Here is a 113,501-nt window from a genome sequence, read left to right as displayed (position 1 = left end):
GAAGGGTGAGTGCAACTTGTTGTTGCCGCCCTGAGTGGTGCCGTCGTACAGTCAGTTTGAATTGTTTTCGAGGGATTTCAACATGCGTGACAACTTGGTCTACTTCGACACCTGTGGGGCGATCGGTAAAGGCAACGGGGTTATCCAAATTGAACTGGTAACCAAGTTCCTCGATGGGCAACCTGATAACAGCGTTAGTGAACGGCACGAGGTGACCGGAAACCTCAGATGCAGCATCAGAGCAGCCGAAAAGCTCGTCGACGCCCTTCAAAGGGCCATCGCGTTGCAGAAGGTTCCGCAGTTCGAAGTGCGGGTTGCCCATAAGAACTGACATCACCCCTGCCCCTTCTGACCCAGCGCAGCTTCCGCCTGCTCGCGGATCCGCCGGAACGCCTGCTCTGCGTCCCCGGCCTCCTTGGCTACGATTGAGTGGTCAAGCGTGCCGATAGCCGCGGCGACAGCTTCACCCGCCTCCTTGGCAGCTGCGGCCGCCAGGGCCTCCCGTGGCTCCAGGGGCGTCTGCATCTGATCCTGCATCTGCTGCAGAACCGTGATGATGCGCCGGCTGCCGGTGATCGACATCAAGGCAACCACGTCGTTCAGTGAGAACTCGCGGGAACCCTTCATCTTGCGGGAGAAGCCGCCGTAGTCGACCTCGTGGTCTTCCAGCTCCCTGCCCGCCCAGAACTCGGCTATCTCCCGGGCCGCGCAGTTCTGCTTGCCGGGGAAGTGCTTGGCAACGGTGCCGCGCACCAATGTGTGGAGGTAGGCCCTTTGATCAGCCATGCTCAGCAACCTCGTTGTTTTGCGGGTTTGGGAAGTGGCGCGCTAGAGAGTGTGTGTGCAGAGGAAGGAGGAATTTCACCTGAGGTTGGAGCGCGGGTCATTGCCGGCGCACCTTTTTGCGGATCGTTCGCTTTGGTGGGCGCTTGAAGGTGAACAGAGACGTTGGGCATTCAATGCCCTGGAGGTCACACTCCCTTTTCACCCCTTCATACCAGCTGGAAGGCATCTTACCTCGAACTACGGCATTGCTGACCGCCGTCAGTCCGACGCCAATCCGTAGGGAGATGTTCTCTCTACCAATTTTGTTGATCAGTTGCTCTGAAGTGTAGGTCATGGCCACAATATATCCACTTATTGTGGATTGCGTCCAGACCACAATTCGGAGATTGAGAAAAAATCCACATTTTGTGAAAAGCAGGTATGACCACAGATGATCCTGAATACGCCGAAATCGGCGCCCGACTGAAAGCTATCAGGGTCGGCTTCTCAGACCTCAAACAAGCCGCCTGGGCCGAGAAGCACGGTTTTCGACAGACCCAATACAACAACTGGGAAAAGGGCGTACGCCGCATCCCAGTTGAAGCTGCCGAAGTACTTTGCGATCGCTACGGGCTGACCTTGGACGCGATATACCGCGGCAGGATGGACGGCATCTCACAGCAGGCCTTGAAGGTCTTTTGATCCAACCGACCTATCGCCGAAACAAGCTCATCGAGCGAATAACCAGTGCGATCCGCCAGCTTGATCAGAACGTCTAGCCTTGAGTCCACAATAGAGTATTCGATTGGTCGGCTCATTTTTCCCCCACTTTTTTGAACTCACCCTGCCACAGCAGACATGTGGCCAACTTTTCCGCCGGAGCGAAATGGGGAAGCGAGGGGCGCTGCGAGGTCAGGGACCGAGGCTCATCCTGCACTTTGCAGCACCTGAATAAGAACAAAAGAAGAACATCGCAAGCCGCTAGATATAGTACTGTCACAGCACGTGGACCGTGAACGTACGGCATTACGCGCGCTAGATGTTGTAGAATCGCCCACCGAAGCCGGGGTGAAGTTTGGCAAAACCTGCTGCATGCCCCTATGCCAGCGCCCAAATAGACGACCAGTCAAGCGTTTTGGCGTTCAAGGGCGGCCTTCGCACCTTTTAAAGTGAAACGCATCTTATACCGTGCAAAATCAGATATTTGGGACAATGCACCGTCACAAAGAACCACCACACACCTCCCACAAACGCGATTACCGAATCTAGTCCGCAGTGCTGAGGTCTGGTTGTGTCCTGCGGGTGTCGGCAAACCTTTTCTGACAGCCAGTGGGTTAAGTTCCCACGCCAACGAAACTCGGACCTGGCTCGCCCATTCAAGGATGCATGCGAGGTTGTTCTGGAAGTGGGTGTTCCGTCTTTCGCAGGCGCCCCGGAAGGGGCTTGAGCCCTCAGCCGCCATCGCCCCGGGCAGTCGACCTCGCAGGTGCAGCGTGTCGGTAACAGCCCGAAGCGGACGTGGCCATATAGCATCTGGGACGGTTTCAAGCATTCGTTTGTACAATCTGCCAACGGAAGCTTCTCTTCCTGAACCTACCGTGGACAGCAACACCTCAGAACATCCTCAAACTAGTATTCACCTCCCTGTGGACCTCTCATCGTCAAAGACGTATTCAATATCAAACAAAAGACCTCGCATGCAAACGCGAGTGTGAAATCACGGGTGTAAAACAAGATGGATCTCTCAGCAAATTTGGAGACCTTGAGGTCTGAAGTCCTTGATGGGGGATTGCCCGCACCGGGAAGGCTCGCCGCAGCCTTGGGCTGGGAAGCCCAAGACTTGGGCGCAAAGAACGTGGCTCAAGGAGGGATAGAACTTCAGACTGTGCGCGGCAAAATTGGCTTTCAATCAGCCGCACTTTTCGCAAGCCCAGTTAAAACACCAGAAATCCAGCCCCATTCTGAAGCAAGACGGCTTGCAGCATTTTACGGCTACCACGCGTCGACCCGCTGGGGGTTGTTCGCCGACGACAATGGAGTTACCCCGTTCAACTCCCATTGGATGTCTCAAGATGATTGGTACCTACTTCCAACAATTGGTTGGAACGAAATCGTCGACAGGCAAAAGGAACTATCAGTATTTCAACCAAAAAGATTGCTGCATGGTGAAGCAGACAAGGCGGCACTCAAGGAATTTACAGCACCTACTCGGCTTCTCCAGCCCGTAGATGATGAACTTGTTGAAAGGCTAGACGGATGGAGGGAAACTGCACTTCGAGAAAGCAGTTCAAGCGCAAATGTAGATGCGCAACTCCAAACCCTCTTCGCCAAATTGTTCGTGCTAAGAACAATAGAGGATAAGGGGCTAGCTCCCGAAGTGCAGCCACTAATCAGAGCTTTCGGAGAGGGGCGGCAACTTGAGCAAAGTGAGCTCATAAAAAGTTTCGAGGGTGCCCGGAATTATGTGGGGAGCGAGCTGTTCGATAGAATTGAGCTTGATGCAATTCCGGCCCATGTCATTTCCGGTGTGATATATGATCTATATTACCCTAGTCGAATTGGGGCGTATAACCACAGATACAATTTTTCGTGGATAGACTCCGATGTTTTGGGGCTTGCCTACGAGAAGTATCTTTCCACGATATTGAGTCCTAAAGCTCCTTCTCGGCAGCTTGATCTTTTTCAAGGTGAAACGACTGATGTTGAACGGATCAGTGTACGTAAGGCAGGTGGTGTTTACTACACTCCGCAATACCTGACACGATATTTAGCATCGTCGAGTATCGATGAGTTCTATAAGACCAATGATGCTACGAAATTCCCCAAGATTATTGACTTTGCGTGTGGTTCGGGATCGTTTCTAGTGAGCGCCCTCGACATTCTTCTGCCTCGATTGAAAGCACTAGATTCAACCCGAAATTGGGCGCACGAGCTAATCGAGGGAGGATGCATCTCCGGCGTCGACGTTGATGAAAAGGCAGTTACTGTCGCTCGCCTAAACATCTGGAACCGGTTGGCAGAAGAACCGGACCCTCTTCCACTTCCAAACCTGTCGAAGGTAATTGTCCAAGGTGACGGCTTGGATGTTGAGAGTTGGTCCGGTCTATCCGATAGTTTTGATATTTGTCTTGGGAACCCACCCTTCCTGGCAACATCGCGCGTAGCTGACCGGGAAGGCCTAGAGCACAAATTCAGTTCTGCAAAAGGCAGATACGACTTTTCGTATCTGTTTCTGGAACAAGCAACTCAAGTAACTGCCCCGGACGGGATTCTGGGCATGGTGATGCCTAACAGACTGTTTAGAAATAAAAACGCTGGTCCCATCCGCGCTCTGCTGACCGATCGCATGGACATTAAAGAACTGATCGATTTTGGATCAAACGAAGTTTTTGAAGGCACCAGCGCTTACGTCGGTTGTGTTGTTGCTGCTCATCGGGCTCTACTTGCGCCGGAAGTCGAACACTTGGATGTTGTGGAAGTCAAGGAGCTGCCAGAACGATACATCTCCGAACTCTTGTTGTCGGAAGATACTGAAGAACGATACTTGAAACGTTACTCGGCAAGCCATCCCCGTGGTCCGGGGCCATGGATGCTCCTTTCATATGAAGAGAAGCTCGAACAAATTAGAATTTCCGAAGCTTCATTGCCACTCAGCGAGCTTTCAGCAGTTGTGCAAGGAATTCGAACAGGTGCCAACGACGTCTTCATACTAGAAATCGAAGACGAAGGCGATGAGTTCGTCGGTGTCAGAAACGGATTGGGAGATAGCTTTGTTCTTGAGCGAGGATTGCTAGAGCCCGTTGTTTTTGGATCTGAAATTTCAAGGTACGCAGATCTCCAATACAATAAGTATTTGCTTTACCCTTACAAATCAGGTGTCTGCCTTTCTGAGACTGAACTTGAGGAGAGTTTCCCACAAACACTGAAGTATCTGAAGAGCTACAGAACCATTCTGGCCAACAGAACGAGCATCAAGTCCTCCGGTTTGCGTTGGTATGAGTTAGTCCGCCGGCGAGACGAGACTTGGTTGAGAGCCCCCAAACTTCTTATTCGAGATTTGGCGCGGGAGACATCATTTTCCGTAGACGAAGCAGGAGAATTGTTCATGGTAGGCGGGACGGCCGTCGTTCCAGAATCGGATGATATGCTTATTGCTTTGCTCGGTTACCTGAACAGCGGTCCGATCAGTAAGTTGGTTAAGCGCACGACCCCTGAATTTCGAGGAGGGTTTCAGAAATTTGAACCACAGCATTTGCAGAAGATCCCAGTGTTGCGCCGCTTGCTCGAGGATGAAGAATTCATGGAAGACCTTATAGTGCTTACGAACCGGGTTATTGCGTCCAGTGCCAATGCATCTATGAGGGACGCTGCAAACTCAGAGCTCGATGCATTCGTTTCGACAGCGCTAGCCGCAGCTGGAATTGAAGCAGGTGCTTGAAATTGCCAATTTGGAAAACGCTGGAACCGGATATTGATCTTCCTCGCAATATCGCGCTGCTCGATACCAATGTACTTGTGTCTTATTGCGACCCAAGCGAGAAGACACACGAAGATACTATTGCAGCACTTGATATGGCGGAATTCAGTTGGGCTGTAACACGATCTGTAGTCGTGGAGACATCAGGTTTTCTAGCTGGGAGCCGAAAACGACCTGATCTAGCTCAACACCTTATGGAATGGGTCATGACGCCTGGGGAACTTATCAGAATTGGCGAGACTACGGAATCAATGGAAGCAGCAAGGCAATACTCACGCCAATTCCGTGTAGATTTTGTCGATGCAACGTTGTTGGACTTGGCCAACCAGATTTCTACCAAACTAGACCTTACTCCGTCGGTTCATGTAGCAACCTACGACACAAGAGATTTCCTAATGCTCTATGGCCAAGATGGCCTCAACTTTCACGTTTATGATATGAGAGACCTTTCCTCCACAAACCAGGAACTCTAAAGAATTCTCATGCATTGGTTTGCGTCCGCTTTGGGCCCTTGGAGGCCCGTTCATTTCAGTTCTCTTCAACGGCGGCTGGGTCGTCTGCATAATTTTGCAAAGACCGCTTGCTGCGCAAAGCTGACCTAAGGGGCTGCCAAGGCTGCGGCGAATGACCGGAAGGTCCCGCTTCCCCCAACTTCGAATTACGCCCTGCCCCAACCCAGGCACCCTCCCCTACCTCACTCTTAAGCCATCCCCCTTTCCTACCCGCTCTAGGTGATGTCAGGTTGAAGCTCACCACAAGCAATAAATCCACTTTTTGTGGTTTTTCCCATTGCCTATCCACTTTTTGTGGATTATCTTAATTCTCAAGCAAAGGGAGAACCGAGATGCACGGAACGGCCTTCAAGCACATCGAACTGGAAGACGGCAGCGGTGACTACTTCGAGGGTTCTGCCGAATTCTGCTGGACCGCCAGCCGCGTTGCAGCTGACCGGGAAACCGGCGAGCCCGGCGGCTGGGAGGTATACACGTCCATCGCCTTCGCCCTGGTCGATGACATGCTCTACAGCCGCGACGAGCTGGCTCTGCGCTTCGGAAAGGAAGAGGTCACCCGCATCGAGGCCTACTACGAGGAAGAGGCCTTCCCGGAAGAGCTGAACGACTTCGAGAACATCTACGACGACGAAGACGCCAAGTTCGATCCTGCGGCAATACTCCGCGCCGCCGAACCGTTCCTGGCTATTGCCGCAGAGTGATCGTCATGGAATACAATAAGCCTATAGCAGAACTGGCCCGCCGTATGGCCGCCAGTGCCCCGGCGGGCACAGCTGACAGCCACCGCTCACACGGAACTGCCCGCCGGGAAGAACACGATCCAGCAAACCGGGGCCGCTCTGCGCAAGTCTTTGAGGACTTCAACGGGGGCCAAGAGGATCCGCGGCCCTGGCTGCGGTCCTGGGGCGCGGCAGTGGTGATAGCTGCCTCCCTCGCCCTCCTGGCCCTTTTTCTGGCCAACGCTGCCTGGGCGCATCTGTTCCCGCCCGTTTGCTTTCCCTGAACCTCCCCAGTCGGGCGCCTCCCTGTCCTACGTCCTGGCGCCCTACTCGCCCCCGGCGGCTGCATTGCCGCAACTCTGTGCCGCCGGGGGTCTTTTCCAAAGGAGCGAGACATGAACCAATTTTCACCCGTGAAGCTGCACAACGCAGAGCAAGGCACGGACGAATGGCACCAGCTGCGCTGCGGTGTGCTGACGGCCAGCGTGGTGAGCGAGATCGTGACACCCACGCTCAAGCTGGCGGCAAACGACAAGACCCGCGCCCTGGCCAACAAGATCGCCGTGCAGCGGATCACCGGCATTCCCGAGGAAGATCCGTTCACCTCTGAGAAGATGCTCCGCGGCCATATCGACGAGGAGGTCGCCCGCGACCTCTATTCCCGGAAGTACGCCAGCGTGATCGAGGTGGGTTTCATCACCAATGACCGCTTCCCGCACTTCGGCTACTCGCCTGACGGCCTGGTGGGCGCTGACGGGCTGATCGAGGTCAAGAGTCGCGACCCGCATCTGCACATTGCCAGCATCACCGCCCGGGAGCGCGGCGAAGGCATCCCCAAGGAGTACATGGCCCAGGTGCAGGCAGGACTGCTGCTGTCCGGGCGCGACTGGTGCGACTTCATCAGCTTCTCCCACGGCCTGCCGATGATGGTTCACCGGGTCGAACCCGACGCGGACTATCAGGCAGCCATTGTGAAGGCCGCTGGGGACTTCGAGGAAACCGTGCAGGGCATCATTGCCGACTACCAGGCCGCCACTGCCAACGCCGCCGTCTACACCCCCACTGAACGCATCGACTATGAAGGGATGATCCTGTGACTTCTATTCTGCACACCATCGCCGCCAAGTCCGACCAGCTGAACGCCGAAGACCTGATCGGCGGCGACCGCACCATCCGCGTGACCGCCGTCCGGGTCAACGCCACCGAGGACCAGCCCGTCTGGATCCAGTTCGAAGGCGACAACGGCAAGCCGTTCAAGCCCTGCAAAACCATGCGCCGGCTGCTGATCCGCGTCTGGGGCGACGACAGCGCCGCCTACGTCGGCCGCTCCATGACCCTCTACCTCGACCCGGAGGTGAAATACGGCGGCATGAAGGTCGGCGGCATCCGCATCTCGCAGCTCTCCCACATGGAGGCACCTCAGTCCTTTTTTCTCACTGAGACCCGCGGCCGGAAGAAGCAGCACACGGTCACGCCGCTGGCAGCACCCCAGGGGCAGCAGATGCCCGCAGAGCCGACCGCTGAGGAAATCAACGCCGTCCTGCATGACGCTGAAAAGGCGGCCAAACGCGGCAAGGCTGCTTTCACAACCTGGTGGAACAGCGAGAAGGTCAAAGCGAACGACAATTGGGCGCGCAAAGTCATCAACGGCCTGCTGCCTGGCACCGAGATCAAGCTCGACGCACTGCAGAAGATGGCCGTGCAAGCCGACCTGGCCGCCGCGGAGGATGACGACGCGGTGACCGAGGACGATCCGTTCAGCACTGCGGAGAACGCCGCATAATGGACAAGGCTCCCGATATCCTGCTGATCAAGACACCCGGCGGCCTTGAGCCCTACGGCCGCCACAGCACCCCCATGCTGGAGGATCTGGTGCCCGGTCAAGTCCTGACCGCCAAACCGCGCAAGGGCCGCGGCCTGCCCCGGAACGCCGCGTATTGGGCTGGCCTGCACACCGCCATCGAGCATTGCGACGTCTGGCCCACAACCGAGCGCCTGCATGCCGACCTCAAGAAGTACTGCGGCTATGTCGATGAGTATTTCAGCCCTCTGACCGGGCAATGGGAAGTCCGCGTGCAGTCGACGGCTTTCAGCAAGATGAACGAAAGCGAGTTCGCCCAGTACTTCCGCAAGGCGCAGCTGCGGTTCATTTCAGAGATGGGCTTTGACCCCTGGCTGCAGGTGGCGAAATGAACATCATGAACAAGCCGCCGCTGGGGTTGAAGCAGCCGAAGGCTCGGGACAACCCAAAATACTTGCGCGAAGTCCGCGCCCTACCCTGCTGTATTTGCGAAGCTTTCGGGTTCACCCAGCTTTCGCCGACCACAGCGCATCACCCGATCTGCGAGCGACACGGCAACGAGCGCGTACCGGATCACGAGGCTATCCCGCTTTGCGACGGCCACCACCAGGGCGACTTCGACACGTCCAAGATTGCCATCCACCGCGACCGCGCCCTCTGGGTGGAGTGGTACGGCTCAGACCGCGACTGGATCGCCGCCACACAAGACCGCATCCGCACTGCGCCCTGACAGCAACCGGGCACCCGAACCAGCATGAAGCAGCCGCACTCCGCGTCCTGCCTGACACCCGCCAGACCTGGTTCACTCCCTTATGCAAACTCACGCCCGGTTGCTTTCAAGACGCAGTTACTAGATGGCCGGTGCATTTAACTCGCACGTGCCGCACTACAGGAGGTGAAATAGATGGGAAAGCATGAGCCGGCTGCCTTCAAGGAGGCCAATGCAGCTGCTTACCTGGATCTGTCTGTATCGCGCTTTCGTAAACTTGTGAGCTGCGGAGCTTTGCCGCGGCCAGTTCGGCTAGCAGATGGTGTGGAACGCTGGCGTACGGATGATCTGCGGGCCATTCTCAGCGGTGACGCTGCACGCCCTGCCGAGGACTTTGAACTTTGAAGAAGCCTGCCAAACCCCGGATCAGAAAGCCAAACCTGGCTTGGAAGTGGAGCAAGGGTCAAGGGGCCTGGGAGCCCTATCACCGTGTCACGTGGACCGAGGGCGGTAAGCGCAAGGAGAAGGCAATCAAGCTCGACTGGAAGGGTAACGCCGAGCGCTTGGACGCCCTCTATTGGGAGTGCCGCTCAGGGAACCACGACCAACAGAAGGAGCCAGCAAAGTACACTTGGCGCAAGCTGATTGTTGCCTGGCGCAAAGATCCCCGCATTCAAGGCGACCTGGCCGAAAGCACAAAGCGGACCTACCGGCGCGATATGGACCGGATCCTGGAAAAGAATGCAGACAAAGACGTGCGCCGCACCACACGGCAGGCCGTCCGCGCCGCGCATGACAAGCTGGCGGATACTCCCCGCAAGGCTGACAAATACCTACAGACGATCCGACTGCTCTGGAACTACGGACAGAAGGAGCTTGATTGGCCTCTCAGCGAGAACCCGGCGTCCGGCATCCGTATGTTTGGCCGGCAACGAGAGTATGAGCCTTGGCCGGAATGGTTGATCAACAAGCTTAAGGACGCACCGCAATCCGTTAGAACCGCAGCAGAATTGATCCTTGGTACCGGCCAAAGGCCGAACGCTGCGATCAAGATGCGCCGGGACCAGTTCCGCGCTGAATGGATGGAGGTTCTGGACGAAAAAGCCGGTGAATCTTTCGAAACCTACTGCCCAGAAGACCTACGCCGCTACATCGATGCCTTGCCGAACACCGGGCGGCATGTCCTGGCAAAAAACCTCTCTCAGCCCTTGGGCTACGACTCTGTTGAAAAGGCCTTCCGCACCTGGCGGAACGGGCTTGGCGATAAGGCAAAGCCATTCGTTCTGCATGGTCTTCGCAAGCTGGCGATTGTTCGCCTCGCAGAGGCTGGCTGCAGTGACGCTGAAATTCAGGCCGTGACCGGACAAAGCGCCGAGATGGTAGCCTATTATCGCAAGCGCGCCAGTCGTAAAGCGCTGTCTCGGGCGGCTCAGAAGCGCCGATCCTAACGCCGCGGACGGAACAAGAACGAAACGAGATGTGGGAGTCGTCTGTGGGAGTAGCGGGAAGACAAAACAAAGGCCCACAGCAAGAACACGCTGCAGGCCTTTGTTTTTATTGGTACCCAAGGCCGGACTCGAACCGGCACGCTGTCACCAGCGGGGGATTTTGAATCCCCTGCGTCTACCATTCCGCCACTTGGGCCACGTGCTTTTCCTAGCTAAGCGCGCGGCTAAGGTCCAGAGGCAAAACAAGTGTTTGCTCGCGAAAATCCGCGCTGTGGCAATTTCATGGGCAGCAAAGGTTGACGGAGCCCGGCACACATGCCACCTCCCTTTGCAAACGCCGATGAGGATGCAGGCCCCAGGATGCTGAAACCGCTGTACGACCGGACGATGTCTCTGGCCGATCACCCCAAAGCACTTTGGTGGCTGGGCGCAATCGCTTTCATCGAGAGCTCGGTGTTCCCGATCCCGCCGGATGTCCTGATGATCCCTATGATTCTGGCCCGGCCTTCGCGTGCCTGGCTGATTGCACTGGTTGCATTGGTGGCCTCCGTTGCGGGCGGTGTCTTGGGCTATGTGATCGGCGCCTTCTTCTATGAAAGCCTTGGACAGCCTGTGCTGGAAGCGATGGGCAAAGGTGACGCCATGGCCGAATTCAATACCCGGTTCAATGACTTTGGGTTCTGGGCCGTGCTTGGTGCGGGCATCACACCGTTCCCCTACAAGGTGATCACCATCATGTCAGGCTGGACAGGGATGCCCTTGGGTACGTTCATTGCCACCTCTATCCTCGCGCGCGCACTCCGTTTTTTCATTGTCGCTGGTTTGCTGTGGCAGTTCGGAGCACCGATCCGCGATTTCATTGAACGCCGCCTCGGCCTTGTTTTCTCCGCCTTTATGGTGGTCCTGTTCGGCGGCTTCCTGATGGTGAGGTTCATCTGATCATGCATCGAATTCTAATTGTTCTGGCCGCAGGTGGCTCGGCGGCCTTATTGCTTGGCGCTTTGGGTTTCCAGTACATCGGAGAAATGGCGCCTTGCAAACTCTGCTACTGGCAGCGCTACCCCCATGCCGCCGCCGCCGGGATCGGAGTATTGGCCTTGATCATCCCCGGTGCAATTCTGCCTTATCTGGGAGCTTTGGCTGCACTGGCAACCGCCGGCGTTGGCGCATACCACACAGGGGTTGAACGCGGCTGGTGGGAGGGTCCGTCAACATGCACCTCCGGCCCGATTGGCGGGTTGTCCCCCGATCAGTTGATGGAACAGATCATGGCTGCACCGCTGGTACGTTGCGATGAAGTTCCATGGGAGATGTTCACGCTGTCGATGGCGACCTGGAACGCAATTGCTTCCTTTGGCCTGGCGCTATTGTGGATTGCCGCGGCCAACCATGCCCGCAAACAGGGTTAACTTGCTGGAAAGATGAGATGCGGCCGCCAGCCTGTTGGCCGCATTCGAAAGTTCCCGGACTTTAGCTGTCCTTCTTGGTTGCCAGTAGCAGATTGGTTTCACTGCTGACCACGCCCTCGAAGGTGCGGATCTTCGCCAAAGCTGTGTCCAGTGTCTCCAAGGTTTCGGTGCCCAGCTCTACAATCAGGTCCCAGCGGCCGTTTGTGGTGTGAATCGCCCGCACTTCAGGCAAACCTTGCAATTGCCGCGTGATCCGGCTGGTGCCGCGGCCTTCGATCCCGATCAGCATCAGCCCGCGCACCGGATCGCGCAGCACGTCCTCCTTCAGGACAACCGTGAACCCAAGGATATCGCCCCGCGTCTGCAGCCGCTCGATCCGGGCCCGCACCGTTGTGCGCGACAAATTCAGCTCCAGCGCCAGGTCTGACAGCGAGGCCCGTGCATTGTGGCGCAGTGCTGACACCAGCCGCTCATCCGTTTTGTCCATTCCTCACCTCAAAACGATCAACTGCATCCCGTTATGACCAATTTGCTCGCTGGAATCCACCGCATTTCGGAAGTCTTTAGTAGGAAAGCTGACTTTTTGAGAGAGCGAACCCGTGACATCGCAACATTGCATTCTGATTGGCGCACCGGTTGACAGCGGCAAACGCAGGGCCGGCTGCCTGATGGGCCCGGACGCCTTCCGCACGGCGGGCATCACCGAAGCCCTGGAGGGCCTGGGGCATACGGTTGAAGACCTGGGAAACGTCACTCCGGACAGGCACGCAGCTGATAGCGACGAAGGTGGCGTCTTTGCCAGAAACGAGACCATCGGCTGGACATCCCGCCTGGCGCAGGCTGCTGAGGATGCACTGGAATGCGGCTTGCCGGTTTTCCTGGGCGGTGACCACTCGCTGTCGCTTGGATCGGTTGCCGGTGCTGCGAATTTTGCAGCCAGGCAGAACCGGCCGCTGTTTGTATTGTGGCTCGACGCCCATACAGACTTCCACACACCGGAAACCACCGACAGCGGCAACCTGCATGGCACCCCCGTGGGATATTTCACTGGCCGCAAGGGTTTCGATGGCTTTCCTGAGGTTGCCAACCCGGTGCCGCAGGAAAACGTCTGCATGATCGGCCTGCGGTCCGTTGACACCCAGGAGCGGCTTGCCCTGGAAGACAGCACCATCCGCACGCACGACATGCGCGACATCGACGAAAACGGCATCGCTGGCCCGCTGAACCGTTTTCTTGAGCAAGTCGCGCAAGCCAATGGCATGCTGCATGTGTCGCTTGATGTGGACTTCCTGGACCCCTCGGTTGCCCCGGCGGTTGGGACAACCGTCCCCGGCGGTGCCACTGTGCGTGAAGCGCATCTGGTCTGCGAGATCCTGCATGACTCTGGCCTGATGACCTCGCTGGACCTGGTGGAACTGAACCCCTTCCTCGACGAGCGCGGCCGCACTGCGCATCTGATGGTGGACCTCTGTGCCTCAGCCTTGGGCCGCCGCGTCTTTGACCGTCCGACCCGGAGCTACCAGTGACCAGCCTGCAAGCGCCATCTGCTGTCGTCATGATCCGGCCGCACCATTTCCGTTCCAATCCGGAAACTCAGGCCGATAATGCATTTCAAACATTGGATAATGTTTCAACAGAATCCGTGGCTGCCAAAGCCATGGCAGAGTTCGACGGCGCTGTGGAAACACTGGACCGCGCGGGCGTGACTGTGCATGTGTTCGATGACACTGGCACGGGGACACCGGACAGCGTGTTTCCCAACAACTGGTTTTCCACCCATGCCGGCGGTCACGTGGCAGTCTACCCGATGTTTGCCGAGAACCGGCGCAAAGAACGCCGCTGGGACGTGATCGAACTGCTGAAGCGTGACTACCGTGTGCAGGACGTTATCGACTATTCCGGGCTTGAACAGGATGGTCTGTCGCTGGAAGGCACCGGGGCAATGGTGCTCGACCACATTGGCCGCATCGCCTACACGGTGAAATCAAACCGCGCCGATCCGGTTCTTCTGGAGCGATTTTGCACACATTTCAACTTTGAACCCATGGTGTTCGAAGCCAAGGATGCAGCAGGCCGGGACGTGTATCACACCAACGTCCTGATGGGGATCGGTACGGAATACGCGCTGATCTGCTTGGATATGATCGTGGACCCCGCCCGCCGGGCTGAAGTGGCCGCGCGGCTGGAGGAAACCGGGCGCAGGGTCATTGATCTCACCGCCGAGCAGATTTCGAACTTCGCGGGCAACGCCCTGGAACTCACCGGCGGCAAACGCGTTCTGGCTCTCTCAGCCAAGGCATTGAAAGCGCTGAGGCCGGATCAGATTTCCATCATTGAACAGAGCGCAGAACCGCTGCCACTGACCATTCCAACAATTGAAACCGCTGGCGGGTCGGTGCGCTGCATGCTGGCAGGCATCCACCTCAGCCCCCGTGAAAGGACTTTCGCATGACACAGCCATCAGACAAGGCCCTGGTGCCTTTTGTCAGCGTCGACAACATGATGCGCCTCATTCATCACGTCGGCATCGAACAGATGCTGCAGGATCTGGCAGGTTACGTCGAAGAGGATTTCAAACGCTGGGAGCTGTTTGACAAGACGCCGCGTGTGGCGAGTCATTCGGACGTTGGTGTCATCGAACTGATGCCCACTTCAGATGGTGAAGCCTATGGGTTCAAATACGTGAATGGCCACCCCAAGAACACCACTGAAGGTCTGCAGACCGTCACTGCTTTCGGTCTGCTGGCGGATGTCTACACCGGTTATCCGGTGCTGCTGACCGAGATGACCATACTGACCGCCCTCCGCACAGCCGCAACCTCAGCAATGGCCGCCAAGTATCTGGCACCAAAGGGCGCGGATACAATGGCGATGATCGGTAATGGCGCCCAGTCCGAGTTCCAGACGCTGGCAATGAAAGCCATTATCGGCCTGAAATCCGTGCGCTTGTACGACACGGACTCCGCGGCAACAGAGAAATGCGCCCGCAATCTGCAAGGGCTTGGGATCGAAGTCGTCTCCTGCAAGACACCCGAGGAGGCCATCGAAGGCGCACAGATCCTTACAACCTGCACCGCAGACAAGCAGTATGCCACCATTCTGACCGACAACATGGTTGGCAGCGGTGTGCACATCAACGCCATCGGCGGGGACTGCCCCGGCAAAACAGAACTGGCGGCGGGCATCCTCAGCCGTTCGGACGTTTTTGTCGAATACCCCCCGCAAACCCGCATTGAAGGCGAGATCCAGCAAATGCCGGAAGACTTTGCCGTTACGGAATTGTGGGAAGTGATAACGGGTCAGAAGCAAGGCCGTAGCGGCGACCGCCAGATCACCCTGTTTGACAGCGTCGGCTTCGCAATCGAGGACTTCTCTGCTCTTCGCTACATCCGAGACCGCATCAAGGGCACTGACTACTTCATAGATCTCGACATGCTCGCCGATCCGGACGATCCCCGCGATTTGTTTGGCATGCTTCAGCGCGCCAAAGCCTGACATCGTGCAACGGCGGCCCGCTTGAACCGAGGCCGCCGGCATCTCCGGCCTTTTCAGTCTTTGCCTGCTTCCGTCAGGCCGTGCAGGCAGCGTTCAAGGGGATCTGAATATCTGCCGCCCGTTTGGGAGAAACACGGGGCTGAAGAGGCCGGAAACCTGTTTTGTCAACGCCTTACAATAGGCCGTTAAGCATCCAGCTCGGTATCCCAATAAAGGAAGTCCATCCAGCTTTCGTGCAGGTGGTTCGGCGGGAACTTGCGGCCGGTATTGCGCAATTCCTCGGCTCCTGGACGGCGTGGAGGCTTGCGCAGCGACATCCCCGCCCGGTGCAGCGATTTTGAGCCCTTTTTCAAATTGCATGGGCTGCAAGCCGCCACGACATTCTCCCAGCTGGTCACACCGCCTGCCGCGCGCGGCACCACATGGTCGAAGGTCAGCTCCCCCTTGCTGCCGCAGTACTGACAGCGGAATTCATCCCTCAAAAACAAATTAAAGCGCGTGAAGGCCACGCGCTTTTGAGGTTTCACATAATCTTTCAGAACGACCACAGACGGTATTCGTATCTCGGTACTCGGACTGTGCACCACCTCGTCGTATTCGGCCACGATGGCCACACGGTCCAGCCAGGCAGCCTTGACCGCGTCCTGCCAGGACCACAATGACAAGGGGTAATAGGACAACGGCCGGTAATCCGCGTTCAGTACCAGCGCCGGGTGCTGTTTCAGCGCCCCTGGAGATCTGACAAACTCTGCCCTGAAATCGCCATCCATCGTGAACGTCTTCCTCGCCCTGATCTTCCGTTTCCCGGAACCAGAGCGGGGAACCCGCCCCAGCCTAACTTTGACTATATATCGTGGTTAGCGCCTGACAAGCCCTGATGATCCACAATATGTCGCAGTTTGACTATGGTGATTCCGTGACACGCCCGTGACAGTTATCCACAAGCTGCCCGCTTGCCTTGCCATCTGCTCCGGCCTATTGGCTAGCCATGACCCGCCTGATCCGCTTCAACAAACCCTATGATGTCCTGCCGCAGTTCACCGACCGCGGCAGCCAGGACAGCCCGCGGCCGACTCTAAGCAAGTTTATCGACTGCCCGGGCGTCTATGCCGCCGGCCGCCTTGACAGGGATAGCGAAGGCCTGATGCTGCTGACCGACAACGGCCGGCTGCAGTCCTGGATCACCGACCCCAAACACAAGATGGAGAAAACCTATTGGGTTCAGGTGGAGGGAGTCCCGGATGAGTCAGCTCTTAAGGCACTGTCCGAAGGCATTGAATTAAAAGACGGAATAACTAAGCCCGCCAAGGCCAGACTGATCCCCGAACCACCCGGCCTCTGGGCGCGGACGCCGCCGGTCCGGGTGCGGAAAACCGTTCCGGACAGCTGGATTGAACTTACCATCCGCGAAGGCAGAAACCGCCAGGTCCGGCGGATGACGGCAGCAGCCGGGCATCCTACGCTGCGCTTGATCCGCTATAGCATTGGCGCCTGGACCCTGGACGGCCTGCCGCAAGGCACGTGGGAGGACCTGGATCCCCCGCGCGTGCCTGGCCCGCCCAAACCATCACAGAAACCGCCGCGCAAGCCAAAGGGTTCCGGCTCCCGCAGTGCGCAGGGTGACAGGCCGCGGCGGCGCTGATACCCTGCCCTCATGGTTTCGCAAGCCCCTGCACCCAAAGCAATTCTTGAAGCTTCCCTTTATGTGGATGACCTTGATGCCGCAGAAGAGTTCTACGGCGGCACTCTGGGTCTTGAACAGATACAGCGCATAGGGAACCGCCACCTATTCTACCGCTGCGGAGCTTCTGTCCTTCTTCTTTTCAATGCCGAAGAGACCGTGAAGCCGCCGGGGAACCCGCAGCTGCCGGTCCCGCCCCATGGCGCCCGCGGCCCCGGGCATGTCTGTTTTGCTCAACCGCGCAAAGACTTGCTGCAGATGCGTGCACGATTGCTGGAAGCAGGCATAGCCATCGAGGCAGAGTTCGATTGGCCTCATGGCGTCCGGTCGATTTACTTCCGGGACCCTGCTGGCAACTCGCTGGAGATTTCAGAACCGCAGTTGTGGGATTACTGACAAACTTTGAGGGGCCGGAGAATTCGACTTTTCCGGCCTAATTCTATTCAAGAAACTTCTGTGCATCCGCGGCGCTGGACCCGGCCAGGTGTGCCCCCAACGCCGATAGGGCAGCAAAAGGCCGGGAGCGGCCGGATCAGCGCGGGCTCACAGGCTCAGTTTGTCCCGCATGAACGCCAGCGCAACGCTTAGGCCATCCGGTGCAATACCATGCGCAGTGCCTTTCTGGATATGCGCAAAGACGTCCTGGAAACCAGCCTCCTGCAGAGCTTCAGCCGCCTGCGGCAGCGACTGCACCGGAACCACATCGTCCTGATCGCCATGCACCAGCAATACCGGCATTTTGCTGACCAATTCATCCTTCAGCAATTCCGGTGCCAGCAGACGCCCGGAAAACGCAACGATCCCCGCAACCGGATCCTCGCGCCGCGGCGCCACATGCAGGCTCATCATTGTGCCTTGCGAGAACCCGAAAAGGACCACCTGCTCAGGCAGCACGTCCTCGTCAACCATCAGGGCGTCCAGGAATGCGTTCAGATCTTCGACAGCCGCCTGCATGCCGCGCATGCTTTCTTCTTCCGAAGACCCGTCAATCCAAGGGATCGGAAACCACTGAAAGCCGAACGGCGCACCAGCGCAGGCCTCAGGCGCGTCAGGTGCCACAAACAATGTATCCGGCAGGTGTTCGCCCAGCGGATCAGCCAGCCCCAGCAGATCGGCACCGTTTGCGCCATAGCCATGCAGGAACACCACAATCGAGCGGGTGTCGCCGGAGACCGGTTCCTTACGGCCGGCATTGAGTACACGAGTCATCGGATCCCTTCCCTGTCCTTCGCCACCCGGTAATAGGCCCAGAGAATGCGCGCCGCAACCGAACGCCAGGGCGACCACGCCTCGGCCAATTGCCGCATCTGCCGTTCTTTTGGCCGTTCCGGCAAATCAAACAGCACCCGCGCCGCCTCCTGCAACGCCAGATCGCCATGAGCAAACACGTCAGCCCGCCCCAGCGAAAACATGGCGTAGATCTCGGCTGTCCAGACACCGATACCAGGCACCTGCACCAAAGTGGCTATGACCTGATCATCAGGAGCATTGCGCAACGCACTGAAATCGATACGCGCTTCTGCCAATGCGCGGGCGTATCGGATCTTCTGGCGGCTCAAACCGGCCGCGCGCAAATCATCATCGGACGCCCACATAATCTTGCGCGGTCCGGTCAGCTTGGCGTCCTGCATCCGTTTCCAGATCGCGTTGGCTGAGGCCACGCTCACCTGCTGGCTGACAATCGCACTCAAAAGCTGGGCGAAGCCTTCAGGTCTGCGTCTGAGCGGCAGCGGACCCGTCAGCTTCAGTGCATCTGCAAAGCGGCTATCGCTTTCAGCCAGCCAATCCGCCCCTTCGGAAACGCAATCATCGCACTGAATGATCCGCCCGATCCCGGGAACAAAGGTCCGCTTCTCTGACGCCACGTTACTTCCCCTGCACCGCCGCCTGAAAGAAAGCGTGATCGCTCACGGCGTCCCGGCGGCTTGCCCCTGAACATATTCACAGCTACGCATCCCACATGACCATGAGCATGACCACCCCCAGCGACGCGGTCGCCAAGAAAAACGTTGCCATCCTGGTGCTGGCGCAAGCGATCCTTGGCGCACAGATGCCAATGATCTTTACCATTGGCGGGCTTGCCGGCCAGTCCCTGGCCTCCAACCCCTGCTTTGCAACATTGCCGATCTCGCTGATCGTTGGCGGCTCGATGCTTGCAGCAACGCCAATCTCCGCCATCATGCAACGCTGGGGACGCCGGGCAGGTTTCTTTGTTGGTGCTGCCTTCGGCGCGCTTGGCGGCCTCGTCGGAGCATACGGGCTTTACCTGGGGTCTTTTCCCATCTTCCTGCTGGGCAGCTTGCTGACCGGCGTCTACATGAGCGCACATGGCTTTTACCGCTTTGCTGCAGCCGACACTGCCTCTGAAACATTCCGGCCGAAGGCGATTTCCTACGTCATGGCCGGCGGGCTTGCCGCCGCGATCATCGGCCCCCAGCTGGTCAAGGCCACCAGCCAGGCCTTTGTTGTCCCCTTCCTGGGCACCTACTTGGCGGTAATCGCCGTGAACGTTCTGGGAGCAGCTTTGTTTCTGTTTCTGGACATCCCCAAGCCGCCTGCCCCCAGTGAAGACAGCCCCAAGGGCCGCAGCCGCATGGAGCTGCTGAAAACCCCTGTCATCGCTGTGGCTGTCATTTGCGCCATGGTGTCTTATGCATTGATGAACCTGGTCATGACCTCGACACCGCTGGCGGTGGTCGGCTGCGGCTTTACCGAGGGCAACGCTGCGGATGTGGTCACCTCCCACGTGCTGGCGATGTATGTGCCGTCTTTCTTCACCGGGCATCTGATTGCCCGTTTCGGCGTGGAAAAAATCGTGGCCGCCGGTCTGGTCATCCTGGCAGGCGCTGGCGCCGTCGCGTTGCAAGGCGTTGACCTGGAGAACTTCTTTATCGCACTGGTTCTTCTGGGCGTGGGCTGGAACTTTGGCTTCATCGGCGCAACAACCATGCTGGCCGGTGCCCATGACAGCCATGAGAAAGGCCGTATGCAGGGGCTGAACGATCTCCTGGTGTTTGGCGGGGTTACCATGGCGTCCCTGGCCTCCGGCGGTCTGATGAACTGCTCGGGCGGCAATCCGGTGGACGGCTGGAGCGCGGTCAACTTGGCCATGGGCCCGTTCCTTGTTCTGGCTGGCGGTGCCTTGATGTGGCTGGTTCTGCGGCCAAAGGAGGCCTAACCCATACTGGCGGCAAAGGCTCCCAATGGGCGCCTTTGCCGGAGAATGCAGGTCTTATTACCAGCGGCCCGAAGCGGCCTTCCACATCAGGCTTGCCTTACGCCTGATCTCGCTTTGACCAAGCAATCCCTGTGCTACTCGTTCAGGCTGGCAGATTGCCTGGTGCAATACAGCTTCCGCCTGCCATCCTGCCAGCATCGCCGGCGCTGCCGGTTTTGAAATGCTGTTGCGCTTGGATTTAGCATTTTGGATCTTTTCCAAACCCTTACGCGCCAAAGCTTGCACACCTTCCTGGGTTCCATCTAAAAGCGGAATCCGTTTCTGGGCTTCCAGCTCCGGGATCGCCCGCAGCCAATTTGCGATGCCCGCCCCATAGGCGAATTCCCGCACAGCCTCTTCATCAGCAGGCCCAAGTGAAGCCGCAGCCATCCACATCAGCGAACCGCTGGTGCGATCTATGTAGCGGTCAAACTCCGCCTGATCGTCAAAGGGATCTTTGTAGATGTCCCATCGGCGCGCTTCAGCCATATCATCGATGCAAGCGGCCAGATCCGGCTTCAGCAGCCGGCCCAGAGGTGTCGCAACATAGTGGCGGCGGACCGTTTTGCCTTCGGCAATTTCTGCCCCGGCATCACGCCACCACTGCACCCGCATCTCGGCAATCATGCTTTCCTGGCTGGCCCAGGGCGCCCGGGCCAGCTCAATATTGAAAGCATAAAGCGCAAACAGCAGCGGCCGCGCCTCCACCGGCGCGGCCATTGTGGCTAGGAAACGGTCCGGATCGCCTTGCTGAACCAGATCCGCGCAGGCCGTCAGGTCGGCGTCAAACTGCATCCGCCTGCCCTGCCGCACCGTCATGGATCAGCTTCCACCTGATCGCGTCCAGCAGCGCCTCAAAAGACGCATCGATTATGTTCGCACTGACGCCAACGGTAGACCACCGGCGGCCCTGGCTGTCCTCACTGTCGATAATCACCCGCGTCACCGCTTCAGTGCCGCCCTGGGTAATCCGCACCTTGAAGTCGACAAGCCGCATGTCTTCAAGCTGCGCTGAATAGCGGCCAAGATCTTTGATGAGAGCGCGGGCCAAAGCATTCACCGGCCCCCGGTCGCTGCCGGTTTCATCCAATGACTCACTGACAGACAAGCGTTTTTCGCCGTCAACCTTCACCACGACGACCGCCTCCGAAAGGCTGACCATCCGGTTGTACTTGTTCTTGCGGCGCTCAACGGTGACCTTGTAGCGCTTGACCTCAAAGAACTCGGGCAGTTGCCCCAGTTCTTCCCGCGCCAGCAACTCGAAGGAGGCTTGGGCAGTATCGTAGGAATAGCCGTCAGTCTCGCGCCGCTTGATCCGCTCCAGGATCCGGGCCAGCGCAGGGTCGCTCTTTTCCACGCTCAGGCCGGCATCTGCCAGCCGTTTGCGAAGATTGGACTGCCCGGCCTGATTGGACATCGGAATGACGCGAGCGTTACCAACCTGCCCAGGGTCGATATGCTCATAAGTCGTAGGATCCTTGAGGATCGCGCTGGCGTGCAGCCCGGCCTTGTGGGCAAAGGCGGAAGCGCCCACATAGGCCGCCTGCCGGACCGGAACCCTGTTCAGAATGTCGTCCAAGGTCCGGCTGATCTTGGTCAGGCCGGCCAGCGCGTCGCCGCTCACGCCGGTCTCAAAGCGGCTGGCATACGGCTCCTTCAGAAGCAGTGTCGGGATCAGCGCCGTCAGGTTGGCGTTGCCGCAGCGTTCGCCCAGACCGTTCAGCGTTCCCTGGATCTGCCGGGCGCCGGCATCAACCGCGGCCAGAGAGCAGGCAACGGCATTTTCCGTGTCATTATGGGTGTGTATGCCAAGCTTCTCACCCGGGATTCCAGCCGCAACCACGTCGCTGACAATCCGGCTCACCTCTGCTGGCAGCGCACCTCCATTGGTATCGCACAGCACCACCCAGCGCGCCCCCGCCTCTAAAGCCGCACGGCAGGCCGCCAGAGCATAGTCCGGATTGTCTTTGTAGCCGTCAAAGAAATGCTCGGCATCAAACAGCGCTTCGCGCCCTTGGGCCACGATATGAGCCACCGAAGCACGGATGTTGTCGAGGTTCTCCTCCAGTTCGATCCCCAGCGCATGGGTCACGTGGTAATCGTGGCTCTTGCCCACCAGGCAGACCGCCTGGGTGCCGGCATTCATCACCGCAGCCAGAACGTCATCATTGCCGGCGGAGCGGCCGGACCGCTTGGTCATTCCAAAAGCCGTCATGGTCGCGCGTGTTTTGGGCGCCTCGCTGAAAAACGCACTGTCGGTCGGGTTGGCGCCCGGCCAGCCGCCTTCGATGTAGTCGATACCTAGGTCATCAAGCGCCTGGGCGATCTGCTTTTTTTCGGCGGTCGAGAATTGCACCCCCTGGGTCTGCTGCCCGTCCCGCAAGGTGGTGTCGTAAAGATAGAGGCGTTCCTTGCCCATCAAAGCGCCTCCAGCTTGTCTGGATCAAAGCCCGCGCCGGGGACAAGCTCCACGCCGGCCTTGCTCATCCGAACTTCCAACCCAGCGTCGATATAGATGGATTTCAACCTGTCCACTTCGGAAAAATCCTTGCTTTCCATTGCCTTCTGACGCGTTTCGAACAACCGCGCTTCGTGGGCAGAAAGGTCGATAGAAGATGCAGCCAGCCAGGCTCCCATTTCGCCTGTCAGCAATCCCAGCATCTGTGCCGATGCCAGCAGCCCCTCAGCATCGCCTGCCGCTGCCAGCTTGTGCAGTTCAGCTATGGCTCCTGCGGTGTTGAGGTCATCCGCCAGAGCCTCCAGGACCGCGGCAGCAGCGCTGGACGCGGGCTCGATGCCCGCGGTCAGCGCACGCCACTTGCGCAAGGTTGCCTCAGCCTCCTTGGCTTTTTTGTCGGTCCAATCCATCGGCTTGCGGTAGTGGGTTTGCAGAAACACCAGGCGGATGACCTCGCCCGGGTATCCTTGGTCCAGCAGGTCGCGCACGGTAAAGAAATTGCCCAGCGACTTGGACATCTTCTTGCCTTCCACCTGCAGCATCTCGTTGTGCAGCCAGAACCGCGCAAACTCGCCTTCCGGATGGGCGCAGCAGCTCTGCGCAATCTCATTCTCATGATGCGGGAACATCAGGTCGTTGCCGCCTCCGTGAATGTCAAAGGTCTCGCCCAGCAGTTCATAGGACATTGCCGAGCATTCGATGTGCCAGCCCGGACGCCCGCGGCCCCAAGGGCTGTCCCAGCCTGGCAGGTCGTCCGTGGATGGCTTCCACAAGACAAAATCCATCGGGTTCTTCTTGTAAGGGGCCACTTCCACGCGGGCGCCGGCGATCATGTCATCCACAGACCGTCCGGACAGTTTGCCATAGCCGTTTTTCCAGCTGTCGACGGCAAAGAGCACGTGGCCTTCGGCAGCGTAGGCGTGCCCCTTGGCGATCAAATCCTCAATCATCGCCACCATCTGCGGAATATACTCGGTTGCCCGCGGCATGTGATTGGGTTCCAGCGCGCCCAGCTGCCCCATGTCGTCCAGAAACCACTGGGTGGTTTCTGCCGTGATATCGCCAATCGGGCGCCCGCTTTCTGCTGCGCGGGCATTGATTTTGTCATCAACATCCGTGAAGTTTCGCGCGTAAGTCACTTGGTTTTCGCCATAAAATTCGCGAAGCAGCCGGTAGAGCACGTCGAATACAACCACCGGGCGCGCATTGCCCAGATGGGCCCGGTCGTAAACCGTGGGGCCGCAGACATACATCCGCACATTGCTGGCGTCGATCGGCTCAAAGACCTCTTTCTTGCGGGTCTTCGTGTTTTGCAGCTTGATCACTCTGTCCTTGGTTTCCATGCCCGGTTCCTTTTCCATGCCCAGCCAAAACAGACCGGCATCACCCTTTGCGCGCAGCGCGGGCTTAGCAACTTGTCAAGGAAATGAAAACGACAGAAACCAGCCCGCTGATATGTCAGCAGGTAATGCAGCAGATAATGGTGGTGCAGATCTGGTTCATAAAGGCTGCTTACCACGCGATTGCAGCCCAGCCAAGGCATTTACCATAAAATGCAAAGGCCGCCCCGCCTGTCTTGGGCTCAGGCCGGGCGGCCAGGGGCGCAGCGGAACAGGAGTGCTGCGCCCTCACCTCAGTCCGTTCAGAACTTGAAGGATGCGCGCAGTGAAACAGAGGTGGCATCGGATCCAACGCCCGAGCTGCCGAACTCATCAAAGTTATGCTCCAGCACTTCGCCGCCGATCTGCCATTGGTCGGTCACCTGGTAGGCCAGGCCGACACCATAAAACTCGCCGGTTTCGCTGCCAAGCGAGCTGTCAGCTTCGGCGACACCGCCCGTGACATAGGCCAGCACATTGCCGAAATCATAACCTGCCTTCACCTTGGCCCTGGCCACGGAGTCGATGGTCGCGCCGCCGCCCAGATCCAGGTCCGTTGAATCATAGTCGAGTTCGCCCCCCAGGACGAAGCGGCCGAAATCATGGTTGTACCCGCCGTGAATACCATATGCGGTATCGTCTCCGGACGCGCCGCTGCTGGCATCCGCATCCAGCTGGCCGACCTGGCCGCCCAGGTAAAATCCGGTCCAATCGCCGCCGTCATTGGCCACCGGCACAGGCGCCGGTGCGGGCGCGGGTTCAATTGCCGGCTCGCTCACATTGCCGGCAAATGCCGCACTGCCCAAAACGGTGGCGATGGCTGTCATAGCTACGAAACGAGTCATTCAGACTTCTCCTTTTGCAGTCCCGGCGCAGGCTGTGCGCCGGTGAAGGCTACAAAAGGTCTTGGAACAGGAACTTCCAGAGCCCCTGCAATCACGTCCTCTGAACTGGCAGTGACTGGCCGAAATGCACTCGGAATCTGCGCATTTCCGCCGGATTGCACAAGCGGGTTTCCGCCAAGCTATTGAAATTCTGAAGATAGCTCCCTAGCGAAGCAAGGCTTGTGCCAGGTTGCTTAAAACCGGAACGCCGCGCTCACCGAAAGCGTTTCGCCCCGCTGCCTGCCGCCGTCATGAACCGGTTCAGCCTCATGATGCAGAAGTTCTCCGGTCAGCTGCAAAGCCCGGTTGACAGAGACCCGCATTCCCAGACCCAAAAGCAGACCGTCGCGTTTGCCGCTGGAGGAGCGTGCTTGCAGCCGCCCAAGGCTTACCAATCCTGTCGCAGGTCCGAAATCATAGCCCGCCAGCAGCCTCAGATGACGTGTTTCATCTGCATCCATAGCCCGTGTCAGCCCGCCTGAGTTCGCACGCACGACTTCACCACTAAAGACCATTTCTCCGATTTCACGGCCGTAGGCCAGCTGGAAGGAACGGGATCCTATATCAGTTGAGATAACTGCCGCCGGAAAACCGCTGCCAGTTTCAGGCCGCTCCCAGCCTTCTGCTGATCCGGATTGGGCTGACAGGGCGGCAACCGCAAGCGCCGCGGGAATTGCCAGACAGTTTTTGGTCTTCCTAACCTTCGGCATGTGGCTGTGCCTTTTTTCGAAATGCGCTGTTTCAGCGCGCCATCCCCAAGGGCTCCAGTATCGCCATTAATGCTTAATATTTGGTTCCCGGCGCCAGACTGCCAAGAACCCCTCACCCTGAAAAGCGTTAAAAATTCCGGTTACACCATTAAAAATAATAACATTTTACTCAAACAGACCGCACGCCGGTGTTCCGTCTTAAGAAATCCCCCGCATGAAAAACATGTCGCTTTTTTCACCATGGTCGCTTATGTGCTAGAAACTTCGCAAACGCGTGCCAAATTGCAGGCAAAGACACAGGAGTCCGCATGCAAGGAGAACGCTGCTTTGTCAGCCTGATCTACCGCACCATTGGTGCGGCACGCGGTCGTGCAGCCAGAGGCCGGCCGCACTGAGTTGGAATTCCAGAATTTTCAACTCAACTTCCTGAAAGGCTCCAAAGAATGAACGATCAAGCCTCCTCCTCCCGCGCTGGACGCAGCGGCGGGCGCAACGCGCGCCGTGCAGCCAGAGCAGCTGCGCTGCCAGAGCACCTGCGCCCGGTTCGCCCTGGCATGGAATCCTCTGCGCTGAAAATGCTGAGCCAGGCGGATATGGAGAAAATCCACCAGGCTGCCCTGACGGCGCTGGAAGAAATCGGTCTCGCCGACGCACCGCCAAGCGGCATTGAATACCTGACTGGCGCCGGAGCGATCCTGGGCGATGACGGCCGTATCCGTTTCCCCCGCGCTCTGGTCGAAGACACCATTGCCAAGGCAAACCGCTCCGTCACCTTGTTCAGCCGCGACGGCAAGAACGATCTGGAGCTGTCTGGCGGCCGCGTCCACTACGGCACCGCAGGCGCGGCAGTAAGCATGGTCGACGTGCACGGCCGCGAGTACCGCGACTCCACTGTGCAGGACCTGCACGACGCCGCGCGCATCTGCGACCAGCTGGACAACATCCACTTCGTACAGCGGCCGATGGTGTGCCGCGACATTCCCGACAACCGCGAAATGGACCTGAACTCCATCTACGCCACCTGTGCCGGTACAACCAAACATGTTGGTGTCTCGTTCACTGAGCCGGACTTCGTCAAGCCTGGCCTGGAACTGCTGCACATGATTGCCGGCGGCGAAGATAAATGGCGCGAGCGTCCCTTCGTGTCGAACTCCAACTGCTTTGTGGTTCCGCCGATGAAATTCGCGACGGAATCCTGCGAGGTGATGGAGGAATGCATCAAGGGCGGCATGCCGGTTCTGCTGCTGTCTGCCGGCATGGCTGGCGCAACGGCGCCATCATCCATCGCCGGTGCGATCACCCAGGCGGTTGCCGAATGCCTTGCCGGCCTGGTTTATGTGAACGCTGTAAAGCCGGGCGCCCCGGCCATTGTCGGCACTTGGCCCTTCGGCCTGGACCTGCGCACCGGCGCCATGACCGTTGGCTCCGGCGAGCAGGCGCTGCTGACCGCGGGCTGTGCCCAGATGCACAAGTTCTACAACCTGCCGGGCGGCGCTGCCGCAGGCGCATCGGACTCAAAGCTGCCCGATATGCAGGCCGGCTGGGAGCAGATGTGCTCTGCCGTCATGGCCGGCCTCTCTGGTCTAAACATGGTTTACGAAGCGGCTGGCATGCACGCCTCGCTGCTCGGTTTCTGCCTTGAGTCGCTGATCCTCGACAATGACCTGCTCGGCCAGGCGCAGCGCTGCGTCCGCGGCATCGAGGTCAACGACGAAACACTGGCACTGGATCAAATGCGTGCCACCTGTATCGGCGGCCCTGGTCACTACCTTGGCACTGACCAGACCCTTAGCCGGATGCAGGTGGATTATGTCTACCCCGATCTGGGCGACCGCACCTCGCCAAAGGAATGGGCAGAGCTCGACAAACCGGATTTGATCGCTAAGGCAACCGCCAAGAAAGAGCAGATCCTTTCCCAGCGCGCCGCAGCGCGGTTTGATGCCGCAACCGATATGGCGATCCGGGAAAAGTTCAACATTCATTTGTCGGCTTAATTGCAGCTGCACCCTTTACAGCGGGCCGGGGTTCAATCCCCGGCCCGTTTTCTGTTGGCGGACCCCCTTCTGCCAAGCGTTGGACTGGCGCCAGGCGGGAAGGTACAAACTTCAGACATCTGACTGCTAACAATAGAAAACCAGCTTCCAACTTCCCTTGGAGAGTGGTAACCTACTGTTAACGCACACCTCTTTCCTGCAAAGCTGAGCCTTACATTTAGGCCGGCGCATTGCATATTTGGCTCTGCAAACGCGCAAAACGAACATGCAAAAATGCCGAGACATGTTTGTCTTTCATAAAGCGTGCCCGCCAAACTGTGCGAAAGTGCAAGACAGCAGGCAATATCCAGGCCGCGTGACACGGTTTGAAGTTTTGCCAATCAGGCTGCTGAATTCAGGAACTTTGGCTGCGCAAACTCAGTAGCGCTGTTTCAATGTTTACCTTCTCACGAACCAGCCCTTCAGTTTCCAGTTGGTTTTCAACATATGCCGCCGCCGGCGTTTACTGTTTGGGATACAAAACAGGTTCTTTTAAGCATGCTTTGCGGCCGGAAGTCTTTGCAGATTCTCCCCGACCGCTGGATTTTGCAGAAACACAAATCTGTTTTGCAGAAATGCAGCACAAAGCAAAACTTTGCGCTGCATGGGCTGGTCAGAAAAAGGCCTGCAAACCGGTCTGGGCCCGGCCCAGAATCAGAGCATGCACGTCATGTGTGCCCTCATAGGTATTCACTGTCTCCAGATTCACCATGTGGCGGATCACGTCGAACTCGAGGCTGATGCCGTTGCCGCCATGCATGTCACGGGCATGGCGCGCAATCTCCAGCGCTTTGCCGCAGTTGTTGCGCTTGATGATCGAGATCATCTCCGGCGCAGCATTGGCCTCGTCCATCAGCCGCCCGACGCGCAAGCTGGCTTGCAGGCCCAGGGTGATTTCGGTCTGCATGTTGGCAAGTTTGAGCTGAAACAGCTGAGTATTGGCCAGCGGACGGCCGAATTGCGTGCGGTCCAGCCCGTACTGCCGTGCCGCGTGCCAGCAGGCCTCGGCAGCCCCCATCACGCCCCAGCTGATGCCATAGCGCGCACGGTTGAGGCAGCCAAAGGGACCTTTGAGGCCTTGCACGTGCGGCAGCAGCGCATCCTCGCCGACTTCAACGCCGTCCATCACGATTTCGCCGGTAATCGAGGCCCGCAGCGACGCTTTGTTTTCAATCTTCGGTGCGCTGAGACCGTTCAGGCCCTTTTCCAGCACAAAACCGCGAATCTTGCCGCCGTGGGCCTCGGATTTTGCCCAGACAACAAAGACATCTGCAATCGGTGCGTTGGAGATCCACATCTTGGACCCCGTAAGCCTATAACCGCCCTCGATTTTCTCGGCGCGGGTCTTCATGCTTGCGGGATCGGAGCCGGCATCCGGTTCGGTCAGGCCAAAGCAGCCAATCCACTCGCCTGCGGCCAGTTTCGGCAGGTACTTTTGGCGCTGCTCTTCGCTGCCGTATGCGTAAATAGGATACATAACCAGCGAGCTTTGAACCGACATCATAGACCGGTAGCCGCTGTCGACACGCTCCACTTCGCGCGCCACCAGACCATAGGACACATAGTTGCCGCCCAGGCCGCCGTATTGTTCCGGAATGGTCGTGCCAAGCAGACCCATTTCGCCCATCTCGCGGAAGATCTCCGGATCGGTTTCCTCATTTTCATAGGCACTTAGGACACGCGGCTGAAGCTTTTCCTGGCAATAGCTGCGGGCCGATGCGGCAATCATGCGTTCGTCTTCGGTCAGCTGATCGTCCAGCCGCAGAGGATCTTCCCAGGTGAAACGGCCCAGGTCCGGCGCATCCTTGGCGCGCAGTTCGGGAGTGTCGGTCATTGTCCTGCCTTTCGGATGTGAATTGGACAGAACCCTAACGGGAGGTTACCGGGAAAAACAGCGAGACTTTGGCAAACATATATGCGAAACACTCATACATGAGCACACCACGGCGGTTTTTGCCTTCCATTTCTTCCTTACGCGCCCTGGAGGCACTTGACCGGCTGGGCAGCGCCTCTGCTGCCGCTGAGGAGCTTGCATTGACCCAAGGCGCCGTCAGCCGGCAATTGCAAACGCTTGAGAAGCAGTTGGGGATGGAGCTGGTGCAACGGGACCAGAAGCGGCTGACATTAACCTCCGAGGCTCAGGATTATGCAGCCGAAATCCGGCAGGCGCTGAACCAGATTGTCCAGTCAACCCTGCGGCTGCAGGCAGCGCCGCTGGCCGGGACCTTGAACCTGGCCATTCTGCCCGCTTTTGGAATGCGCTGGCTGATGCCGCGCTTGCCGGAGTTTGCCCGGCTGCATCCGGATGTGACCATCAACATGTCAACCCGGCTGGAGCCTTTCAACTTTGCCACCGAACCCTTTGATGCAGCTATCCATTTTGGCAACGCTGATTGGCCGGGCACGCGGTCGCTGCTGCTCAAGCACGAACAACTGCTGCCGGTCTGCGCGCCAGGGCTGCTGGAAGGCCGATCCATCAGCGCACCGGAAGACATTCTGAAATTACCGCTGCTGCATATTCAAACCCGCACAACGGCCTGGGGCGACTGGTTTGAACGCAAGGGCATCAGCGCAAAGGAGGATTTAAGCGGTACAATCTATGATCAATTCGCAACCATCACTCAAGCCGCCTTGCACGGGCTTGGGGTGGCGTTGATGCCGGATTACCTGGTGGAGCAAGACCTGGCGACAGGGCGCCTGGTGGCCTTGCACGGGGAAGCAGCCGAGACCGAGGGCGCCTATTATCTGGTTTGGCCGGAGCGGAAATCCGGAGCACCGGCGCTAGTCAAATTCCGGGAGTGGCTGGCAGGCAAGGCGCAGCCTGAGGATCCGCTGCCTCGATAACTGATTGGAAAAGGAATAGGGGGGTGACATGCGTGCACCGCCTGTCCCCCCTGATGCCGTTTTGTCAGCCGAGCGCGTAGCCAGCGCCGCGGACAGTGCGCACGGGATCGCTGCCACCGTGCAGGGTCAGTGCCTTGCGCAGCCGGCCGATATGGACGTCCACGGTACGGGTATCGACATAGATGTCGCGTCCCCAGACACGGTCCAAGAGCTGCTCACGGCTCCAAACCCTGCCCGGCTTCTCCATGAAAGTGGAGAGCAGACGGAATTCCGTTGGCCCCAGCTTCAGCGGATTGTCGGCACGGCTGACTTTGTGGGTTTCCGCGTCCAGCACGATGTCGTCATACTCCAGCCGCACACCCACGGTGGACGGCCGGACCCGCCGCAGCTGGGTGCGCACCCGCGCCATCAGCTCAATCACCGAGTACGGTTTGACCACATAGTCGTCGGCGCCGGTTTCCAGGCCGCGGACCTTGTCCACCTCCTCGGACCGGGCCGACAGCATGATAATCGGGATGTTGCGGGTTTCGGGCCGGGTTTTCAGGCGGCGGCAAACTTCGATGCCGGAGAGGTTCGGCATCATCCAGTCAAGGATGATGATGTCCGGCATATCCTCTTCCACCACCAGAAGCGCTTCCTCGCCATGTTCAGCGCGGATCACGCGGAACCCGTCAGCTTCGAGGTTGTAAGCCAGCACTTCCCGCTGCGCCAGTTCGTCTTCGACAACCAGAACGGTGGGCTGATCGGCAGCCATGGGTCAGATCTCCTGCGCCGTGGTTGAGGTGGTATCGGCTTTCTTGCGGTCTTCTTCCGGCTTTTCGCCCGTGACCAGATAGATCACCTGCTCGGCAATCGACGTCACATGGTCGCCCATGCGTTCGGTGTTTTTTGCGATGAAATGCAAATGCATACAGGCCGAAATGTTGCGCGGGTCTTCCATCATATGGGTCAGGAATTCGCGGAATAGGGCGTTGTACATCTGGTCAACATCACGGTCGCGGGCGATGACATCTGCAGCCAGTTCCACGTCGCGCTGGATGTAGGAGTCGAGTGCATCTTTCAGCATCCGCTCCACCTCACGTGCCATCCGGCGCAGCGCCGCAGCGCCTTCGCTGGTGCTGGGGCCCTGAGCCAGAACACCGGTGCGTTTGGCCATGTTTTTGGCATAGTCGCCAATGCGTTCCAGGTTGCCGGCGATCTTCAGCACCGACAGCACCAGGCGGAGGTCCGAGGCCGCGGGCGCGCGCAGAGCGATCAGCCGGGCGGTTTCCTCGTTGATGAGCTCTTCCAGACCGTCGATGGCCTTGTCCGCCTGACGGACTTCCAGAGCCAGCTCCTCGTCGCGGGTTTCCAAGGCCTTTGCGGCTTCGCGGATGGCGTCTTCTACCAGGCCGCCCATTTTCATGATCCGGGCTTGAATCGCCTCCAGATCGCGGTCGAAAGCGGATGCAATATGCTGCTCTACCATGTTGATTTTCCTATAGATCAGCCGATCCGGCCGGTGATGTAGCTTTCAGTGCGGGGATCTTCGGGGTTGGTGAAAATCTGGCCGGTGAGGCCAAATTCCACCAGATTGCCGAGGTGGAAGAACGCGGTTTTCTGGCTGACTCGGGCAGCCTGCTGCATCGAGTGGGTCACGATCACCACCGAATAGCGGCTGCGCAGCTCGTCGATCAACTCCTCCACTTGCGCGGTGGCGATGGGGTCCAGTGCCGAGCAAGGCTCGTCCATCAGCAGAACTTCCGGTTCGGTGGCAACGGCACGGGCGATGCACAGGCGCTGCTGCTGGCCGCCGGACAGGCCGGTGCCGGGGGCGTCCAGACGGTCTTTCACCTCGTCCCAGATGGCACCGCGGCGCAGAGATTTCTCCACGATTTCATCCAGTTCTGCCTTGTTCTTGGCCAAGCCGTGGATCCGCGGGCCATAGGCCACGTTGTCATAAATCGACTTCGGGAACGGGTTCGGTTTCTGGAACACCATGCCCACCTTGGCGCGCAGCTGCACCGGGTCGACCCGCTTGTCATATATGTCTTCGCCGTCCAGCAGGATGTCACCCTTCACCTTGCAGATGTCGATCGTGTCGTTCATCCGGTTGAGGCAGCGCAGGAAGGTCGACTTGCCGCAGCCCGAAGGGCCGATGAAGGCAGTGACGGTCTTGTCCTCGATCTCGACATTCACGTCTTTGATCGCGTGGGAGTCGCCATAGTAGACGTTCACATCCTTGGCGGCGATTTTGATTTTCTGAGTGTCCACGGTCTTTTCCATCAAGGTCATGTCGTTCATTACACTATGCCCCCTTACCAGCGGCGTTCAAAGCGGCGTCGCAGGATCACGGCCAGCGTGTTCATGGTCACCAGGAAGATGAGAAGGATGATGATGCCGCCCCAGGCGCGCTCATAGAAGGCCGGGTCGGCGCGTTTGGCCCATTCATAGATCTGCGCGGGCATGGCCGAGTTCGGGGCCAGCAGGCCGTCGGCCAGGGTTTCCGGCGCGTTGGAGGCGATGAAGCCAACCATGCCGATCAGCAGCAGAGGCGCGGTCTCTCCCAGCGCCTGCGCTAGGCCGATGATGGTGCCGGTCAGGATGCCTGGTGCAGCCAGCGGCAGCACGTGGTGGAACACAGCCTGCATTTTCGAGGCGCCAACACCCAGAGCTGCATCGCGGATCGACGGCGGCACCGACTTCAGCGAGGCGCGGGTCGAAATGATGATGGTCGGCAGGGTCATCAGCGTCAGCACCAGACCGCCCACCAGCGGCGCCGAGGTCGGCAGGTGCATGTAGTTGATGAAGACCGCCAGGCCGAGGATGCCGAACACGATGGAAGGCACCGCAGCAAGGTTGGAGATGTTCACCTCAATCATGTCGGTGAGCCAGTTCTGCGGCGCAAATTCTTCAAGGTAGATCGAGGCGGCAACGCCGATCGGCAGCGCCAGCGCCAGCACCACAAACATCATGAACAGCGAGCCCAGCATCGAGACGCCCATGCCGGCCGCTTCAGGGCGCGCGTCAGAGGCATCGGCACCCAGAATGAAGTCCAGGTTAAAGGTCTTCTCCAGCACACCGGCAGCGGCCAATGCGTCAACAAGATCAAGCTGTTCCGGCGAGATGTTCTTGTCCTTGCCGATGCTCTCGCGATGCACGCGGCCTTTCATGTAGCCATCGACCCGGCTTGAGGCGAGAAAACGGAACTCAACCGTTTGGCCGATCTGATCCGGGTTCGCCAGCACGTATTCGCGCAGCTGGGCGGCGGCATCCTTGGACAGGATGCCTGCCAGATTCTTGGGCTTGAGGCTGGTCTCAATGCCCAGCTCTTCAACCGCAGCGGCCACCGCACCTTTGATGATCGGGGCGTAGCCGAAGGTGGTGACCTTCTTGATATCCTCGATATTGCGCTCGCCCTTCTTGTCGAGCTTCGCTTCCAGCAGTTCCACCTGCAGCGTGATGAAGGTTTGCTGGAAGGCACCGGTGCCTTTGCCGACAATGGTGGTGACCAGGATGATCAGCATCACAAGGCCGGCCGCGATGGCGGCAATGCCATAAGCGCGGAAGCGCTTCTCGGCGGCGTTGCGTTTCTTGGTGCGCGGGGTCTGCTCCAGCAGCGAACCGCCGTGTTTGCGGGGCTCGGACGCAGTGTTTTGGCTCAGGTCAGTCATTATTCGTACTGCTCCCGGTATTTGCGCACGATGTAGAGCGCCAGGACGTTCAGGCCGAGGGTCAGGACAAAGAGCGTCAGGCCCAGGGCAAAGGCAACAAGGGTTTCGGGGCTGGCAAAGTCGGTGTCGCCAGTCAGCTGGCTGACGATCCGGGTGGTGATAGTGGTCATCGACTCCAGCGGATTGCCTGAGAACTTGGCAATTGCCCCAGCCCCCATCACCACGATCATGGTTTCGCCAATGGCACGCGAAGCTGCCAGCAGCACGGCGCCGACGATGCCCGGCAGCGCGGCCGGCATCACCACCTGGCGCACCGTTTCCGATTTGGTTGCGCCAAGGCCCAGGGAGCCGTCACGCATCGCCTGCGGCACCGCATTGATGATGTCGTCGGACAGCGAGGAGACGAAGGGGATCAGCATGATGCCCATCACCAGGCCCGCGGTCAGCACCGAGGTGGCGCCTGCCATCCATTCAACGCCCAGAAGGCCGCCCTTTGCGAACAAGCCAGCCAGGGCCGGGCCAACGGTCAGCAGTGCAAACAGGCCGTAAACGATGGTCGGGATGCCTGCGAGGATCTCCAGCAGCGGCTTAGCAAAGGAGCGCACCGCGTTGCTGGCGTATTCCGACAGGTAAATGGCTGCAAACAGGCCAACCGGCACCGCGACCAGCAGAGCAATAAAGGAGATGTAGAGGGTGCCCCACAGCAGCGGCAGGATCGACAGCTCGCTGTCGCCGCGGAAGTTCGGTGCCCAGGTGGAACCGAAGAAGAAATCGGTCCAGCTGTGCAGGCCAAAGAAGTTCTTGGTCTCAAACAGCATCGACAAAACGATGCCGACAGTGGTCAGGATCGCCAGCGAGGCCGCGAGGATCAGCAGCGCCAAGACGCCGCGCTCGACAACGTTGCGGGCTCGGAAATCCTTGTGGGTCTTGCTGTAAGCCCAGGCAAACCCGCCAAACGCCAGCAGTGCCACAACCACCGACATTGCAGTCTTGCCGGTATTGGAGAGGTTGCGGAAGGCCTGCGCCGCGGTCAGCACCTCGGGGCGCACATCGTTGCCCAAGGCCACGCCAACCTCGCCCAGCAGGGCCCGTACATCCTGGCTGCCGCTGCTGAGATCGCGGGCCTCAGCCCGGGTCAGAAGCCCCTGCTCGACCGCCAGGTCCAGCCCCTCGGCCACCCGGCGCACATCGCTCATCACCAGGCCGAGGGTGGAGTTTTCGGGCACTGCCGCGGCCGGGATCATGCCGGAGACGCGGTTCTCGATGAACAGCGGCTGGGCCAGCAGCCAGATAGCCAGAACCGCAATGGCCGGCACAAAGGAGGTCAGCGCGACATGGTAGCCGTAATAGGAAGGCAGCGAATGCAGGTCTTTTGCATCGCCCCCGGCGGTGCGGAGCGCGCGGGCGCGGCCCCAGTAAAATCCTGCGGCGGCCAGGGCGAGCAGGAGAGCAACGAGCCAGATAGTGGGCATGGAGGGCTCCGATAGGCGGTGACGGAAAGGGAAACAGCGTCGGGTACCGGGTACAACAGCGCCGGGGCAGACAACTCCGCCCCGGCGCAATTCAATCTATCGCGGGGCGGTTAGGAATTGCCACCCATGACATCTTCGTTGGCAACGGCTTCCTGGGTGCCTTCCAGTTCCGGATCGGACACCAGGCCGTATTCGGCCAGCGGGCCGTCTTCGCCCGCAACTTCGTCAGCGACGAAGAACTCGGCGTATTCTTTCAGACCGGGAATCACGCCGATGTGGGCTTTCTTCACGTAGAAGAACAGCGGGCGGGACACCGGGTATTCGCCGGTTGCGATCGACTCGGTCGAGGGAACGATACCGGACATGGTTGCGACCTGCAGCTTGTCGGTGTTGTTCTCATAGAACGCCAGGCCAAAGACGCCGATGCCGTCTTTGTTGCTTTCGATGCGGGCCAGGGTCTCGGTGTAGTCGCCGTCGATATCGACCGACTTGCCGTCGGTGCGCAGAGCGATACAGGCTTTCTCAGCCGCTTTGTGCTTGGCCTTGTCGGTATCGCCTTCGGCCTGCGCCAGCAGGTGCTCAAACGCGCCGGTGGCTTCACAGCCGGCCAGGATCACTTTGTCTTCAAACACTTCGCGGGTGCCGTGCTTGGTGCCCGGAACAAAGGCCTGAATGTCGACGGCCGGGAAGCTGGCGTTCACGTCGGCCCAGGTCTGGTTCGGGTTGTCGACCAGCTGGCCGTCGACCAGGATTTTGTCGGACAGCGCCAGGAACCAGTCGGTCGGGGTGTACTCATAGCCGTTCGCGTTGATGTCGGAGGCAAAGACGATGCCGTCATAGCCGATGCGGACTTCGATGATGTCGGTCACGCCGTTTTCGGCGCAGGCCTTGAGTTCCTTGTCCTTGATCTTGCGCGAGGCGTTCGCCACGTCGATGGTGTTCTCGCCGACGCCTTCGCAGAACCGCTTGAGGCCTGCCGAGGAGCCGCCGGATTCCACAACCGGGGTCGGGAAGTCGAAGTTCTCGCCAAAGGCTTCCGCCACGATCGAGGCATAGGGCAGAACGGTGGACGAACCGGCAACCTGAACCTGGTCACGCGCAGCGGCTGCGGTGGCAGATACGGCGGAAATCGCCAGAGCGGATGCGGTCAGTTTCACAAAGGACATCTCTTGTCTCCTTGAGTTTCTATGTTCGATCACCCCCACGATGATCTTGGGGCCTCTCGTAAGAGCGTCTGATGAGGCTTTTGTGACGGCAGTGTAACAGCTACATGACAAACCGGGATTTGGCGGCAAAAAATCTGACATAAACGGGAAAGCCGCCGCCGGTTTTTTTCCGGCAGCGGCTTTGGTTCAGAACGGCCAAATTCGGGTTACTTTGGCAAAACTACCGTGAAAACAGACCCTTGCCCCAGTTCGCTTTCGACGCGCAGCCGGCCCCGGTGGCGGTTGATGATGTGTTTTACAATGGCAAGCCCCAGGCCGGTGCCCCCCATCTCGCGCGAGCGGTGGCTGTCGGCACGGTAGAAGCGCTCGGTCAGGCGTGGCAGGTGGACGGGATCGATTCCCGCTCCATTGTCGATCACCTGCACCCGTGCGGCAGGCGCCCGCACAGCCGGGTCGCGCTCGGAAAAGGTCAAAGCCACCCGTACCGTGTCGCCGCCGTATTTCACCGCGTTCTCGACCAGATTGGTGAAAACCTGCTGCAGCTGATCCGGATCGCCGGTGACATGGACGCTGTCTTCCGGCACCTCCAGCGCCATCTCTACGCTCCGGGTTTCAGCAACCGGAGCCAGCGTTTTGAGGGTCGAGGACAGAAGGCCGGTAAGATCGACCTGTTGCTTGGGGCGGACCCGCTCTTCACTTTCGACCCGGTTCAGCGACAACAGGTCTCCGACCAGGCGGTTCATCCGGCTGGCCTCACCCTCCATGATGCCAAGAAAGCGGTCGCGGGCCAAAGCGTCCTCCTTGGCGGGACCGCGGAGTGTTTCGATGAAACCGATCAGCGCAGTCAGCGGCGTGCGCAGCTCGTGGCTGACGTTGGCGACAAAGTCGCGGCGCATCTGGCTTGCCTGCTGGCGTTCGGTGATGTCGTCGAAACAGGCCAGAACCGCGCCGCCGCCGACAGCACCGATCCCCGGCACATAGCGCAGTGTGACCGCAAAGGCCGTGTCCTGGGCGCCGTCGTTGGAAAGATGCTTGGCGGTCTTGGGCACCTTGTCCCGCAAACAGGCCTCGATTGCCGTGGCAACGCTGGGCTGGCGCAGGATTGTGGCAAAGTGGCGGCCCAGGATGCCTTGCCCCAGCAGGGTTGTTCCCTCGGCATTGGCCGCAATGATCCGCTCGGTCTGGTCCACCAGCACCGACGGCAGCGGGATGGCTGCCAGGAACCCGTCTATCTGCTCCGTCGTCATAGGGTCTCCGCTTTCAGTCGTCCGGCCTTCCTAGCGCCGCTGTGTAACCGGCATGTGGCAGGATCCGTTCACGCAGCGTGAAAACCGGGCTGTTTACAGCGGTTTCAGATCAGCCCGGAAGCGGCGCATGTTGTCCTGGTATAAAAGCGCGCTTGCAGTGAGCTTCTGCGCCAGGGCGTCATCCACTTCCCGCACAACCTTGCCAGGGCTGCCCATCACCAGCGAGTTGTCGGGGATTTCCTTGTTCTCGGTGATCAAGGCCCCTGCCCCGATCAGGCAGTTTTTGCCGATCTTTGCACCGTTCAGGATCGTTGCGCCCATACCGACCAGAGAGTTCTCACCGATGGTGCAGCCGTGCAGCATCGCCTTGTGGCCGATGGTGCAGTTCCTGCCGATGGTCAGCGGGTAGCCTGCATCAATGTGCATGATCACGTTTTCCTGCACGTTGGTGCCTTCGCAAATGCGGATTTCCTCATGGTCGGCACGGATGGTGACCCCAAACCAGACCGAGGAGCCCGCCTCCATCACCACATTGCCGATCAGGTTGGCATCAGGGGCGACCCAGGTATCTTCGTGGATCTGCGGCTGGTTCGGCCCAAGCGCGTAAAGGGTCATGACTGTTCCTCAAACTGGGTTTGCAGGGCGCGGACGTGGTCTTGCAGCTTGGGCTGCTGGATCCGCCGCATGCGCTCGGCTTCGACTATGGTTTTCAGCTTGGCTTCGGTCTCATCCAGGTCGTCGTTGACCAGCACATAGTCATAATAGCCCCAGTGGCTGATTTCGTCCCAGCTCTTCATCATCCGCTTGGAGATCACGTCATCGCTGTCCTGAGCCCGGGTCTCCAGGCGGCGGCGCAGTTCGGTGATCGAGGGCGGCAGGATGAAGATCGACAGCGCGTGCTTGCCAAGGTCGGAATTGCGGATCTGGATTTCACCCTGCCAGTCCACGTCGAACAGAACGTCCTGACCGGCTTCGATGGTGTCCTTTACCGGGCCCGCGGGTGATCCGTAGAAGTTGCCGAAGACGTGGGCGTGCTCCAGCATGCCGCCCTCGGCAACCTTGGTTTTGAACTCGTCTTCCGACATGAAGTAGTACTCGCGGCCGTGCTCCTCACCCGGGCGCGGGGCGCGGGTGGTGGCCGAGACGGAGAACGCAAGGCCCGGGTCCCAGGCCATCAGGCGGCGCGCCAGGGTGGATTTGCCGGCGCCCGAAGGCGACGAGAGGATGATCAAAAGGCCGCGGCGGTCCGCCATCTGGGCACTCCTTTTCTTATTCTATGTTCTGCACCTGCTCGCGCATCTGGTCGATCACGGTTTTCAGCTCAAGCCCTACCGCCGTCAAGCCGCTATGCTGCGCTTTGGAACAAAGCGTGTTGGCCTCGCGGTTGAACTCCTGCATCAGGAAGTCAAGCTTGCGCCCGACCGCGCCGCCCTTGCCCAGCAGATCGCGTGCAGCGGCAACATGAGCGCCCAGGCGATCGAGCTCCTCTGTGACATCTGCCTTCACCGCGATCAGCGCCAGTTCCTGCGCCACCCGGTCCGGATCGGCGCCATCGGCGTTGTCCATGACGCGGGCCAGGTTCGTTTTCAGTGTCTCAGCCATTTTCGCCTTGCGCTCATCCGCACGCTCTCCGGCCTGTAGGGTCAGCGCAGCCACCTGCTCCAGCTGACCGTTAAGGATTTGGGCAAGTGCAGCGCCTTCGGCTTCGCGCATGTTAACGAACTCTGCCACAAGCGTTTCCAGTTCCTTGCTCAATTCCTTGACCAAAGGCGCGGGATCGTCATCGCCGGCTGATTGCTCCAGCACGCCTTTAAAGGACAGAAGTTCGGCTGCAGAGGCAGGCCGAACGTCAACCCGGTTCTGGCTGGCAACCGACTGCGCCTCCGCCAACGCCATGACCACAGATTGCAGCACAGCGGCATTCACCTGGACCTGGCCAGCACTGTCTTCGGTGCGGAAAATGCGCAGAGTCAACGAGACATTGCCTCGTGCCAGAGCCTTGGCCAGGACAGAACGCGTATGATTTTCAAGACCTTCCAGCCAGTCGGGCACCCGCAGGCGGATATCCAGCCCCTTGGCATTGACCGAACGGAGCTCCCAACTCCAGCTGTGCTGATCTGAACTGCCCTGCGCTGAGGCAAAGGCGGTCATGCTGCGGATGGTCATAGGATATGCCCTCTTTTCGCTGGTGATTAAACTGCTCTACTGTCTCAAAAGTATAGGGCGCAAGCGCAATCGCTTCTTCCGGCCTACCCGCGCGTTAACCATTGCTTAAAGAAGTAGTCCAAATTTGAATTATATTGTGTCATCTTAACTCCAGGGTAACCAAAACGGCCCTAAGTCTTAAGACAGCAGCGAGCTGGCAGGAAAGACCGGGCCCAGGGTTTTTAGGGGATAATGAGATGATGTTTGGCAGCCGCAGTGGGAATGGCATGTCCTCAGGACAGGAAAATGTAGTTTCGATGAACAGCTTCCGTAATGGCGGGTCGCTGTCGCCGCTGCGCCAGGCCGAAGCCTATTGGACGGCACTGCGCCGGGGCGATGATGTGCCGAACCGCGCGCAGATCGATCCGCGCGGCCTGGAGAACATCCTGAGCCAAACCTTCATCCTGGAACGGATCGCACCGGGCATTGCCCGCTTCCGCCTGGCCGGCTCGATGCTGAACGAAATGGCCGGCATGGAAGTGCGCGGCATGCCAATCACCGCGTTTTTCACCGCTGAGGCCCGCAAGCAGCTGAGCTCGGCGATGGAGCATATGTTCGACACACCAGCGATCATTGAAATGGAATTGCAGATCGAAGGCCCGCGCATGCGCAAACCGCGCGAGGCCCGCATGCTGCTGCTGCCGCTGCGCAGCGACCTGGGCGATATCAGCAGGGTTCTGGGGGTGCTGGTAGCGTTCGGCGATGAGGACGCAAAAGCGACATCGCAGCGGTTCTCGATCTCCTCGATCGAAATGCGTGCGGTTGCCAAGGCCTCGGGATCGGCTGAATTCAAGGCCAAGCCGCGTGCCTCCAAAGAAGAGCCCAACGATGTGAACCAGCCCAATCCGGGCTTTGCCGAGACACAGGCACGGTTCAAGAACGACCGCTCGATCATGGATGAAGCCCGGGCCTTGCTGGAGCGCACCAGGACCAGCAAGCCGGCCGCAAAGGATGAAACAGCGGAGGCAGGCAAGCGCAAGGGCGCACCGCACCTGCGCCTGGTGGTCAGCCGCGATTGACAATTGGCGGCAGTTCAGCTGCCGTACTCGTTTCCTCATTCAAGTTCAAGGTCATAGCACTTGAATGTACTGCGCCCCGAGGGAGAACCCCGGGGCGCATTTTTGTCTTCAGCGCTGGTTAAGCTAAGAAAGGGATGAGACCCTTCTCCCTGGAGGCGTCAGCCTGCCTGACGGGTGCTTTGTGCTGCGCGCAGGTCCGACAGCTCTTCAGCAACCAGAAAGGCCAGCTCCAGCGACTGGCTGGCGTTCAGGCGCGGATCGCAGGCGGTGTGGTAGCGGTCGCTCAGATCCTCTTCTGTCACTGCGCGAACGCCGCCGGTGCATTCTGTCACGTCCTGGCCGGTCATTTCGAAATGAACGCCGCCGGGGATGGTGCCCTCAGCCTTGTGGACGCCGAAGAAATCGCGCACCTCGCGCAGAACGCTGTCAAAGGGCCGGGTCTTGTAGCCGGTGGAAGACTTGATGGTGTTGCCATGCATCGGATCGCAGACCCAGGTGACGTTGGCGCCTTCTTCCTTCACGGCTTTGACCAGGCGCGGCAGGTGCTCGCCCGCCTTGCCTGCACCGAAGCGGGCGATCAGGGTCAGCTTGCCCTCTTCATTCTCCGGGTTCAGGCGCGACATCAGCACCTTGAGATCCTCTGCAGTGGTGGTCGGGCCGCATTTCAGGCCGATCGGGTTCAGAACGCCGCGGCAGAACTCCACATGGGCGCCGTCTGGCTGGCGGGTGCGGTCGCCGATCCAGATCATGTGGCCGGAACCGGCCAGCCATTTGCCGGAGGTCGAGTCAAGGCGGGTCAGCGCCTCTTCGTACTCCAGCAGCAGACCTTCGTGGCTGGTGTAAAAGTCCACGGTCGAGAATTCATGAGTGGTGTCTGCGGTGATGCCCGCAGCTGCCATGAAGTCGATGGAATCCTGGATCCGGCTGGCGATCTCACTGTACTTCTGAACTTCCTGTTCATCGGTGAAACCCAGGGTCCAGGAATGCACCCGGCTCATGTCGGCGAAGCCGCCGGTCGAGAAGGCGCGCAGCAGGTTCACAGTTGCCGCGGCCTGGGTATAGGCCTGCAGCATCTTCTGCGGGTTGGGAATGCGGGCCTCGGGTGTGAAGGCCAGCTCGTTGATGATGTCGCCACGGTAGCTGGGCAATTCGACCCCATCAACGGTTTCCGTCGGCGCGCTGCGCGGTTTGGCAAACTGGCCGGCCATGCGGCCCACTTTCACCACTGGAACCTTGGCGCCATAGGTCAGCACCATCGCCATCTGCAGCATCACTTTGAAGGTGTCGCGGATACCGTCGGCGCTGAACTGGTCAAAGCTTTCCGCACAGTCGCCGCCCTGCAGCAGAAAGGCCTCGCCGCGGCCAGCTGCACCCAGGTGCTGTTTCAGCGTCCGGGCTTCGCCGGCAAAGACCAGCGGCGGAAAGTTGGAAAGCTGAGCCTCGACAGCGTTCAGGGCTGCCGCATCCGTATAGTCCGGCATCTGAACCCGCGGCTTGCTGCGCCAGTCCGATTTTTGCCATTCGCTCATGACTTTATCTCCGCATAAGAGGTCTTTAAGATATAACGGGTGCTCTATACAAAATCCGCACCGGAGAGACCAGTTTAGAATTGAGCCCACTTGACCCGGGCTGCAAGCTGTGAGCACGGTTTCCCGACCTGCCGCGGCGCACGTCCCGCGGCCCGACCTGTTTCTTGAAGGACGCCCGCCATGCAGACGCCACGCAAGCCTGCTGATTCTGGAATTGAAGCCGGCCAGCCCAAACGGTTTGTCTTTGTGCTTCTTGAGAAGTTTACGATGCTGTCTTACGCATCAGCTGTTGAATGCCTGCGGATCGCCAACCGGATGAACGGCGACGACAGCTATACTTGGACGCTGATCGGTGAAGGCGGCGACACCATGACCTGCTCGGCAGGTACAACTTTTCAGCTGGATGATGACCTGATCGAACTGCACAGAGACGATGTGGTGATGGTCTGTTCCGGTATTGATGTGCAGGAAGCTACGACTAAGAAATTGCTGGCATGGCTGCGCCGTGAGGCCCGCAAGGGTCTGACCATGGGCGGGCTGTGCACAGCGTCTTATGCGCTGGCCAAGGCGGGGCTTTTGGACGGCAAACGGGCGACCATCCACTGGGAGAATGCCGACAGTTTCGCCGAGGAGTTCGATGAGGTTGACCTGACCAAGTCGGTTTTCGTGATCGACGGCAACCGGGTCTCCACTGCCGGCGGCACGTCGTCCATTGACCTGATGCTCAAGCTGATTGCCAACGACCATGGCGAAGAGCTGGCAAATGCGGTGGCCGACCAGCTGATCTATTCCTCAATCCGCACCGACCAGGACACCCAGCGGCTGTCGATCCCGACCCGCATCGGTGTACGGCATCCGAAACTGTCGATGGTGATCCAGATGATGGAAGCCAATATCGAGGAGCCGATCAGCCCCTCGGTGCTGGCGCAGGACGTGGGCATGTCCACCCGGCAGCTAGAGCGCCTGTTCCGCCGCTATCTGAACCGCTCGCCGAAACGCTACTACATGGAGCTGCGGCTGCAAAAAGCGCGCAACCTCCTGATGCAGACCGACATGAGCGTGATCAACGTGGCCCTGGCCTGCGGCTTTGCTTCGCCGTCGCATTTTTCCAAATGCTACCGGGCGCATTACGACACCACCCCCTACCGCGAACGCGGCAGCAAGGCGGCGACATATAAAGCCTGAAAAGTGAGGTTTCGGGAAGTTTCTAAAGCTTCCCGAAGATCACGTCGGAATTGGTGTTGAGGTCGAATTTCAGCACCACGATCCCGTCGCCGTAGTCGTGGATGAAAGCGTAGTAATAGCAATAACTCAGAGTGGCGTCGTTCCAGTAGATCCGGACCTCTTTGCTGAAGCCGTTCAACAGTTTCTGCTGCGCCGCCACACCACCGCTAGTAAAGTCCCGCGGGTAGATCATCTGCATCCGCCCATGTGCGCTGTGCAGCTGTTCAGGCGTGTATTCGTCGCGCCCGCCCAGCCGGGTGATCAGTTGCTTGAAATCGCGGGTCTTGATCACTGTGTCCACAAAGCGCTCATAGCTGTCATAAGACTTGAAGACGCTGTCCTGCCCCCAAGCCAGCCCCGGCAGGGCGGCGAGGAAGAGAGCTGCTATCAGGTTTTTCATGGCGGGGTCCCTATGCTGTTACATTATTGGCCTTTTCTGACAATGTAGCTCCGCTCATCTGGATATCCTGAAAATCGCCCCCTCGCTTTCGGAGGCGAACCAGATGCTGCCGTCCGGTGCTTCCTGGACGTCGCGGATACGGCCGGTTTCATCGCTGCGCAGCTGCTCTGCCTCGCGCAGAGGGCCGCCGGACAGGCGCGAGATATAGTCGAATTTCAGTGATCCCACGAAGATATCCCCACGCCACTGCGGCCACATCCTTCCGGAATAGATCATCATGCCAGAGGGGGCGATGGAGGGGTCCCAGTACCACTCCGGCTGTTCCATCCCCGGTTTCGCAGTGCCTTCGCCGATCTTCAGGCCGGAGTAATGGCGCCCGTATGAGATCACCGGCCAGCCGTAGTTGGCACCTTTGCGCACCCGGTTCACCTCATCGCCGCCCTTGGCGCCATGTTCCGCTACCCAGAGATTTCCCTGCAAGTCCAGAGACATCCCTTGCGGATTGCGGTGGCCGTAGGACCAGATTTCCGGCTGCGCCCCGGCCTGGCCGGCAAACGGGTTGCCAGCCGGCACCGTACCGTTCCGATTGATCCGGACCACCGATCCCTGATGCCGCTGCAAGTCCTGAGCGCTGGGCCGGTCGCCGCGCTCACCCAATGAAACAAACAGGGTGCCATCCCGTGCTTCGACAACGCGGGCCCCGAAATGCCGCCCGCCGCGCGCTCCCGGCGCTGCTTCGAACAGCAGTTTGACATGTGTCAGCTGCCTGTTGTCCCGGCTCAGCCGCCCGGAGGCCAGCGCGGTGCCTGCGCCGCGCCCCTGGCGTTTGGCAAAGGTCAGGAAGATTTCGCGGCTTTGGGAAAAATCCCGCGGCACCATAACGTCCAGCAAGCCGCCCTGCCCCTCCGCTGCCACCGCAGGCACGCCTGCGATGCGCTGTTTGCGCCCTTCCCGGACGTAGAACAGCTGCCCGTCGCGCTCCGTGACAAGCACGCCGCCATCCGGCAGGAAATCAAGCGCCCAAGGCACGTCAAAGCCCTCTGCCATGCGGCTGATGGTGAGCTCTCCAAGACTGCTGGAAAGATTTTCTGCCCAGGCCGCAGAGGAAAGCGTCAAAAACGTTACGGCAGCCGTCAGGAGAAGGGATTTTCGCAGCATCAGGGCCTTTTCCTTTCTCTGATTCCCCTGTAGAGGCACGCCCGCGCTGCATCCGGGGATCCTATGGAGATGCAGCTTCAACCAAACGGCCCGAGGAAATAGTTCCGGTTCGATAAGTCTTTTCTTTTTCAACCGCCTTGCCTAGGGTCCGATGTGAACATTTTTGTTCCAACAATGGGAGTTTTCAAATGAAGAAACTGCTGATGGCCACCGCGGCCGCTGCGCTGACGGCTGGCACCGCATTTGCCGGCGGCCACGCCAAGGAAGTGAAACTGGGCGTGCTGTTCGGCTTCACCGGCCCGATTGAATCGCTGGCCCCCGCCATGGGCGACGGCGCCGAACTGGCAATGGCCGAAGTCACCAAGTCGGGCAAGCTGCTGGACAGCGCCACCGTGACTCCGGTCCGCGCCGACACCGGCTGCATCGACAACGGCCTGGCCGTGGCAAACGGCGAAAAGCTGATTGCTGAAGGCGCCAACGGCATTATCGGCGGCGACTGCTCGGGCGTGACCGGCGCCATCCTGCAGAACGTGGCGATCCCGAACGGCATGGTGATGATCTCGCCGTCGGCGACCTCGCCCGGCCTCAGCACCATGGAAGACAACGGCCTGTTCTTCCGCACCTCGCCGTCGGACGCGCGTGAAGGCCAGGTGATGGCCGAGATCCTGAAAGAGCGCGGCATCAATTCGATCGCCCTGACCTACACCAACAACGACTACGGCAAAGGCCTGGCGGACGCGATCAAGACCTCGTTCGAAGGCGTTGGCGGCGAAGTCACCATCGTGACCGCACATGAAGACGGCAAGGGCGACTATTCGGCTGAAGTCGGCGCACTGGCCTCTGCCGGCGGCGACATCCTGGTGGTTGCAGGCTACCTGGACCAGGGCGGCCTGGGCATCATCCAGGGCGCACTGGACTCCGGTGCATTTGACACCTTCGGCCTTCCCGGCGGCATGATCGGCGACACCCTGCCGGCAAACGTTGGCCCGGACCTGGATGGCTCCTTCGGCCAGATTGCGGGCTCGGACTCCAAAGGCGCCGAAATCTTTGCCGAAATGGCAAAGGAAGCGGGCTTTGACGGCACCTCGGCTTACGCGCCGGAATCTTATGACGCAGCAGCGCTGTTCATGCTGGCCATGCAGGCGTCCAACTCCACCAACCCGGCGGATTACGTCAGCAAGATCCTGGACGTGGCAAACGCGCCGGGCGAGCCGATCAACCCGGGCGAACTGGGCAAGGCACTGGAAATCCTCGCCGCTGGCGGTGAGATCGACTATCAGGGCGCGACCGGCGTCGAGCTGATCGGCCCGGGTGAGAGCGCTGGCTCCTACCGTGAGATCGAAGTGAAGGGCGGCAAGAACGAAACCCTGCGCTTCCGCTGATAACCATCAGAAAAGCAACGAAAAAGAGCAGCCCGGGCTGTTCCAAGTTTAAAAACGCCGCAAAATCGCGGCAGGGGATGAAATGACATGATCGTCGTCGAGGACTTGCATAAGCACTTCGGCGGGTTCCACGCGGTGGACGGCGCTTCGCTGGAAATCGCTAAGGGCTCCATAACCGGTTTGATCGGCCCGAACGGTGCCGGCAAAACCACTTTGTTCAATGTAATCGCGGGTGTTCTGCCGCCGACCTCCGGCCGTGTCACCATGGATGGCGAGGATATCACCGGCCTGCCCCCGCATGAGCTGTTCCACAAAGGGCTCTTGCGCACCTTCCAGATCGCGCATGAGTTCTCCTCGATGACCTGCCGGGAAAACCTGATGATGGTGCCGGGCAACCAGTCGGGTGAGACCCTGTGGAACACCTGGTTCGGCCGCAAGCGGATCGCCGACGAGGAACGCGCGCTGCGCGCCAAGGCGGATGAGGTGCTGGAGTTCCTCACCATCAGCCACATCGCGGATCTGAAAGCGGGACAGGTGTCAGGCGGCCAGAAAAAGCTGCTGGAACTCGGCCGCACCATGATGGTGGACGCCAAGATCGTCTTCCTGGATGAGGTCGGTGCCGGCGTGAACCGCACCCTGCTCTACACCATCGCCGATGCCATCAAGCGCCTCAATGAAGAGCGTGGCTATACCTTTGTTGTCATCGAGCACGACATGGAATTCATCGGCCGCCTCTGCGACCCGGTGATCTGCATGGCCGAGGGCAAGAAGCTGGCCGAAGGCACGCTGGACGAGATCAAGGCGAACGAGCACGTGATCGAAGCCTATCTGGGCACTGGTCTCAAGAACAAAGACAAGCTGGCCGAGGCGTAATGCCTCTGCGCCGCGTTGCCCCCCTGCGAAGGGGAACGGAGCATATGAATGTCTGAACCATTTTTGATTGGCGACTGCATGACAGGCGGATACGGCAAGGGGCCGGATATCCTGCATGACTGCACCATCGCCGTGAACCCCGGCGAAATCGCCGTAATCGTAGGCCCGAACGGGGCCGGTAAATCCACCGCCATGAAGGCAACCTTCGGGATGCTGAATGTCCGGTCCGGATCTGTGCGCCTGGGCGGTGAGGATATCACCGCGCTGTCACCGCAGGACCGGGTGATCAAGGGCATGGGGTTTGTGCCCCAGACCCACAACATCTTCACCTCGATGACGGTGGAGGAAAATCTGGAGATGGGCGCCTTTATCCGCACCGATGACATCCGGGACACGATGGAGCAGGTCTATCACCTGTTCCCGATCCTGAAGGAAAAGCGCAACCAGCCGGCCGGTGAACTGTCCGGCGGCCAGCGCCAGCAGGTGGCGGTGGGCCGCGCACTGATGACCAAGCCGAAGGTGCTGATGCTGGACGAGCCCACCGCAGGTGTCTCCCCCATCGTGATGGATGAGCTGTTCGACCGCATCATCGAGGTCGCCCGCACCGGGCTGCCGATCCTGATGGTGGAACAGAACGCCAAGCAAGCGCTTGAGATCGCAGACAAAGGCTATGTTCTGGTGCAGGGGCGCAATGCCTATACCGGCACCGGCAAGGAACTGCTGGCCGATCCCGAAGTACGCAAGTCGTTCTTGGGGGGGTGAGATGTCAATTGCAACATTTTACGCCGCGGGCATGACTATGAGTGCACTGCTCTCGTCTGGGACTTTAACTTCGGCATCAGAAACGCCAGCAATCTTGTCTTCCTATCAGTGCGAAATGCAGCCGGAATGCGAAACCAGAGTAGAGTGTCTGACCAATGACCGTTCGGAATGCGTTGAGATCGAGACATGCAACGGTAGTCCGTTTTCATTGAAAATCGACGTGACCGATGCACGGTCCGAAGACGGTGGTCAATTCGTTCTGCTTTACTCAAGTGATTTACCCGACCGCGCTCCTGTTAAGGGTCAAATAACCTCCAAGGAGAAAGGGCTACGTCTATTGGTCGCTCCGCTTCCAAGGCCTGATGTCTCTTTGTGGTTTGCAACGTGGTTTGAAGAGAACTCAATAATGCTCATGGAAAGGCGTTCTGGTGGCGGTGCTCCATACACTGGGTCTTGCGAGGTGAAAGAATAATGGATCTTCTCAACGCCCTCGTGGCGCTTACCAATTTTGTTGTCATTCCGGGGCTGGCCTATGGCAGCCAGCTGGCGCTCGGCGCGCTGGGGGTGACGCTGATCTACGGGATCCTGCGGTTCTCGAACTTTGCCCATGGCGACACCATGGCCTTTGGCGCGATGGTGACAATCCTGTTCACTTGGGCTTTCCAGTCGATGGGCATCAGCTTTGGCGTGCTGCCGACGGCCCTGCTCGCCCTGCCCTTTGGCATTGCCGGCACCATCCTGCTGGCGCTGCTGACCGACCGTACCGTCTACCGCTTTTACCGCGAGCAGAAGGCGAAGCCTGTGATCTTCGTGATGGTCTCGCTCGGGGTGATGTTCATGATGAACGGCCTTGTGCGCTTCATCATCGGCCCCGGCGACCAGCGCTTTGCCGATGGCGAACGCTTCATCATCAAGGCCCGCACCTTCAAGCAGATGACCGGCTTGAACGAGGGCCTGGCGATCAAAACCACCCAAGGCATCACCGTGATCACCGCGATCATCGTGGTGGCAGTGCTGTTCTGGTTCCTGAACAAGACCCGTACCGGCAAATCCATGCGGGCCTATTCGGATAACGAGGATCTGGCGCTGCTGTCCGGCATCAACCCGGAGCGCGTGGTGATGTACACTTGGATGATCGTGGCAGCGCTGGCGACCATTGCCGGCGTGCTTTACGGCCTCGACAAGTCGTTCAAACCTTTCACCTATTTCCAGCTGCTGCTGCCGATTTTTGCCTCCGCCATCGTCGGCGGCCTCGGCAACCCGCTGGGGGCGATTGCCGGCGGCTTCATCATCGCCTTCTCCGAGGTGACAATCACCTATGCCTGGAAAAAGGTTCTGAACTACTCGCTGCCGGACAGCCTGGCGCCTGACGGGCTGGTTCAGCTCCTCAGCACCGACTACAAGTTCGCGGTCTCCTTCGCGATCCTGATTGTTGTCCTACTGTTCAAGCCCACCGGCCTCTTCAAAGGGAAAGCGGTATGACCGATACTATGAAACATACCCTTCTTTTCGTCTTTGTCGGCGTGCTGATCCTGGCGGAAGGCGCGACGGACTTCCTGTTCTTCTCCGGCTCCTGGAACTCGGCGCTGGTGATCCTGAACATGGGTTTGATCTCGGCCATCATGGCGATCGGGGTGAACATCCAATGGGGCTTTGCCGGGCTGTTCAATGTCGGCATCATGGGCTTTACCGCGCTGGGCGGGCTGGCGGTGGTGCTAACTTCAACCCCGGTGATCCCCGAGGCCTGGTCCTCTGGCGGCGTCAGCATCGTGATGGCGCTGGTGATGGGCGCCCTGACCGTTGTGTCCGGTGTGATGATCACCAAGTTCATGGCGCCGGGCAAGGCACGCATGCTGGTTCTGGCCGCTGTCATGATCGTTGGGTTCTTTGTCTACCGTGCGATCTTTGATCCGGCAGTGGGCTCGGTTGAGGCCATCAATCCGGCGCTGCAGGGCAATATCGGCGGCCTGGGCCTGCCAGTGCTGCTGGCCTGGCCTGCGGGCGGTCTGCTGGCGGCAGGCGCTGCCTGGCTGATCGGCAAGACCGCTCTGGGCCTGCGTTCGGATTATCTGGCGATTGCCACGCTGGGCATTGCCGAGATCATCCTGGCGGTGCTCAAGAACGAGGACTGGCTGTCGCGCGGCGTGAAGAACGTGGTCGGCCTGCCGCGGCCACTGCCCTATGAGGTGGATCTGCAAAACGACCCCGCCTTTGTGGAAAGCGCCGCAGGGTTCGGGATGGACCCGGTTCTGGCGTCGACCATCTACGTCAAGGCGGGTTATGCGCTGCTGTTCACTGCTGTTCTGCTGGCCTTCCTGTGGATGGCGCAGATGGCACTGAAAAGCCCTTGGGGCCGGATGATGCGCGCGATCCGCGATAATGAAACCGCGGCTGAGGCGATGGGCAAGGACGTAACCCGCCGCCATCTGCAGATCTTTGTGCTGGGGTCCGCCATCTGCGGCATTGCCGGTGCGATGATGACCACGCTCGACAGCCAGCTGACGCCGGGCACCTACAACCCGCTGCGCTTCACCTTCCTCATTTGGGTGATGGTGATCGTCGGCGGTTCCGGCAACAACTTCGGCGCAGTCCTGGGCGGCATGCTGATCTGGTTCTTCTGGATCAAGGTCGAGCCGATGGGCATCCTGCTGATGGAGCTGGTGACTTCCGGCATGGCCGAGGGCAGCGAACTCAAGGCACATCTGCTGGCAAGCGCTTCGCATATGCGGCTGTTCACCATGGGACTGATATTGCTGTTGGTCCTAAGGTTCAGCCCCCGCGGCCTGATCCCCGAAAAGTAACAAAAAAACGCCGCCCCGGTCCTCCGCGGGCGGCGTTTTCTTTCCCGGCTTGCCCCCAGGCCAAGCCCAAAACTGGTTCAGCGCCCCTTGAAGAAACTGCCAAGTATGCCCCGGACAATGCGGCGGCCGGTGGTGCCCTTCAGCTCCTTGATGACCGCTTGCGACATCGCCGAGGCGAACGTGTCCCGCTTGCGGTAAGCCTTGGAGGAGGACCGGCTGACACGCGCACCCGAGTAGCGCCGTGCTGCGTTAAACTCCCGTGCCATCGGCTGCGGCGCGTCTTCCGCGGCGGCTTCGGAGACTTCCGCCTCTTGAGCAGCCGCCTGCGACCTCTGGCTAAGGATTTCATATGCCGAGCGGCGGTCCAAGGCCTCAGTGTACTTGTCAGCCAGATCAGAGGTCTTTAGCAAAGCTGCCCGTTCCGCCGCTGTGATCGGCCCCAACTGTGAACTGGGCGGGCGGATCAGCGTGCGCTCAACCACACCCGGGACGCCCTTCTTTTGCAGCATTGAGGTCACCGCTTCCCCGACGCCAACTTCACGGATCGCATCTTCCGTCGGGAACCGCGGGTTTTCGCGGTAGGTTTCCGCGGCCAGTTTCAGGTTTTTGCGGTCCTTGGCAGTAAAGGCCCGCAGCGCATGCTGCACGCGGTTGCCGAGCTGGCCCAGAATGTCTTCGGGAACGTCGGCAGGATTCTGGGTAATGAAGTAGATGCCGACACCTTTGGACCGGATCAGCCGCGCAACTTGTTCCACCTTGTCAATCAGGGCTTTGGGAGCATCATCAAACAGCAAATGCGCCTCGTCGAAAAAGAACACAAGCCGGGGTTTATCCGGGTCTCCGACCTCAGGCAGCTCCTCGAATAATTCGCTGAGCAACCACAGGAGGAAAGTTGAGTAAAGACCCGGCGCGGCCATCAGCTTGTCAGCCGCCAGGACATTGATCATGCCGCGGCCGGTCGCGTCGCACCGCATCAGATCCGCCAGTTCCAGTGCCGGCTCGCCAAACAGGCCGGCGCCGCCCTGGTTTTCCAGCACCAGCAGGCGGCGCTGGATCGCGCCGATGGACGCTGGAGAGACATTTCCATAGCGCAGGGACAGTTTCCCGCGGTTCTCCCCGATCCAGACCAGCAGCGCCTGCAGATCCTTCAAATCCAGCAAGGGCAAAGCTTCTTCATCTGCTAGCCGGAAGGCAATGTTCAGGATGCCCTCCTGTGCCTCGCTCAGCTCCAGCAAGCGCGAGAGCAGCAAAGGTCCCATTTCGGCAACCGTGGTGCGGACGGGATGGCCCTGCTCCCCATACAGATCCCAGAACGTGACCGGGAAGGCCTGATAGCCGTAGTCTGCAAATCCGATCTTTTCTGCACGGGCAGTGAACGCGCCGTGCAGCTTGTGGCTGGCAGAACCGGATCTGGCCAGTCCGGAGAGATCTCCCTTAACGTCCGCCAGAATGACCGGCACGCCTGCGTTTGAAAATCCTTCGGCCAGGATTTGCAATGTGACCGTCTTACCCGTTCCCGTCGCACCGGCAATCAGCCCGTGCCGGTTGGCGTACTTGAGTTTCAGCCCCTGGGGCTCGCCATACCCTTCGCCGCCGCCGCCAAGAAAAATACTGTCCGTCATGCCTTGCCCCCGCCTGTTTTTACCTGTGGATAACAATACAACGTTAACTTTTGAGTGCGATAGTCAAACATGCCCGCCACAGCAAATGCGGTTGCCGCGGCGGACATTTCCTCCCTGTCAGACTGGCCGTGCCTTGTGCACGGCCTTCTTTTTTGCAGCAGCCCCCCAAGACGCACGCAGCCGGAGCGCCGGCGGGCATTTCCTTCAAATCCGAGCCGAATTGATTTTTTTTGAACTTGCATGTTGACCGAAGGCCAGCCCTTTCGTAACGTCCTACGCAATAACTAAGTCGGCCAGTCCGACGGGGAGACGCAAACACGAAAAAGGGGGCCATCGGGTTCCCTTTTTTGTTGTTGGCGCTGCAGTTACCGGATTTGAAGAGATGTGCGCGGATTTCCCCGCCGATCATTTGTTATTGACCTGACACTGCCTGGGCAGCGTGTTACATGCGATGGCAGCGTCTTTAGAAACACGAGGCATTCATGTTGAAATCCCTGACACCGATTACGCTTGCCGCATTGCTTGCGGTGACCGCGCCGCTGGCTGCGCAGGAAACCGCTGAAGAAGCGGATACCGGCGGGACGGAAACAACCGGGCAGGCAGAGCAGACAGGATCGACTGCAGACCAGCTTTTGGACCTGGGTGAACCTGTCAATGACGGCCCTCAGCTGGGCGAGCGCTATTCCAAGGAAAAGCACGGTGACTGGGAACTCGCCTGCATCAAGACTGAAAATGAAACCGACCCCTGCTCGCTGCTGCAGGTTCTGGCGGGTCCCCAAGGCAATCCGATTGCCGAAGTTTCAATGTTCCGGATCGAGCAGCAAGGCGGGCAGGCAGTTGCTGGCGCAACCGTGATCGTGCCGCTGGAGACCCTGCTGCCGGCCGCGCTGACCATCTCCGTCGACGGCGCTCCGGCCAAGCGGTACAACTATTCCTTCTGCAACCAGCTGGGCTGTGTGGCGCAAATCGGCCTGACCCAGGGCGATATCGATGCCTTCAAGAAGGGCAACGAGGCAGTGCTGTCGCTGCGCCCCGCCCCGGCACCGGAACAGGTTGTGCAAATGAAGTTGTCGCTGAACGGTTTCACCGCGGGCTATGACGTGGTGGATGTAGTCCAGCAGTAAGCTGAACCATCAGCCTGAATAAGAGACGCCGCGGCCCTTGGGACCGCGGCGTTTTCTGTTGCAGGATTAGATTTTCCGCAAGGCCAGAACGGCATTCAGACCGCCAAAGGCAAACGCGTTTGACAGCACGACATTAACCTTGGCCGCACGCGCTTCGTTCGGCACCACATCCAGCGCGCATTCAGGATCGGCTTCTTCATAACCGATGGTCGGGGCAATCACCCCGTCGCGCAGCGCCATGATGCAGGCCAGAAGCTCCACCGCGCCAGTTCCGCCAATCAGGTGGCCGTGCATGGATTTGGTCGACGAGATCATCAGCTTGTCAGCCTGCGGGCCGAAAACATCAGCGACAGCAGCGCATTCCGTTTTATCGTTGGCAGCAGTTCCGGTACCATGGGCGTTGATATAGCCCACCTCGGACGCGTCAATGCGGGCATCCTGCAAAGCCCCCGAAATGGCCCGTGCAGCGCCCTGCTTACTGGGCATCACGATATCCGCCGCATCAGATGACATGGCAAAGCCGATGACTTCACAGAGAATTTCTGCACCGCGCGCCTTGGCGTGCTCATATTCTTCAAACACAAAGATGCCGGCGCCTTCGCCCTGCACCATACCGTTGCGGTTGGCGCTGAAGGGACGGCAGGCGTCTTTGGACATAACCCGCAGGCCTTCCCAAGCCTTGACGCCGCCGAAACACAGCATGGACTCCGAGCCGCCGGTGATCATCACCGGGCTCATCCCCGAACGCACCATCTGAAATGCCTGCGACATCGCGTGGTTGGACGATGCACAAGCCGTTGATACTGTGAAACTCGGGCCTTTGAGGTTGAACTGCATCGACACATGGCCAGCCGCTGCATTGTTCATCAGCTTGGGTACGACAAAGGGGTGCACCCGGTTTTTACCGTCTTCATAGACGCTGCGGTAATTCTCATCCAGCGTCTGCATGCCGCCGCCGGAATTGCCCAGCACCACACCCGCCTTGGCCGACAGTTCACCGTGGAATTCCAGCCCGGACTGCTCAATCGCCTCCTTGGCTGCAGTCAGCGTAAACTGCGTGAAGCGATCATAAAGGCTCATCTGCTGGCGGTTGAAACGGCCTTCGGCCTCAAACCCGCGGACCTGGCCGCCTATCCTGATCGCCAGCCGGTCCACATCGCGGAAATCCAGCTCGCCGATGCCACAGCGGCCCTCGCGCATGGCCTCCAATGTGGCGGGCACAGAATGGCCCAGGGCATTAATGGTCCCTGCCCCGGTGATAACGACTCGTTTCATGGGTGCTTACGCTTTTTCCGAAACCAGCTTGTCGATGCCGGAAATGATCGCAGCAACATTGGAGATGTCGAAGTCGCTCTGCTCGGGCTCATTGGCGTTGAAGGGAATCGAGATGTCGAACTCCTCTTCGATGGCAAAGATGCTTTCCACCAGACCAAGGCTGTCGATGCCCAGATCTTCCAATGTGCTGTCGAGGGTCACATCCGATGGCTCCAGAACCGCCTGTTCGGCAATGATTGCGATGACCTTGTCCTGCGTGCTCATAGTAGGGACCCCCGATCTTTAGGCTGAGGCAGATGTAGTAATTACGCCGCTACTTGAAAACAGCCTTTTTTAACAATTCGATGTCACGCATCAATCGCGGCAGGCGGCGCTGTGCCTTGTACATCTCGGTGTGGGTTTCCATCTTGACGCCCGGATAGCCCATGATCACGCGTCCCGCCGGCACATTGGACAGGATTTTGGTTCCGCCTCCGGCAATGACGCCATCGCCAATGAAAATATTGTCGACCACACCGCACTGGCCGCCCAGAACCACATTGTTGCCGATATCGACCGAGCCGGAGACACCGGTCTGTCCGCACAGCAGGCAATCGTCGCCGACCTTGGTGTTGTGGCCAACATGCACGAGGTTGTCGAGCTTGGTGCCATTGCCGATTACCGTGTTGCGGATCGTGCCGTTGTCGATGGTGCAATTGGAGCCAAGCTCGACATCATCACCGATGGTTACTGCGCCCAGAGAGTGGATTCGCACCCAGGACTGCGCCTTGGCTTCACCTTGGTCGCCCATGGTCTTGCGGGCGTTTTCGGCACCGGAGACCTCAGGGGTCACATAGGAGAATCCATCTCCGCCCACCCGGGCACCTGGCTGGGCTCGGAAACGGTCGCCAATGCTGGCCCTGGCTCCAATCGAAACCATTTCACGCAATTGCGCATCCTCGCCAATCACCGCATCCGCACCAATGTAGCAATGCGGGCCGATGACCGAACGCGCGCCGATCTTTGCACCTGCTGAGATGACAGCCAGCGGCCCAACGGAGACGCCCTCTCCCAATTCTGCGGAGGCATCGACAACGGCAGAGGGATGGATACCAGCGGCAAATCCCTGGCCGGGGTCCAAAATGGCCGTGACGCCGGACATTGTCATCCGCGGGCGCGGCGTGAAAATAGCGGCTTTCAGGCCGAAAGACTGCCAGTCAGCGCCTTCCCAAAGGATTGCCGCCTGCGCCTGGCCCGCCTGCAAACCCTCGGCATATTTGGGCGCCATTGCCATGGCGATCTGGCTGGCACCAGCATCCTGCGGCTCGGCCGCGCCTGCGATCTGCAGGTCCAGGTCGCCCTGGGCTTCTGCACCCAGGGACTCGGCGATCTGGCGGATAGTGAACATGGCAGGCCCTTTCAGAATTATCCTGTATGGGCCTGATATTTACCCCTGAACGCTGGGCAGCACCACCCCTGCCCGCTCCAGCGCGGCCCAGACCTTGGCGTCGCGGCCATAGACATCGCGGCGGAACTCCGCGCGGCCTTTTCCGGAGACAACTGCAGTCCGGTAAATGATATGCACTGGCACTTTGGTCTCAAGCTCGACCTTGGTTTCCTTGCCGGAATTCAGGATGCGGTGAAAGAAATCCTTGGGGTTTTCGGTCTGCTTGGCCAGCAGCGCATAGGCGAATTCGAACGGCTGGGCCAGGCGGATGCAGCCATGCGAGAATGCACGGACTTCCCGGGCAAAAAGGCTCTTCTGCGGGGTGTCATGCAGGTAGATGTTGTACTTGTTCGGGAACATGAACTTGACCAGCCCCAGTGCGTTGCGGCTGCTCGGCGGCTGGCGCATGGAATAGGGGAAGTTCCGCGCGGTGTACTGGGTGAAATCCGCGGTGCTGCGGTCGACAACACGGCCGCGGCGGTCGGTGATCTGAATGTGGCCGACGGCGCCGGGATTGTTCTGCAGCTGCGGCAGGTATTCCTTAGTGATGATCGAGCGCGGCACATACCAGCTCGGATTGATCACCATATGCTCCATTTCGTCGGAGAATTCCGGGCTGCGGCGGTCATGGGTGTTCTTGCCGATCACCGAGCGGGTTTCAAAGGTAACGTCGCCATTATCGACAATCTTGGCGGTAAAGTCGGTCTGGTTGACCAGGACATGACGCTCGCCCCGGTCCGGCGTCAGCCAGCGCTCCCGCTCCATGGCGATGATGATCGATTTCAACCGTTCGGAGACGGGCTTGTTGACTTCGGAAATGGTGCCTGCTCCGGCCACGCCGTCAGTTTCCAAACCATGGTCGGACTGGAAGCTTTGCACGGCCTTTTCGAGGGCGGCATCATAGCTGCGCGCGGCGCTGCGCGGAAGGTAGCCCATCGTCATCAAACGGTTGCGCAAGGCGATGACAGCAGGCCCCTGGTCGCCTGGCTCCAGCTTCTTGGCCTTGACCACAGGCCCCCAGCCGCCAGCGGCCAGGATCTGTTCCAGCCGAAGCTTTTCGCGCAGCAGGCCCCGGTATTGCGGCGAAGCAGGCACCAGGCTGCGCATGTAGGCAAAAGGCTGACCGTCACGGATACCGTTCAAGAAGCTGGCACCGTCCACAGTATGTTTCTTGCGCACCATGCCATCGTCGATCCGCGACGGAACCAGCAGGCCGGTTTGCAAATCGGTGGCGTAGTCCACCAAGGCCTGGCTCAGCGCCGCCTCGACGTTGCCGATATCCCGGGTCGTTCGGGCATCGCGCATCTGCTGCATCAACGCGCTGACCTGGGCTGAGCGGTCCGGCAGCCCGTGCGCGCTGGTTTCCCCAAGTGCCGCCAGCAGAGCACTGCGGCGCTGGCGCGAGGCCTCATCCGTTCCGGTCCAGATCGCCTGATACCCGTTTTCACGGTAAAAGCGGGCAACTGCATCGCTGGAAGATGCTGCCTCTGCCACAGCCTGGCGGAAAGCCGCCGACACTTCAGCCTGCGCCGGGCTGTATGCTGCCCCTGCCATCAAGCCGCCCAATGCCAGGGCAAACAGCCCGGCTTTGAACCCCGGCAAAATCTTTCCAGCGGAAGCGCGCATCATAATCTCCGGTCCTCGAGCCGCATTTAGTCAATTCTGGCAGTGCCTATCTGAAATTCTGGTAAATGCCAGCCTTCGTTGTCCATTCACAATCGCGAAATGTTAACATTGATGCACCAGCGCCGCGTCTATGAGACTCACCTGCAACAGTCGCGGGGAAAAGTTGGATCAGCCTCCCCTTTTGCGCAAGAAATTGCCGAAATCCGTCCTATCCATACTGCCGCGGCAAAGAATTGTTGGAACACGATTCAGGGTGTGCCATACAAGCCGCACGTTAACTAAGAAGTTAGCGGGCCTGTAACATCGGGCAACTAGGCAGGACGAAATAAAGCGTACGGGACGGCGCAGTGAAAATGGCAGAAACCGCGGGCACGGGGATCTCCCGGCGTTCTCTTTTGGGTGTATTTGCTGCAACCGCAGTGGCAGCGGCACCGACCTTCTCCAATGCAGCAGGTTTCTTGCGCGGCGGCGGCGACATCCGGCGCATCCGCATGTACTCGGGCCGCACCGGCGAGCGTTTGGATATGGTCTATTGGATCGACGGCCAGTACATCAAAGACGCTGTCCGGGAAGTAAACCACTTCATGCGGGACTGGCGCACTGATCAGGTCAAAGACATGGACCTGCGCACCATTGATATCATGGCGGCCTCCCACAACCTGCTGGACGTGAACGAACCCTACATGCTGCTGTCCGGCTACCGCAGCCCCCAGACCAACGCAATGCTGCGCAACCGCTCGCGCGGGGTGGCGAAGAACTCCCTCCATATGCGCGGCCAGGCCGCCGATCTGCGGCTGTCGTCCCGTTCGGTTTCGCAGATGGCCAAGGCCGCAGAGGCCTGCCGTGCCGGTGGTGTCGGCAAATACTACCGCTCCAACTTTGTGCATATGGATTGCGGCGTTGTCCGTAGCTGGCGCGGCTAAGCCAGAGACATTTTGCAAGAATGCAAGCCTGCAGGTTCCGCTGCAGGCTTTTGCATTTTAAGGCAGAGACTTCCGGGCGGATGGTTCCGGCCCATGTCATGAATTTGGAAACAGGCGGTTTTTCCCGTTGCAGAGGTAGCAAAGCGCGGGTATACCCCGGCTAACGACGCACCCATAGCTCAGCTGGATAGAGCGCTGCCCTCCGAAGGCAGAGGTCTGAGGTTCGAATCCTCATGGGTGCGCCATAAAAATCAATCACTTAGCGAACGACCATTCTGACAGATTTCTGTTACGCGCAACTGATACAAGTGCTCCTCAAACACAATGGCCTGCAAATCCATGGGCACCGGTTCGATTCCGGGGCACGCCGGCACCTAAAACCAAACACATGCCCCATTCCAAAAACTATTGAGCAAACGGCTCTCCACACGCTTCTCAACTTTCTATGTTCACCCCCTATTCGTTCTGGGTTATTGGGCAACGAAAACCCCAATCTGGAGCGAGCTTTAAGCAGGAACGCCATTAAAGTTGAAAGGCTACCCGACGGCCAAGTGAGTATTCGCAAGGGGTCATGGTTCGACGTTTTCCAGGAAGAACGCCGCGAGCCTTGGGCGGTCTGGTACGAGAACATGCACGCGGAGTACGGCTATGTCGGCTATCTCGATATGGCTAGAGCACTGCGCGAACTGGCACCTCTGCAATGAGCGGTTGGCCCTGGACTGTTCCCGAGGATCCCCGCGGAGCTTTCTCACTCTTTTTATGGGGGTGCGTAGCGGCTTATCCGTCGCGCCCAGGTTCGTTGGGATCGCTGGAGAAAAGCGCGATCTTGTTGCCTTGCGGATCGCGAAGGTAGCCAACATAGAAATGAGGCCCATAGTCCACACGAAAGCCCGGCTGGCCTTCGTCGGAACCGCCTGCGGAAAGCGCATCGGCATGAAGATCACGAACCTGCCTTTGACTACGCACCTCAAATGCTACCATCGAACCGTTGCCGGCTGACGCCGGGCGCCCGTCAAAGGTTGGTTTTACGTAGTAATCAGAGGAAACTGGGGACCGCCCCGGGCCAACGGGTAACGTGTAACTCAGCCCTTCAGGCCCTTCCTTCAGCTCGTAGCCCAGGGCAGGCAGAAACGCTGAGTAAAACTGTTCTTCGCGCGCTATGTCATCTGCACCGACTGTGACGTAGGCAATCATGCTGAGTGCTCCTTTTCTGGACAGCATCACATGCCGCCCTACATTTTCGTATTCCCGTATTCTTCCGAGGTGGGATAGAGCGGCCTGCATCCAACATTTCACTTCCACCGCGGGCCGCTCGACGATCAAACTTTCTGGCAATCTTCACCTTATTGAAAGCGCCTCGCAGCAAGGTGCCCAAACTCCGTTCTCGCGGACGGAGAGAGCGGCCCACTGTATCGCCTACAACGGTGCATATGCCCGGTGGGTCGCTCACTCGTAGACCGGCAGCTACCGGGACAAAGCCGTCGTTCGCCGAACCTGCAGCCTGGGTACCCTTACATGTCTGCTATGAGCAGAGAGCGGTCATATGCGCCTGCAGCATACAAGCTAGGCGACGAAGGCACTAAGGGCTCGTACCCGCCTCTTTCCGCGGCGAGATCAGGCAGCCGGCTCAAGCGACTTACCGCCATCAGCAACCTGGTTTTGGCCCAAGGCGCCGAAAATAGACAGGCCGCAAAATTTTCTTCCATGTACCCCTCTGCCAACCGGTAAGGTGGGCGCTCAATAGTTTGGGAGCGGCGGCCTAATGTGATAGTATTTGGCACAAGTTGCGTTGAGGCCAGTTCGAGCGGGTTCATTTGCTCTGAAAGGGACGTAACTGCCATGATGCTTCATAACGAGTTAAAGGGCGCTTTGCCCGCACTTCTTACTGCCGCTCTGATTGCAACCGCACCGGCTCATACCGAAGCGCAGGTGCGCGAGGAAAGCCATGGCGTTGTGCTTCTGCGCGGGCTGCCGACGCTGGAAACGGCTCACAGCATAGCAATTGTCGAGCTTGACCCGGAGCAGGCAAACTTCGGGGAATTATTAAGCGAGGTTGAGCAGCCGGAAATGACTCACCCTTTGCATCATCTGTACTACAGCCCTGCCGGGCGGCTCTATGCGACCGGCCTGGATCCGGTTTGCAGCCTTGCGGAAATCGGATTGGAGCGGGACGCCACCGGAGCACCGCAAGTCACGGGTTTTGACTGTCTCGATACTCAGGGCCAGATGGTAGGCGAAGACATCATGTGGCATTCCTCAAATGGCAAGGAGTACATGTTCGTCACTTTCATGGGAGGCCTCGGTGGTGATGACGGCGGAACGCTGGGGGTGTTTGATCCGCAATCCAATGCGGTTGTCAAAGTCATCGAAGCGCGGCCAAGCCAGGTGGGCGCGGACCAGCCATATATAATGTACCCGCATGGCATCTCCGCCTTTCAGGACCGGATGATCATCACCTCGACGGTGCATCCTGACCTTGCCACCGGCGTCGGAAACGCGCTGACCGTCATTGACCTCAACTCCTTGGAACCCATCCAGAATATCGTGGTGGAGAACGAAAAACCGCTCGGCTTCCCGTCGTCGCCCGTGGAAGTGCTGTTCGCCCGGCCCACGATGAATGAAAACATTAAGCCAGCGGTGCTGGTGAATACGATGTTCGGGTTTGAAACCTGGAAGGTCCCCTATGACGAAGCCTCCAAAACTTTTGGCAGCCCCGAAGTTCTTTACAGCGGTGTGGCAAACAACACGGCTGTGCCGCTGGAGTTCTATGGCACAGAAACGGAGCTTTTCATCAGCCATGCCCTGCCTGGTGTGGTGAAGCGCTATGACCTCTCCAAACTCCCTGAACTGGTGTCCACCGGTCCGGACATTCAGGCAGAAGCCGGTGCGCATCACATGATTTTCTTCAAATCGAAATCCGGCCGCGATCTGATTGCGATCCAGAACAACTTGCTGAACCTCGGCAATGCGGCAGACAATGATCCGACTGACGTGGACTTCATAGCGGCTGTGAATGCCCATACGATCACTGTGCATGATTTGGCCACCGGCGAACGCCTGGGCACAGTGAACTTCCGAGAGAAGTACAACAAGGGCGTGGACAACCTTGAAGGGCTGTTCGGATCCGGTTTCGTGCATCATCACTGAGGCGGTGCGGCGATGGCTGACCAGCGCTGGATTGCGGCAGTCGCGGCGGCGGTTACCATAGGAGGCGGAGCGTTCTTCACGGTGAGGGCGCTTCCGCCAGATCCGACGCCGGTTGCGGGGTTCTCGGCGCCGTTTGTTTTCGGGCGGTTTTCAGTGCCGCAGGACAATCCGCTGACCGAGGAGGCATTTGCCCTCGGGCGGCGACTGTTTTACGATCCGGTGCTTTCCGGCAGCAACGACCGGTCTTGTGCAACCTGCCACATCCAGCGGCTTGCTTTCACAGACGGCCTCCCCAAAGCTGCCGGGCTGGATGCTGAAGACCTGGACTTCAGCAGTATGAGCCTGGTGAACCTGCTGTGGGGGCAGGAACGGTTTTTCTGGGACGGCAGAGCTCTCGGCCTAGAGCAGCAGGCTCTGCTTCCGATTCAAAACCCGAGGGAAATGGCACAGGATCTTGAGGGGCTGGTCAGCGAACTTAATGGCTCCCGCCAATACCGGCGGATGTTCCGGCAGGCCTATGGGGATGTGTCATCCGAGAACATCGCGCGTGCGCTGGCCACTTTCATGCGAATGCTCATCTCCGCCGATTCCAAATATGACCGCTTCCTTCGCGGCGAGGCGAAGCTGTCCGAGCAAGAGGAACTGGGCCGCAAGCTCTTCATGGCCCACCCGGACACCAAGGCTTCGCTTCGCGGCGGCAATTGCATCGACTGCCACAGCCAGTTCCTCACTTCCGGGTTCCGGGACGGTCTGGATGGTTTCTCCAACAACGGTCTGGACAGAGACGCAGACTTGCCCGCCGGATTAATGGCAGTCACCGGCAACCCGGCGCATAAGGGTTTCTTCAAAGTACCAACGCTGCGCAATATCGCCGTGACAGCCCCCTATATGCATGACGGGCGCCTGCGGACGCTTGAAGACGTGATGGACCACTACAATGACGGGGTGGTGGTCAGCGACACGCTGAGCCCCCTCATTCTCGAAGCCGACAACGCCGCTTCACCACCTGGCTCCTTTGTGGGATTGCGCCTGACGGACAATGAGAAGGCTGCGATCATAGCCTTTCTCCGCACTCTGACGGACGAAACGTTTCTATCGGATGACCGGTTTTCCAATCCATTTGAAGGAGAGAAGTGATGCCCGCCGTGAAGCCGCAATTCACCAACATCTTGCTGGTTGTCCTGCTTGCGCTCACTGCTTGGCATGCCTTCTGGAAACCGGACCCTCCCAACAATCAGCTGCGGCTCGTCTTTACAGCTGAGGCCAATGGGAAGGATCTGGTCTTTGATCAGTTCCTGTATGAAAACCCAAGCGGACCGGGGCAATTCAGAGTGCAGAACTTCCGTTTCTATATCAGCAATATTCAGCTTTCGGGGGAAGATGGAACCTATTTTGAACCTGACAGCTACCATCTGGTTCGGTTCGGCAGCCAAAGCAATAAATCTTCGATAGAGCTGAACAATGTTCTGTTGAAATCCTACTCCAGCCTCTCCTTTTCGGTCGGCATAGATGAACCGGCGAACTCCTCTATCGAACCGCGCGGCGACCTGGATCCGAACAGCCAAATGGCCTGGAACTGGGAAGTCGGCTATAAGTTCGTTGTGTTTGAGGGCAGCCTGAAAATGGGCGAAAGCATCCAGCCTTTGGTCTACCATGTGGGCTTTAGCGAAAACCGGCGCGACCTCCTGTTCACCCGGCCCATTGAAGAAGATCTTATCGGCACGAGTGAGGTGAGTTTCAAAGTAGACGTCATGAAACTGTTTGACAGCGCATCTGTATTGAACCTTGCGCAGTTGCAGTCGGTGAAATTTGACCGTCAGGACGCGAGAGTACTGGCGGAAAACTACTCCAGAATGTTCTCCATCGAAGAAAACTGATCTCAATGCAGTGGAACTTCAATGCCTTCGTCACTGGAGTTGCAGTCCGGCAGCAACACAAAACAAGGGCGAGAAGGGTTAGAAAAAGTGATTTTTTTCAGTGTGATATCGACCTGGCACCAGTGAGCATAGCCGTACCCTTAACGCCCACAGGGCACTGTTCGCAATATGCTGCGTGTGCGAAGGGTCGCAACGCGACAAAGGTCCGCTTTGGGCTCCGAACAGCCATTGGCTCTGGTATCCATCAAAGAACGCCCCCGAAACGACAAAAGCCCCGGCAACCACCGGGGCTTTCTGTTCGCTTGCTCCAGATCGACCATCTAGGCTGGCCGCAGCGCGATGGAAATCGCCTCCCACGCATCCTGCCCTGTGCCGCCGAATGCAGCGGCGGGAATGGTTGCCGGCACGTCCACAGTCTGGCTGCAGCCCATAGACGTAATCCCCACAGCATCGACCGCGACAACGCCGGAATGATGGCCGGCGCAATTGGCATCGAGGCCGCGCCTTCGCTTGTGACCACAGGAACGTCCAGCGGCGTGGAGGTATCTACGCCCCGGTACACACCGCAGATAATGGCTGTCGCCGAGTTGCTTTCCGCTGTGGACCAATCCACGGATGACACCGCGCCGCTCAGAGGTCCGAGAAGAACCCCGCCGCGCGGGTTGGCTGAGCCGGTTACGGCAATCTCCGAGAAGCCGGTCACACCCCAGCCGCCCTGCCCCGTGTCGCAGGCAAACCAGATCATGACCACATCGCCCGCTTGGGTGCCTGCTGGCAAAGCCACGGATCCGCTCAGCTGGCTTGTGGCCGCCGTGTCAGTGACGACTCCAACCGTTGTTATGCCTGAGGATCCAAAGCGTCGGCGTCCGGACGCAAGAGGCAGGGAGAGACCAAGACCGAGCATCGCTTATCCTTTCTTCCGCACGCGGCCGGATAGTGTTTCCACCTTATCACCGCAGTTCAGCAGGGCACGGCGGTCACGCCCCCAAAGCACTTCTATCTGCTGGTCATTCAGCCAGCCTGCTGGGATTTGCGCGGGCTTGGCGCACGGGTCCACCGCGTCAACGGATGGCGTTAAGCCGCCGCACCCGGCCAGCGCCAAGGCAGCGCTCCACGATTACAGGTTCCGCATAGGCGGCCTCCTCTTGCCTGCGGGCCTATTCTGCCCTCAGCTGCGCAATTCTGCGCCGCTCAGTATTCAGCTTCCGTCCTGCCTCGATCATCGCCAGCCGCTAAGCGTTGTGCGCAGCCACGCGGGCAGCGCTCCCCAAGCGATATCCCTGCCAACCTGTGGTGCCCGAAATCGCAAGCGTTCCGACCACCAGCCAGAGAACAAGCCCGGCGTTCATGCTGCCTCGATTGCTTCGAGGCACATCGCGCGCTCTGAAACCCGCCTGTTAGTCAGGCCGCGGATTACCCTGCCCCCCGCCCTATTCCAGCGCGGCAGCTCGTTGCAGACGCCGATCAGATCCCCGGCATTGGCCTTGCGCACCAGTGTCGAGCGGCAAGCGGCACCCGGGCCGATGTTGTAGGTCCAAGAAACGAGGACGATTTTCATTCCCACCGGAACAACGGCGGTCAGACACCGGTCAAGCTGTGCCTCATAGCTGGCAATCTCCTGAGCCAGCATCTTGTCGCACTCTTACTTGCTGTGGCTGTCGCCTGGCTTCACGCCCTTGGTCTCTCCGTAGCAAACCGTCCAGACGCCCACAACATCGCGGTAGGCCTCAGTCCGTAGGCCTTCCCATTGCCCGATGAACGATACGGCCGAAGCCAGGGCGATAGAGCTGCCTGCGATGACGCCCACGTACAGTTTGCGGATCGCGCCGCTCTCATCGCCCCTGAACACCCGCCATAGGCCGGAGGCAGGCTGGACCAGGATGCGCGCGAAAATCGCCAGCAGATTCACCCCCGCCGCAATCGCCGCGAATACCAGAGGATCAAGCCCAAGCATGTCAGGCGTCACCAGGGAGATGAACACCGGCAAAACGGACACAACCGCTGCCACAACCAGCAGCCGCTCAGACAATGCGCCGGACAGAGTTTCTTTCCAGTTTGAGATCATCTTCATGTTGTTCTCCATGTCTAGAGAGCCCGCAGGCGGGCCAAGGTGGTTCAATTTGAGGGGTGATCAATCCTTGCGGAGGGCCTGTTCGATGCCGTCCAGCATAGTCATGATGCGGTCATACTGCTGCGCCTGGACGTCTGTCTTCGCCTTCAGAACGGCGATATCAGTTGCGTTCTGGGACTGTCGGCTGTGAAGCAGCCCCATCCAGCCAAGGACCGGGAGCACAATCCACTGCATCAGAGGGGTGATCCATTCGGGGAAGGTATTCATGGATCACCCCTCAGAACGCTACAGCCAGTTCAGCCACGCCGGGCGGCACATCCGGCCAGTTTCCGTCTGCCTGCGCCTCGCGCATGGCCTTGATCCAGGCCACGCCCGCGCGGTAGGTCGCCATCTGCGCATCGTCGAGCGCTGACGCCGCCGCAGCGGCCAGCAAGTTGAGCTGCGCCGTTTCATCGATCACGGCCAGAATGCGCTGGCGGCATTCAGCCTTGCGGGACAGCGCGAGATCTTCCGCCGCTGTTGCGGCCACGTCGGCTGCCGTTGTGATCTTCAGGGAAAAGCTCATGCGTCCTCCTCAGCCTTGCGCAGGATCGGATCCGGGATCGGCCCGTCAGCCACCACAACCACCGGATTCTCCCTCGGCTGGGCACGCTCTGCTGTCGCCCGCGAGTACCGCCATTGCAACGGAACGCGCAGCTCGCCATCAACGCGGGCAATGCGCCCGGCAAAGGGGTGTTCGCCCTCCGGCTCCGCGTAACCGCCCTCCGGCTCGCCAGACAGGTCATAGGCCACGCCGTCGACAGTAATCACGTCAACGCTGACGGATCCGATTGTTTCCTGCCCGCCCTCTGGCACGGCAATTGGAGAGAAAGTGATCCTCATGTCCCGCTCCTCATGAAAGGCCGATGGCAAAGGCGTCGACGGTCATGGTGTCGCCCACGCCAAAGTCTGTTTTGCCTTCAACACGCCACTGCTCAAACTCAACCGATGCAGCACCTGACAGCCGAACAAGGCTGGCGCCGAGCTCGTTTGCACCGGGCGTGATGCTCCAGTTGCCCCGGTCCGGCACAAAGAAGGCGCAAGCAGGGGCCGAGAAGGCCGCAGGGAATGTCCAGGAGGCGTTGCAGTAGTTGATGCTCTGCTGCGACAGGGTGAGGCTCGCCAAGCCCGCCGTAGAAGTCCATCCAGACCATGGCCTGCTCCAGGGCGTCTTTCAGGCTGTCCGCCATCATGGAAAGCTGGCTGGTTTCCTTGGCCGCGTCCAGCGCCTCGCCGGTGGCCGATTGCGCCCGGGGCAATGAGGAGCTGCAGGCCTAAGGCCTCCATCTGGAACTCGAGGTCTTTCAGATCCTGGCGCCCGGACTCGATGGCCGCACCGCTGTGCTCAACCCATTCAAGCTTTGCATTCGGGTTTCGGGATGTGGTGGCGCTGCCGGCACGGATGACCAGCGGCGCCTCATCATCCCGGCCCGCGGCAAACAGGATCGGAACCCGGGCAGAGCGCAGGGTGTTCCGCTGATTGCTCTGGCTTTGCCAATGCGCGATGTTCACATCAGCCAGATCTTCCAGCACGGGTTCACCAGTAAAGAAGCCGGTGCGCTCAGCATAGAAGGGAATGACTGTGATCTCCTTGGCGGCGCTTTTGTATCTTTCAGCCTCCACCCATTCTTGCTTCTCGTTCTGCTGGAAAAGGCGGACAGTGACGCCATCGGCCGCGCGATCCAGCACCCGCACCTGCTTCCAGGAGACGCTCTTGAACTCATCGTCCGGATCGTCTTTCTCAACCGTTTCCATGATCCGCAGCTGGGAAAGCACGCTCACGTTGCCGATGACCGCAGTCTTCCAACCCAGAACATCCTCGACTGTCAGGTGAACCAGGTACGGCCGCAGATTTTGCCGCTCCGCCTGGACCTGTGTGACTTTGCCATCCCGGAGCGGGGCATCGACCATGATGTAGCTGATACCGGCATCATACCCCTTCTTGAAGACATCCTTGGCGAATGTGCTCAGATCGCGGCCCTGCATGTCCGCATTTTCGCACCAGGTCTTGAGCTTCTCCGGCGCGCCTTCTGTCAGTTCCACAGGTTTGTCGAACACTTTGCCAGTCATGTCCCGCACGGTCTTCTTGTAGCCATTGAACAGGAAAGTGCTGTTCTTGTGTGCCTTGTAAGCCTCATCGCTCTCGCTCTGGAACTTGGGCAGATAGTTCTCGCCCTTCGAACGCATGGTATCCGTGCCGCCCATGAGGTCGCGGCCTTTGGCAGCCGCCTGGACCATCGCTTTGACAGCCCCTGTGCGTTGGGCAACGGTGTCAGTCACAGCCTGAGCTCCTGCACTTTGAAGTCCAGTTTCACGACCGGCATTTTCTGGTAGACGAAGTAACTGCCCGCGTCCGGGTGGTGGTCGCCCCCAAGCCGTTCGGATCCGCTTCCTCCGCTTCCGCATCAATCGGGCTGCGGCCCCACGCTACAACCTTGCGGATGTCCGCGAAACCGATGCGGGCCAGCTCCTGCAGCACTCGCTCCTGAGTAATTCCTGTCTTCTCTGAACGCTTCGCTTGGGCCTCTTGGATCGCTTTCGCGATTTCAGGTTTTCTCAGGTTCTCATGCCCGACCGAATGCGCGGTCTTGGCGCTGTATCCTGCCCTGATGGCCGCCTGTGTAGCGTTCAGGTCGATGAGGTATTCCGCAACGAAACGCTCCTGCTTTGCAGTGAGCGCCACGTTCGACTTCCTGAATTATTAGAGGACGGCGGGACACAGCCCGAAAGGTTCACTTTTTGCAATTCGCTCACTGATGAACCGGCATCTTGCCAGTGAACGATATTGCCTTAGTGCAAGCTCTGCTCTGCCTTTCCCATAAGAGTATTCGACTACTTCAATCAGAGTAAAAATCTCTGCCCAAAGTGCACAATGGCAAAACAGCTTGACTAATTCACTGGAAAGACGTCCGCACCATCCTGCTTTTCGACAGTGTAGACATAGTTCTCAAACCTTGTCTCGTAAACATCTGTGTATTTCACCACCACCTTAAGCTCGTCCGTATCTGCGCGGAGAGCTTGGTTGGTTAGTTGCTCGGAGGCATTGCCTTCGGCCGGTAGAAACCTGATCAGAGAGCGCTTTTCCCCTGCTGCAATTGCGGAAGGTGGTTCCAAGTCATGAAGAACAATGTTGCCTACGATTGCTTGATATTCGGCCTCTACAATTGCCGCCTCTCTTCTGTTTCCATACTTATCGACAAAGCTGATCCCCTGCACGATCAACGGACCAACACCCTGGTTTAAAACGTCAATTGAGAACTCTTCCCGCGTCTGCGTGGAGATGATTGTTGGTATCGGCGTTACCGATAAACGCATGTGTCTTCTTTGAGAGAACTCTGTTGAAACTGCGACCGCCACAGCGGCTACAGAAGTAACCAATGCGCAGATCTCAACTACTCTACTTGAAATCCCTACATTCCTAGGCATGTCGAACCTCCGGTGTTCAGTTCAAAAAAATCTATAAGCGTTCCTATTTTGACCTTACTTTGCCCAGCAATCTGTAATCTCTGCCTCTGAAAAAAAGCAATCCAGAGTAGACATATAGCAACTAATGAGAGCGTCAGTGACGGAGCCCTTTAGCTCCATCTGTTCCTGATTATCCCGTCAGGTACGCCATGTGGCAGGCCCGGAGCCATGCGATACACGCGCAATTCGGTTATTGGTGAAATATACCACATCCTGAACCCGCTTCAAGATGAGACGCAACATAAAGCGAGATGACACAAGAAACTAACTTGCTATTAAACAAGACCCAAGCCCCGGCGTTACGCGGGGCTTGGGTCTACTTGATCAGGTCAGGATGATGTCGTCCTGAAGCGACGAGATGCTGGTATTCAGAACCGTCAGCTTGTCGCCATTTCCGAAGTCAAACACCACGTTGCCGCCCGTTTCCGATGCATTGCTCAGCGCATCAGAGACATTGGCAAAACCCATGCCTCGGAGCTCGATCATGTCGCTGTCGTCGGCAAAATCACTGATCCTGTCATGGTCGAAATTGCGTTCAAAGACAAAGGTATCCGACCCACCGCCGCCGATCAGCGTGTCATTGCCGACGCCGCCGCGCAGAGTGTCGGCGTGGGTGCCGCCGTCCAGGGTATCCTGGCCACCGCGGCCTTCCAGCAGATCGTTTCCTGCATCGCCGCGCAGGCTGTCATTGCCGGTTCCGCCGTCTACCGTGTCGCTCTGGCTGCCGCCGTAAAGCGTGTCGTTCCCGCTTTCGCCGCGAATCGAGTCGGCGCCCTGGGAACCCCAGATGAAGTTGGCGGCGCTGTCGCCTTCCAGGACATCCGCTTTGCTGCTGCCCTTAAGGTTCTCGATGCCGGTAAGCACATCGCCATCCGCCTGGCCAGAATTCGAGGCATTGTTTTCCAGATCGACAGTGACCGCAGTGCCAGCAAATTCATAGCTAACCAGGTCGATGCCGCTGCCGCCGTATAGTGAGTCGGCTCCGATACCGCCGATCAGAGTGTCGTCGCCATCGCCACCATAGAGCGCGTCATTGCCCGCATCACCAACTAGCCGGTCATCACCTCGCAAGCCGTAAAGATCGTTGGCGCCGCCATCGCCAGTCAGGGTGTCGCCGTGATCAGACCCCCAGATCCTCTCGATATTGCTCAGCACATCCCCTTCCGCTTCACCGCCAGAGCCCGTACCCGTGATCAGGCTGACTGTGACCCCAGCGGAAGAGCTCTGGTAATTCACTCGGTCACGGCCGGAACCCCCATCCAGAGTGTCGGCTCCAGTACCGCCGCGTAGGAAGTCATCCCCATCTCCGGCATTCAACGAGTCATTGCCACCGTCGCCATAGAGTGTGTCATTGCCACCGCCGCCATTGATGGTGTCGTTCCCGTCTTTGCCGTAGAACTTGTCCTTGCCATCCAGACCATGCAGCTTGTTGTTGGCACTGTTGCCGGTCAGCGTGTCATTGAAATCAGATCCATAGGCCTCTTCAATCGAGATCAGCGTGTCATTCTGGGCGTCGCCGCCGCTGCCGGTGCCCAAGGTCAAATCAACTACTACCCCCGCGGCAGAGGCAGCATAGCTTACCCGGTCATAGCCGCTACCGCCATCCAGCGTATCCGCACCAGCGCCGCCTTGCAGGTAGTCGTTGCCACCGCCGCCCAGCAGCGTGTCGCTGCCCTCAAAGCCGTAGAGCCGGTCTTTGCCTTCGCCCCCGTCCAGGCGGTCATCCGCGGTTCCGCCGTTCAGCGTATCGTCGCCGTCTTCGCCATACAGTTGGTCACCATTGGCCTGATGCGAAGCATCCGTGGCCCGGGTCTGGCCCGATTCAAGCAGGTCATTGCCTGCGCCGCCTTTGAGGGTATCCTTATCAGCGGATCCATAGTCATTGCCGCCGTACAGGGTGTCATTGCCGTCACCGCCGGCCAGAAGCTGTTTGGAGTTGGCGCCATAGAGGACATCATCACCCGCGCCGCCATCTAGCGTATCCTTGCCATAGTCATTTTCGCCGGAGGCCGAGGCGTGAAGGGTGTCGTTGCCAGCACCGCCTTCCAGCAGGTCGTCCCCTCTTTCTCCAGACAGGATGTCATTGCCATCACCACCTTGCAGTGTGTCATTGCCATCGCCGCCGCGCAGCGTGTCGTTGCCAATCAACCCTTGGAGCCGGTTCGCCCCGGCATCGCCGGTCAGGTCATCAGCCGCCTTATTCGACCCCATCAGGTGCTCGATACTACTGTAGCTGTCTCCGTCGTTGTTGGCGCCGGTTGCCAGGTTCACAGTGACGCCGCTGCTGTCGCCATAGTAAGAGACAGTGTCTTCGCCGTCGCCACCATCGAAGCTATCCTGGCCGTTTTCGTCGCGCAGATAGTCATTGCCATCGCCGCCCAGAAGCGTGTCGCTGCCGCTGCCGCCGTACAGGCGGTCGTCGCCGCTGCCGCCTTCCAGCGTGTCGGTCCCGCCCAGCCCGTGCAGCGTATCATCGCCGCCGCTGCCCTTTAGCCTGTTCGCGTCCGAACTGCCGGTCAGAGAGTCCGCAAAATTGCTCGACCCCAGGACGTTCTCGATGCTGGTGTAGCTGTCGCCGCTGCTGTTGGATCCATCGTTCAGGTTCACCGTCACCCCTTCGCCGTGGCCATAATAGGACACGGTGTCCGAACCCTCGCCGCCGTCAAAGACGTCGATGCCGCCGTCGTCGCGCAGGTAATCGTCGCCGTCACCGCCCAGAAGCGTGTCGTCCCCCGAGTTGCCGTAAAGCCGGTCGTCGCCGTCGTTGCCTTCGAGGGAGTCGTTGCCGGCGCCGCCGTGCAGGGTATCCTTGTCCGCACCGCCGAACAGCTTGTCAGCGCCATCCTTGCCCTGCAGCCGGTCATTGCCATCATGGCCGTGCAGTTTGATGTTTCCGGTTCCACCCGTCAGGGTATCGCCGAAGGCAGACCCGTGGATCTCTTCAATGGAGGTCAGCGTGTCGCCCTCGGCATCGCCGCCAGCGAATGTGCCGGTTTCCAGGTTGATCGAGATCGCTGCAGCGGAATTGGCATAGTTCGCCCGGTCATGCCCGGACCCGCCATCCAGCGAGTCCGCACCGGCGCCGCCCTGCAGGAAGTCGTTACCGTTGCCGCCTTTCAGCGTATCCCGGCCTTCGTCGCCATAAAGCCGGTCGTAGTCATCACCGCCGTAGAGCTTGTCGTTGCCCTGCTCACCGCGCAGCGTGTCCTGTCCCGCCAGCCCAGCCAGGGTATCGCTGCCGGATTGGCCGTTCAGCCAGTTTCCAGCGGAATTGCCCGTCAGATAGTCAGCCGCGAGGTCCGATCCCTCCAGGTGCTCAATGCTGACATAGGTGTCGCCGCCGCTGTTAGCACCGGTGTCCAGGTTAACCGTCATCCCTGCGCCGTGACCGAAGTAGGACACCGTGTCTTCACCGCTGCCGCCGTCGAAAGAATCCTTGCCGCCATCATCACGCAGAAGATCATTCCCGTCGCCGGCTTTGTGCGTATCGTCGCCGCTGCCGCCGTAAAGCTCGTCGTCCTGACCGCCGCCATAGAGCGCGTCATTCCCGGCCCCGCCAATGACAGTATCTTCACCGCTGCCGCCATAGAGCTCATCCGCACCGCCAGCACCGTTGAGCACATCCTTGCCATTTCCGCCATTGACGGTGTCACGGCCGGCTTCACCTTTTTGATCGTTGTCCCAGAAGATGTCATCGCCATCGCCGAGACCGATACTGTCCCGCCCGTTGCCGCCCCAAACGGTGTCGTTTCCATCTCCGGCCTGGATGGTGTCATACTCGGTTCCGCCATTAATCTCGTCATGGCCGATGCCGCCCACGATGGAGTCGGCTCCGCCACCGCCATGCAGCGTGTCGTTGCCCCCTCCGCCGTTCAGCGTATCCTCGCCGCCGCCGCCATAAACTATGTCACGGCCATGGGTGTCATTCTGATCGTTGTCATGGAAGACATCATCACCTTCTTCCAAGTAGATGACGTCGCGGCCATTGTCGCCCCAGACCGTGTCATTTCCGCTCCCGGCATGGATGGTGTCATACTCGGTGCCACCATAAATTTTGTCGTTGCCACCATAGGTCTTGATCAGATCGTGCCCGCTTTCACCGCGTATGACATCGTTGCCATCAGCAGTGTAGAAGACGTTATCAATGCCGTCGCCGGTCAGGTTGTAGCGATCATTCAGCCCCATTTCTTCTGCCGCCGTCAGCGTCGCAATCCAGCCTGCCGTCAAGGTCGAATTCGGTGCGGTGGTGATTAGCGTATTAACTTCCTCGGTGTTCTCCAGATAACTATGGTAATCCGTAGCGATCTGGAGGTTGGAGTTAATTAGCTGGTAGATCTGCGCCTCAGTGAAAAACAACGCCTCTTCGATGCCAAATTGATCAAGGATGTCCTGCTGACCAGTAATCGGAGATACCGAACCAATCATCTTTTGAGGCTCGTAAGTCGTTACCCAATAATCTTTTTCTACTTTGACCTTCGGCTCCAAGAACTCTTCCCATGAGACCGTAACCACACGATCAACTTTGTCCCCGTAGTGGATCTTTGTGGGCCGTTCCGCGATTTCAAAAAACGGCAACGCTTCCTGCATTGCTGCAACCAAACCATTCCAATCCGTTGCCGGTGGAAGGTCTCGCTCTTTGGTGGTGAACTGAGCCTTCAAGGTTGCGTATGCTTGTCTCACCGCTGCATCCAAGAATGCCTCAAACCGCTGTGAAAAGTTCTGATCTGCCGACCAGCTGAACGTTAAGCCATAAGCGGGATGATCAGGCATACCCGGCTCGCGGGTCAGTGTGAAAGTGCCCGCGCCAGGCTCTTCCATAGCCGCGACCGCATCCAGAACCCCCTTGTACTTGCCGAAGTTTTGAAACTCATGCATCAGGCGTTCCACTTCGATCGCCTCAAGCGCTCTCACCGCCGTCCTTTGGCCATCCTGCAGCTGAACATCAGCCAAGTCATTCACATAGGCGTTGATATAGGTCGCCTGGAAATCGGCAAACGTCTGCCCGCCGGCGCCAGCGTTCTTCAGTGCGCTTTCATAGTGTCCAAAGGACCACTGTCCCAGATCATCAAAATTGTGGCTTTGGGCTTTAACTGCATCAATGAAGCCGTTCATGCCCTCGACATAGGTTTCCGCCAGACTGCGTGACAGCTCTACATTGCCGCCGTCGTCCTGCCAGGTATCCAGCACCTTGAACCGGCCTGTTTCCTCGTCGAAGCCGACATTGGTCCAGGCCTGAGGGTCCTTGTCAAAGAGGAAATCAAAGACCTTTCCGACCAACAAACCAACAACGGCACCGATTGGGCCAGCAACATAGGTTGCCATTTTCTCGAATGTCGCCATCAAGTAAGCAGTTGTAAGCGCAGTTGTACCGGCGGAGGCTAGCGCACCCTCAAAGGTTTCCAGATCAGGAAGAATTTCATTGATCACCGCATTGACAACCAATGTGAGCGGATCCGGAAGGGTTGCGCCGGAATAGCTTTGTGAAATCCCTCCCCAGAAGCTGTCCGCAGGCAGGTGCCCAAAAAGGCTCTCCAGCAGCTTGTCTGCACCGTTGGACAGCAGAACGTTTAGTCCTGCACTTGTGGCAGCTTCAAAGATGGCACCCGGAACGCCGTCAACTTCGACGCTCTCAAAAATCTCAGCCATGATCAGGCTGTTGATAACCGAAACCGTACTGTTCACACCGTTGAGAACCAGCTCGCTGCCAAAGTCTTCGAAACTGATTTCCGTAAGCCGCTCGATAACAGTTCCATTGGTGTCCGCCTCGAGGAAGCTGTGATGGAGAATCCCGCCCCCAGCCTCGCCGAGGTTGCCAAGCACTGTGTCAAGAATTGTGTCGACGGCCACAGTTTCCAGGAACCCAGCGTCGTCGCCAATAAGAGCCCTGGCCAGGAACGGCGTCAGGGCCTGGGCGGTTTGCTCGCCGAAGCGCATCCCGTCCAAATCCGCGTGTGTGAGGACACTCGTGACAACCTCGTCGCCCGTTTCTGGGTTCCGGACAATTGTATCCTCCTGAACCAGCTGAATACGCTTACCGTCACGCGTGTAAACGTAGTCTTTTGTTACGATGGTTGTGTCTTCGTTTTCACCGTTCTGGGACACGACTTCAACAATACCAAATCCATCATCCACAATGGCTAGGTAGTAATCCCAGTCCCCGTCTCCGTCTGTGTCCTTCCACGAACCCGGAACGATAGTTTCCCCGGGTGTCAAAAATGACAAAACCGACTTGTTATGCACCCGGATGCCATCGGCTATGTAGGTGTGGGTACCTGCCACCTCGAAGTTGTAGACTTTGTGCCCCGAGGTGCTCAGCCGAGAGCCTTCGGTAAAATCCAGAGCCGCTCCAGTACTGCCGCCGGCGCCAATGGCTTGCATAGCAGCGGTTGCGTCAAATGCAGCAATACGGGTCCCTGCCGGGATCAGAATATCGGTCATTAGAATCTCTTTTTGCGCTTATGCGTTCGCCTGGGCTTCCTGAGCGGAAGCCATGAATTTCTCAATGAATGTGTCTGCCGGATGCAGCGGCGAAATACATTCAACAACGACAATGTTTGCCCCCGAGCGCCACTCGGTCAGCTCCTGCAACTTCCCGCCGCTGTCTAGCCGCGCCTTGATTTCGTCGGACACGCTGGCCCAGATAACAAAGGCGAGTGGCTGCTTGCCTTGCGAATACAGTCGGAACTGCTTCAACAGGATCGCCGGCGACAGCAGTTCCTCGACAGTTTTGATCGGCAACTCGCGGTGGTCCTTGGACATTGCCATGAGCCAGACAGCCTGGCCCATGACAGATGCAAAGGTCTGTGCGTCAACGGTGGGAAACGTGCCCTTCTGATCCGTCATGCAGGTACCCTCAGTTCAACTGCCGCGGCAGGGACCGGCCCTTGCTGGCCAGCGCCCGGCGCTGTTTGCGATTGAGCGTCTGTCTCTCCCCCGCAGGTGCAGCTGGTTTAATCTCCAGCGGCTCATTGCGAGGCATGGTGGAAAGCGCGGCATCAGACAACGGCTGTACCGGTCCGCCATCCAGAACCGCAGGCGCAGGCATTTGCGGGCGTTGATCTTCCCATTCCGCAGCTTTGTAAATGTCTTCCAAAGTTGTGCCAGAGCATTCGAGAATATAATCCTCAGGCTTCGGTAGCGTATCGCCGGATTCCCAATGGAACGGCATCGAAGCGCCATCGTCAAACCGGATCAGCCCGTCTTCTCCAACAATTCCGCCCATAGCTTCGATCAGATCAGCCACGGCAAAAGAGCGTTTGCCGTTCACGATGAAACGGGTTCCAAGCCGGATGCGGCCCTGGTCCCGGACTTCCACGCTACCGTCGGCATTGCGGGGCCCTGTGACTGCTTTTACGAAACCGTCGCGCGGATCGCCAACGGGCACGTTGGTAGCGGCACGGATCAGCGATCCGTCTTGATGCTGGATCACGCCATCGTCGCGCAGTACATCGATCAAGGTTTCGAACTTGCAGGACTTCTTGCTGTCCTGGCGAAAATAGACGTGGCCGGGGGTCACGTGGGTGCCGTGGAAGTTCAGCAGTATTTTGGCTTCGTTCTGGAAAGTTTGGGCGACTGGACCGGGGACGAGGTTGCCCCTCTCGTCGAATGACACGACTATGTCGCCAGCTTTGATCGACTCAATGGGCTTCGTCCAGATTTTTGATCGCACTTCATTCTGATCGAAAATACCGTCCGGTCCGAGTTTAAGATCGTTATCGAGCGGCCACATGTCGATGTAGGTTTGGGCAGCAAAGCACAGTGGTTCTTCGGGAACCGGCACAAGATCTGCATGACCTAAATCGACAAGCACTCGTGTTGCTTGCGTATTGAAGTTGAGATACGCGTCTGCTCCAAGCTTACCAGCGATCTCATCCCGAACCATTTCCTGAAATTCTTCGTTTCCTAGTAGCTCCGGGTTTCTAGCCAGGAGTTCTAGCAATGCATCAGGAACGGAGAGTCCCGATTGGAAAGCTTGTTCGATCGTATAGGCTGTTACTAAGGCTTCTGGGGACCAAGTTCGATCTGATACTCCAAGGCTGATTTCTACACCTCTACCGCCTTGAAGACCATTCGAAAAGAAAAGTACTGTTCCATCCGGGGCAATTTCCAGTAATTCCGCTGCGGCAGCAATGTCGCCTGCTGTCACTGAATCAAACATTTCTAAAGCGGTTTCTGCATAATCGAAAAAACGCAACGGAAGGGTTAACCCAGCACCGGTAATAAACCCGCCTTCAACGGTTGCGGCGAAACCGCTAATTGATGAAACACCTGATTCTCCAATACGAGCAATACCAATTTCGACGGCACCCTCAAACGGTAGGCCGTCCGAGGTGCCCGCGGTAATTGCTCCTACCGTGATCCCAGTTCTGCCACCTGATGAGTCATAAACCCATGTTCGCGCCAATTCCGCGCCCGCATTCAAAGGAGCTCCATCTGGGCCAATCTCCGCAGCAAAAGTGTATGTTATCGCGTAGTCAGAGGGAAGGTTTTGGGCCAAGTCACGCAGAGCCCGATCCGACAGTGTGTCGGCAGTTCTGAGAATTTCGAGCGTATCTTCAACAATACCCATTTCAAGTATCTCCAATGATCAAAATTGCTAGCATTGTCAGGATGAAAACCAAAAAGAATGCAACTGGAATAAGAAGCCAGTGCAGGAACCCGATTTTCGCCAATTTAATGTGCGCTTCTCTCAATGGGTCATCTTCTTTCCTTTTAAACCCCAAGCGCAGATTGTAAGTGTTTAGGTTCAGTTTTTGCCCACTGTCCCGCAACGCAGTGTACTCATCTCTCTGAGTAATCCTCCAGAAAGAAAAGATAATGGCCGGTATCACTAGCACTGCGGCTAGTGTTGATATGAACTCCACTACAACCAAGGGTATCCTTTCCCAATTTTCTGTTTCCGCCTTTCTTTAGGCGGAACGGATATCTCCAAAGGCAGCCATTTTTTGTCACGCTGTATCTCTTCGCTACCGGTTACCGAGGTTGCCGCTCCAACGAGCTAACGGCAGTCTTATGGCGCGTTATACGCACACGTCTGTACCGCCACAGTTGCGTCACGTCTAGGACACAAAGTTGTGATCGATTGAGGTTTGTTGAAACACCTCAATGTGTATGGCCTTCGCGCCAGCGATGCGACGAATGTCGACCCGTTAACTTTCCTGAATCCGGGGCCCAGCCCGCCAAAGTCAACCGCTTCCTCCATTTCTCGGAAACGCTCCCAACCCAAACCATGGAGTGCCAAGAAGTGCGAGCTTATTCCCATGCTGTTCTTTTCACATCCAACGGATCAACCCGAACCCGAACCGACTGGCCGAATATCTGCGTTCGAGCTTCCACCATTGGATGCAAGTCGAGTGCAGCCTGAACCATGCTGGTGAAGGTCACTACGCGCCCAATGAATGGCCCGGCCAACACCTCCAACGCGGTGCCGGACTGAAACTGACACATGGCCGCCCTGTCCCGGCTCTCGACGATCCTCTGCGCCTCTGCGTTCTCTTCCGCGGCTTTCGCCAAGAACGGCAGCACGTGCTTACGGACCTCCTGCCCGCTGACCATCATCAACGAAGGGCTCAGGCCGCGGCACTGAATGGCCTGGGCCAATAGCTCCGGCGGGATGTCCGCGAAGAGGTAGCCTGGCAGGTAGGCGCTGGTGACCGGCTCGGCGTGGCGCTTCTTGCCCTGGCGCTTGAACTCGATCTTGCGCGGGGCGAGACCATCGAAAAGGTCTATGGACATCACTCGCCGAGCTTCCAAGCCTCTGCACTGAAGGCCATTGAAGGAAGCTCAGCGCACCAATAGAGCTTCCCTACCTACACCTCCTAGTCGACAGGAGCAGAATGAGGAATACACTCGAACAGTTCAGTCTTTTCAAAGTGATCAAGATCCAAACTGCGGGCCATATCTTGCCTAGAGAAGACAACGCTTGCTGCATCTCTCAAGAGGTCCTCTAGCGGTGTCCGCTCTGCCAGCCTTTCATTCACTGCATGCCCCAGCAGCTCCATCAAATCGATGGTAACTGGAAGAACATGCTCACCTTGGTCCTGGTATCCTGTCATCAGCTCTTTATCGAACTCGTCTTCATCCCAATGAGCCAATGCAGTGCCTGGTCCGCCTTCCAACTCTACCGACATATCCCTAAGAGCACGAAGTTTACGAACCGCAGCGGACTTAAACTCTCCAGAACTCTTGTGGAAAAGAGCTTCCCACTCCTCCCAACCTATTCCGAGTGAATGCCCGATCTCATGAATGATTGTGCCCGCGATTTCGTCTTCGTCGAACTGCCCCAGGTACTTCGTGTTGAAATCAACCCGCCCATATCGAACGCCATCCTTTGCATAAGGCTTGTATGCTCTGGCAATAGTGTATCCATCCTGGGTAAAGGTGCCCAACCTAATCACAACAGAGTACTTAGGCGTCACAAACCGGTTCCAAAAATTACAAGCGGTCCGAGCTCCATCCTTGAGCCTGTTCCCCATGTCGGAAACCACCTTGTAAGTCACGAAGTTTTCGGCGGCTGGTTTCTTCTTAGGTGGCTTTGCAATGTCGCGAGCGCGAAGCAGCCAGGAGATGGTATGTTGAAGCGTTCTGGCGCGTTCAAGGTCTTCAGCCGTCAGAGCCTCGCGCTGGCCCCAAATAGCCGCGGCCTCTTCCTTCAAGTCATCAATAAGACCCTCAATGGTGTCAGCGTTCGGTTGAGCCGAATGAAGTGCTTCTTTTTGCTCCGCCGTCCTCTTGCTCACCTTTTTTAAGGCCATCGCCAAACGGCTCTTGTAGCTAGGCTTGTCAGTTTTTTTCAGGAGTGCCACCGGAAAGTCGCGGCCCCAAGATTCGAAGAAGCGCAAGCCAGTCGCTTCCTCAATCTCTTCGAGCGTAGCAGGAAAGTCTTCCGGGCCAGCGCGGCGAGGTGCGTTCTGCGGAATTATGAAGCAATCCATGTGTACTTTGGACGGCGTATCAAACGGATAGCTATGAGGATCCACGACAATGCAGAAATAGGCTTCCGGAACCTGGACGTACTTGCCATGCCCTCTTCGTATTGACGCCGGGTCGTCACCGAAGATGGGGCCTACAAGCGCCCAGACATGGTCCTTGCCTTTTTCGTCTTTGATCTCCCGAATGGCGTCCTCAAGCTCAAGCCAAACACCACTGTTCAAGGAGCCGTACTGCGGGCTCATATTGGACATTAGGAAGGTTTCCATTTGAGCTAATCGCCCAAATTGGCGGTTGATCACTTCATTGGGCGCCATATGCCCAACGTTCAGCTGAACCCCACCAAGCTTTCCAAAGGTTCTTCGTCCAACCCTCAGGTTTTCATCCAACCTCGTGTCATCGTAGTACATCAGAGGGCGATCATAGTCGACGTCCTGACTAGCGTAAGCGACCCGGTAACCCACCCATGCCGGCTGCATACGTTCTGGGCAAAATCCGGCGATGTAGCCGTGGTTCACCAAAATTTGGATTTGCCGATCACCGTCAAGATTTTGAGGCGCCCCTCGCCATAAATGCAAATCTACCAAGTGGGATTGGTGGGCGCAGGCAGGGTGAATAACTGTATTGTCCATCTCAAGTTCCAACCTCTTTTGATGGCGAGTTCGCCCTAGAAACACGGGCTTAACGAGTAACATCGCTGCGGGCTCGTTTCTTTACGAAGAGCTCGACCTTAGGGGGAAGAACCCCCAACACACGCGATCAAGGATTGCAGCACCTTAACGATTAGGCAACCAATTTGTTGCCAGCTCACTTATTGGTGGAATGCCAAGAGGTTCTTCAAATCACTGAAATCAAGTGACTGTCGCCGAAAAAACCGCATTTCAGGCTTACACTTATTTCTGACTTGGTACGTATCACTGACTACTTTGTTGGTTTCTGTTATGCGTAACAGTTACGCCCTGGACTGAAACACCCAACACTGCACAAACGTAGGGTAAATAGCTAACAAATAGAGATAATTTCGGCTGGATCTGCCCTCCGAAGGCAGAGGACTGAGGTTCGAATCCTCATGGGTGCGCCACTTTCCGACAGACCCATGAAACTCCGTTGACGTTCATGCTAGCAGTGCGGTTTTGAGTGCGTCCAGCAGCGCCTTCTGGCGTGACGATTTCCCAAGGCTGGGCGGCCATGTCAGCCAATAGCCATCGATTGTCGAAAGTTCCGGCGCCTGTGCACGTTCCAATTGTCCGGTTTGCAGCAAATTGGATGCCAATGCCTGCGATCCAAGAACCACGCCCATCCCCAGCCGGGCGGCCCGCAAAGCATGAGCCATGGAATCTACGGACACCTGTCCGGACTCCGGCTCAGGCTCTCCGGTCACCCGGGCCCACTCAGCCCAGCCCGGCCGTTCGCCGCGCAATTCGATAACCGGAAGCTGCCGCCAATTCTGTCCCAATCCCGGCGCCGTCATAGGCTGAAGCACTTCATTGGCCAGCAGCACACCTTCGCGCCCATCCCAGCCGCCTCGGCCATAGCGGATGTGCAAAGCACCTTCTGCGGCTTCGAATTCAAGCCGCTTCGGCACCGTTTCGGTAACAATACGCAATTCGGGATACTTTCTGGAGAAAACTCCCAGCCGCGGAAGCAGGAGCAGTTCCAGGTGGGAGGGCGACGCCGCGATCCGCAGCTCCCGGACGGTCTGGCCGAAAATGTTTTCTGTTCCCAGTTCCAGCGCCCGCAGGGAATCGTGCACCAGGGGAAGATAGCTCTCCCCGTCCACGGTCAGGGCCACACCGCGCGCGGAGCGGATAAAGAGCTGACGCCCCAGCCAGGATTCCAGATTGCGGATCCGCTGGCTGACTGCGGCCTGTGTGGCACCGAATTCCTCCGCCGCGGCGGTGAAGCTGCCATGCCGGCCGGCCGCTTCAAACACTTTGAGCCAGTCGAGCGGCGGCAGCCCCTGTTTGGTGACTTTCTTGGCCATTAGAAAACCTAACTCTCAAACCCCGATTTCCGTCGTTCTCTTGATGGCTCAGGCACATTAGCTAAGCAAGCACGAACAAGGCCAACCGGAGAAACACCATGCCCCGTTCCGTGACCGCTGACGCTTCCGGCAGCTTTCTGACCCTGACATTTGAAGACGGCCAGCAGTGCCGCTTTCACGCGATCTGGCTGCGCGACAACGCACTGGATCCCGAGACCCGGTCGCCCGGCAACGGCCAGCGGCTGATCACCATCGGCGACATTCCGGCAGACACCAAAATCAGCACCGCACTGGTGGAAAACGGCGCGCTGACCGTGACCTTTGCACCGGAAGGCAAGACCGTCGCCTTCCCGGGAAAGTGGTTGAAGGAAAACGCGTATGACATTGACCAGGAAACGGAATTCGGACGTGTGGCACCGGGTATCGAGACCTGGAACAGCAGCCAGCCCGCGCCTGCCTTCGACTGGACAGAAGTGAAGTCCAATCCCAAGGTAAAACGCGACTGGCTGGATTCCATTGCCCGTCTTGGCTTTGCCAAGCTGGTGAACGGCCCGATCACCGAAGGCGCACTGGTCGAAAACGCCGAGATGTTCGGATTTGTCCGCGAAACCAACTACGGCAAGTATTTCGAGGTCCGCACCGAGGTGAACCCGACCAATCTCGCCTATACCGGTCTGGGCCTGCAGGCGCACACCGACAACCCCTACCGCGATCCGGTGCCGTCGCTGCAGATCCTTTACTGCCTGGAAAACTCGGCCGAGGGCGGCGAAAGCATCGTTGTGGACGGCTTCCGCGCAGCAGAACGCTTGAAGGCGGAAAACCCCGAAGGCTTTGCCCTGCTGGCAGGCTATCCGGCCCGGTTCGAATACAAGGGGTCCGACGGTGTGCACCTGCGCTCGCGCCGCCCGATGATCGAGCTGTCCCCCGATGGCCAAATGGTCGGCATGCGCTTCAACAACCGCTCCTCGGCACCGTTTGTCGATATTCCGTTCGAAAAGATGGAGGCATACTACGCCGCCTACCGCCGCCTGGGAGAGTTCATCGACGATCCGGACATGGGGGTCTCTTTCAAGCTGGAGCCCGGCGAAAGCTTCATCGTCGACAACACCCGCGTGATGCATGCGCGCCTGGGCTACTCCGGTTCCGGTTCGCGCTGGCTGCAGGGCTGCTACGCTGACAAGGACGGCCTGCTGTCGACCTTGAACGTGCTGAACGCCCAACTGGAGGGCTGAAGCCATGAGCAAGCCGGATTTCAGCAAGCTGACTCAGGACAATATCGTCGCCTTCATTGGCGATATCTTTGACCGCCGCGGTGACGAAGAATACCTGGGCGAGCCGGTCACCATGACGGAGCACATGCTGCAGGGCGCCACCATTGCCGAACAGAACAACCAGCCGGAAGAGATCATCGTGGGGGCGCTTCTCCACGATATCGGCCATTTCACCAGCGAGTTCGGCACTTTCTCCATGGACGACACTGAGGACCGCTTTCATGAGGAAGCCGGCGCCGAGGTTCTCGAACAGTTCTTCCCCTCGGTGATCACTGACTGCGTGCGTTACCATGTGGCGGCCAAACGCTACCTTTGCGCGACCAAGCCGGAGTATTTTGACCGTTTGTCAGAGGCTTCCATCCATTCCTTGAACCTGCAAGGCGGGCCGATGAACGCTGAGGAAGTGGCTGAAATGGAGAAAAACCCCAACCTCAAGCAGATCATCGCGGTGCGTTATCTGGATGAGGCCGGCAAGCGCGCCGACATGGAAACGCCGGACTACTGGCACTTTGCGCCGATGGTGCAGCGGATGGTCGATAAACATTTGGGCGCCAAGGCATGAGCGCGCCCGAGTACATCTTTGAAGCCAGCTCCAAACCCTCGCTGCCCTGGCACGAGGTGCCGCTGATCCGGGCCACTGAGGAAAGCGTCAAAGGCTATGGCTGTCTGGTCGACGACCCGGAGACCTTCGAGATCGAAATCGTGCAATGGCCCGCCCAGGGCTGGCGCCCGATCGATGACGGCACTGGAGACGAGGCCGGCTGGGTCGAGGGCACCTTCCGCGGAGACTGGCGCGGAGACGTGCTGTACGGCGAAAATGAAGCGGTCAACGGCAACTATGTGCTGGGCTGGTCCGCCGACCCGCAAAAAGCCCAAGTGGAGTCGCAGACCGCGCCGCGCGACCAGGTGCTGCTATGGCACATGAATTACCACCCCGACGGCGGCCAGCTGTTCTATCCGCTGGACAACAAGCCCTTCATCATCCCGGCGGCGCTGCCCGGGGATGACCTGAGACCGGAAAAGGTTGTGGCCTTCTGGTGCGACGGATCCAAGGGGCTCTATATCCACCCGAATATCTGGCACGAGGGCATCTTTCCGGTGGAAGACAACCAGCGGTTTCTGGATCGCCAAGGCAAAGTGCATGCGCGGGTCAGCTGCGACGTGGGCAATGAGTTTGGCGTCTACCTGTCCTGCCCGCTGCGAGAAGACAAGATCCAAGGGTAACACTCTGCTTGGAAATGAAAATGGCGCCCGATGCGGCGCCGTTTTTTTGTTGGGCACTTGCCGGGGTCAGGCGAACAATTCGTGCGCTAGCTCCAGCGCATCTATCAGCGTGTCGACCTCGTCCTTGGTGTTATAAAGGCCGAAGGACGCGCGGCAGGTGGCGGAGACGCCCAGATGATCCATCAGCGGCCCGGCGCAGTGATGGCCGGCACGTACTGCCACGCCCTTCTTGTCCAGGATCGTCGAGATGTCATGCGCATGCGCGGCACCTTCCATGGTGAAGCTGAATATCGCAGCCTTTCCAGGTGCCTGCCCTTGCACGTTGATCCAGTTGAGACCGGTCAGCCGCTCCAGAGCGTAGTCCCGCAAGTCCCCTTCGTGCTTGGCGATGTTCTCCATGCCAAGCGCCATCATGTACTCCAGCGCCACGCCCAGGCCGATGGTCTGCACGATGCCCGGTGTGCCGGCTTCGAACTTCATCGGCGGATCGTTGTAGATGATCTCCTCTTTGGAGACCTCCTTGATCATATCGCCGCCGCCAATGAAGGGGCGCATCTCGGCCATGCGCTCAGGCTTGATGTAGATCGCACCGGATCCCGAAGGGCCGTAGAGCTTATGGCCGGTGATCGCATAGAAATCGCAGCCGATGTCCTGAACGTCGACGGGCATATGCACCGCGCCTTGCGATCCGTCGACCATCACCGGCACACCCTTTGCATGGGCCCCCTGGGTGATTGCTTTGACGTCCACCACGGTGCCCAAAACATTGGAGCACTGGGTGACCGCGACCAGCTTCGTCTTGGGGCCAATCGCATCGATTACCTTTTGCGGATCGAGGCTGCCGTCGTCTGCCACATCCACCCACTTCAGCACCACCCCCTGACGTTCGCGCAGGAAGTGCCAGGGTACGATGTTGGCATGGTGTTCCATCACCGACAGCACGATCTCGTCACCCGCTTCGAACCGCGGCATGGCCCAGCCATAGGCCACAAGATTGATGCCCTCGGTAGTGCCGGAATTCAGCACGATTGTGTTCTCGTCGCCCGCGTTCAGAAAGCGCGCAATGATACCGCGGACGGCCTCGTACTTTTCAGTCGATAGATTAGAAAGGAAGTGCAAGCCACGGTGAACGTTCGAATATTCCTCGGCATAAGCCTTTGTTACCGCGTCGATCACAGCCTGCGGTTTCTGAGCCGAGGCGCCGTTGTCGAGATAGGTCAGCGGCTTGCCGTTCACCTCACGCGACAGGATCGGAAAGTCGGCACGGATTTTGTCCACGTCATACATTTTCGGGCAACCCCAGGTTAGCAGGGCCGATCAGGCCCACAAGAAAGAGAAGAGCAAACACAAGAATAACGCTGGCCATCAGAACCACGCCAAGCGAACGCCACACGGACCCGAACCTGTGCGCCGCATTCACAAAGTGCAAGAGGATAAAGAACACGACGACATTTGCAGCGATATTCAGCAGCGAAGCAAGCGGCGGCAAAACCAAAAACACAGCAACGATTGCGCCGTTAAGACCGGCCTGCAGCAGTTGCAGCCAAGTTACCAGTGCCAGCAAGGATGCCAGGTTTCCCTGGCCGCCCAGCCAGCGTCCGGTTGTAGCCAGCATGGCGATGAACCCAAGCTGCAGCACAAAGACAACGGCGAAATACGCACCTGGCGTAAAATTCGGCAACAGGATTTCAGGCGGCAGCGGAAACAGGATCTGCTGCACCGTGTAGACGCAAGTGTTCAGCACCACAGAGAGCAGATAGGCCGTCCACAACGCTTCGCGCGGCCAATCCTGTGCCAGGATCTGCTGGGCTGCGTCCTTTGGGGCTTTCAGCGTCAGTAAGGCAAAGGCGGCCAATCCGTTCATTGTTTCGCCCAATAGCCTTGGATCATGCCAGACACCCAGAACCACAGGAACGCCGCAAGCCACAACGCTCCGACCAGGTTCAGCGCTGTGCTTGCGCCAATGAACCCCGCAACCAATCCGTTCAGCAGCATAAGCGGGCTGGCCGCTAGAAAGGCCCAGAAAAGCGCCAGCCGCGCACGGTAAGCATCGCCCTTTCCACCCGCAGCCCTTGCAACCCAATGAGCAATCAGCGCGAGCACGTACAGCACCAGCGGTGCAATGAAGACCCAAGCGAGCAGCGAACTGCCTAACAGCATGTTCAATTCCTGCCCGGTCAGATGCGCTTCGCGGGCCCGCACCGGCATCTGCGAGACAAAAACCAGCACACAGCCGCTGATCAGAAAGATCAGCAGCCGATCCTCACGGGCGCCCATGCTCAGAAGCCGCGCAAACACCTTGCGCGGCCCCTTGTAGGTTGCCGGGATATCCGTGGTGACAGACATCAGTGGCGCCGGGCCAGCCAGCCTTCGAGACGCTCAATGATGGCGCCTGCCACATCTGCATCCTCGATTTCGTCCACCGCTTCGGCAAGGAAGGCCAGCGTCATCAGGTCAGTGGCCTCCGCCTTGGGAACCCCGCGCGAGCGCAGGTAGAACAGGCCTTCCTCATCGATCGCGCCTGAGGTGGAGCCATGAGAGCACGCAACGTCGTCAGCATAGATTTCCAGCTCTGGCTTTGCCAGGAACTGGCTGTCGTCGTCCAGCAGCAGCGACTGGGAAATCTGATACCCGTCAGTCTTTTGCGCGCCTTCCTTTACCAGGATCTTGCCCTGGAACACACCGGTTGCACCGTTGCGCAGAACCTTCTTGAACACCTGGCGGCTTTCGCAGTTCACCGCGTCGTGGGTGATGAAGACGGTGTCATCGTGGTGGAAGTCGCCGTCGCCGACGCAGGCACCCGCGATATGCGCAACCGCATCGTCGCCGGTCAATTCAACCACAGCTTCGTTGCGGGTCAGCACGCCGTTCACGGTCAGGGTAAAGGACTTGAACACAGACTCGGTTCCCAGCCGGGCAAACATGTGGGTCGCTGCACGGCGTTCGTGGTCCCGGCCCTGCGCCCGCACCACATGCAGAGCACCGCCGTCGGCCACGTCGATTTCCATGCACTTGTTGAACCGCGCTGCAGCCGGGCCGTTTTCAAGGATCGTTGCGGATGCGCCGCTGTCGACCTTGATCACATGGTGCAGGATCGCGTCAGACGCCTCATCCGCGTGGCGGTAAACCAGGTTCACCGGCTTGGAGGGCGTGCCTGTCACATGGATGACCACGCCATCGGTGGCAAAGGCTGTATTCAGTGCGGCCAGCGGGCGCTGAACAGGAGTCTGTCCGCGTGCTTCAAGAACACCGTACAAGTCTTTGGCCCAATGGATATCTTTCTCGCAGATGTCGGCAATGCGCTCGATGGAAATCCCTTCCAGAGACAGATCGTCCGAGGCGTCTGCGTCAAAGACACCGTCCACGAAAACCACCTTCAGGCGGTCAAAGCCGTCGAACATCGGGGCTTCGCCGGTCTCGAACACAGCGGCCTTGGAGACCTCTGCCGCGGTCAGTGTGTCGGGGCGGGTGTACTTCCAGTACTCGTCGCGACGGCTCGGCAGGCCCATGGTCTGGACCCGCGACAACGCGGCCTGGCGCGCTGCCTTGAGGCAGCCGCCCTCGGGCAGCTCCAGCGCGGCCAGCCGCGCCTCGGTTGCGGTTTGCTTTGCTTCGGGCAGTGCCATTATGCGTCCACCTCGGCCAGGATGCCGGCATAGCCGTTGTTTTCGACTTCCAGCGCCAGCTCGGGACCGCCGGTTTTCACGATACGGCCGCCGGCCAGGATGTGCACCACGTCAGGTTTGATGTGGTCCAGCAGGCGCTGGTAATGGGTGATCACCAGGAAGCCGCGGTTTTCGTCGCGCAGGGCGTTGACGCCCTCGGCCACCAGTTTCATCGCGTCCACGTCGAGGCCGGAGTCGGTCTCGTCCAGGATGCAGAGCTTCGGCTCCAGCATCGCCATCTGCAAGATCTCGTTGCGCTTCTTTTCACCGCCGGAGAAGCCGACGTTGACCGGACGCTTCAGCATGTCGGCGTCGATCTTCAGCGTTTTTGCCTTGGCGCGCACTTCTTTCAGGAAGTCAGAGGCCGACAGTTCCTCTTCGCCGCGGGCCTTGCGCTGTGCGTTCACCGCAGTACGCAGGAAGGTCATGTTGCCAACGCCGGGGATTTCCACCGGGTACTGGAATGCCAGGAACATGCCCGCAGCGGCGCGCTCTTCCGGCTCCAGCTCGAGAATGTCTTCGCCTTCGAGAGTGGCGGAGCCTTCGGTGACCTCATAGCCGTCACGGCCCGAGAGCACATAAGACAGGGTCGACTTGCCCGAGCCGTTCGGCCCCATGATGGCGTGCACCTTGCCAGCCTCGACCTTCAGGTCCAGACCTTTCAGGATCTGCTTGTCTTCATCTTCAAGCTTGACTTGCAGGTTCTTGATTTCGAGCATTTTCTTCCTCGTCTCACATGTCTTGCAGGCCTGCGGCCCGCGATATTCCCATGGCCCCTGCAGGGCCGTTTCATTCCTAACCCAGCACCACCGCGGTGCCGCTGGCCGAGACCATCAGCATGGACTGCCCGACCACTTCGTAATCCAGATCAACGCCCACCACGGCATTGGCGCCCTTGGCCCGGGCGCGGTCTTCCAGCTCTGCCAGCGCGGTTTCGCGCGCATCCTGCAGCTTGCTTTCATAGGCCCCGGAGCGGCCGCCAACGATGTCGGTGATCGAGGCAAAGACATCGCGCACCACATTGGCGCCCATGATCGCCTCGCCCACCACGATGCCTTTGTATTCGGCGATCTGGTAGCCTTCGACGCTGTTGGTCGTTGTGACGATCATGTTTCTGCCTCCTTGCGGTGATGCCCAGGGGCCTGCCATCAGCCGACAGACCCTTCCAGCGAAATCGCAACCAGTTGCTGGGCTTCCATGGCGAACTCCATCGGCAGCGCCTGCAGCACGTCCTTGCAGAAGCCGTTGACCACCAAGGCCACCGCCTCTTCCTCGTCCATACCGCGCTGGCGGCAGTAGAACAGCTGGTCGTCATCCACCTTGGAGGTGGTCGCCTCATGCTCCACGCGGGAGGAGTTGTTCTTGACCTCGATATAGGGAACCGTGTGGGCGCCGCATTTGTCGCCGATCAGCAAGCTGTCGCACTGGGTGTAGTTGCGCGAGTTCTTCGCTTTTGGGTGCATCGACACCAGACCGCGGTAGGTGTTCTGCGCCTTGCCCGCAGAGATGCCTTTGGACACGATGCGCGACTTGGTGTTTTTGCCCAAGTGCACCATCTTGGTGCCGGTGTCGGCCTGCTGCATGTTGTTGGCGATGGCGATCGAGTAGAACTCGCCTTGGCTTTCCTCGCCGCGCAGGATGCAGGAGGGGTATTTCCAGGTCACGGCAGAACCGGTTTCCACCTGGGTCCACATCACCTTGGACCGGTCGCCGCGGCAGTCGGCGCGTTTGGTCACAAAGTTGTAGATGCCGCCCTTGCCGTTCTCGTCGCCCGGATACCAGTTCTGGACGGTGGAGTATTTCACCTCGGCGTCTTCTTCGATGATGATTTCCACCACGGCGGCGTGCAGCTGTGCCGTGTCGCGCTGCGGCGCGGTGCAACCTTCCAGGTAGGACACGTAGGAGCCCTTGTCGGCAATAATCAGGGTGCGCTCGAACTGGCCGGTGTTTTCCGCGTTAATGCGGAAATAGGTGGACAGCTCCATCGGGCAGCGCACGCCCGGCGGCACATAGACAAAGGAGCCATCCGAGAACACGGCCGAGTTCAGCGTCGCATAGAAATTGTCGGAGACCGGAACAACGGAGCCGAGATACTTCTTGACCAGTTCCGGATGCTCACGGATTGCTTCGGAGATGGAGCAGAAGATGACGCCCGCCTCTTTCAGCTCTTTCTGGAAGGTTGTGCCGACAGAAACAGAGTCGAACACCGCGTCCACGGCGACCTTGCGGCCTTCTTCCGGGGTGTCGCCTGCGCCTTCGACGCCTGCTAGAATCATCTGTTCTTTCAGCGGGATACCCAGCTTTTCATAGGTGGCCAGAAGCTTGGGGTCGACCTCATCCAGCGACTTGGGCTTCACTTCCATCGATTTCGGGCGCGCGTAGTAATACTGGTCCTGGAAGTCGATTTCCGGATAGCTGACCATCGCCCAGTCGGGCTCGTCCATCTGCTCCCAGCGTTCAAAAGCCTGCAGGCGCCATTCGGTCATCCATTCCGGCTCTTCGTTCTTTTCCGAGATCAGCTTGACGATATCGGGGTTCACGCCCTTGGGCGCGTATTCCATCTCGATATCGGTTTCCCAGCCGTATTTGTAAGCACCGCCAACCTCGCGGACGGCGTCCACGGTTTCCTGGTCAACACCTTCTTTGACTTGGGTCTGGTCCAAAGCGGCCATTTGTCGTCTCCTCACTCACGCCGCGCGGGCGCGATGTTTCTTTTCTTTTTGCAGCCACGCATCGGCAAAGCGCAGCACATCTTCTTCTGTCGTTTCCGGCCCCAGCGACACGCGTACCGCGCCTTGAGCTGTGGCCTCGTCATATCCCATGGCGGTCAGCACCGCGCTGGCGCGCACTTTGCCGGAGGAACAGGCGCTTCCCGCACTGATCGCAAAACCGGCGAGGTCCATCTGCATGACCTGGGTTTCGCCCTTCCAGCCCGGTGTCGCAAAACACAAAGTGTTCGGCAGCCGCTTCTGATCCTTCCCGACAAAAATAGTATGGCTTGTGCCAGCCACAAGAGCCTTTTCTAGAATATTTCTAAGTTCTGCAACCCTATCCCAGACACCATTTGCCAGATCTTTTGCGGCCGCTTCAGCTGCAGCCCCGAAGCCCGCGATTCCAATGACATTTTCGGTGCCGGAGCGGCGCCCCATTTCCTGGCCTCCGCCCTTGATCTGGGCAGGCAAATCCGTGCCGCGCTTGATCACAACGGCGCCGATGCCCTTGGGGCCGCCCAGTTTGTGCGCGGAAATCAGCCCCATTTCGGCGCCCAGCCAATTAAACGCCACCGGCAGCTTGCCAAATGCCTGGGTCGCATCCGTTACAGCCAGCCCCTCGGGCAGGTGCTGAACGATGCCTGTTTCAGAGTTTGCCAATTGAACGGCAGACCGCTCTGGCGCGCCTATTTGAACAGCCCCCTCCGGGCTCACGGCAAGATCCTCAACAGTCCAGGCCCGCACTGCATCATGCTCCACAGGGGATCCGTGAAGATCACGGCCCGCCAAGGCCAGCGAAGCGCCTTCGGTCGAGCCGGAAGTGAACACGATATCCGCGCCATCCGCCCCGAAAGCAGCCGCAACCTGCGCCCGCGCTTTCTCGACCAGCGCCTTTGCGGCCCGGCCTTCAGAATGGACCGAGGACGGATTGCCGCAAACATCCATCGCAGCAATCATTGCAGCTTTTGCCTCGGCCCGAAGCAGCGCGGTGGCGTTATGATCGAGGTAAACCCGTTTCATAGAGTCATCTTTTTGCGGAACACTGCCGCGTCATACGCTGCCTTGCAGCATTTCGCAAAGACTTCCCGCACAGATTGAACGAGAGACACACCGGACGCGGCAGGGTATTTGGACGCAAGGACCGGCACCTCAGTCATCCACAACGGCAAACAGACTTGGGACAGCCGGGCACGGCGCCAAATCGTTTTTGATCACGTCGGACAGGCGGGTCTGGTGCAGGAACACATAGACATGTGCGCTCAACCCTTCCCACAGACGGTTGGTCAGCGACTGAGCCCGGCTCCCGGACAGCGCCCCGGAGGCGCCGGCACCTTTGTGCATTGCGTCAACGGTCTCATCAACGGCAGACAGCACATCCACCACGCGGATTTCCGATGCCGGCCTCGCCAGCTTGTAACCGCCGCCAGGGCCGCGCACCGAGTCAACGAGCCCTGCCCGGCGCAGCTTTACAAACAGCTGTTCCAGATACGGAAGTGAAATGTCCTGCCGTTTGGAAATGTCGCCCAGCGGCACCAACGCGTCCTGAGATTGCAGTGCGATATCCGCCAGCGCAACCATCGCATAGCGCCCTTTGGTGGAAAGCTTCATAATTTACCCCTCGAAACGGGCCCCTTGCGTGCGAAAACATTGACCTCGCCACCGTCTGTGCGTATCTCACCCTGACGGTGCATGGCTTGGCCCGCGCCCATGATTAGAACTGTTCTAAGATGCCTGACGGAACCCGTCAAGTTTTCTGCTGGCAGACCGACAACGAGAGTAGGATTTTAACCGCCCATGCCCGAGGTCATCTTTCCTGGACCCGAAGGCCGCCTCGAAGGCCGCTATCACCCGCAAAAAGAAAAAGACGCCCCCATCGCCATTGTGCTGCATCCGCATCCGCAATTCGGCGGCACCATGAACAACAAGGTGGTCTACAACCTCCACTATGCGTTCTACAACATGGGCTTTACGGTTCTGCGGTTCAATTTCCGCGGTGTCGGCCGCAGCCAGGGCGAATACGACCAGGGCGTTGGCGAGCTGTCGGATGCCGCATCGGCTCTGGATTACCTGCAGTCGATGAACTCCAACTCCAAGCACTGCTGGGTTGCGGGCTTCTCCTTCGGCGCCTGGATCGGCATGCAGCTCCTGATGCGCCGCCCGGAAATCACCGGCTTCATCTCGGTGGCACCGCCTGCCAACATGTACGACTTCTCCTTCCTGGCGCCCTGCCCCTCCTCGGGCCTGATCATCAACGGCACCGCCGACCGCGTGGCGCCGCCTGCGGATACCGCCAGCCTGGTGGGCAAGCTGCATGAGCAAAAAGGCATCACCATCACTCATAACGAGATCGAGGGTGCAGACCACTTCTTCCAGGAGCCGCATATGGACACGATGATCGGCGATGTGACCGATTACGTGAAGCGCCGCCTGACGGAGAACACCCGCTGATGGGCACCATCGAAACGCTGGCCCAGAAACTGGCGGTCGATACCCTGAAAGTTCAGGACGCTGCCGGCGAGGAGCGCCTGTATGTGGAGGTGGGCCAGGTTCTTGGCGCCGCCTCCCAATCTCTGGAAGAAGCCTTCCTGACTGAAATGCGCGTGCGCCTGGCTGAACGCAAGGCGCGCGAGTTCCTCAATCAGAAAGTCAGCGCGCTTCAGGCGCAGCTGGAAACGAAGGGGGAAGCGTGAGCACCCGTCTGGACGCTCAATTCGCGTTTCTGCTCGAGGCGGACAAGCTCCGCGGTATCGAGCGCCAAAACCTGATCATCGACTGCAGCCGCCGCGAGAATTCTGCAGAACACAGCTGGCACCTCGCACTTTACGCATTGGTTCTGGCGCCATTTGCCGGACCGGAGGTCAATGTCTTTCGTGCCATCCGGATGCTGCTGCTGCATGACCTGGTGGAGATTGATGCCGGCGACCACCCGATTACAGACGAGGTTGACTGGGACGCAGTTGCAAAGTCAGAACAGGCAGCAGCGCAGCGCCTTTTTGGCCTGCTGCCAAAAGATCAAAGCACTGAGTTCCTCAAGCTTTGGCAGGAATTCGAAACCTCTGAAAGCCCGGATGCACAGTTTGCAAAGCGGGTGGATCACTGCCAGCCGATTTTCCAGACCCTTTACGGCGCCAAGCCGCTGGACTGGCACATCGATGTTGTGCGCCAGAACCTGCATGGCGGCCGTGCAGCTGCGCTGGAGCAGGATCTGCCCGAAGCCTATCACCACGCGCTTGATTTGCTGGAAGATGGCACGGGTTACGACTGCAGCCCGCTGACAGCCCGCCTGCCCTTCCTGAACGAAGCGGATAAGCTGAAGCTGATCACGCGCGCCTCCAAGCTGGGCGACGGTTCACGCCATGAAAACTCAGCGGAACACAGCTGGCACATCATGCTTTACGCTTGGGTGCTGGCAGAACACAGTGCCACACAGATCGATGCAGACCGGGTGCTGCAAATGCTGCTGCTGCATGATCTGGTGGAAATCGACGCAGGCGATACTCCGATCCACGGAGCCGTCAGCGCAGAGGCGCTTGCCGCAAAAGCGGAAGAGGAAGAATCCGCTGCAATCCGCTTGTTCGGCATGCTGCCTCAGGAACAAGGCGCGCCGCTGCTTGCCGTCTGGAAAGAGTTCGAGGCAGCACAGAGCCCGGATGCCGTTTTCGCCAAGTCGATTGACAGGGTTCAGCCAGTTCTGCTGAACCTGCTGAACGGCGGCGGCAGCTGGGTCGACTATAACGTCAGCTTGCGGCAGCTAGACGCCCGGGTCGGCGGCAAAGTCAGCCGCGGGGCACCGGATGTCTGGAGTTTTGTACGGGCGAAAGTAGAACCTTGGTTCCGCGAGGCTGGGCGCCTTTAACGCCCCGCCTTTTCAGGCAGTTTCGGACAAAAGGGCTCGACCTCAGACCGCTCTCTGGTCAGCGTCAGAAATTCTCCGGGTTTCAGCTCACTCCAGGCGTGACCGCTTTGCTCCAACGGCTCAGACACCACCGCCCAGCCGTTCATGCATTCGCTCCAGCGGTAATAGACTGTCGGCGCAATCCGGTCAGAAGAATAGCGGGCTGCAAACAGCCGCTCCCCATCGGACATCGCAATGGACAAGCGCATGTGCGGCGTTGTTCCCCGGGCGCGGGACAGCGCCTCCATCCGGGCAACCGCACGCTCCAGCCCCGCCTTGGGATCCTCATCCAGTCCTTCGGACAAAGCCAGCAGAAAAAGAACCTCGCTGTCAGTGGCACCCCGGCGGTACTCATAAAGCTCATCCGGAATGCACATGTCAGCGTGGCGGCGGAAGTTCTCGAAGCCGCCCACTTGGCCGTTGTGCATGAAACTCCAGCGCCCGGCAGCAAAGGGATGGCAATTGTTTCGGCTTGTGGCCGATCCGGTGGAAGCGCGCACATGAGCGAGGAACAGACCGGATTGAACCTGGTTCGCCAGGGCGCGCAGATTGCAGTCGGACCAGGCCGGATAGACATCACGGTAAAGGCCGGGCTCTTCCCGGTGGCTGTACCAGGCGACGCCGAACCCGTCACCATTTGTCACCGTTTTGGCCTCTACTGCGCGCTGGCTCTGCACAATCAGCGAATGCGCGGGCTTGGAGATTACATCTTCTAGAAAAATCTCGGATCCGGTGTAAGCAGCCCATCGGCACATGTAGTCAGTCCCTTTCCAACAGCGGGATCCTGGGAACTATTCCCAAATCACCGCATTAAGTTAGAACATCTTCCTATTGATAACCCCAATCACAGTCCAGTGTGCCTACGCACAAGTACGTGTTCACGAGCGGCAGCATGCGGATTTCGACCAGCCGGTGCCGCATCGGGACTTCCCCGCGCCATCAAGATCAGATAGGCGGGAACACAGGCCAGCGGTTTTCCGCAGCACGGATGAGGGAGGCAGAGATGCCGGTTCACTACGTCTATCTGATCATTGCCGTGGCAGCAGAGACCATTGGCACAACCGCTCTGCAGGCCAGCCAGCAGTTCAGCAAGCTGGGGCCGTCGCTGATCGTTCTGGTTGCCTATGCCTTTTCCTTCTACATGATGGGGCTGACGCTCAAATTCATGCCGGTGGGTATCGTCTATGCCATCTGGTCCGGGCTCGGCATCTTGCTGATTGCGGTAATTGCCTTCTTTGTCTTCGGGCAAAAACTCGATTTGCCTGCAGTCATCGGCATGGTTCTGATCATGTCCGGCATCGTCATCATCCACCTGTTTTCCAAGTCCTCGGGCCACTGATCCGCATTTGCGAGGGTCCACGGCGGTTTTCCTCTGGCCTTTGTGCGGGGTTCGGGCTATGCGCGGCGCAACTTCCTTACAAAGGCGAACGTCATGGACTTGCGCAACATTGCGATCATTGCTCACGTTGACCACGGCAAAACAACCCTGGTTGACGAGCTGCTGAAACAATCCGGCGCCTTCCGCGAAAACCAGGCTGTGGCAGAACGCGCCATGGACTCGAACGATCTGGAGCGCGAGCGCGGCATCACCATTTTTGCCAAGCCGACCTCGGTCGAGTGGAACGGCACACGGATCAACATCGTCGACACCCCCGGCCACGCCGACTTTGGCGGCGAAGTGGAACGGATCCTGTCGATGGTTGACGGCGTGGTCCTCCTGGTCGACGCCGCAGAAGGCCCAATGCCGCAGACTAAGTTTGTGACCTCCAAGGCACTGGCCCTGGGCCTGCGCCCCATTGTTGTCCTGAACAAAGTCGACAAGCCGGACGCCGAACCCGACCGCGCGCTGGACGAATGCTTTGACCTGTTTGCTTCGCTTGACGCGACTGAGGATCAGCTGGATTTCCCGCATATGTATGCTTCTGGCCGCAACGGCTGGGCCGACAATGAGCTGGACGGCCCCCGCAAGGACCTGAGTGCGCTGTTCAACCTGATCGTCAACCATGTGCCCGAGCCCAAGCAGGTGAAGAAACAGGACGACGACTTCCGCATGCTGGCCACCACTCTCGGCAGCGACCCCTTTGTGGGCCGCCTGCTGACCGGCCGCGTCGAGACCGGCACCCTGAAGGTTGGCGCCACCGTGCAGGCGATCTCCCGCATCGGCCAGAAAATCGAGCAGTTCCGCGTGACCAAGATCCAGGCCTTCCGCGGTCTGGCCCAGCAGGACATCGAAGAAGCCCAGGCAGGCGACATCGTCTCCATCGCCGGCATGTCCAAGGCCACCGTGGCCGACACCATCTGTGCGCTGGCCGTGGATGAGCCGCTGGATGCCCAGCCGATCGACCCGCCGACCATCACCGTGACCTTCGGCATCAACGACAGCCCGCTGGCCGGCCGTGACGGCAAGAAGGTGCAGTCCCGCGTGATCCGCGACCGCCTGATGAAAGAAGCCGAATCCAACGTCGCCATCAAAATCGCCGATACTCCCGGCGGCGAGGCGTTTGAGGTCTCCGGCCGCGGCGAACTGCAAATGGGTGTTCTGATCGAGAACATGCGCCGCGAAGGGTTCGAGCTGTCGATCTCGCGCCCGCAGGTGATCATGCGCGAAGAAGACGGCCAGAAGATGGAGCCGATCGAAGAAGCCACCATCGACGTGGATGACGAATACTCCGGCGCGGTGATCGAAAAGCTGACCGGCGCCCGCAAAGGCGAGCTGGTCGAGATGAAGCCCGCAGGCGCTGGCAAGACCCGCATCATCGCCCATGTGCCCTCGCGCGGCCTTATCGGCTATCACGGCGAGTTCCTGACCGACACCCGCGGCACCGGCGTTCTGAACCGCGTGTTCCACGGCTGGGCCCCGCACAAGGGCGCCATCCCGGGCCGCCGCGCAGGCGTGCTGATCTCCATGGAGAACGGCCAGTCCGTGGCTTACGCCCTGTGGAACCTGGAAGACCGCGGCAAGATGATGATCGGCGCCCAGGCCGACATCTACACCGGCATGATCATCGGCGAGCACTCCCGCGACAACGACCTGGAAGTGAACCCGCTGAAAGGCAAGAAGCTGACCAACGTGCGCGCTTCCGGCTCGGACGAAGCGGTTCGCCTGACCACCCCGATGACCCTGTCGCTGGAAGAGGCGATTGCTTACATCAACGACGACGAGCTGGTGGAAGTGACTCCGAACAACGTGCGTCTGCGCAAGCGCTACCTGGACCCGCACGAGCGCAAGCGGATGTCCAAGGCGAACGCCTGATGAAATAGAAACGGCGGCAGAGACATCTGCCGCCGTTTTTCATTCCGCTGTCAGATGGGTGACGCTGTCGCCCAGAGCCACCCTGCCGGGCTGCAGCACCTCAGCGTACCAGCCGCCATGGCCGCGCATCGCGTTATAGCCGCCATGACCCAGAACCTCCTCCATCCGCGAACAGGGCGGACAAGGGCCGGATATCTGCAAAACCGCGCTGCCGATCTGCAGTTTGGCTTTGCGCAACGCAGCCAGGTTGATACCTGAAACCACGAAATTTCTTCGCAGTTGTTCTGGCAGTACGGCATCAAGCCCGGCCAGTGCAGAAATCACCGGCAAGTGCTCCGATTGAATCAATGTAACCGCGCGTTTGCCTTCCTTGCCGTGATCTCCGTCGAGACCCGCCATCGAAACATCAACTGCTTCAAGAGACAGCACATCTTCACGCCGGCCCGGGCGCACACCAATCCACGCCACTCGGCCAGAGGCCGCGTGACGCTTCAGCATTTCCGCAAAGGCGGTGACCATTATTCGGAGGTTTCCACCACCATCAGCTCACGCTCGGACGCACCGCGCGCGTGGCTCAGCGCCTCTTGGTACTCAGGGCTGTGATAGCAATCGACGGCGGCTTCGACGCTTGGGAACTTGGCCACCACATTGCGCGGGCGCTCCTTGCCCTCCAGTTGCACAAACCGCCCTCCGCGGGCAATGAAGGTGCCGCCATGCTTGGCAATGGCAGGGCCAGCCAGCTCGGCATATTTGCCATAAGCATCAGCGTCGGTGACGGTCACATGTGCAATCCAGAGTGCGGGCATTGGAGCCTCCCAAGGTTATGATCTTTCCGGCAGCCTAAGGCTTTTGCCGGAAAGACCAAGAGTTTTTTGACCAAATGGTCAGCCTGCCAGCACAGCCTCGGCGGCTTTGATCGCCTCCTCGGCGCCCGAGAAATCCTTGCCGCCACCCTGAGCCATATCAGGACGGCCACCGCCGCCTTTGCCGCCTACGGCAGGCACTGCGGCTTTGAGAATGTCCACGGCCGAGATGTCGCCGGTCAAATCGTCAGTCACGCCCGCGGCCACAGCTACTTTGCCATCATCCTCAGCGATCAGCAGGATCACACCAGAGCCAATGTTCTGCTTGTGGGCATCGATGAGACCGCGCAGGTCCTTGCCTGACACACCTTGCAGTGCCTGGGCCAGGAACTTCTTGCCATTCACGTCCTTGGCCTCGGCACCGCCGCCGGAGCCGCCGCCCATGGCCACCTGCTGCTTGAGGTTAGAGATTTCATTTTGCAGCGCCTTGCGCTCGTCCATCATCGCCTTGAGACGGTCCATAACCTCCGCAGGCTGCGCCTTCAGCGCTGTGGCAATCTCCGCCATACGGCCGGCTTCGCGTTCCAGATGGGCAAAGGCGGCTGCACCGGTCAGCGCTTCGATCCGGCGCACACCTGCCGACGACGCGCTGTCGCCCAGGATCACAAAGGTACCGATGTCACCGGTCTGCTTGACATGGGTGCCGCCGCAAAGCTCGATCGAATAGGTCTCACCATCGTGGCCCTTGCCGGTCGGTGCGCGGCCCATGGAAACCACGCGGACCTCTTCGCCGTACTTCTCACCGAACAGCGCCTGGGCGCCCAGTTCGCGGGCATCGTCCGGGGTCATGATCCGGGTGGAGACAGCAGTGTTCTGGCGAATGAAATCATTCACTTCCGCACCGACCTTTGTCAGTTCATCCGCACTCATCGCCTTGTTGTGGCTGAAGTCAAAGCGCAGGCGGTCTGCCGCGTTCAGCGAGCCCTTCTGCGCCACATGTTCCCCCAGAGCGTTGCGCAGTGCTTCGTGCAGCAGATGGGTGGCCGAGTGGTTGGCGCGGATCTGGCTGCGGCGCTCATGGTCCACTTCCATCGCGGCGCCCAGGCCAACGGCAACTTCGCCCTCGGTCACCTCTGCAATATGCAGGAACAGCCCCTCAACCTTCTTGGTGTCGGTGATGCGCGCAGCACCGCCTTCCACGGTCAGCACACCGCTGTCGCCAACCTGGCCGCCGCTTTCGCCATAGAAGGGCGTCTGGTTCAGGATGATTTGAACGCTCTCGCCTTTGGCAGCAGATTGCACCTGCGCGCCATCCTTGACGATGGCCACGATCTGGCCTTCGGCCTTTTCCGTTTCGTAACCAAGGAATTCAGTCGACCCAGCGGCATCCAGAACGTCGAAGTAGACTTTTACATCAGCTGCTTCGCCCAGGCCAATGCCGCCAGCGCGCGACTTTTCCTTCTGCTCCTTCATCGCGGCGTCGAACCCATCGGTGTCGACGTCGATTTCCCTGGAACGCAGCGCGTCCTGGGTCAGGTCGAGCGGGAAACCATAGGTGTCATAGAGTTTGAACGCAGTCTCACCCGGCAGCACATCGCCCTTGCCCAGATCGGCGGAGGCGTCGTCCAGCAGTTTCAAACCGCGATCCAAGGTTTTGAGGAAACGGGTTTCTTCCTGCTCAAAAGTCTCCTCAATCAGCGCCTGGCCCTGCCCCAGTTCCGGGTAGGCCGCGCCCATCTTCTGCACCAGGGCCGGCACCAGTTTGTGCATCACCGGATCCTTGGCGCCCAGCAGCGAGGCATGGCGCATGGCGCGGCGCATTATACGGCGCAGCACATAGCCTCGGCCCTCGTTCGACGGCAGCACGCCTTCGGCGATCAGGAAGGAGCAGGAGCGCAGGTGATCTGCAATCACCCGGTGGTGGACGTTCTGGTCGCCAAACGGGTCAGTGCTGGTCACATCGGCCGAGGCCTCAATCAGCGACTTGAACAGATCGGTCTCGTAGTTGTCATGGGTGCCCTGCAGCAGCGCCGCAATCCGCTCCAGCCCCATGCCGGTGTCGATCGACTGCATCTCCAGGTCGATCATCGAGCCGTCCGCGAACTTCTCGTTCTGCATGAAGACGAGGTTCCAGATCTCGATGAAGCGGTCGCCGTCCTCTTCCGGCGAGCCCGGAGGGCCGCCCCAGATGTGGTCGCCGTGATCATAGAAGATTTCGGTGCAGGGACCGCAGGGGCCGGTATCACCCATCTGCCAGAAGTTGTCGGAGGTTGCGATCCGGATGATCCGGTCTTCCGGCACACCAATCTTCTTCCAGATATCAAAGGCTTCGTCGTCAGTGTGATAGACGGTGGTGTAAAGCCGGTCCTTCGGAACTTCGAGTTCCTTGGTGATCAATTCCCAGGCAAAGGGGATTGCCTCATGCTTGAAATAGTCGCCAAAGGAGAAGTTCCCCAGCATCTCAAAGAACGTGTGGTGGCGCGCAGTATAGCCAACGTTGTCGAGGTCGTTGTGCTTGCCGCCGGCACGCACGCATTTCTGCGAGGTGGTCGCGCGCTTGTAGTCGCGGGTCTCGACCCCGGTGAAACAGTTCTTGAACTGAACCATCCCTGAGTTTGTGAACATCAGGGTCGGATCGTTGCGGGGCACCAGCGGGCTGGAGTCCACCACTTGGTGGCCCTGTTTCTCAAAGTAGTTCAGGAAGGTAGAGCGGATATCGTTGAGCGACGGCATATGAGGGATCTCTTGCGGCTTTTTCTAAGCGTTCCGGGCAGGTTTACCGTTCAGCCGGGGTGCTGTCCACTGCGGGAAACGGCATGGCCGCACGAAAAAGGGCGCAGCTTGCGCCGCGCCCTCGGATTTCTAAGATATGATCAGATTTTCCGGCGCTTAGGCCTCAAGGATATCGTCCGCATCGCCTGCGTCCGGGCGGTCGAACTCCAGCCCGTGCGCGGCGCGGATCTTGTCCTCGATATCATAGGCGATGGAAGGGTTTTCCCGCAGGAAGACCTTAGCGTTCTCCCGCCCCTGCCCGATCCGCTCATCCCCGTAAGAGAACCAGGCGCCGGACTTGTTGACGACACCTGCGGCAACGCCGAGGTCCAGAAGTTCGCCCATCTTCGAGATGCCTTCGCCATACATGATGTCGAATTCCACCTGCTTGAAGGGCGGTGCAACCTTGTTCTTCACCACTTTCACGCGGGTCGAGTTGCCAACCACCTCGTCCCGGTCCTTGATCGCGCCGATGCGGCGGATGTCCAGGCGGACGGAGGAGTAGAATTTCAGCGCGTTGCCGCCGGTTGTGGTTTCCGGGGAGCCGAACATCACGCCGATCTTCATGCGGATCTGGTTGATGAAGATCACCATGCATTTGGAACGGCTGATCGAGCCGGTCAGCTTGCGCATTGCCTGGCTCATCAGACGGGCCTGCACGCCGACGTTGCTGTCGCCCATGTCGCCCTCTAGCTCGGACTTCGGTGTCAGCGCCGCCACCGAGTCAACGATGACCATGTTGACCGCACCCGAGCGCACCAGCGTATCGGTGATCTCCAGAGCCTGTTCGCCGGTGTCGGGCTGCGAGATCAAGAGTTCATCCAGATCGACGCCCAGCTTGGCCGCATACTGCGGATCCAGCGCGTGTTCTGCGTCAACAAAGGCGCAGACGCCGCCCTTTTTCTGCTGTTCCGCAATGCAGTGCAGTGTCAGCGTGGTCTTGCCCGAGCTTTCCGGGCCGTAAATCTCGATGATCCGGCCCATCGGCAGACCGCCGATGCCCAAGGCGATGTCCAGGCCCAGAGAACCGGTCGAGCTCGCCTCGATCTCCTGCATGGCATTGCCATCGCCGAGCTTCATGATCGAGCCCTTGCCGAACTGCCGCTCAATCTGGGCAAGCGCGCTGTCCAGCGCCTTTTGCTTGTCACCGCTCACTTTATTTTTCATGGTCAAAAGATCCGCCATAGTCCCTTGTCCCTTTCTATGTGTCACACACCGGGGCGTGCGGCAATCACTGCTTTGTTCACCTCTTGTTCCTTATGAGATCAAAAAGAGAACATTGCAACCCAAAATCTGATGTATCCACTTCAGGGGGCGGGTGTTAAAGATTGGTTTATGGTAAATACCAGGCAAGAATTTTTACCGGGCAGTTAACGGAATGATGATATTTTTCAAAGAACGGCTGGCTTTACTGTCCGTTCCCAAGACCGGCACCACCGCCTTTCAAGCCGCCTTGCGAAACCGCGCGGATCTGGTGATTTCGGACCCGCCGGAACTGAAACATGCGCCGGTTTACCGCTACAACCGCTGGATCCGGCCGATGTATGAAAAGGTTTGCGGCGCCGAACTGGAAGTAGCTGCAGTTATGCGGGAACCGGTTAGCTGGCTGGGAAGCTGGTACAGATACCGGCAACGGCCCGGCCTGGACGGACGGCCGAATTCAACCAAAGGCATCAGTTTCGATGAATTCCTGCAGGCTTATTGCAAGGGGAGCCCGCCTTCTTTCGCAAATGTCGGCAGCCAGGCGAAGTTTCTGGAAGCCCAGCCGAACGGCTGCAAGGTCAGTCATCTGTTTCGTTACGAGGATCAGGAGGCGCTGAAAAATTTTCTAGAGCAACGCCTCGATCAGGAGATCTTTTTGGAGCGCAGAAATGTCAGCCCCAAGACCGATCTGGCGCTGAGCCCCAAGGCAGAATCGCATCTGCGGCGAAAACGCCCTGCAGAGTTTGAACTCTATGAATCGATACCCGCCCGCTGAGCTACAAGTGCCGCCGGATCCGGCGGCACGCTTCCTTTTCAGTGCAACTGCGCGTGCACCGTTTCAGTCAGCTGATTGAGCGAGAACGGTTTCGGCAGGAACACCGAGTTCGGCACATCCGGGTCCGCCTCTCCAAAGGCGCCTTCGGCATAACCCGATACAAAGACCACACGGGTATCGGGCCGCTCTTTCAAAGCTTCGCGGACCCAGCTGGGGCCGTCCATGCCCGGCATCACCACATCCGTCACGAAGACATCAACTGTGAGCCCCGGGTCCTCCAGCGTGCGCAACGCGTCTTCGGCAGATTCAGCCTCGAGCACAGTGTAGCCGCGCATCCGAAGTGCCCGGGAGGCAAAGGCCCGCACCGGAGCTTCATCCTCGACCAGCAAGACCACGCCCTCGCCATGCTGGGCGGTGGCGGCCTTGTCATCTGCTTCTGCGGGTGGCTCAGCTGCCACCTGCTCTGCCTGTTGTTTGAACACCGGGAAGAACAAGGTGAATTGGGTGCCGTGGCCCTTGACCGAGTCGACAAAAATATAACCGCCGGTCTGCTTAATGATGCCGTAGGCCGTCGACAGGCCAAGTCCGGTGCCTTCACCGGTACGCTTGGTGGTGTAGAAAGGCTCGAACACTTTCTGCAGTTTGTCAGGGGAAATCCCGACACCTTCATCGGAGACCTTGACCGTAACCCAATCCCCGGCAGGCACTGTCGCGCGGTCGCGTTCAAGTGGCTTGTCCAAAGAGATCACTTCGGTTTCTACCCGGATCTCGCCCCCCTGAGGCATTGCATCACGCGCATTCACCACCAGGTTCATCAGCACCTGCTCCAGCTGCCGTTTGTCAGCCCGGATCGACTTCATGACCGGGTCATGGCTGAGCGTCAGCGTCACCTTCTCACCCACCAGGCGGTTCAGCAGGTGGGTCAGGTCCGACAATGTATCGCGCACATCCAGGATTTCGGGCTGCAGAGTCTGCTTGCGCGAGAAGGCCAGCAACTGGCTGACGAGCGAAGCCGCGCGGTTGGCATTCTCGTGAATCTGAATGAGGTCGCCGTAGTCCTGATCGCCCTGATCATGGCGCAGCAGCAGCAGGTCGCAATGACCCGAGATGGCAGTCAGCAGGTTGTTGAAATCATGGGCAACGCCGCCTGCCAGCTGGCCGATCGCCTGCATCTTCTGGCTTTGCACGAACTGCGCTTCCAGTGTCTTCAACTCGGTTGCGTCATTCAGAACAGCAATCAGAACCGGAGTGCCCTCTTCAACCACCCGGGTGAGTGTCACTTGAACAAAGACTTCCTTGTCCGCCCGTGAAAGCCGCAGGAACTCGGATTTGTTGGGTGCCAGCCCGTCCGCTGTATCGCGCAGCCAGTCGGACATGGGGCGGCCAAGACCCTCCATCAGCTGGCCCAGTTTCAGGTTTGCGCAGCTATCGACCCCCAGCAGGCGCAGCGCCATCCTGTTGGTGGTCAGGATCTCACCCGTGGGCGCAACTTTCAGGAACGGCACTGGCAGCGCCTCAAGCCCGGCCTGGGCTGAGTCAAAGCTGGCTTCGTCGACTTCCATCAGGAACAGCTCACTGCGTCCCTGAGCGCTGTTCCTTTCGCTGACCAGCACCTGGATCGGGCCGTTTTTGGTGCTGAGGGTGTTGACCTGCCCCGGCAAAACCGGCAGCGACGGAAACAGGCGGTCGGTTGATTTCACACGTTCGCCGATCAGGCTGCGTGCAGCTTCATTCATGAACAGGACCGCACCGGTGCGGCCCACTGTAATCATCGGCACCGGCATTGTCTCTGCACCACGGCCGTTGCCGCCACGGTCCTGAATATCCTCTACCCGCCAAAGAAAACTGCCGCCGTTCATCTGATGCACCGCCAGCCGCACATGGCCGCGGCGGGTCACAATGTCCTCACGCGCAGCCCCATCCACCCGGGCCCGGCTTTGCAGCCGGTAGAGTACGGCCGAGGGGTTTGCCAGCACCGACCGCAAGGTTCCCGCCAGTGTTTCGCGGCTGGCATCCTGAAACCGCTTCACCGCCGCACCGTTGCAGGCATGGATGACACCGTCGTCATCGGTGACAAAACTTGGTGTGGCATCTTTTTCGATGAAACCGGTCAGCAGGTCGGCTGCCATCGCCCGCGCGTTCAGCCGGACACGGGTTTGGATCACCATCAGCACTGCCACCGCGATCAGTGTCAGTCCGACCATGATGAAACCGCGGCCGATCCAGTCCGGCAGCGGCAGCAGCCAAGGCCCGCCCAGGAGTATCAGCGCCAATAGCAGCGTCGCCGCCAGCCGGGCGTGTTCAGGCGCGTACACCCGCAGTTCCGGAACGGAGGATTCTTGGCGAGCGGACATTGCGGCTCCATCAATAGTGCATAGTGCCGCCATAACGCGGCGATTTTGGTTAAAACCACGTTAAGAAACACAACGGATTTTCAGCGTGAACCCTAACAACCGCCTTTTGCGCGCGTCAACACGGCAACATAAAAACCATCGGTTCCGTCCTGCACCTGCCAGCTTTGTTCGGCCGCCAGGGTCCACTCAGGGTATTCCTGTATAAAGCCCTGAACCTGCACGGTGTTTTCCCCGTCAAGCATGGAACAGGTGGCATAGGCCAAAGTGCCGCCTTCAGTTGCGAGCCGGGCGGCCTTGCGCAAAATCTCCGCTTGGATACGGTGCAATTCCTGCAGGTTTTCCCGGGTCAGGCGCCATTTACCTTCCGGCGCCCGCCGCCAGGAACCGGATCCGGAACAAGGCACGTCGCACAGGACCAGATCATAGGGCCCGCTGCGCTCCAGCTCTGCCCCTTCCAGAAGCGAAACCCTGGCTCCTGCGCGGGCCGCTCTGCCTGGCAGGTCTTTCATGCGCCTAGGGTCGGCGTCATGCGCAAAAAGCCGGATTTTTGCCCGGGCTGCCATGGCCAGGCTCTTTCCGCCGCCGCCAGCGCAGTAATCCAGAACTTTCATGCCGTCGTTCAACGGCAGCTGCGCCACCACGGCCTGGCTGGCGGCGTCCTGCAATTCCACAAGCCCCTCCAAATACGCCTTGGCATTGCGCAGCTTGCGAGCGCCTTCGGTGATTTCCAAAGCCGTTTCCGCAGCCGGATGAGGAGTTGTGACGATACCCTCCGCAGCCAGGCTCTCCTGTGCCTGACGCAGTGACACCTTGGCGCGGTTCACCCGCAGATGCACAGGTGCCCGCTTGCGCATTGCGTGCGCGGCCGCTTCGGCATTGCTGCCCAGGCTGCTGCTGAACTCAGGCCACAGCCACTCCGGGATATCCAGTGCTTCCGGCCCCTCGGGCGCCTTAGGCAAGCTGCGTTCTGCGCCGGACAAGGGCGCAGGCGCATGTCCCTGGCCGGTAAAGACCTCATCGGGATCCTGCCCCGCCTCGCGGAGGGCACCCAGGATCAGCCCACGGCCGCTGCGGGCGCCGCCAAGCGCTGCGTGAGACCGCAAGCAGCGCAATGCGGTAAACACATGGTCGCGCACCGCGGCACGGTCCTTGGATCCGGCAAAACGGCTTCTGCGGCCCCAGGAGGTTAAGGCCTTTTCCGCCGGTTCGCCCGTCAGAACATGGTCGAGAATTTCGATGGCCGCCTGCAGGCGGGCGGCAGGGGTCATGCCCCTGCCCTCTTGTTGCAAACGGCCAGCATGGTTCTTAGCCCACCCGGTAATTCGGCGCTTCGCGGGTGATCTGCACGTCGTGAACGTGGCTTTCCTTGAGGCCGGCACCGGTGATGCGGACAAAGTTGCAGTTCTTGCGCATCTCATCGACGGTGGCACAGCCGGTATAGCCCATCGCTGCACGCAGGCCGCCCACCAGCTGGTGGATTACCGCATTGGCGCCGCCCTTGTAGGGAACCTGGCCTTCGATGCCTTCCGGCACCAGCTTGTCGCTGGCCGCATCTTTCTGGAAGTAGCGGTCGGCCGAGCCGCGCGCCATCGCGCCCATCGAGCCCATACCGCGGTAGGATTTGAACGACCGGCCCTGGTACAGGATCACTTCCCCCGGGCTCTCGTCGGTGCCGGCAATCATCGAACCAACCATGGCACAGGACGCGCCGGCGGCAATCGCCTTGGCAAAGTCGCCGGAGAATTTGATGCCGCCATCGGCAATCACCGGGGTGTCGCCAGCCGCTGCGGCGCAATCCATGATCGCGGTCAGCTGCGGCACGCCGACGCCGGCCACCATGCGGGTGGTGCAGATCGAGCCCGGGCCGATGCCGACCTTCACGGCGTCTGCGCCTGCGTCGATCAGCGCCTTGGTGGCTTCGCCGGTTGCTACGTTGCCTGCGATCACCTGAACCGAGCTGGACAGTGCCTTGACCCGCTTCACGGCTTCAATCACGCCCGCGGAATGGCCGTGCGCCGTGTCCACCACGACGATGTCGACGCCGGCGTCAATCAGCGCCTCGGAGCGGGCAAAGCCGCTGTCGCCGACCGAGCTGGCAGCAGCCACGCGCAGGCGGCCCAATTCGTCCTTGCAGGCGGTGGGGTTTAGGACTGCTTGTTCAGTGTCCTTCAGGGTCAGCAGGCCGGTCAGCTTGCCTTCACCATCGGTCACCAGCAGCTTTTCGATCCGGCGCGCCTTCATCAGCGACTTGGCTTCTTCCAGATCGGCCGGTTCCTGCAGCATCGCCAGGTTGTCGGAGGTCATCATCACCGACACCGGCGTGCTGTCATCAGACGCAAAGCGCATGTCGCGGTTGGTCACAATGCCCAGCACGCGGCCTGACCCGTCGACCACCGGGAAACCGGTGACGCGGTAACGCTCCTGCAGCGCCTTGGCATCGGCCAGGGTCTGATCGGCGGTCAGAGTGATCGGGTTGTAAACGATACCGGAAACGAAGCGCTTGACCCGGCGCACCTGGCGGGCCTGCTCTTCGACATCCAGGTTCTTGTGAATGACGCCCATGCCGCCGGCCTGCGCCATCGCAATCGCCATCCGCGCCTCGGTCACAGTGTCCATGGCCGAGCTCAGCAGCGGGATGTTCAGCGACACCGAGCGGGTCACCCGGGTGCGGGTATCGGCGGTGTTGGGCAGCACGCTGGACGCGCCCGGCACCAGAAGAACGTCATCAAAGGTGAGAGCCTCACGAATCTGCATTTGTCATCCCCATGCATAACCCCGTTTGGCGGTGACCCTATGGCACAGTTCGGTGCGGGGGAAAAGAGCCTCCCGGCAAGAATTCCTGCGGTGCAGCAAAACTCTTGGCTTCGGCTGATCTGTGTCAAGGCGTGCGCAGCCCGGCCGCGTATCACAAAAGCTGAGGAAACGTTGCAGGATTTAGCCATGCCCGGCCCATTGGAAAACGTCACCGTTCTGGACCTCACGCACGTTCTTGCAGGGCCTTACTGCTCAATGATCCTGTCAGACCTGGGGGCCCGGGTGATCAAGGTGGAACGCCCCGGCGAAGGTGACGACACCCGCGCCTTCCCGCCCTTCAAAAATGGACAAAGCGCTTACTTCGCCACCATCAACCACGGCAAGCAAAGCATCGCGCTGGACTTGAAACTGCCGAAAGACCGCGCGGTTTTTGAACGGCTGCTGGTTCAGTCTGACGTGCTGCTTGAGAATTACCGTCCCGGGGTTATGCAGCGGCTTGGGTACAGCTGGGAAGATCTGCATGCGAAACACCCCCGTCTGATCTATGGCGCAGTGTCCGGGTTTGGCCATACCGGCCCGGACGCGCAGAAACCGGCCTATGACATGGTGGTGCAGGCCCGCGGCGGGGTGATGTCGATCACCGGCGAAAAGAACCGCGAGCCTTTGCGGGTCGGCGCCTCGATCGGAGACATCGTGGCTGGCATGTTTCTGGGTCACGGTATTCTCGCAGCATTGCTCGAGGTTCAGAAAACCGGCAAGGGCAAATTCGTCGATGTCGCCATGCTGGATAGCCAGCTGGCCCTTCTTGAACACGCAATCGCAATCACTTCGGTAACGGGGGACGCACCGCAGCCCTCGGGCGCCCGGCACCCGTCGATCACGCCTTTTGAAACCTTCCATGCCTCCGACGGCCTGTTCGTGGTTGCAGCCGGCAACGATGCGCTTTTTGGCAAACTTTGTACGGTGCTGCAGCTGCCGCTTGCTGAAGACCCGCGCTTTGCCACAAATCCGGCGCGCTGCGAGAATGCCCGGCTTTTGAAACGCCTGATCGAAGCTGTGACGCTTGGCAGCCGCAAAGACCATTGGATTGCCTTGCTGGCAGAAGCAGGCATCCCCACGGGGCCGATCCAGACAGTTGACCAAGTGATGGAAGATCCGCAGATCCTTGCCCGGAACATGGTGGTCAGCGTGCTGGGAGAAGACGGAAAGGCGGCCTACACGGCCGCAGGCAACCCGATCAAGATGAGCGGCCTGGCGGATCCCTCAACCCGTTCCCCTGCCCCCCGGCTGGACAGCAGCAGAACAGAGATTCTGTCGTGGCTGGAAGAGGTTGAAAGCCGGCAGTAATTCACCCCTCCGGACCGCTGAAATTCCGCATCCCAAAGTCATCAAATATTCAAAAATGGCGCCGGCAGACGGGAAAATGCCGCGCATTGCCTTTCGCTTGCCGCAAAAGCCCATATGCTCCGCCTAAATTGCGGAATGAGAAGGCCACAGGCATGACTGACGAACCCCTCGTTGTGTTTACCCCCTCCGGCAAGCGCGGACGTTTTCCGGCCGGCACCCCGATCCTGACCGCCGCGCGGCAGCTTGGGGTCGACCTCGACTCGGTCTGCGGCGGCCGCGGCATCTGTTCAAAGTGCCAGATCACCCCGTCTTACGGCGAGTTCCCCAAACACGGTGTCACCGTCGAAGAAGGCGCGCTGAGCGAGTGGAACAAGGTTGAGCAGCGCTACAAGGACAAGCGCGGCCTGATCGACGGCCGCCGCCTGGGCTGCCAGGCGACAATCCAGGGCGACATCGTTGTGGACGTGCCGCCGGAAAGCCAGGTCCACCGCCAGGTGGTGCGCAAACGCGCCGAGGCCCGCGACATTACCATGAACCCTTCCACCCGCCTGTTTTATGTCGAGGTCGAAGAGCCCGACATGCACAAGCCCTCGGGCGACATGGAGCGGCTGATCGAGGCATTGGAAACCCAGTGGGACCTCAAGGGCGTCAAGACCGACCTTCACATCCTGCAGTGCATGCAGCCGATCCTGCGCAAGGGCGGCTGGAAGGTCACCGTGGCCGTGCACCTGGGCGACGAAAGCCATCCGCCCAAGATCATGCATATCTGGCCCGGCTACTATGAGGGCACCGTTTACGGCCTCGCCGTCGACCTCGGCTCCACCACCATCGCGGCGCATCTGTGCGATCTGAAAACGGGTGAAGTGGTGGCCTCCTCCGGCATCATGAACCCGCAGATCCGCTTCGGTGAAGACCTGATGAGCCGGGTCAGCTACTCGATGATGAACAAGGGCGGCGACGTCGAAATGACCAACGCCGTGCGCGAAGGCATGAACGCGCTGTTCACCCAGATCGCCTCGGAAGCAGAGATCGACAAGGCGCTGATCGTCGACGCGGTGTTCGTCTGCAACCCGGTGATGCACCACCTGTTCCTCGGGATTGACCCATTTGAGCTGGGCCAGGCCCCCTTTGCACTAGGGACCTCCAACGCTCTGGCGCTGCGCGCGGTTGAGCTGGACCTGAACATCCACCCCGCCGCCCGCGTGTACCTGCTGCCCTGTATCGCCGGCCACGTGGGCGCCGACGCGGCTGCGGTGGCCCTTTCCGAGGCCCCAGACAAATCCGAAGACCTGGTGCTGGTGGTGGACGTGGGCACCAACGCCGAGATCCTGCTGGGCAACAAGGAAAAGGTTCTGGCCTGTTCCTCGCCCACTGGACCGGCCTTTGAGGGTGCCCAGATTTCCAGCGGCCAGCGCGCCGCGCCCGGCGCCATCGAACGCGTCGAGATCAACCCCGAAACCAAAGAGCCCCGGTTCCGCGTCATCGGCTCGGAAATCTGGTCGGATGAAGACGGCTTTGCCGCCTCCATTGCCACCACCGGCATCACCGGCATCTGCGGCTCAGGCATTATCGAAGCAATTGCCGAAATGCGCCTGGCAGGAGTGCTGGATGCCTCCGGCCTGATCGGCTCGGCGGAGCAGACCGGCTCCGCCCGCTGCATCGCGGACGGGCGCACCAACGCTTATCTGCTGTGGGACGGCTCTGCCGAGGGCGGCCCGACCATCACTGTCACCAACCCGGACATCCGCGCCATCCAGATGGCCAAGGCCGCGCTCTACTCCGGCGCGCGTCTGCTGATGGACAAATTCGGCGTTGAGAAAGTCGACCGGGTGGTGCTGGCCGGCGCCTTCGGCGCGCATATCTCGGCCAAGCACGCGATGGTGCTGGGCATGATCCCCGACTGTGTGCTGGACAAGGTCACTTCGGCCGGTAACGCCGCAGGCACCGGTGCCCGCATTGCGCTCCTGAACACCGAAGCGCGCGGCGAGATCGAAGAAACCGTCCGCAACATCGAGAAGATCGAAACCGCCGTGGAACCCCGCTTCCAGGAGCATTTCGTCAATGCATCCGCCATTCCGAACTCGGCTGATCCTTTCCCGATCCTGGAGACCGTGGTGACGCTCCCGCAGGTGAACTTCAACACCGGCGGAGGCGACAGCGAAGGTGCAGGCGGAGGCCGCCGCCGCCGCCGCCGGGGCTGATCGCCAGTCCGGTTGACCGCATTGAAATTTCCGCTGCAGCGCCCTTGACCTCATTGGCGCTGCAGCATACTCCTGCTCTCCACAGGCGGGTATGATGTAATGGTAGCCTGTCAGCTTCCCAAGCTGAACGCGCGGGTTCGATTCCCGCTACCCGCTCCATAGTTCCCCTTACTTCTCAACAGCTTGCTTAATGCGATCCTCCCTGCGGTTCAGGATGTCGGAGCGCCGAATTTCTTGGCGGCTTGGCTTCGGAAAACTGTGCTACACTTGGCTTGCACCCAAGTAAGTGTCAGCTGCCATCCCAAGGGGGACCCATATGACATGCCAACGCTT

Annotated in this window: 104 protein-coding genes, 4 tRNA genes and 1 pseudogene (2 of these 109 cut by a window edge); 46 read left to right on the top strand and 63 right to left on the bottom strand. The window is 59.2% G+C overall.

What is annotated here, in order from left to right; all coding sequences use genetic code 11:
• The 3 genes from RA20_RS25240 to RA20_RS25235 form a co-directional block, all read right to left on the bottom strand.
• Positions 1-334: the 5' end (the start) of a hypothetical protein gene (locus tag RA20_RS25240; protein WP_152618402.1), read on the bottom strand. The gene continues 371 nt to the left of window position 1, outside the view; the window shows 334 of its 705 coding nt (coding positions 1-334); it begins with the start codon at positions 332-334; the stop codon falls past the left edge of the window.
• The gene (locus RA20_RS01000; protein ID WP_039123747.1) at positions 334-786 is read right to left on the bottom strand and encodes a hypothetical protein; all 453 of its coding nucleotides are present in this window, start codon (positions 784-786) and stop codon (positions 334-336) included. The genes RA20_RS25240 and RA20_RS01000 overlap by 1 nt, the downstream gene beginning before the upstream one ends.
• 97 nt (positions 787-883) lie before the next feature.
• Complete coding sequence (locus RA20_RS25235) at positions 884-1,120, bottom strand: hypothetical protein (RefSeq protein ID WP_152618401.1); 237 nt, start codon at positions 1,118-1,120, stop codon at positions 884-886.
• Between the two features lie 86 nt (positions 1,121-1,206).
• Here RA20_RS25235 and RA20_RS00995 point away from each other — a divergent pair, with 86 nt between their 5' ends.
• The 9 genes from RA20_RS00995 (at position 1,207) to RA20_RS00950 (ending at position 10,431) form a co-directional block, all read left to right on the top strand.
• A complete protein-coding gene (locus tag RA20_RS00995; RefSeq protein WP_039123746.1) occupies positions 1,207-1,467 on the top strand; it encodes a helix-turn-helix domain-containing protein in 261 nt (86 codons plus the stop codon).
• A 1,033-nt stretch (positions 1,468-2,500) separates the two neighbouring features.
• Positions 2,501-5,203 (top strand): Eco57I restriction-modification methylase domain-containing protein, encoded by a 2,703-nt coding sequence (locus RA20_RS00990; protein ID WP_039123745.1) that lies wholly within the window; start codon positions 2,501-2,503, stop codon positions 5,201-5,203.
• Positions 5,200-5,715 (top strand): type II toxin-antitoxin system VapC family toxin, encoded by a 516-nt coding sequence (locus RA20_RS24865; RefSeq protein ID WP_082017874.1) that lies wholly within the window; start codon positions 5,200-5,202, stop codon positions 5,713-5,715. Before RA20_RS00990 ends, RA20_RS24865 begins: the two co-directional genes overlap by 4 nt.
• A 371-nt stretch (positions 5,716-6,086) precedes the next feature.
• Positions 6,087-6,455 carry a hypothetical protein gene (locus tag RA20_RS00980; protein WP_039123742.1) on the top strand — a complete coding sequence of 123 codons (369 nt, stop codon included), beginning with the start codon at positions 6,087-6,089 and terminating at the stop codon, positions 6,453-6,455.
• A gap of 413 nt (positions 6,456-6,868) precedes the next feature.
• Complete coding sequence (locus RA20_RS00970) at positions 6,869-7,570, top strand: lambda exonuclease family protein (RefSeq protein WP_039123739.1); 702 nt, start codon at positions 6,869-6,871, stop codon at positions 7,568-7,570.
• Positions 7,567-8,256, top strand: coding sequence for a hypothetical protein (locus RA20_RS24495; RefSeq protein WP_052248762.1), 690 nt, complete (start codon positions 7,567-7,569; stop codon positions 8,254-8,256). The genes RA20_RS00970 and RA20_RS24495 overlap by 4 nt, the downstream gene beginning before the upstream one ends.
• Positions 8,256-8,666: a hypothetical protein gene (locus RA20_RS00960; protein WP_039123738.1), complete on the top strand. Its 411-nt coding sequence runs from the start codon at positions 8,256-8,258 to the stop codon at positions 8,664-8,666. Before RA20_RS24495 ends, RA20_RS00960 begins: the two co-directional genes overlap by 1 nt.
• A complete protein-coding gene (locus tag RA20_RS00955; protein WP_039123737.1) occupies positions 8,663-9,004 on the top strand; it encodes a DUF968 domain-containing protein in 342 nt (113 codons plus the stop codon). The genes RA20_RS00960 and RA20_RS00955 overlap by 4 nt, the downstream gene beginning before the upstream one ends.
• 380 nt (positions 9,005-9,384) lie before the next feature.
• A complete protein-coding gene (locus tag RA20_RS00950) occupies positions 9,385-10,431 on the top strand; it encodes a tyrosine-type recombinase/integrase (protein WP_039123736.1) in 1,047 nt (348 codons plus the stop codon).
• Between the two features lie 110 nt (positions 10,432-10,541).
• Here RA20_RS00950 and RA20_RS00945 read toward each other — a convergent pair.
• Positions 10,542-10,627, bottom strand: a tRNA-Leu gene (locus RA20_RS00945).
• 164 nt (positions 10,628-10,791) lie between these two features.
• On the opposite strand from RA20_RS00945, the gene RA20_RS00940 reads away from it, so the two are divergent.
• Together RA20_RS00940 and RA20_RS00935 are read left to right on the top strand one after the other, a co-directional pair.
• Complete coding sequence (locus RA20_RS00940) at positions 10,792-11,370, top strand: YqaA family protein (protein WP_039123735.1); 579 nt, start codon at positions 10,792-10,794, stop codon at positions 11,368-11,370.
• A 2-nt stretch (positions 11,371-11,372) separates the two neighbouring features.
• Entirely contained in the window at positions 11,373-11,840 is a 468-nt protein-coding gene (locus tag RA20_RS00935) for a disulfide bond formation protein B (protein WP_039123734.1), read from the top strand.
• A gap of 61 nt (positions 11,841-11,901) precedes the next feature.
• On the opposite strand, the gene RA20_RS00930 is transcribed toward RA20_RS00935, so the two are convergent.
• Positions 11,902-12,327 (bottom strand): Lrp/AsnC family transcriptional regulator, encoded by a 426-nt coding sequence (locus tag RA20_RS00930; protein ID WP_039123730.1) that lies wholly within the window; start codon positions 12,325-12,327, stop codon positions 11,902-11,904.
• A 112-nt stretch (positions 12,328-12,439) separates the two neighbouring features.
• Between RA20_RS00930 and rocF the strand changes: the two genes are divergently transcribed.
• Genes rocF through RA20_RS00915 form a run of 3 tightly spaced genes read left to right on the top strand, consistent with a single transcriptional unit; the run spans position 12,440 to position 15,335 of the window.
• Positions 12,440-13,366 carry an arginase gene (gene rocF / locus RA20_RS00925; protein ID WP_039123729.1) on the top strand — a complete coding sequence of 309 codons (927 nt, stop codon included), beginning with the start codon at positions 12,440-12,442 and terminating at the stop codon, positions 13,364-13,366.
• Positions 13,363-14,292 (top strand): citrulline utilization hydrolase CtlX, encoded by a 930-nt coding sequence (ctlX, locus tag RA20_RS00920; RefSeq protein ID WP_039123728.1) that lies wholly within the window; start codon positions 13,363-13,365, stop codon positions 14,290-14,292. The genes rocF and ctlX overlap by 4 nt, the downstream gene beginning before the upstream one ends.
• Positions 14,289-15,335 carry an ornithine cyclodeaminase gene (locus tag RA20_RS00915; protein WP_039123727.1) on the top strand — a complete coding sequence of 349 codons (1,047 nt, stop codon included), beginning with the start codon at positions 14,289-14,291 and terminating at the stop codon, positions 15,333-15,335. The genes ctlX and RA20_RS00915 overlap by 4 nt, the downstream gene beginning before the upstream one ends.
• Before the next feature lie 185 nt (positions 15,336-15,520).
• Here RA20_RS00915 and RA20_RS00910 read toward each other — a convergent pair whose 3' ends face one another.
• The gene (locus RA20_RS00910; RefSeq protein WP_039123724.1) at positions 15,521-16,105 is read right to left on the bottom strand and encodes an HNH endonuclease; all 585 of its coding nucleotides are present in this window, start codon (positions 16,103-16,105) and stop codon (positions 15,521-15,523) included.
• Positions 16,106-16,323: 218 nt separating this feature from the next.
• Here RA20_RS00910 and RA20_RS00905 point away from each other — a divergent pair, with 218 nt between their 5' ends.
• Both RA20_RS00905 and RA20_RS00900 read left to right on the top strand, forming a co-directional pair.
• Positions 16,324-16,977 carry a pseudouridine synthase gene (locus RA20_RS00905; protein ID WP_039123722.1) on the top strand — a complete coding sequence of 218 codons (654 nt, stop codon included), beginning with the start codon at positions 16,324-16,326 and terminating at the stop codon, positions 16,975-16,977.
• A 12-nt stretch (positions 16,978-16,989) separates the two neighbouring features.
• On the top strand, positions 16,990-17,412 hold the full coding sequence (locus RA20_RS00900; RefSeq protein WP_039123721.1) for a VOC family protein: 423 nt from the start codon (positions 16,990-16,992) through the stop codon (positions 17,410-17,412).
• Positions 17,413-17,559: 147 nt separating this feature from the next.
• Here the strand turns inward: RA20_RS00900 and RA20_RS00895 are convergent, their stop codons facing one another.
• Both RA20_RS00895 and RA20_RS00890 read right to left on the bottom strand, forming a co-directional pair.
• Positions 17,560-18,225 (bottom strand): alpha/beta hydrolase, encoded by a 666-nt coding sequence (locus RA20_RS00895; protein WP_039123720.1) that lies wholly within the window; start codon positions 18,223-18,225, stop codon positions 17,560-17,562.
• Positions 18,222-18,881 (bottom strand): DNA-3-methyladenine glycosylase family protein, encoded by a 660-nt coding sequence (locus RA20_RS00890; RefSeq protein WP_241482187.1) that lies wholly within the window; start codon positions 18,879-18,881, stop codon positions 18,222-18,224. Before RA20_RS00890 ends, RA20_RS00895 begins: the two co-directional genes overlap by 4 nt.
• A gap of 95 nt (positions 18,882-18,976) precedes the next feature.
• On the opposite strand from RA20_RS00890, the gene RA20_RS00885 reads away from it, so the two are divergent.
• The gene (locus RA20_RS00885) at positions 18,977-20,194 is read left to right on the top strand and encodes an MFS transporter (RefSeq protein WP_039123719.1); all 1,218 of its coding nucleotides are present in this window, start codon (positions 18,977-18,979) and stop codon (positions 20,192-20,194) included.
• A gap of 57 nt (positions 20,195-20,251) precedes the next feature.
• Here RA20_RS00885 and RA20_RS00880 read toward each other — a convergent pair whose 3' ends face one another.
• The 5 genes from RA20_RS00880 to RA20_RS26025 all read right to left on the bottom strand — a co-directional run bounded on the left by RA20_RS00880 (position 20,252) and on the right by RA20_RS26025 (position 25,469).
• Positions 20,252-21,028 carry a squalene/phytoene synthase family protein gene (locus RA20_RS00880; protein ID WP_039124029.1) on the bottom strand — a complete coding sequence of 259 codons (777 nt, stop codon included), beginning with the start codon at positions 21,026-21,028 and terminating at the stop codon, positions 20,252-20,254.
• Positions 21,018-22,652, bottom strand: a complete 1,635-nt coding sequence (gene cimA, locus RA20_RS00875) for a citramalate synthase (protein WP_039123718.1) — start codon at positions 22,650-22,652, stop codon at positions 21,018-21,020. Before cimA ends, RA20_RS00880 begins: the two co-directional genes overlap by 11 nt.
• Positions 22,652-24,034, bottom strand: coding sequence for a cysteine--tRNA ligase (gene cysS, locus RA20_RS00870; RefSeq protein ID WP_039124027.1), 1,383 nt, complete (start codon positions 24,032-24,034; stop codon positions 22,652-22,654). The genes cimA and cysS overlap by 1 nt, the downstream gene beginning before the upstream one ends.
• A 299-nt stretch (positions 24,035-24,333) precedes the next feature.
• Positions 24,334-24,915, bottom strand: coding sequence for an outer membrane protein (locus RA20_RS00865; RefSeq protein ID WP_039123716.1), 582 nt, complete (start codon positions 24,913-24,915; stop codon positions 24,334-24,336).
• A 233-nt stretch (positions 24,916-25,148) separates the two neighbouring features.
• A complete protein-coding gene (locus RA20_RS26025) occupies positions 25,149-25,469 on the bottom strand; it encodes a hypothetical protein (protein WP_241482186.1) in 321 nt (106 codons plus the stop codon).
• Positions 25,470-26,107: 638 nt separating this feature from the next.
• On the opposite strand from RA20_RS26025, the gene RA20_RS00855 reads away from it, so the two are divergent.
• Positions 26,108-27,658 (top strand): trimethylamine methyltransferase family protein, encoded by a 1,551-nt coding sequence (locus tag RA20_RS00855; RefSeq protein WP_039123712.1) that lies wholly within the window; start codon positions 26,108-26,110, stop codon positions 27,656-27,658.
• Positions 27,659-28,310: 652 nt separating this feature from the next.
• On the opposite strand, the gene RA20_RS00850 is transcribed toward RA20_RS00855, so the two are convergent.
• A complete protein-coding gene (locus tag RA20_RS00850; protein WP_039123711.1) occupies positions 28,311-29,531 on the bottom strand; it encodes an acyl-CoA dehydrogenase in 1,221 nt (406 codons plus the stop codon).
• 98 nt (positions 29,532-29,629) lie between these two features.
• On the opposite strand from RA20_RS00850, the gene RA20_RS00845 reads away from it, so the two are divergent.
• On the top strand, positions 29,630-30,541 hold the full coding sequence (locus RA20_RS00845; RefSeq protein WP_039123710.1) for a LysR substrate-binding domain-containing protein: 912 nt from the start codon (positions 29,630-29,632) through the stop codon (positions 30,539-30,541).
• A 64-nt stretch (positions 30,542-30,605) separates the two neighbouring features.
• Here the strand turns inward: RA20_RS00845 and phoB are convergent, their stop codons facing one another.
• The 10 genes from phoB to RA20_RS00795 form a co-directional block, all read right to left on the bottom strand.
• Entirely contained in the window at positions 30,606-31,295 is a 690-nt protein-coding gene (gene phoB / locus RA20_RS00840; RefSeq protein ID WP_039123709.1) for a phosphate regulon transcriptional regulator PhoB, read from the bottom strand.
• 3 nt (positions 31,296-31,298) lie between these two features.
• Positions 31,299-32,009: a phosphate signaling complex protein PhoU gene (gene phoU, locus RA20_RS00835; protein WP_039123708.1), complete on the bottom strand. Its 711-nt coding sequence runs from the start codon at positions 32,007-32,009 to the stop codon at positions 31,299-31,301.
• A gap of 17 nt (positions 32,010-32,026) precedes the next feature.
• On the bottom strand, positions 32,027-32,824 hold the full coding sequence (gene pstB, locus RA20_RS00830; protein ID WP_039123705.1) for a phosphate ABC transporter ATP-binding protein PstB: 798 nt from the start codon (positions 32,822-32,824) through the stop codon (positions 32,027-32,029).
• 14 nt (positions 32,825-32,838) lie between these two features.
• Positions 32,839-34,194 carry a phosphate ABC transporter permease PstA gene (gene pstA / locus RA20_RS00825; protein ID WP_039123704.1) on the bottom strand — a complete coding sequence of 452 codons (1,356 nt, stop codon included), beginning with the start codon at positions 34,192-34,194 and terminating at the stop codon, positions 32,839-32,841.
• On the bottom strand, positions 34,194-35,666 hold the full coding sequence (gene pstC, locus RA20_RS00820) for a phosphate ABC transporter permease subunit PstC (protein WP_039123703.1): 1,473 nt from the start codon (positions 35,664-35,666) through the stop codon (positions 34,194-34,196). The genes pstA and pstC overlap by 1 nt, the downstream gene beginning before the upstream one ends.
• 110 nt (positions 35,667-35,776) lie before the next feature.
• Positions 35,777-36,832 (bottom strand): substrate-binding domain-containing protein, encoded by a 1,056-nt coding sequence (locus RA20_RS00815; protein WP_039123702.1) that lies wholly within the window; start codon positions 36,830-36,832, stop codon positions 35,777-35,779.
• Between the two features lie 206 nt (positions 36,833-37,038).
• Positions 37,039-38,079, bottom strand: coding sequence for a sensor histidine kinase (locus RA20_RS00810; RefSeq protein ID WP_039123701.1), 1,041 nt, complete (start codon positions 38,077-38,079; stop codon positions 37,039-37,041).
• 93 nt (positions 38,080-38,172) lie between these two features.
• Positions 38,173-38,694: a gamma carbonic anhydrase family protein gene (locus RA20_RS00805; protein WP_039123700.1), complete on the bottom strand. Its 522-nt coding sequence runs from the start codon at positions 38,692-38,694 to the stop codon at positions 38,173-38,175.
• Complete coding sequence (gmk, locus tag RA20_RS00800) at positions 38,691-39,332, bottom strand: guanylate kinase (protein WP_039123699.1); 642 nt, start codon at positions 39,330-39,332, stop codon at positions 38,691-38,693. The genes RA20_RS00805 and gmk overlap by 4 nt, the downstream gene beginning before the upstream one ends.
• 16 nt (positions 39,333-39,348) lie before the next feature.
• The gene (locus tag RA20_RS00795) at positions 39,349-40,245 is read right to left on the bottom strand and encodes a YicC/YloC family endoribonuclease (protein ID WP_039123698.1); all 897 of its coding nucleotides are present in this window, start codon (positions 40,243-40,245) and stop codon (positions 39,349-39,351) included.
• Positions 40,246-40,481: 236 nt separating this feature from the next.
• Between RA20_RS00795 and RA20_RS00790 the strand changes: the two genes are divergently transcribed.
• A complete protein-coding gene (locus RA20_RS00790) occupies positions 40,482-41,303 on the top strand; it encodes a PAS domain-containing protein (protein ID WP_039123697.1) in 822 nt (273 codons plus the stop codon).
• A gap of 158 nt (positions 41,304-41,461) precedes the next feature.
• On the opposite strand, the gene RA20_RS00785 is transcribed toward RA20_RS00790, so the two are convergent.
• Positions 41,462-42,832: a class II 3-deoxy-7-phosphoheptulonate synthase gene (locus RA20_RS00785; protein WP_039123696.1), complete on the bottom strand. Its 1,371-nt coding sequence runs from the start codon at positions 42,830-42,832 to the stop codon at positions 41,462-41,464.
• Positions 42,833-43,012: 180 nt separating this feature from the next.
• Here RA20_RS00785 and RA20_RS00780 point away from each other — a divergent pair, with 180 nt between their 5' ends.
• A complete protein-coding gene (locus tag RA20_RS00780; protein WP_039123695.1) occupies positions 43,013-44,017 on the top strand; it encodes a GlxA family transcriptional regulator in 1,005 nt (334 codons plus the stop codon).
• 22 nt (positions 44,018-44,039) lie between these two features.
• Here the strand turns inward: RA20_RS00780 and RA20_RS00775 are convergent, their stop codons facing one another.
• Both RA20_RS00775 and RA20_RS00770 read right to left on the bottom strand, forming a co-directional pair.
• Positions 44,040-44,456 (bottom strand): hypothetical protein, encoded by a 417-nt coding sequence (locus RA20_RS00775; RefSeq protein ID WP_039123694.1) that lies wholly within the window; start codon positions 44,454-44,456, stop codon positions 44,040-44,042.
• 54 nt (positions 44,457-44,510) lie between these two features.
• Positions 44,511-45,614: a PQQ-dependent sugar dehydrogenase gene (locus tag RA20_RS00770; RefSeq protein WP_039123693.1), complete on the bottom strand. Its 1,104-nt coding sequence runs from the start codon at positions 45,612-45,614 to the stop codon at positions 44,511-44,513.
• A 188-nt stretch (positions 45,615-45,802) separates the two neighbouring features.
• Here RA20_RS00770 and RA20_RS00765 point away from each other — a divergent pair, with 188 nt between their 5' ends.
• From RA20_RS00765 to RA20_RS00745, 5 genes are all read left to right on the top strand, one after another.
• On the top strand, positions 45,803-46,996 hold the full coding sequence (locus RA20_RS00765; protein ID WP_039123692.1) for an ABC transporter substrate-binding protein: 1,194 nt from the start codon (positions 45,803-45,805) through the stop codon (positions 46,994-46,996).
• 87 nt (positions 46,997-47,083) lie between these two features.
• Positions 47,084-47,869 (top strand): ABC transporter ATP-binding protein, encoded by a 786-nt coding sequence (locus RA20_RS00760; RefSeq protein ID WP_039123691.1) that lies wholly within the window; start codon positions 47,084-47,086, stop codon positions 47,867-47,869.
• 48 nt (positions 47,870-47,917) lie between these two features.
• The gene (locus tag RA20_RS00755; RefSeq protein ID WP_039123690.1) at positions 47,918-48,631 is read left to right on the top strand and encodes an ABC transporter ATP-binding protein; all 714 of its coding nucleotides are present in this window, start codon (positions 47,918-47,920) and stop codon (positions 48,629-48,631) included.
• A gap of 471 nt (positions 48,632-49,102) precedes the next feature.
• Positions 49,103-50,113 carry a branched-chain amino acid ABC transporter permease gene (locus RA20_RS00750; RefSeq protein ID WP_039123689.1) on the top strand — a complete coding sequence of 337 codons (1,011 nt, stop codon included), beginning with the start codon at positions 49,103-49,105 and terminating at the stop codon, positions 50,111-50,113.
• Positions 50,110-51,432 carry a branched-chain amino acid ABC transporter permease gene (locus tag RA20_RS00745; RefSeq protein ID WP_039123688.1) on the top strand — a complete coding sequence of 441 codons (1,323 nt, stop codon included), beginning with the start codon at positions 50,110-50,112 and terminating at the stop codon, positions 51,430-51,432. Before RA20_RS00750 ends, RA20_RS00745 begins: the two co-directional genes overlap by 4 nt.
• Positions 51,433-51,509: 77 nt before the next feature.
• Here the strand turns inward: RA20_RS00745 and RA20_RS00740 are convergent, their stop codons facing one another.
• A complete protein-coding gene (locus RA20_RS00740) occupies positions 51,510-53,054 on the bottom strand; it encodes a helicase HerA-like domain-containing protein (protein ID WP_039123687.1) in 1,545 nt (514 codons plus the stop codon).
• Between the two features lie 482 nt (positions 53,055-53,536).
• Between RA20_RS00740 and RA20_RS00735 the strand changes: the two genes are divergently transcribed.
• On the top strand, positions 53,537-54,178 hold the full coding sequence (locus RA20_RS00735; RefSeq protein ID WP_039123686.1) for an invasion associated locus B family protein: 642 nt from the start codon (positions 53,537-53,539) through the stop codon (positions 54,176-54,178).
• A gap of 66 nt (positions 54,179-54,244) precedes the next feature.
• On the opposite strand, the gene RA20_RS00730 is transcribed toward RA20_RS00735, so the two are convergent.
• Genes RA20_RS00730 through RA20_RS00715 form a run of 4 tightly spaced genes read right to left on the bottom strand, consistent with a single transcriptional unit; the run spans position 54,245 to position 58,508 of the window.
• Entirely contained in the window at positions 54,245-55,453 is a 1,209-nt protein-coding gene (locus RA20_RS00730) for a beta-ketoacyl-[acyl-carrier-protein] synthase family protein (protein ID WP_039123685.1), read from the bottom strand.
• A 6-nt stretch (positions 55,454-55,459) separates the two neighbouring features.
• Positions 55,460-55,717 (bottom strand): acyl carrier protein, encoded by a 258-nt coding sequence (locus RA20_RS00725; RefSeq protein ID WP_039123684.1) that lies wholly within the window; start codon positions 55,715-55,717, stop codon positions 55,460-55,462.
• 49 nt (positions 55,718-55,766) lie between these two features.
• A complete protein-coding gene (gene lpxD, locus RA20_RS00720) occupies positions 55,767-56,840 on the bottom strand; it encodes a UDP-3-O-(3-hydroxymyristoyl)glucosamine N-acyltransferase (RefSeq protein ID WP_039123683.1) in 1,074 nt (357 codons plus the stop codon).
• A 39-nt stretch (positions 56,841-56,879) separates the two neighbouring features.
• Positions 56,880-58,508, bottom strand: coding sequence for a L,D-transpeptidase family protein (locus RA20_RS00715; protein WP_039123682.1), 1,629 nt, complete (start codon positions 58,506-58,508; stop codon positions 56,880-56,882).
• A 350-nt stretch (positions 58,509-58,858) separates the two neighbouring features.
• Here RA20_RS00715 and RA20_RS00710 point away from each other — a divergent pair, with 350 nt between their 5' ends.
• Complete coding sequence (locus RA20_RS00710; RefSeq protein ID WP_039123681.1) at positions 58,859-59,428, top strand: YcbK family protein; 570 nt, start codon at positions 58,859-58,861, stop codon at positions 59,426-59,428.
• 168 nt (positions 59,429-59,596) lie between these two features.
• A tRNA-Arg gene (locus RA20_RS00705) sits at positions 59,597-59,673 on the top strand.
• 532 nt (positions 59,674-60,205) lie between these two features.
• Here RA20_RS00705 and RA20_RS24860 read toward each other — a convergent pair.
• Positions 60,206-60,622 (bottom strand): VOC family protein, encoded by a 417-nt coding sequence (locus tag RA20_RS24860; protein ID WP_082017879.1) that lies wholly within the window; start codon positions 60,620-60,622, stop codon positions 60,206-60,208.
• 645 nt (positions 60,623-61,267) lie between these two features.
• Here RA20_RS24860 and RA20_RS00690 point away from each other — a divergent pair.
• The 3 genes from RA20_RS00690 to RA20_RS24490 all read left to right on the top strand — a co-directional run bounded on the left by RA20_RS00690 (position 61,268) and on the right by RA20_RS24490 (position 64,452).
• Positions 61,268-62,575: a hypothetical protein gene (locus RA20_RS00690; RefSeq protein WP_039123679.1), complete on the top strand. Its 1,308-nt coding sequence runs from the start codon at positions 61,268-61,270 to the stop codon at positions 62,573-62,575.
• Between the two features lie 153 nt (positions 62,576-62,728).
• Positions 62,729-63,712: a cytochrome-c peroxidase gene (locus tag RA20_RS00685; RefSeq protein WP_241482185.1), complete on the top strand. Its 984-nt coding sequence runs from the start codon at positions 62,729-62,731 to the stop codon at positions 63,710-63,712.
• On the top strand, positions 63,712-64,452 hold the full coding sequence (locus RA20_RS24490) for an MbnP family protein (protein WP_052248761.1): 741 nt from the start codon (positions 63,712-63,714) through the stop codon (positions 64,450-64,452). The genes RA20_RS00685 and RA20_RS24490 overlap by 1 nt, the downstream gene beginning before the upstream one ends.
• A 1,345-nt stretch (positions 64,453-65,797) precedes the next feature.
• Here the strand turns inward: RA20_RS24490 and RA20_RS26360 are convergent.
• The 12 genes and pseudogenes from RA20_RS26360 to RA20_RS00615 form a co-directional block, all read right to left on the bottom strand.
• Positions 65,798-66,517: pseudogene (locus RA20_RS26360) on the bottom strand (lysozyme).
• A 66-nt stretch (positions 66,518-66,583) separates the two neighbouring features.
• Complete coding sequence (locus tag RA20_RS00670; protein ID WP_039123677.1) at positions 66,584-66,790, bottom strand: hypothetical protein; 207 nt, start codon at positions 66,788-66,790, stop codon at positions 66,584-66,586.
• A 10-nt stretch (positions 66,791-66,800) separates the two neighbouring features.
• The gene (locus tag RA20_RS00665; RefSeq protein WP_039123676.1) at positions 66,801-67,088 is read right to left on the bottom strand and encodes a hypothetical protein; all 288 of its coding nucleotides are present in this window, start codon (positions 67,086-67,088) and stop codon (positions 66,801-66,803) included.
• Positions 67,085-67,405 carry a hypothetical protein gene (locus RA20_RS00660; RefSeq protein WP_039123675.1) on the bottom strand — a complete coding sequence of 107 codons (321 nt, stop codon included), beginning with the start codon at positions 67,403-67,405 and terminating at the stop codon, positions 67,085-67,087. Before RA20_RS00660 ends, RA20_RS00665 begins: the two co-directional genes overlap by 4 nt.
• A 42-nt stretch (positions 67,406-67,447) precedes the next feature.
• Complete coding sequence (locus RA20_RS00655) at positions 67,448-68,842, bottom strand: DUF4055 domain-containing protein (protein WP_152618399.1); 1,395 nt, start codon at positions 68,840-68,842, stop codon at positions 67,448-67,450.
• 31 nt (positions 68,843-68,873) lie between these two features.
• Entirely contained in the window at positions 68,874-69,245 is a 372-nt protein-coding gene (locus RA20_RS00650) for a terminase small subunit (RefSeq protein ID WP_082017872.1), read from the bottom strand.
• Positions 69,246-69,451: 206 nt separating this feature from the next.
• Positions 69,452-69,988, bottom strand: a complete 537-nt coding sequence (locus RA20_RS00645; protein ID WP_152618398.1) for a hypothetical protein — start codon at positions 69,986-69,988, stop codon at positions 69,452-69,454.
• Positions 69,989-70,351: 363 nt separating this feature from the next.
• Entirely contained in the window at positions 70,352-76,465 is a 6,114-nt protein-coding gene (locus RA20_RS24485) for a hypothetical protein (RefSeq protein ID WP_052248760.1), read from the bottom strand.
• An 18-nt stretch (positions 76,466-76,483) separates the two neighbouring features.
• The gene (locus tag RA20_RS00635) at positions 76,484-76,870 is read right to left on the bottom strand and encodes a toxin-activating lysine-acyltransferase (RefSeq protein WP_039123672.1); all 387 of its coding nucleotides are present in this window, start codon (positions 76,868-76,870) and stop codon (positions 76,484-76,486) included.
• A 10-nt stretch (positions 76,871-76,880) separates the two neighbouring features.
• A complete protein-coding gene (locus RA20_RS25630) occupies positions 76,881-78,596 on the bottom strand; it encodes a hypothetical protein (RefSeq protein ID WP_193748745.1) in 1,716 nt (571 codons plus the stop codon).
• 683 nt (positions 78,597-79,279) lie between these two features.
• Positions 79,280-79,762, bottom strand: a complete 483-nt coding sequence (locus tag RA20_RS00620) for a hypothetical protein (RefSeq protein WP_039123670.1) — start codon at positions 79,760-79,762, stop codon at positions 79,280-79,282.
• A gap of 83 nt (positions 79,763-79,845) precedes the next feature.
• Positions 79,846-81,588, bottom strand: coding sequence for a DNA/RNA non-specific endonuclease (locus tag RA20_RS00615; protein ID WP_039123669.1), 1,743 nt, complete (start codon positions 81,586-81,588; stop codon positions 79,846-79,848).
• A gap of 377 nt (positions 81,589-81,965) precedes the next feature.
• On the opposite strand from RA20_RS00615, the gene RA20_RS25225 reads away from it, so the two are divergent.
• Positions 81,966-82,037 (top strand) — tRNA-OTHER (locus RA20_RS25225).
• A gap of 33 nt (positions 82,038-82,070) precedes the next feature.
• Here RA20_RS25225 and RA20_RS00610 read toward each other — a convergent pair.
• The gene (locus RA20_RS00610; RefSeq protein WP_039123668.1) at positions 82,071-82,940 is read right to left on the bottom strand and encodes a LysR family transcriptional regulator; all 870 of its coding nucleotides are present in this window, start codon (positions 82,938-82,940) and stop codon (positions 82,071-82,073) included.
• Between the two features lie 98 nt (positions 82,941-83,038).
• Between RA20_RS00610 and tmpA the strand changes: the two genes are divergently transcribed.
• The 3 genes from tmpA to RA20_RS00595 are packed head-to-tail and all read left to right on the top strand — an operon-like array spanning position 83,039 to position 85,435.
• Entirely contained in the window at positions 83,039-84,172 is a 1,134-nt protein-coding gene (gene tmpA / locus RA20_RS00605) for a 2-trimethylaminoethylphosphonate dioxygenase (protein WP_039123667.1), read from the top strand.
• A gap of 4 nt (positions 84,173-84,176) precedes the next feature.
• Positions 84,177-84,773, top strand: coding sequence for a (R)-1-hydroxy-2-trimethylaminoethylphosphonate oxygenase (gene tmpB, locus RA20_RS00600; RefSeq protein WP_039123666.1), 597 nt, complete (start codon positions 84,177-84,179; stop codon positions 84,771-84,773).
• On the top strand, positions 84,770-85,435 hold the full coding sequence (locus RA20_RS00595; protein ID WP_039123665.1) for an ureidoglycolate lyase: 666 nt from the start codon (positions 84,770-84,772) through the stop codon (positions 85,433-85,435). The genes tmpB and RA20_RS00595 overlap by 4 nt, the downstream gene beginning before the upstream one ends.
• A 66-nt stretch (positions 85,436-85,501) precedes the next feature.
• Here the strand turns inward: RA20_RS00595 and RA20_RS00590 are convergent, their stop codons facing one another.
• The 9 genes from RA20_RS00590 to RA20_RS00550 all read right to left on the bottom strand — a co-directional run bounded on the left by RA20_RS00590 (position 85,502) and on the right by RA20_RS00550 (position 93,419).
• Complete coding sequence (locus tag RA20_RS00590) at positions 85,502-86,722, bottom strand: cysteine desulfurase (RefSeq protein WP_039123664.1); 1,221 nt, start codon at positions 86,720-86,722, stop codon at positions 85,502-85,504.
• Positions 86,715-87,299 (bottom strand): YIP1 family protein, encoded by a 585-nt coding sequence (locus RA20_RS00585; protein ID WP_039123663.1) that lies wholly within the window; start codon positions 87,297-87,299, stop codon positions 86,715-86,717. The genes RA20_RS00590 and RA20_RS00585 overlap by 8 nt, the downstream gene beginning before the upstream one ends.
• Positions 87,296-87,781 (bottom strand): YIP1 family protein, encoded by a 486-nt coding sequence (locus RA20_RS00580; RefSeq protein WP_039123662.1) that lies wholly within the window; start codon positions 87,779-87,781, stop codon positions 87,296-87,298. The genes RA20_RS00585 and RA20_RS00580 overlap by 4 nt, the downstream gene beginning before the upstream one ends.
• Positions 87,781-89,061: a SufB/SufD family protein gene (locus RA20_RS00575; protein ID WP_039123661.1), complete on the bottom strand. Its 1,281-nt coding sequence runs from the start codon at positions 89,059-89,061 to the stop codon at positions 87,781-87,783. The genes RA20_RS00580 and RA20_RS00575 overlap by 1 nt, the downstream gene beginning before the upstream one ends.
• Complete coding sequence (gene sufC / locus RA20_RS00570) at positions 89,061-89,819, bottom strand: Fe-S cluster assembly ATPase SufC (RefSeq protein ID WP_039123660.1); 759 nt, start codon at positions 89,817-89,819, stop codon at positions 89,061-89,063. Before sufC ends, RA20_RS00575 begins: the two co-directional genes overlap by 1 nt.
• 76 nt (positions 89,820-89,895) lie before the next feature.
• Complete coding sequence (locus tag RA20_RS00565) at positions 89,896-90,210, bottom strand: YbjQ family protein (RefSeq protein ID WP_039123659.1); 315 nt, start codon at positions 90,208-90,210, stop codon at positions 89,896-89,898.
• Positions 90,211-90,248: 38 nt separating this feature from the next.
• The gene (sufB, locus tag RA20_RS00560; protein WP_039123658.1) at positions 90,249-91,772 is read right to left on the bottom strand and encodes a Fe-S cluster assembly protein SufB; all 1,524 of its coding nucleotides are present in this window, start codon (positions 91,770-91,772) and stop codon (positions 90,249-90,251) included.
• Positions 91,773-91,787: 15 nt separating this feature from the next.
• Positions 91,788-92,831, bottom strand: coding sequence for a cysteine desulfurase family protein (locus RA20_RS00555; protein ID WP_039123657.1), 1,044 nt, complete (start codon positions 92,829-92,831; stop codon positions 91,788-91,790).
• A 129-nt stretch (positions 92,832-92,960) separates the two neighbouring features.
• Positions 92,961-93,419, bottom strand: coding sequence for an Rrf2 family transcriptional regulator (locus RA20_RS00550; protein ID WP_039123656.1), 459 nt, complete (start codon positions 93,417-93,419; stop codon positions 92,961-92,963).
• Between the two features lie 186 nt (positions 93,420-93,605).
• Between RA20_RS00550 and RA20_RS00545 the strand changes: the two genes are divergently transcribed.
• The 3 genes from RA20_RS00545 to RA20_RS00535 are packed head-to-tail and all read left to right on the top strand — an operon-like array spanning position 93,606 to position 95,667.
• Positions 93,606-94,259 (top strand): alpha/beta hydrolase, encoded by a 654-nt coding sequence (locus RA20_RS00545; protein ID WP_039123655.1) that lies wholly within the window; start codon positions 93,606-93,608, stop codon positions 94,257-94,259.
• Positions 94,259-94,501 (top strand): hypothetical protein, encoded by a 243-nt coding sequence (locus tag RA20_RS00540; RefSeq protein ID WP_039123654.1) that lies wholly within the window; start codon positions 94,259-94,261, stop codon positions 94,499-94,501. The genes RA20_RS00545 and RA20_RS00540 overlap by 1 nt, the downstream gene beginning before the upstream one ends.
• Positions 94,498-95,667: an HD domain-containing protein gene (locus RA20_RS00535; protein ID WP_039123653.1), complete on the top strand. Its 1,170-nt coding sequence runs from the start codon at positions 94,498-94,500 to the stop codon at positions 95,665-95,667. Before RA20_RS00540 ends, RA20_RS00535 begins: the two co-directional genes overlap by 4 nt.
• Here RA20_RS00535 and RA20_RS00530 read toward each other — a convergent pair.
• Positions 95,664-96,461: a class II glutamine amidotransferase gene (locus RA20_RS00530; RefSeq protein WP_039123652.1), complete on the bottom strand. Its 798-nt coding sequence runs from the start codon at positions 96,459-96,461 to the stop codon at positions 95,664-95,666. The genes RA20_RS00535 and RA20_RS00530 overlap by 4 nt on opposite strands.
• Positions 96,462-96,709: 248 nt before the next feature.
• Between RA20_RS00530 and RA20_RS00525 the strand changes: the two genes are divergently transcribed.
• Both RA20_RS00525 and typA read left to right on the top strand, forming a co-directional pair.
• Positions 96,710-97,045 (top strand): DMT family transporter, encoded by a 336-nt coding sequence (locus tag RA20_RS00525; RefSeq protein ID WP_039124018.1) that lies wholly within the window; start codon positions 96,710-96,712, stop codon positions 97,043-97,045.
• Between the two features lie 93 nt (positions 97,046-97,138).
• The gene (gene typA, locus RA20_RS00520; RefSeq protein ID WP_039123651.1) at positions 97,139-98,959 is read left to right on the top strand and encodes a translational GTPase TypA; all 1,821 of its coding nucleotides are present in this window, start codon (positions 97,139-97,141) and stop codon (positions 98,957-98,959) included.
• Positions 98,960-98,998: 39 nt separating this feature from the next.
• On the opposite strand, the gene RA20_RS00515 is transcribed toward typA, so the two are convergent.
• From RA20_RS00515 to recA, 4 genes are all read right to left on the bottom strand, one after another.
• Positions 98,999-99,478 (bottom strand): MOSC domain-containing protein, encoded by a 480-nt coding sequence (locus RA20_RS00515; RefSeq protein ID WP_039123650.1) that lies wholly within the window; start codon positions 99,476-99,478, stop codon positions 98,999-99,001.
• On the bottom strand, positions 99,478-99,765 hold the full coding sequence (locus tag RA20_RS00510; protein ID WP_039123649.1) for a DUF1330 domain-containing protein: 288 nt from the start codon (positions 99,763-99,765) through the stop codon (positions 99,478-99,480). Before RA20_RS00510 ends, RA20_RS00515 begins: the two co-directional genes overlap by 1 nt.
• Positions 99,766-99,843: 78 nt before the next feature.
• Positions 99,844-102,495: an alanine--tRNA ligase gene (gene alaS, locus RA20_RS00505; RefSeq protein ID WP_039123648.1), complete on the bottom strand. Its 2,652-nt coding sequence runs from the start codon at positions 102,493-102,495 to the stop codon at positions 99,844-99,846.
• A 156-nt stretch (positions 102,496-102,651) separates the two neighbouring features.
• Positions 102,652-103,719, bottom strand: a complete 1,068-nt coding sequence (gene recA / locus RA20_RS00500) for a recombinase RecA (RefSeq protein WP_039123647.1) — start codon at positions 103,717-103,719, stop codon at positions 102,652-102,654.
• Positions 103,720-103,912: 193 nt separating this feature from the next.
• Between recA and RA20_RS00495 the strand changes: the two genes are divergently transcribed.
• Positions 103,913-104,512 (top strand): hypothetical protein, encoded by a 600-nt coding sequence (locus tag RA20_RS00495; protein ID WP_039123646.1) that lies wholly within the window; start codon positions 103,913-103,915, stop codon positions 104,510-104,512.
• A 38-nt stretch (positions 104,513-104,550) separates the two neighbouring features.
• On the opposite strand, the gene RA20_RS00490 is transcribed toward RA20_RS00495, so the two are convergent.
• From RA20_RS00490 to guaB, 3 genes are all read right to left on the bottom strand, one after another.
• A complete protein-coding gene (locus RA20_RS00490) occupies positions 104,551-106,866 on the bottom strand; it encodes a hybrid sensor histidine kinase/response regulator (protein ID WP_039123645.1) in 2,316 nt (771 codons plus the stop codon).
• A 92-nt stretch (positions 106,867-106,958) separates the two neighbouring features.
• A complete protein-coding gene (locus RA20_RS00485) occupies positions 106,959-108,134 on the bottom strand; it encodes an RsmB/NOP family class I SAM-dependent RNA methyltransferase (RefSeq protein WP_039123644.1) in 1,176 nt (391 codons plus the stop codon).
• Between the two features lie 37 nt (positions 108,135-108,171).
• Positions 108,172-109,620 (bottom strand): IMP dehydrogenase, encoded by a 1,449-nt coding sequence (guaB, locus tag RA20_RS00480; protein ID WP_039123643.1) that lies wholly within the window; start codon positions 109,618-109,620, stop codon positions 108,172-108,174.
• A 186-nt stretch (positions 109,621-109,806) separates the two neighbouring features.
• On the opposite strand from guaB, the gene RA20_RS00475 reads away from it, so the two are divergent.
• The 4 genes from RA20_RS00475 to RA20_RS24480 all read left to right on the top strand — a co-directional run.
• Positions 109,807-110,967: a CaiB/BaiF CoA transferase family protein gene (locus RA20_RS00475; protein WP_039123642.1), complete on the top strand. Its 1,161-nt coding sequence runs from the start codon at positions 109,807-109,809 to the stop codon at positions 110,965-110,967.
• Between the two features lie 152 nt (positions 110,968-111,119).
• Entirely contained in the window at positions 111,120-113,168 is a 2,049-nt protein-coding gene (locus tag RA20_RS00470) for an ASKHA domain-containing protein (protein ID WP_052248758.1), read from the top strand.
• 85 nt (positions 113,169-113,253) lie between these two features.
• Positions 113,254-113,327 (top strand) — tRNA-Gly (locus RA20_RS00465).
• A 157-nt stretch (positions 113,328-113,484) separates the two neighbouring features.
• Positions 113,485-113,501, top strand: partial view of a hypothetical protein gene (locus RA20_RS24480; protein WP_052248757.1) — the beginning only. It continues 466 nt past the right edge of the window; 17 of the gene's 483 nt are visible here — the first part of the coding sequence; it begins with the start codon at positions 113,485-113,487; its stop codon lies off the right edge, out of view.

This window comes from Leisingera sp. ANG-Vp, assembly GCF_000813725.1.
Lineage (GTDB): Bacteria > Pseudomonadota > Alphaproteobacteria > Rhodobacterales > Rhodobacteraceae > Leisingera.
This window is presented reverse-complemented; position numbering and strand designations above follow the sequence as displayed.

Bases quoted from the DNA above. Each gene is read 5' to 3' on its own strand.
- RA20_RS01000 (WP_039123747.1), bottom strand. From the start codon at position 786: ATGGCTGATCAAAGGGCCTACCTCCACACATTGGTGCGCGGCACCGTT.
- RA20_RS25235 (WP_152618401.1), bottom strand. From the start codon at position 1,120: ATGACCTACACTTCAGAGCAACTGATCAACAAAATTGGTAGAGAGAAC.
- RA20_RS00995 (WP_039123746.1), top strand. From the start codon at position 1,207: ATGACCACAGATGATCCTGAATACGCCGAAATCGGCGCCCGACTGAAA.
- RA20_RS00990 (WP_039123745.1), top strand. From the start codon at position 2,501: ATGGATCTCTCAGCAAATTTGGAGACCTTGAGGTCTGAAGTCCTTGAT.
- RA20_RS00980 (WP_039123742.1), top strand. From the start codon at position 6,087: ATGCACGGAACGGCCTTCAAGCACATCGAACTGGAAGACGGCAGCGGT.
- RA20_RS00970 (WP_039123739.1), top strand. From the start codon at position 6,869: ATGAACCAATTTTCACCCGTGAAGCTGCACAACGCAGAGCAAGGCACG.
- RA20_RS00960 (WP_039123738.1), top strand. From the start codon at position 8,256: ATGGACAAGGCTCCCGATATCCTGCTGATCAAGACACCCGGCGGCCTT.
- RA20_RS00955 (WP_039123737.1), top strand. From the start codon at position 8,663: ATGAACATCATGAACAAGCCGCCGCTGGGGTTGAAGCAGCCGAAGGCT.
- RA20_RS00940 (WP_039123735.1), top strand. From the start codon at position 10,792: ATGCTGAAACCGCTGTACGACCGGACGATGTCTCTGGCCGATCACCCC.
- RA20_RS00935 (WP_039123734.1), top strand. From the start codon at position 11,373: ATGCATCGAATTCTAATTGTTCTGGCCGCAGGTGGCTCGGCGGCCTTA.
- RA20_RS00930 (WP_039123730.1), bottom strand. From the start codon at position 12,327: ATGGACAAAACGGATGAGCGGCTGGTGTCAGCACTGCGCCACAATGCA.
- RA20_RS00915 (WP_039123727.1), top strand. From the start codon at position 14,289: ATGACACAGCCATCAGACAAGGCCCTGGTGCCTTTTGTCAGCGTCGAC.
- RA20_RS00910 (WP_039123724.1), bottom strand. From the start codon at position 16,105: ATGGATGGCGATTTCAGGGCAGAGTTTGTCAGATCTCCAGGGGCGCTG.
- RA20_RS00905 (WP_039123722.1), top strand. From the start codon at position 16,324: ATGACCCGCCTGATCCGCTTCAACAAACCCTATGATGTCCTGCCGCAG.
- RA20_RS00900 (WP_039123721.1), top strand. From the start codon at position 16,990: ATGGTTTCGCAAGCCCCTGCACCCAAAGCAATTCTTGAAGCTTCCCTT.
- RA20_RS00895 (WP_039123720.1), bottom strand. From the start codon at position 18,225: ATGACTCGTGTACTCAATGCCGGCCGTAAGGAACCGGTCTCCGGCGAC.
- RA20_RS00885 (WP_039123719.1), top strand. From the start codon at position 18,977: ATGACCATGAGCATGACCACCCCCAGCGACGCGGTCGCCAAGAAAAAC.
- RA20_RS00880 (WP_039124029.1), bottom strand. From the start codon at position 21,028: ATGCAGTTTGACGCCGACCTGACGGCCTGCGCGGATCTGGTTCAGCAA.
- cimA (WP_039123718.1), bottom strand. From the start codon at position 22,652: ATGGGCAAGGAACGCCTCTATCTTTACGACACCACCTTGCGGGACGGG.
- cysS (WP_039124027.1), bottom strand. From the start codon at position 24,034: ATGGAAACCAAGGACAGAGTGATCAAGCTGCAAAACACGAAGACCCGC.
- RA20_RS00865 (WP_039123716.1), bottom strand. From the start codon at position 24,915: ATGACTCGTTTCGTAGCTATGACAGCCATCGCCACCGTTTTGGGCAGT.
- RA20_RS26025 (WP_241482186.1), bottom strand. From the start codon at position 25,469: ATGGTCTTTAGTGGTGAAGTCGTGCGTGCGAACTCAGGCGGGCTGACA.
- RA20_RS00855 (WP_039123712.1), top strand. From the start codon at position 26,108: ATGAACGATCAAGCCTCCTCCTCCCGCGCTGGACGCAGCGGCGGGCGC.
- RA20_RS00850 (WP_039123711.1), bottom strand. From the start codon at position 29,531: ATGACCGACACTCCCGAACTGCGCGCCAAGGATGCGCCGGACCTGGGC.
- RA20_RS00845 (WP_039123710.1), top strand. From the start codon at position 29,630: ATGAGCACACCACGGCGGTTTTTGCCTTCCATTTCTTCCTTACGCGCC.
- phoB (WP_039123709.1), bottom strand. From the start codon at position 31,295: ATGGCTGCCGATCAGCCCACCGTTCTGGTTGTCGAAGACGAACTGGCG.
- phoU (WP_039123708.1), bottom strand. From the start codon at position 32,009: ATGGTAGAGCAGCATATTGCATCCGCTTTCGACCGCGATCTGGAGGCG.
- pstB (WP_039123705.1), bottom strand. From the start codon at position 32,824: ATGAACGACATGACCTTGATGGAAAAGACCGTGGACACTCAGAAAATC.
- pstA (WP_039123704.1), bottom strand. From the start codon at position 34,194: ATGACTGACCTGAGCCAAAACACTGCGTCCGAGCCCCGCAAACACGGC.
- pstC (WP_039123703.1), bottom strand. From the start codon at position 35,666: ATGCCCACTATCTGGCTCGTTGCTCTCCTGCTCGCCCTGGCCGCCGCA.
- RA20_RS00815 (WP_039123702.1), bottom strand. From the start codon at position 36,832: ATGTCCTTTGTGAAACTGACCGCATCCGCTCTGGCGATTTCCGCCGTA.
- RA20_RS00810 (WP_039123701.1), bottom strand. From the start codon at position 38,079: ATGACGACGGAGCAGATAGACGGGTTCCTGGCAGCCATCCCGCTGCCG.
- RA20_RS00805 (WP_039123700.1), bottom strand. From the start codon at position 38,694: ATGACCCTTTACGCGCTTGGGCCGAACCAGCCGCAGATCCACGAAGAT.
- gmk (WP_039123699.1), bottom strand. From the start codon at position 39,332: ATGGCGGACCGCCGCGGCCTTTTGATCATCCTCTCGTCGCCTTCGGGC.
- RA20_RS00795 (WP_039123698.1), bottom strand. From the start codon at position 40,245: ATGACCATCCGCAGCATGACCGCCTTTGCCTCAGCGCAGGGCAGTTCA.
- RA20_RS00790 (WP_039123697.1), top strand. From the start codon at position 40,482: ATGATGTTTGGCAGCCGCAGTGGGAATGGCATGTCCTCAGGACAGGAA.
- RA20_RS00785 (WP_039123696.1), bottom strand. From the start codon at position 42,832: ATGAGCGAATGGCAAAAATCGGACTGGCGCAGCAAGCCGCGGGTTCAG.
- RA20_RS00780 (WP_039123695.1), top strand. From the start codon at position 43,013: ATGCAGACGCCACGCAAGCCTGCTGATTCTGGAATTGAAGCCGGCCAG.
- RA20_RS00775 (WP_039123694.1), bottom strand. From the start codon at position 44,456: ATGAAAAACCTGATAGCAGCTCTCTTCCTCGCCGCCCTGCCGGGGCTG.
- RA20_RS00770 (WP_039123693.1), bottom strand. From the start codon at position 45,614: ATGCTGCGAAAATCCCTTCTCCTGACGGCTGCCGTAACGTTTTTGACG.
- RA20_RS00765 (WP_039123692.1), top strand. From the start codon at position 45,803: ATGAAGAAACTGCTGATGGCCACCGCGGCCGCTGCGCTGACGGCTGGC.
- RA20_RS00760 (WP_039123691.1), top strand. From the start codon at position 47,084: ATGATCGTCGTCGAGGACTTGCATAAGCACTTCGGCGGGTTCCACGCG.
- RA20_RS00755 (WP_039123690.1), top strand. From the start codon at position 47,918: ATGTCTGAACCATTTTTGATTGGCGACTGCATGACAGGCGGATACGGC.
- RA20_RS00750 (WP_039123689.1), top strand. From the start codon at position 49,103: ATGGATCTTCTCAACGCCCTCGTGGCGCTTACCAATTTTGTTGTCATT.
- RA20_RS00745 (WP_039123688.1), top strand. From the start codon at position 50,110: ATGACCGATACTATGAAACATACCCTTCTTTTCGTCTTTGTCGGCGTG.
- RA20_RS00740 (WP_039123687.1), bottom strand. From the start codon at position 53,054: ATGACGGACAGTATTTTTCTTGGCGGCGGCGGCGAAGGGTATGGCGAG.
- RA20_RS00735 (WP_039123686.1), top strand. From the start codon at position 53,537: ATGTTGAAATCCCTGACACCGATTACGCTTGCCGCATTGCTTGCGGTG.
- RA20_RS00730 (WP_039123685.1), bottom strand. From the start codon at position 55,453: ATGAAACGAGTCGTTATCACCGGGGCAGGGACCATTAATGCCCTGGGC.
- RA20_RS00725 (WP_039123684.1), bottom strand. From the start codon at position 55,717: ATGAGCACGCAGGACAAGGTCATCGCAATCATTGCCGAACAGGCGGTT.
- lpxD (WP_039123683.1), bottom strand. From the start codon at position 56,840: ATGTTCACTATCCGCCAGATCGCCGAGTCCCTGGGTGCAGAAGCCCAG.
- RA20_RS00715 (WP_039123682.1), bottom strand. From the start codon at position 58,508: ATGATGCGCGCTTCCGCTGGAAAGATTTTGCCGGGGTTCAAAGCCGGG.
- RA20_RS00710 (WP_039123681.1), top strand. From the start codon at position 58,859: ATGGCAGAAACCGCGGGCACGGGGATCTCCCGGCGTTCTCTTTTGGGT.
- RA20_RS24860 (WP_082017879.1), bottom strand. From the start codon at position 60,622: ATGATTGCCTACGTCACAGTCGGTGCAGATGACATAGCGCGCGAAGAA.
- RA20_RS00690 (WP_039123679.1), top strand. From the start codon at position 61,268: ATGATGCTTCATAACGAGTTAAAGGGCGCTTTGCCCGCACTTCTTACT.
- RA20_RS24490 (WP_052248761.1), top strand. From the start codon at position 63,712: ATGCCCGCCGTGAAGCCGCAATTCACCAACATCTTGCTGGTTGTCCTG.
- RA20_RS00670 (WP_039123677.1), bottom strand. From the start codon at position 66,790: ATGAATACCTTCCCCGAATGGATCACCCCTCTGATGCAGTGGATTGTG.
- RA20_RS00665 (WP_039123676.1), bottom strand. From the start codon at position 67,088: ATGAGCTTTTCCCTGAAGATCACAACGGCAGCCGACGTGGCCGCAACA.
- RA20_RS00660 (WP_039123675.1), bottom strand. From the start codon at position 67,405: ATGAGGATCACTTTCTCTCCAATTGCCGTGCCAGAGGGCGGGCAGGAA.
- RA20_RS00645 (WP_152618398.1), bottom strand. From the start codon at position 69,988: ATGCCTAGGAATGTAGGGATTTCAAGTAGAGTAGTTGAGATCTGCGCA.
- RA20_RS24485 (WP_052248760.1), bottom strand. From the start codon at position 76,465: ATGACCGATATTCTGATCCCGGCAGGGACCCGTATTGCTGCATTTGAC.
- RA20_RS00635 (WP_039123672.1), bottom strand. From the start codon at position 76,870: ATGACGGATCAGAAGGGCACGTTTCCCACCGTTGACGCACAGACCTTT.
- RA20_RS25630 (WP_193748745.1), bottom strand. From the start codon at position 78,596: ATGGGTATTGTTGAAGATACGCTCGAAATTCTCAGAACTGCCGACACA.
- RA20_RS00620 (WP_039123670.1), bottom strand. From the start codon at position 79,762: ATGTCCATAGACCTTTTCGATGGTCTCGCCCCGCGCAAGATCGAGTTC.
- RA20_RS00615 (WP_039123669.1), bottom strand. From the start codon at position 81,588: ATGGACAATACAGTTATTCACCCTGCCTGCGCCCACCAATCCCACTTG.
- RA20_RS00610 (WP_039123668.1), bottom strand. From the start codon at position 82,940: ATGGCCAAGAAAGTCACCAAACAGGGGCTGCCGCCGCTCGACTGGCTC.
- tmpA (WP_039123667.1), top strand. From the start codon at position 83,039: ATGCCCCGTTCCGTGACCGCTGACGCTTCCGGCAGCTTTCTGACCCTG.
- tmpB (WP_039123666.1), top strand. From the start codon at position 84,177: ATGAGCAAGCCGGATTTCAGCAAGCTGACTCAGGACAATATCGTCGCC.
- RA20_RS00595 (WP_039123665.1), top strand. From the start codon at position 84,770: ATGAGCGCGCCCGAGTACATCTTTGAAGCCAGCTCCAAACCCTCGCTG.
- RA20_RS00590 (WP_039123664.1), bottom strand. From the start codon at position 86,722: ATGTATGACGTGGACAAAATCCGTGCCGACTTTCCGATCCTGTCGCGT.
- RA20_RS00585 (WP_039123663.1), bottom strand. From the start codon at position 87,299: ATGAACGGATTGGCCGCCTTTGCCTTACTGACGCTGAAAGCCCCAAAG.
- RA20_RS00580 (WP_039123662.1), bottom strand. From the start codon at position 87,781: ATGTCTGTCACCACGGATATCCCGGCAACCTACAAGGGGCCGCGCAAG.
- RA20_RS00575 (WP_039123661.1), bottom strand. From the start codon at position 89,061: ATGGCACTGCCCGAAGCAAAGCAAACCGCAACCGAGGCGCGGCTGGCC.
- sufC (WP_039123660.1), bottom strand. From the start codon at position 89,819: ATGCTCGAAATCAAGAACCTGCAAGTCAAGCTTGAAGATGAAGACAAG.
- RA20_RS00565 (WP_039123659.1), bottom strand. From the start codon at position 90,210: ATGATCGTCACAACGACCAACAGCGTCGAAGGCTACCAGATCGCCGAA.
- sufB (WP_039123658.1), bottom strand. From the start codon at position 91,772: ATGGCCGCTTTGGACCAGACCCAAGTCAAAGAAGGTGTTGACCAGGAA.
- RA20_RS00555 (WP_039123657.1), bottom strand. From the start codon at position 92,831: ATGAAACGGGTTTACCTCGATCATAACGCCACCGCGCTGCTTCGGGCC.
- RA20_RS00550 (WP_039123656.1), bottom strand. From the start codon at position 93,419: ATGAAGCTTTCCACCAAAGGGCGCTATGCGATGGTTGCGCTGGCGGAT.
- RA20_RS00545 (WP_039123655.1), top strand. From the start codon at position 93,606: ATGCCCGAGGTCATCTTTCCTGGACCCGAAGGCCGCCTCGAAGGCCGC.
- RA20_RS00540 (WP_039123654.1), top strand. From the start codon at position 94,259: ATGGGCACCATCGAAACGCTGGCCCAGAAACTGGCGGTCGATACCCTG.
- RA20_RS00530 (WP_039123652.1), bottom strand. From the start codon at position 96,461: ATGTGCCGATGGGCTGCTTACACCGGATCCGAGATTTTTCTAGAAGAT.
- RA20_RS00525 (WP_039124018.1), top strand. From the start codon at position 96,710: ATGCCGGTTCACTACGTCTATCTGATCATTGCCGTGGCAGCAGAGACC.
- typA (WP_039123651.1), top strand. From the start codon at position 97,139: ATGGACTTGCGCAACATTGCGATCATTGCTCACGTTGACCACGGCAAA.
- RA20_RS00515 (WP_039123650.1), bottom strand. From the start codon at position 99,478: ATGGTCACCGCCTTTGCGGAAATGCTGAAGCGTCACGCGGCCTCTGGC.
- RA20_RS00510 (WP_039123649.1), bottom strand. From the start codon at position 99,765: ATGCCCGCACTCTGGATTGCACATGTGACCGTCACCGACGCTGATGCT.
- alaS (WP_039123648.1), bottom strand. From the start codon at position 102,495: ATGCCGTCGCTCAACGATATCCGCTCTACCTTCCTGAACTACTTTGAG.
- recA (WP_039123647.1), bottom strand. From the start codon at position 103,719: ATGGCGGATCTTTTGACCATGAAAAATAAAGTGAGCGGTGACAAGCAA.
- RA20_RS00495 (WP_039123646.1), top strand. From the start codon at position 103,913: ATGATGATATTTTTCAAAGAACGGCTGGCTTTACTGTCCGTTCCCAAG.
- RA20_RS00490 (WP_039123645.1), bottom strand. From the start codon at position 106,866: ATGTCCGCTCGCCAAGAATCCTCCGTTCCGGAACTGCGGGTGTACGCG.
- RA20_RS00485 (WP_039123644.1), bottom strand. From the start codon at position 108,134: ATGACCCCTGCCGCCCGCCTGCAGGCGGCCATCGAAATTCTCGACCAT.
- guaB (WP_039123643.1), bottom strand. From the start codon at position 109,620: ATGCAGATTCGTGAGGCTCTCACCTTTGATGACGTTCTTCTGGTGCCG.
- RA20_RS00475 (WP_039123642.1), top strand. From the start codon at position 109,807: ATGCCCGGCCCATTGGAAAACGTCACCGTTCTGGACCTCACGCACGTT.
- RA20_RS00470 (WP_052248758.1), top strand. From the start codon at position 111,120: ATGACTGACGAACCCCTCGTTGTGTTTACCCCCTCCGGCAAGCGCGGA.